Genomic DNA, 111,902 nt, shown 5'->3' on the forward strand with positions numbered 1-111,902 from the left:
CGACCTGCGGCGCGTGCCGATCGGTCTTCACATCAGCCGCCGTCAGCGACAGGCACGCGGCGGCGGCGGCCGCGCTGACCTCATTGGTCCGCTGCAGCGCCTGCGGCGCGGTCAGCTCGGCCCCGACCACATTGCCGCCGTCGGACAGGATCTCGACCGGCACGAGGCCCGCCTTCTCCTCGAACCTCAAGCGCGCCGGCGCCTTCGCGGCCCGGCTTGCCAGCACGAAGGCGGTGCCGACATTGGGATGGCCGGCGAACGGAATTTCCGAGCGCACCGTGAAGATGCGAACCTGGGCGTCGTTGACCTTGTCCTGCGGCGGCAGCACGAAGGTCGTCTCGGAATAGTTGAACTCGGTCGCGATCGCCTGCATCTCTTCGGTCGAGAGCCCTTCGGCGTCGAGCACCACGCCGAGCGGGTTGCCGCCGAAGGCGCGGTCGGTGAAAACGTCGACGGTGATATAGCGCCGCTGCATCCTGCTTGTCCTCGTGCTCCGGTCATTCCGATGACGTCACCGTACCACGGCCCGAGCGATGCCCTTCAGAGCACTCGGTACAATCGCGGGCAAGTCACATGCAGGCAGCTCGCGCGGCTTGAGGAGCCGTGCGTGATTGCCTCGGATCATGTGAGCGTCGCCGCCTACCCCAACTGCCAGACGTGCACCGGGTGCTCGTAGCCCCGCACCGGGATCTCGCCGCGCGACACCGCGTCCTTGCAGTCATCGCCGAGCGCCTCGCGCACCGCGGAGGAAATTAAAAACTGCGAGCCGAGCTCCTTGTTCAGCGCCTCGAGCCGCGCGGCAAAATTCACGGTGTCGCCGATCACGGTGTACTCCTTGCGCCGGGGCGAGCCGATATTGCCGGCGACGACCTCGCCGATGTGGATGCCGATGCCGATGCGCAGCGGCCAGCTCGTCGCCGCGTTGGTGCGCTCGTTCGCCGCGAGCATTTCACGCGCGGCGGCGACCGCCTGATGCGCGGCGTCGCCGGTCTCGAACGGGGCACCGAACAGCGCGAGAAAGCCGTCGCCCAGAAACTTGTTCACGATGCCGCCATGGCGATCGAGGATATCGACCAGCACGGCAAAGGCGCCATCGAGCCTGTCGACCACCTCCTGCGGCGAGCGGGTGCGCGCACCGGCCGTGAAGCTGCGGAAATCCACGAACATCACCGCAACACGGCGGATGTCGCTGCCGGTGCCGGCACCCTCCGTCATCAGACGTTCGACCACCTGCGGCGAGACGTGCTGGCCAAACAGATTGGTGATGCGATCGCGCGCGGTGGCGGCCGCGATGCTAGCCGCGAACTGCCGGCGCAGCTGCATGCCGACCGCGCCGGCCAACATGCCGCAGATCAGGATGATCGCGCTCCGCGCGGCGTGATAGTAGATGCTGGTCTCGGCCGCGCCGCCGCCCGAGGGATGGAAGAACACCGCCATGTAGAACAGCTCGGCCGCCGCGACGAAGCCGGTGAAGGTCGAGAGCCAGAAGTCGAGCCGCAGCGTCGACAGGATGATGAAGACGAAATAGATCAGCGGCGCCACGAAGCCGAGCGCCTCTTGCGGCCCCATGCTATTCATGTGCAGCGCCAGCACTACGGTCGGCAGCGACGTCTCGACCAGCACGCCGATGTAGCGCCGGACCACCGGCAGGTCGCGCCCCTTGCGCATGTGCCAGCTGATTGCCCCGTGCACCCAGAGCTCGAACAGGATCAGCGGAATGGTGACGTAGAAGACGTAGACGGGGCTGAGGTTGCCGTGCCAGACGCGGCTGACCGCGTCGGGCGCAAAGAAATACACCAGCAGACTGATCGCCGCGAGAGCAGCGGCGGTAGCGATCAGCACCTTGATGCGGAGCAGCTCGGTGGTCATCACCTCGCGCATCAGGGCGTGATGGAAATCGGCGGATACGGTTGTGTCTGCCGCTGCGCTGTTTTTGTCCGAAGATTCCGCCATGCCTCCCACCCCGTCATCCCGGGGCGCGAAGCGAACCCGGAATCTCGAGATTCCGGGTTCGATGCTTCGCATCGCCCCGGAATGACGATCATTGATGGCATCCATCATAGCCTCAATCGAGCGTGCGGCGGAAGCGCGTCACCGCGATCGTCATGGCGAACAGCATCAGGGCGACCAATGCGGCGGTGTCGTATTGCAGGTTGTGCATCGCCGCGCCCTTCAGCATGATGGCCCGCACGATGCGCACGAAATGGGTCAGCGGCAGCCCCTCGCCGATATATTGCGCCCAGACCGGCATGCCCGCGAACGGAAACATGAAGCCGGACAGCAGGATGCTCGGCAGGAAGAACATCATCGAGAGCTGCATCGCCTGCAGCTGGTTCTGGACGATGGTCGAGAAGGTGTAGCCGATCGACAGATTGGTGGTGATGAACAGTGTGGTGAGCAGCGCCAGCAGCGTCAGGCTGCCGAGGACCGGCACACCGAACAGCACAATGCCGATGGCGATGATCAGCGTGGCCTGGATGAAGCCGACCAGCACATAGGGGATGATCTTGCCGAACATCACCTCGACCGGCTTGATCGGCATCGACAGCAGGCTCTCCATGGTGCCGCGCTCGATCTCGCGCGTCACCGAGAGCGCGGTGAAGATCAGCATGGTCATGGTCAGGATAGTTCCGACCAGACCGGGCACGATATTGAGACGCGAGTCCGCCGCCGGGTTGTAACGGGCGTGGGCGCGGATTTCGAACGGCATGTCCGGGGGATCGCCGACGTGCAGATCATGCGCCAGCGCCGATTGCACCAGCGGCCCGAGTGCGCCGAGCGCCGAGCCCGACGCGACCGGGTCGGTGGCATCGGCGGCGACCAGCAGCGCCGGTCTGTCGCCGCGCCGCACCGCGCGCTCGAAGCCGCGCGGGATTTCGACGCCGAACAGCACCTTGCCGGATTGCAGCAGCTCGTCGAATTCCTCGACGGTGTGGACCTCGCGGACAAAATGGAAATAGGCGGTGTTCTCCATCGCCTTCAGGATCGAACGGCCGAGATCGCTGTCTTCCTGGGTCAGCACCGCGGTCGGCAGATTGCGCGGCGTGGTGTTGATGGCGTAGCCGAACAACGTCAGCTGCATGACCGGCAGCATGATGATCATGGCGAAAGAGACGCGGTCGCGGCGAAGCTGGATGAACTCCTTGACCAGCATCGCGTAGCTGCGCCGCCAGAAGCCGAATGCCGGCTCCCTCGCCTCGCTGTTCTGGATCGTTTCCGTTGCGCTCATCGCAATTATCCCTGGAAATTATCCTTGAAAGTTATCCTTGGAAATTATCCTTGGAGCGCCCCATCAAATCGATGAAGACGTCTTCGAGCGACGGCTCGCTGGCCTGCCAATGCCACTTCGAATTGTCCCGATAGGGCGCGATCGCGGCCTCGAGCACCGCCTTGTCGCGGCCGGAGACGTGCAGGCTGGTGCCGAACGGCGCCACCATGTCGACGCCGGGCTTGTCCGTGAGCTCGGCCATCAGGCCGTTGAAATCCTCGCCCGTCACCGTCCAGGTCGACAGCGCGGACGCCGCGATCACCTCGTCCACCGTGCCATGGGCCAAGAGATGACCGTAGGCGATGTAGGCGATCTCGTGACAGCGCTCGGCCTCGTCCATGTAATGGGTCGAGACCAGCACGGTGAGGCCTTCGGCGGCGAGCGCGTGGATCTCGTTCCAGAAATCGCGCCGCGCCTTGGGATCGACGCCGGCGGTCGGCTCGTCGAGCAGCAGCAATTGCGGATTGGGCAGCGTGCAGGCGCCGAGCGCGAGCCGCTGCTTCCAGCCGCCGGAAAGGTTGGCGGCGAGCTGCTCCTCGCGGCCCTTCAGCCCGATCCGCGCGATCATGTCGGCCGCGGCGCCGCGCGCGTCCGGCATGCCATAGAGCCGCGCCACGAATTCGAGATTCTCGCGCACCGACAGATCCTGGTAGAGGCTGAAGCGCTGCGTCATGTAGCCGACCTTGCGCTTGATCTTGTCGGCATCGCGCCGGATGTCGTAGCCGAGGCAGGTGCCCTCGCCGCTGTCGGGCGTCAGCAGGCCGCACAGGATGCGGATGGTCGTGGTCTTGCCGCTGCCGTTGGGACCGAGGAAGCCGTAGATCGAGCCGCGCTTGACCTGCATCGACAGGTCATGGACGACCTCGCGTCCGCTAAACGACTTGGTCAGGCCCTTCACATCGATCGCGATGGAGGGTGCGTTGGACCGCGCGCTGGTGGAGCCGCCGTTCATCTGCGCTCCGCCACCGGCGTCTTGGGATTGAGGTAGATGCTGATCGGCTGACCGACGCGCAGCACATCGGGCCGGCTCGGCCGCGCCTGGATCAGATAGACCAGCTTGTTGCGCTCATCGAGGCTGTAGATGACCGGCGGCGTGTACTCCGCCGTGGTGGCGATGAAGTAGATCTTTGCCGTGAGGTCGGCGGCGCAATTATCGCAGGTCACCCTCACCTCGTCGCCGAGCGCAAGCTTCGGCAGCTCGGCCTCCGGCACGAAGAAGCGCAGCTTCATGTTGCCGGGCGGCATGATCGACAGCACCGGGCGCTGCGCCTGCACCATCTCGCCCTCGCGGAAATAGATCTGCTGGATCGAGCCCGCGATCGGCGCAAAGCCCTTGCGACGGTCGAGCCGGGTCTGCGAGGTGTTGACCCGCGCCTCCGCGACGCGCAGCGCCGAGACCGCGGAATCCAGATTGGCCTGGGTGCCGGCGCCGGTGCCGCGCAGCGAGGCCGCGCGGTCATAGCTCTGCCGCGCATTGGCGAGGGTCGCATTGTTCTGGTTGAGATCGGCGCGCTGCAAATCGTCGTCGACCGAATAGAGCAGATCGCCGGGCTTGACCTCGTCGCCTTCGCGCACATTGAGCTTGATGACGCGGCCGGATTCATCGGGGCTGACGAAGATCATGTCGGCCTCGACCCAGCCCTGGAAGCCGGGATCACGCTTCTCCTGGCAACCGGCCAGCGCCGCCGCCAGCACGACTGCGGTCACGAGCTTCATCATGCGCGAGCCGGTCATGGCTTGCTCCGTTCGCCGAAGATCAGATCGAGATGAACCTTGAACATCGCGAGGGCATCGAGCGGCGCGTGCCGGGCAAACAGGCCCTGCCAGATCACCGCGACGATCGCGGGCGCCACGACGAGTTGCGGAAACTGCGCGAGTTGGCGCTGCCTGATCTCGCCGCGCGTGATCGCAAGCTGGATCAGCGCCTGCATCGCGGCCATCCCCTTCGACACTACCTCGCGGAAATAGAAGTCGGCGATCGTCGGGAAGCGCGGCCCTTCGGAGACGATCAGGCGGACGATGTCGCCGCGCCGGGTCGACACGATCTCGCGGATGAAGGTCTCGGCAAACCTCTCCACCGCATCGCGCACCGGGCCGGTGATGGTGGGCGGCGCGGCCATGCGATTGACCAAGGGCACGACTGCGGTGCGGATCAACTCCTCGAACATCGACTCCTTGTCCTTGAAGTACAGATAGAGCGTGCCCTTGGCGACGCCCGCCCGCCTGGCGACATCGTCGAGCCGCGTCGCGGCGAAGCCGCGCGCAATGAACTCGTCCATCGCCGCCTCGACGATCGCAGCGCGCCGCTCCGCCGATTTCTCGGCGCGGTTCGCAGCAGGCTTGGCCTCGGGCTGCTTTGCCGAGGCCACCTTCGGGATCCTCGCCGCGGCAGCCCGGATCGCGGTGGTCCGGCGCTTGGCGGGCCGGGAGCGGGTCGTCTTTTCGATGCGCTTTGTCATGGTCATAATATGACTGACCAGTCAGTCATTGTCAACATGTTCAGAGAAAACGCCTGCCGGCCGGAAGCGTTCCTGTCGGCCTTCCCGGCTCTCAGGGGGCGCATAGGTTCGCGATCTCGCGGTGCAAATGCCCGAATTTGCTGCTTATTTCCGCCCTATGGGGAACAGTGGGCGCTGGGAAAGCCTGGTGCCGATCGCACCCGCGGGCCCTGTGCAACAAAAAGGCACAGGGGTGGCACCACAGGTGTAACCGGAGCAATCCGGCTTTGCCTGCGCGATGCGCTACGGCTCACTTCGTGCTCTCCCCGGCGAGATTGGGGGGAATTTGATACAAGCGGTCCGCTGGGGGAAACACCAATGAGCGATTGGCTACACAACCTTTCTGTGCCGTGGATGGCCTTCATTGTCTTCGGCTTCACCTATCTTGTTGCCGTTCTCATTTTCGCAGGCGTTGCGATCCTGTCGACCAAGGAGCGCGCACCGTCTTTCAAATCGATCTCGCCCGGCATGTTGCCGGTGCTCGGCATTCTTTTCGGCCTGTTTGTCGCGTTCACCGCAGCACAGGTCTGGAGTGACAGTGATCGCGCCACCGCGGCGGTGAGCCGCGAAGCCAGTTCGCTGCGCGCCGTCACCCTGCTCGCCAGCGGCCTGCCGCCGGAGCAGGAGACGCGCCTGCGCGGCCTCGTTCGCGACTACGTCGAGGAAACGGTCGCCGTGGAATGGCCGATGATGGCGCGCCAGGCTGCATCGCTCAAGGCAGCGCCTCCCGCACTGACCGCGGCGTTGCGCCTTGTCGTATCAACGCCCGCGCAAAACCCGGGCCAGCAGACGACGCAGCACGAGATCATCACCAATCTGAATTCGGCACTCGATGCGCGACGACAACGGATCATCGTCAGTCAGACCGAAGTCGACTCGATCAAATGGTGGTGCCTCTACCTTCAGGCCATCTGCGAGCTATTGGTCATTGCCCTTGTTCACTGCGACAACCGGTTGGGATCCGCCATCGCGATGGGACTGTTCGCGACCGGCGTGGCCACATCGGTTCTGCTGATTGCCGCGCATGATCGACCATTCACCGGCCAGATATCGATCGCGCCGACGCCGTTGCTGCAGATCATGCCGGACAAGGAGGCGAGCCGATAAGCGCCGGACCGCGCACGCGCGCTGTCCGCTAGGTGTGAAACTTCAGCCCATCGAGGATCTTGTCGACCACCTTGCGCTCGGCGCGAATGGCGAGGCCGACCAGGTTGAGCTCGCTGCGCACGACCGCCTTCACCACCTCGCGGTTGGCGGCGTCATGCGTCGTCTTGAACATGTCCTCGGTGTAGAGCGCCGGCTGCACGTTGCGCGCCAGCGCGCGCTCCAGCGCCCGCGACAGCGCAGGCCCGTCGGCGCCGTAGATCAGGATCGGCTGGCCGATCAAAGAGAGATATCTGGTCCCCGAGCCGTCCTCGTAATTCTCGCCGATGCATTCGGGAAAGGAAGCCGCGATGCCGCCGGCAAGAAACGACGCCACGTTGAGCTTCTGCCAGACTTCCAGGTCGGTGCGGATCACGACCGCGATCTTGGTGTCGAACTGCATGGCGATAAATCTATCCGCAGGTTGACGACAAACGCCAGTTCTGACCGCGCATCCCTCATCTGCCCGCCAGGCGCTGACGTTAGTTTCTTGAGCAACCCACGGGCGGACCCTGCCCGCCTGAAGGGCGACGTCGCGGCTGGCGAAGCTGATATCGCTGCGGCGAAGAAGCTCAACCCACACGTCGACCGCTAGCCGTGCGACGTCGCAAAGGCCAGATCCGCGCCGGGACGGAAAGCGATAGTCAGCTCCTGCGCCGCGTAGTAGGCTTCGGGCGTTCGATGACCATCAGCATATTTCAGGGCATTGCATCATGATCAGCAAGGCCGATGTTGTTGTTATTGGTTCGGGCGGATTGGGCGCGGCCACAGCCTATTACCTGAGCAAGCGTGGAGGTCTCAGCGTCGCCCTTGTCGACAAGCATGAGATCGGATCGCAAACTTCCCCCCGCGCTGCAGGCATGGTGAGTTGCGCGCGCAAGAGCGACTTGATGATTGGCCTCATCAAGGACGCATGCCGCAAGATCGAGGCGTTCACGGAAGAAACCGGCCAGCCGCTCGACTGGGTGCATTCGGGCAGCCTCAAGGTTGCGCGCCGGCCGCAGGACGCCGAAGTGATCGAGGACGACTTCGAGCGCGGACGCAGCACCGGCCTCGACGTCGAGCTGATCTCTCCGGAACAGGCGAGCGCTCTCAATCCGTTCTTGCAGCCGACGGGCGTCGTTGCGGCGATGCGGATCGGCGACGACCGGTATTTCGACCCGGCGCAGGTTGCCGTCGGTTTCGCCACAGCCGCCGCGGCCAACGGTGCAACCTTGCTGCCGAAGACTGACGTGCGCGCCGTCAACATCGTCGGCGGCACCGTGATCGGCTTGACCACCGCGAACGGCGTCATTGAAAGTCCGGTTGTCGTCGATGCCGCCGGCGCGTGGACGCGGCAGGTCGCGGAGGCGAGCGGGATCCGCGTGCCGCTGGTGCCGACCCGGCAGCAGTTGATCGTCACCGAGCCTTTGGATGGCGTCCGTGCCGACCTGCCGATGATCCGCATCATGGATGCTGCGGTGTATGCCCGCCCGTGTCAGGGCGGCTTCCTGTGGGGTGTCTACGAGGAAACGCCGCGCTTCTTCGATATGCAGTCGCTTGGGGCCGGCTTCGACGTCAAGGACATGCCGCTCGACATCGGTGTGCTTCATGCCGCCGCCGATGAGGTCAAGGACCAGCTCCCGTTCCTGCAAACCGCCAAGGTGCGGGAGTTTCGCGGCGGCATTCCGACCATGACCGCCGACGGCCATCATATTCTCGGCCCGGCCGCCGGCGTGACCGGCTTCTATTTTGCGAGCGGGTGCAACGTCGCCGGCCTGTCGATCTCGCCGACCGTCGGCGAGGCGCTTGCGGCCTGGATCGTGGACGGCAAGCCGCCCATCGATCTATCGCCGATGTCGGTCATGCGGTTCAAAGACCAATCGTGGTCCGAAGACCAATTGGAGCGCGACGCCGCCTGGCAATACCGACACTTCTATGGCGCCGTCTGAGCGCGGCAGCGCGCTTTGCCCACCAGGCGGATTGCGGCGACTGCCCTACCCCTTGGCGTCGCAGGCCCAGGCGCGGATCACGCATTCCTTGCCGCCATAGTCGTAGCACTTCTTGGTCGCGGCATTGAGCGAGCTCGAGATCTTCGGCGCCACGGCATAGCCATGGGCGCCGCAGGGATTCTTCATGTCGATCGAGAGCGCGGCGCAGGCCCGCTTCATGGTCACGGTGGTGCAATCGCCCTTGCACTGCTTCAGCGCGGCGGCGCGCGCCGCGCCTTCCGCCGGATAGTCGTAGGCCTGGCCATAGGCCCCGCACTTGCCGACCGCGAACGCGCCGGCCGCGCGGGCCTTGGGCACGAAGGTTTCCACGGAGAAACGCGTGGCGCCGAGCAGCAATGTCAGGACGAGAATCGTCAACGCGCGACGCTGCGCGACGGCGGTCGAAATGATCAAGCGGAAATCCCCCAAAGCCCGGCGCGGACTGTACGCAGGGGTCGTTTCCAGATGGTGAATGACGGGTTGAGAGCGAATTCTATCCACTCGTCGTCCCGGCGAAGGCCGGGACCCATAGCCACCGATGGTGATGATTGCGCGAGGCTCTGGCCGCTATCCCACCAACAACAACGATTGGTGGTAATGGGTCCCCTGCTTTCGCCGGGACGACGCGGATGGAGCTAGCCGCCCCGCGCGGCTTCCAGCGCCTGCGGGGTGTCGATGTCGAGGAAGGCGCTGTCGCCTTCGACCGGGACCTCGGCGACCACCTCGGCATGCTTGGTGATCAAGTGACGGGCGCCGATGTCGCCGTCGAGCGTCATCAGCTCCTTGAAAAAGCGCCGCGACCACAGCACCGGATTGCCGCGGCGGCCCTCACTGACCGGGACCGCGATCAGATGGCCGCGGTCCGGCGCGAAGGTCTCGATCAGGCGATCGATCAGCTTCGCATCGATCAGCGGCATGTCGCCGAGGCAGACGATCGCGCCGTCGGCGCTGTCGGACACCGCCGCAATGCCCGCCTTCACCGAGCTGGCGAGGCCGCCGGCGAAATCCGGGTTGCGGACGAACTTGACCTTGAGGCCATCGAGCGCCTGCTCGACCAGCTCGGCCTGATGCCCGGTGACGACGATGACCTCGGAGGCCTTCGACGCCAGGGCCTGCTCGGCGACGATGCGCGCGAGCTTCTTGCCGTCGAGCTCGGCGAGCAGCTTGTTCGGGCCGCCCATCCGGGTCGAGCGGCCGGCGGCAAGCACGATCGCGGCGACGTTGCGGTTGCCTTCGGTGTCCGGCACCGTGCGCGGCTGCGGCCGCGTCACGATCTCCATCAACAGGCCGCCGACGCCCATGCCGGTGAGATCCGATCGCGTCACCTTGATGCCGGCGAGCAGCCGCATCAGCACCCAGTCGAAGCCGTTCTCGACCGGCGAGCGCGCGCAGCCTGGCGCGCCCAGGACCGGCACGCCGCCGGCGCTGCCGATCAGCAGCAGATTGCCCGGATCGACCGGCATGCCGAAATGCTCGACCGCCCCGCCGATCTCGGTGATTGCAGCAGGAATGACATCACGACGGTCGGCGATCGCGGACGCGCCGAACACGATGACGAGCTCGGCCCCTAAGCCGAGCAATTCCTTGATCGAGGCGGCGAGCACCGTCTCGTCATGCGGCACGCGGCGCTCGGCGATGATGGTGGCGCCGGCCGGCGCGAGCCGCTCGGCGGTGACGCGCAGCGTCTTGTCGATCACCTTCGGCGCAAGACCCGGCAGCAGCGTCGAGACCACGCCGACCTTCCGGATCACATAGGGCGCGATCCGCAGCGTATCCTTGCCGGCGACCGTGACGGCGGCATCGCGTAAGCGCCCCTCGACGCCGAACGGGATCAGCTTGACGGTCGCGATCATCTCGCCTTCGACCACCGGCTTGAACGCGGCGAGCGTTGCGAAGGTGATGGCCTCGTCGACGTCGTTGATACGGTCGACCGCGGCGCGATCGATCACCAGCACACCGGGACGGGCCGCGAACAGATTGGCGCGGCCGGTGAAGGCGCGCTCGACATTGACGCCGTCGCCGGCCACCGCCTGCGCGATGCTGGCGGCCGCGGCATCCTCGGAGACGTCGCCCTCGTCGAGCCGCACCACGACGATCTCGTCGACGCCGGCCTTGGTCAGCGCCTCGACCTCGGCGGGGCCGATCGTGGTGCCCTTCTTGAGCACCAGCGCGCCCTGGCGGAGGGTATGCACGGTGACGCCGCCAATCGCGTCGGCTGGACTGGCGGGACCGAATTTCATGCCGCTTCTTCTTTTTCTTTGGGGGGCAAGCGCAGCTGCGCGGTGATCTCGGCCATGATCGCGACCGCGATCTCCGACGGCGACACCGCGCCGATATCGAGGCCGATCGGCGCGTGGATGCGCGCGATGTCGCTGTCCCTGGCGCCCTGCGCGCGCAGCCGCTCGGCGCGCTTGGCGTGGGTCTTTCGCGATCCGAGCGCGCCGATATAGAAGCAGTCGCGGTCGAAGGCGTGCAGCAGCGCCGGATCGTCGATCTTCGGATCGTGCGTCACCGCGACGAAGGCGGTGTAGTGATCGACATTGAGCGGTGGCAGCGCGACGTCGGGCCATTCGGCGACCAGCGGCACGTCGGGGAAGCGCTCCGGGCTCGCAAACGCGGTGCGCGGATCGACCACCGTGACGTCATAGTCGAGCGAGCGCGCCAGCGGCGCCAGCGCCTGGCTGATATGGACCGCGCCGATGATCACGAGCTTTGCGGTCGGCGCGTAGACGTTGAGGAACAGCTTCTTGGTCCCGACCTCGACATTGCCGCTCTTGCCCATCCGCAGTTGCTTTGAGAGCTCGGCGCGCAGCGGATCGGCGGCGATGTCCGCGGCCTTGACTAGACGCTGATCGCCATTGGCGGTGTCGGTGACGATGATGACCGGGCGGCGCGCGGCGCGCTCGGCGTTCAACGCTTTGAGGATCTCGAGTTTCACGGCTAACCAACCTTCTCGACGAAGACGCGGATGGTGCCGCCGCAGGACAGGCCGACATTCCAGGCGGTCTCGTCGGCAACGCCGAATTCGAGCATTTTTGGCTGGCCGCTCGCGATGACGTCGAGCGCTTCCGTCACGACGGCGCCCTCGACGCAGCCGCCGGAGACCGAGCCGAGGAAGGTGCCGTCGTCATTGATGACCAGGCTCGAGCCGGCCGGGCGCGGCGCCGAGCCCCAAGTCTCGACCACGGTGGCAAGCGCCACGCCATGACCCTCTTTCTGCCAGGTCTCGGCGGCCTGCAGGATGTCTTCGTCGCGGTTCAGCATGGTGGCCTCCTGCTATCGGGTCAGGCTTCTTAGGCTACAGAGCGGATCAGGCTGCGGTGGTGCGCCGGCGGGGGGGATGACAGCGCCCCGATCAAGCCCTTGATGGACGTCAAGTTATGCACCGGGCGAAATTCGTCAACGTGGGGCAACATCATTTTGATGCCCTGCGCCTTGGCCTCGAAGCCGGAGTAGCGCAGCAGCGGATTGAGCCAGATCAGGCGGCGGCAGGAACGGTGCAATCGGTCCATCTCGAAGGCCAGTTTGGCATCAGCCTCCCGTTCTAGTCCATCGGATATAAGGAGGACGATGGCGCCCTGCCCGAGCACCCGGCGGGCCCAGAGCTGGTTGAAGCTGTGCAGCGAGGTCGCGATCCGCGTCCCGCCGGCCCAGTCCTCGACCGAGGACGAGCAGCTCGCCAGCGCCTCGTCGGGGTCACGGGCCCGTAACGCCCGCGTCACATTGGTCAGGCGGGTGCCGAACAGGAATACCGAGACCCGCTTGCGGGCGTCGGTGATGGCGTGCAGGAAGTGCAGGAACAGGCGGGTGTACTCGCTCATCGAGCCGGAGATATCGAGCAGCGCCACGATCGGCGCCGGCTTCTCGATCCGGCCGAGCTTTCGGATGTCGATGATCTCGCCGCCGGTGCGCAGCGAGTTGCGCACGGTGCGGCGCATGTCGAGCCGCAGGCCCCGCGCGTCCGGCTGGTAGCGGCGGGTCACGAGCTCGGCCTGCGGCAGCCGCATCTTGGCGATCTCGCGCGTCACCTCGGCGATCTCCGCCGCGGTCATCTGCGCAAAATCCTTCTTCTGCAGGATCTCCTTGTCGGAGACCGAGAGCTTCAGTTCCTGCTCCTGGGCCTGCGGCCGCTCCTCGCTCCGCGCCGGCTGCGCCATCGCCTCCTGGACGCGGCGCGAGGCCGGCGGCGGCTTCTTCCTGGCGTGGTCCGGCAGCGGCACCGAATCCAGCATGCTCTTCCACTCCTCGGCGGCGCGGAAGAACAGCATAAAGGCCTGGCGGAAGATCAGCGCGTGCTCGTGGCGCTTGACGAAGATCGCTTCCAGCGTGGCGTAGAAATCGGAGCGATGGCCGACCTCGATCAGCTGCAGCGCGTCGAGCGCATCGATCACCGAGCCCGGCCCGACGGGAAGCCCGGCCGCCCGCAGCGCGCGGGCAAAGCCGATCACGTTGTCGGCCATGTGGCCGGTCGGAGGCGCGAGGTGGTTGATCGCCATTGTTGTTTGGCCTCGTCATTCCGGACCGCACGAAGTGCGGATCCGGAATCTGGAGATTGCGGCGCGAGATTCCGGGTTCACGCTTCGCGTGCCCCGGAATGACGGCTAGTCGCTCGTCGCTTCCTTCAATGTCTTCTGCAACGCATCGCCCTGCATGCGCGCGATGTCGTCCTGATACTTCAAGAGCGCGCCCAGCGTGTCGCCGACGACCTGCGGGGTCAGAGAGCGGGCGTCGAGCTCGGACAGCGCGGTGGCCCAGTCGATGGTCTCGGCGACGCCCGGCGACTTGTAGAAATCCTGGTTGCGCAGCGCCTGCACGAAGCGGACGACCTGCTGCGACAGCTTTGCGGAGATGTTCGGCACCCGCGACTTGACGATCGCGAGCTCGCGCTCGGCTGTGGGATAATCCACCCAGTGATAGAGACAGCGCCGCTTCAGCGCGTCGTGGATTTCGCGGGTGCGGTTCGAGGTGATGATCACGATCGGCGGCGCCGGCGCCTTCACGGTGCCGAGCTCGGGGATCGTGACCTGGAAGTCGCTGAGGATTTCCAGCAGATACGCCTCGAACGCCTCGTCGGCGCGGTCGAGCTCGTCGATCAGCAGCACCGGAGCACCCGCGACATCGGGCTCGAGCGCCTGCAGCAGCGGCCGCTTGATCAGGAATCGCTCGGCGAAGATGTCGCTGGCGAGCTGGTCGCGATCGGTATCGCCGGAAGCCTCCGCAAGGCGGATCGCGATCATCTGCGCCGCACTGCTCCACTCATAGACCGCGGAGGCGACGTCGAGGCCTTCATAGCATTGCAGGCGGATCAGCTTGCGCCCGAGCGCCGCCGACAGCACCTTTGCGATCTCGGTCTTGCCGACACCGGCTTCGCCTTCGAGGAACAGCGGCCGGCCCATGCGCAGCGCGAGATAGGTCACGGTCGCGAGCGACCGCTCGGCGAGATAGCCGCGCGAGGTCAGGAGATCCTCGAGCGCATCGACGGAAGTGGGTAACGCCGATGCACTCATGGAACAGCCAGTCTTCGAACAGAGGTCAGCAAAGTCACGCCTTGGTACTTAGTCCTTGGCGTTCGCGGCTTCCACCGCCCGGCGCGTCAAAACGCCGATCAAATGCGCGCGGTATTCCGCACTGCCGTGCAGGTCGCTGTTCAGCCCGTCGGCCGAAACCGCGATGCCGTCGAGCACCTTGTGCGAGAAGCGCTTCTTCAGCGCGTCCTCGAACGCAGTGACGCGGAAGACGCCGTCGGAGCCCGCACCGGTGACCGCGACGCGCACGTCGGACGGACGCTTGGCCACGAACACCCCGACCAACGCATAACGCGAGGCCTGGTTGCGGAACTTGACGTAGGCCGCCTTCTTCGGCACCGGGAACATCACCTTGGTGATGATCTCGTCGGCCTCCAGCGCGGTCGAGAACAGGCCCTGGAAATACTCCTCGGCCTTGAGGCGGCGCTTGTTGGTGACGATGGTCGCGCCCAGCGCCAGCACCGCGGCCGGATAGTCGGCGGTCGGGTCGTTGTTGGCGAGCGAGCCGCCGATGGTGCCGCGGTGGCGCACGGCGGGATCGCCGATCAGGCCGGCAAGCTCGGCCAGCGCCGGGATCGCCTCGCCCACGACCGCGGAGTTCGCGACTTCGGCGTGCTTGGCGGTGGCGCCGATGACCAGCGAGCGGCCCTTCATCTCGATCGTGTCGAGACCTTCGATGTGGGAGAGATCGACCAGATGCGGCGGGCTGGCGAGCCGCTGCTTCATGACCGGCACCAGCGTGTGGCCGCCGGCGATCAGCTTGGCGTCCTCGTTCTTCACCAGCAGGTTGGCGGCCTGCCGCACGGTGCCGGGACGGTGATATTTGAATTCGTACATTGGAATGTCCTGATCGCGCTCGCGATGAATTGCTGACTAGGCGAGGTCCGACTTCGCCATCGCCTTGGCACCGGCGGCGATCGAAGCAACGATGTTCTGGTAGCCGGTGCAGCGGCACAGATTGCCTTCCAGCTCCTCGCGGATCACCTCGTCGGAGAGCTCGTGGCCCTTGCGATGGACCAGGTCGACCGCGGTCATGATCATGCCCGGCGTGCAGAAGCCGCACTGCAGGCCGTGATGCTCGCGGAAGGCCTCCTGCATTGGATGCAGCGGCGCACCGTCGGCTGCAAGCCCCTCGATGGTCTTGACCTCGTGACCGTCGGCCATCACCGCAAGCGTCGTGCAGGACTTCACCGCCCTGCCGTCCAGATGCACGACGCAGGCGCCGCACTGCGAGGTGTCGCAGCCGACATGGGTGCCTGTCAGCCGCAGGTTTTCGCGCAGAAACTGGACCAGAAGGGTACGGGGGTCGACGTTCGCGTTCACGGGGTTGCCGTTCACGATCATTGAAATCTTGGCCATCAGCACTCTCTTATCTGCGCCACCGCATATCGGCGAAGCAGGCGGTTTTAAATCATTCCAGACGGCATAATATGGGCGCGCCCCGCGATGGGCAACCTTTCGAGCCACCCCTCCAGGACATGGCCGGACCTGAATAATCCAGCCGAAAGGCGGGGCTAACCCTGCACCGCCTTGGCGAAATTTGCAAAGAATTCATCGGCCAGCTTCTTGGCGGCGCCGTTGATCAGGCGCTGGCCGAGCTGGGCGAGCTTGCCGCCGATCTGCGCCTCCACATTGTAGCTCAGAAGCGTACCGCCATCCTTGTCTGCAAGGCCCACGGTGGCGCCGCCCTTGGCAAAGCCGGCGACCCCGCCCTCGCCTTCGCCTGAGATCTTGTAGCCGTTCGGCGGGTCGAGATCGCTCAAGGTGACCTTGCCCTTGAAGCGGGCGGAGACCGGGCCGACCTTCATCTTGGCGGTGGCGCGGAAGCCGCCCTCGTCGGTCTTCTCCAGCTCTTCGCAGCCGGGAATGCAGGCCTTCAACACTTCGGGATCGTTGAGCTTGTCCCACACAGCCTGGCGCGGCGCTGCAAGCTGGACTTCGCCGGTCATTGTCATGGCCATGGGGGATCTCCTCGATCGCTAGAACCTTTTCCCCCAAGTAAAGCAGCCGGGGCGCAAAGGAAAGGGCACCTTCGGAGGATGAGCGATGCATATTCGCAACCGCAGCAAGCCAAGCCGATCGTTCACGAAATCGCGCAATCCCCGGTGTTGAAAATGCAGGCAGCTCCGGGGCATTGGCAGCGACGCGCGACAGTGGTTAGGTCGCCGGCCATGAGCACAGCCCTCTCTCCCCTGCTTGCGCCGATGTTGTCGAGCGCCGCGATGCGCGCGGTGTGCAACGACGCCGCTACGCTGCAGAACATGCTGGATTTCGAGGCCGCGCTGGCCCGCGCCGAGGTGGCCTGCGGGGTGATTCCCGCAGCTGGCGCAGGACCAATCGGCGCCGCCTGCAAGGCCGAATCATTCGACCTGGCCGCGCTGGCCGACGCCGCGACGCGGTCCGGCAATCTGGCGATCCCGCTGGTGAAGGCCCTGACCGCCAATGTCGCCAAGGCGGACGCCGAGGCGGCGCGCTACGTGCATTGGGGTGCGACCAGCCAGGACGTCATCGACACCGCGACCATGCTGTCGTTGCGTGCGGGGATCGACGCGCTGCTGGCCGACCTCGACCGCGCCGTCGCCGGCTTCGCCGGGCTTGCCCGCGCCCATCGCAACACCGCCGTGGTGGCGCGGACCTGGCTGCAGCATGCGCTGCCGATGCCGTTCGGGCTGAAACTCGCCGAATATGCCGCGGCGCTGCATCGCTCCCGCAAGCGCTTGCTGCGCCTGCGCCGCGAGACGCTGGCGCTGCAATTCGGCGGCGCCGCCGGGACGCTCGCCGCGCTCGGCGATAACGGGCCGGCGGTCGCCGCCGCCCTTGCGCGAGAGCTCGATCTGCCGCTGCCGGATGCGCCCTGGCATACCCATCGCGACCGCATCGCCGAGGCCGCGTCGGTGTTCGCCATCCTCGCCGGCAGCTGCGGCAAGATCGCGCGCGACGTGTCGCTGATGATGCAGACCGATGTCGGCGAGGCCTTCGAGCCGGCCGGCGCCGGCCGCGGCGGCTCCTCCACCATGCCGCACAAGCGCAATCCGGTCGCCGCCGCGAGCACGCTGGGGGCTGCGACCATGGCGCCGAATCTCGCCGCGACGATCTTCGCCGCGCAGGTGCAGGATCATGAGCGCAGCGCCGGTCCGTGGCATGCGGAATGGCCGACCTTGCCGGGCCTGATGCTGGTAACCTCGGGCGCGCTTGCTGCCATCGTCGATCTCGCCGAAGGGCTCGAGGTCGATGCGGCGCGGATGCGCGTCAATCTCGATGCGACTCAAGGGTTGATCATGGCGGAAGCCGTCACCTTTGCGCTCGCCGACAAGATCGGAAAGAGCGACGCCCATCATCTGATCGAGGCCGCCAGCAAGCGCGCGGTCGCGGAGAAGAAGCACCTGCGCGAGGTGCTGTCGGCGGACGCCAAGGTCACCGCGCATCTCGACGCGAAACGAATCGCGGAGCTGTTCGAGCCGATGGCCTATCAGGGCGCCTCGCAAGCGCTGATCGACCGCCTGCTGGCTTCACTGGATGAAAAATAGCGACGATGTCATTGCCGGGCAACAGCGCGAAGCGCATGTTCGCGCAGATGACCCGGCAAGCGCATGACGAGAGGGACAAGACGATGCCGATGATCAACGCCGACGGGTGCCTGCTCAACGTCCAGGTGGACGGCCGCGACGGCGGGCCGACCTTGATGCTGTCGAACTCGCTCGGCTGCACCTTGCAGATGTGGGAGCCGCAGATGCGGGCACTAACGCAGCTGTTCCGCGTCATCCGCTACGACCGCCGCGGTCACGGCAAATCCGGCGTGCCGGCGGGCCCCTACTCCATGGAGCGCTTCGGCCGCGACGTGCTGGCGATCCTCGACGACCTCAACATCGAGAAGGTGCACTGGTGCGGCCTGTCGATGGGCGGCATGGTCGGACAGTGGCTGGGAGCGAATGCCCCGGAAAGATTCGGCAAGATCATCCTCGCCAACACCGCCTGCTACTATCCCGATCCGACCAACTGGCTGAACCGCATCAAGGCGGTGAAGGAAGGCGGCATCGCCGCCGTCGCCGACGCCGTGATCGCCGGCTGGCTGACCGCCGATTTCCGCGAGCGCGAGCCGGAAACCGCGGCGCGCATGAAGGCGATGCTGATTGCCTCGCCGGTCGAAGGCTATCTCGCCTGCTGCGAGGCGCTATCGACACTCGACCAACGCGCCCTGCTGCCGAAGATCAAGAGCCCGACCCTGGTGATCGCGGGAAAGCAGGACATGGCAACGCCGGTGTCGGCAGGCGAAATGATCCGCAGCGGCATTCCCGGCGCCAGCATGACGCTGCTCGATGCCGCGCACATTTCCAACGTCGAGCAGTCGCACGCCTTCACCGAGGCCGTGGTCGGCTTCCTGACGCAACGGTAACGGTCATCGTCATTCCGGGGCGATGCGAAGCATCGAACCCGGAATCTCGATCCGCATCCATAACTTCGAGATTCCGGGTTCGGTCCTGCGGACCGCCCCGGAATGACGTAACCGGGAAAGATGCTCTATGGGCGACAATCAGCACGTAGCCCGGATGCAGCGAAGCGAAATCCGGGACAAGTCTTTCGGCCAACGCTGAAGCCCCGGATTGCGCTGCGCTCCATCCGGGCTACGATTTCATGAGGAGACATCCATGGACGACAATCAGCGCCGCGACGACGGCATGACGCAGCGCCGCAAGGTGCTCGGCAATGAATGGGTCGACAAGTCGATCAAGAACCGCAACGCGTTCAACACCGACTTCCAGGACCTGATCACGCGCTATGCGTGGGGCGACATCTGGACCCGGCCGCATTTCGATCACCGCACCCGGCGTGTGCTTGTGATCGGCACCATGGTCGCGCTCGGCCAGTGGGACGAATTCCGCCTGCATGTGCGCGCCGCGCTCGCCGAGGGCGGCTTCACGCCCGAGGACATCAAGGAGATCCTGCTGCAGCAGGCGATCTATTGCGGCGTGCCAGCGGCCAACCACGCCGTCAAGGAAGCCGGCGCGATCATTGCCGAGCTAGGGCTGCTGAAGGGATAGCTCGCTCGCAGGCGCGCCCGCCTCGGCGACGGGCGGCTCGACGGCCCGTTTCGGCGCAGTCTCGAACAACATCACGATCGCGGTCCCGAGCAGCATCAGGAGCTCGGCCGCATGCATGCGCAACGCTTCGACCTCGCCGACCTTGGAGGCCATCATCATGCTGGCGAAGCTCAGCACGCTGCCGAGGCAGAGCGCCACCGCCAGCGCCTCGTCGGCGCCGCTGCTGCTCTTGCGCAGCGGTGAGAAGGCGGCCATCGCGAGGAAGACTGCGAAGAACGCCACCACGGTGATCCGCGCCAGCGCGAGCAGCCATGCGAGGCGCACCGTCGCCATCTTGCCGAGGTGCAGATAGTCGCTGGCATAGAACGCGATCGACACGCTCGGCCGCTCATAGAGGCCGTGGATCGGCGACACCATGATGCTGAAGGCGATGATGGTCCAGACCGGAATGAAATAGGCCGCAAGCAGCGCGCCGTTGAAGGAGCTGATCCGCCAGTTGTTCGACATTGCCGCTTCCCGTGCATCCCGCGCCTTTCAGACCGGCGACGGTTCAGCTTGCGAGCTAACGCCGATCAATTGCCGGCAGCAATTTAAACCCTTTGTTAAGGTTAAGCGCGATGCCATGGTTCCGGATCGATGCGATCGGGGCCGGCCGGGATCTGCGCAAGATCGGCATCGGCCGGGGATAAAGGGGGTAAAATGACCGAAAGAACACGCGTTTTCGTCGCAACGCCCTGCTTCGGCGGCGATCTGAAGATGGCCTATGTGTTGTCCTCCCTGAAGCTTCAGGCTGCGGCCACTGCCCGAGGCATCGACATCCAGTTCCATCTGATCGGAAACGAATCGCTGATCGTGCGCGCCCGGAACGAACTGGCTCACCAATTCCTTGCATCCGGCCATCTCCTGTTTATCGATGCCGATATCGGGTTCGAACCCGAGTCCGTCTTCCGGCTGCTGGATTGCGGTGCCGACGTTTCCGCCGCGGCCTATCCGCTCAAGCACATCGATTGGGCAAAGGTGCAGCGGGCTGCGGACGCCAAGCGCAAGAACCTCGCGTCATCCTCGCTGGACTATGTCGTCACATGGGAGGGCGACCAGATCACATCTCGCGGCGACGGCTTCGCCAAGGTCCGATATGCCGGAACCGGCTTTCTCATGATGAAGCGATCCGCCCTCGTCAGGCTGTGCGACGCCCATCCCGAACTCAAATATCGGGCGAACCACAAGAGCAACGACTTGGACACCGGCGACCTGGTTCGCGCCGACCTCGACCGCGTCTCGCTGTTCGAATGCATGATCGACAAGACAACCGGCGAGTATCTGTCCGAAGATTACGCGTTCTGCCGGCGCTGGATCGATCTCGGCGGCGAAATCTGGCTCGACCTTCGAAGCGAGCTCACGCATTTCGGTTCGTACGCCTTCCGCGGCCGCTTCGCCGACCAGTTGGCCTGAACAAGACAGCCCAAGCGAAAAGGGTCCAGCCTGAACAAGGGAGGCCTCGCCTTTCGGCGAGGCCTCCCTGCTAGTTCGGCTCAATTGTCCGAATTAGCGCTCCGGATTGGGCTTCTGGCCCTGCCGGCCCTGATCCTGCTGTTGCTGGCCGGGCTTCTGGCCGCCGCCCTGCTGCTGCTGGCCGGGCTTCTGATTGGGGTTCTGGTTCGGCTGTCCCGGATTCTGATTTGGGTTGCTCATTCAGCTACTCCCTTTGCTTTCATCAAGCTGGGGACAACGCGCGCGTCGGAAGCGCGGTTGCTCGGGGAACACGGGTTCCGGCGTGATCATTGCAAGGCAAGGCCATGTCGGCCCTGTGACATCGGAACCGCATCCGCCAAACTAGTTATGTACAAGCCCTTTCTGCTGCTGCCACGCTGTTGCCGCGGCCGGGGTTCCACTGTTAGAAAACGACACGACGCGACGGATCAGGCTGCCGGGGCCCTCGCCGCGTCACCCTCGACGTAGCGTTTTCGAGCGAAGTGGGAACCGGTTCGCGTGAAGAAAGCGCGTCCAGATCAACACGAGAGCCTGGTCGGTTCTCAACCGAACAGGCTCTGACGGCAGCGTATGGATTATTTCGCCCAGCAACTGATCAACGGCCTCGTGCTCGGTTCGATCTACGGCCTGATCGCCATCGGCTACACGATGGTCTACGGCATCGTCGGCATGATCAACTTCGCCCATGGCGACATCTTCATGATCGGCGGTTTCACCGCGCTGATCTCGTTCCTGGTGCTGGTGTCGCTCGGCCTCACCGCGATCCCCCTGATCCTCCTGATTGTGCTGCTGGTCTCGATGGCGATCACGGCGCTCTACGGCTGGACCATCGAGCGCATCGCCTACCGGCCGCTGCGGCATTCATTCCGCCTGGCGCCGATGCTCTCGGCGATCGGCATGTCATTCGTGCTGACCAATTTCTCACAGGTGTCGCAGGGCGCGCGGGTGAAGCCGGTGCCGCCGATCATCACCGGCGGCTACACGCTGCATGAAGGCTCGTCGGGCTTCGCCGTGCAGCTCTCCAACATCCAAATCATGGTCGTGCTCGCCACCATCGTCGTGCTGGCGCTGTTCACCTGGCTGGTCTCGCGCACCCGGCTCGGACGCGACATGCGCGCCTGCGAGCAGGACCAGACCATGGCCGCGCTGCTCGGCGTCGACGTCGACCGCACCATCTCGATGACCTTCGTGATTGGCGCCGCGCTCGCCGCCGTCGCAGGCATGATGTATCTCCTGTATTACGGCCTGGTCGATTTCTTCATGGGCTTCGTCGCCGGCATCAAGGCGTTCACCGCCGCCGTGCTCGGCGGCATCGGCTCGCTGCCGGGCGCGATGCTCGGCGGGCTCGCAATCGGCCTGATCGAGACGTTCTGGTCGGCCTATTTCTCGGTTGAGTACAAGGACGTCGCCGCGTTCTCGATCCTGATCGTGGTGCTGATCTTCATGCCGACCGGCCTGCTCGGCCGTCCCGAAGTCGAAAAAGTCTGACAGGCACTTCGTGAGCGCGACCTCAGCCCGCCCCTCGCACGCCGCGCAGCCCTCGGGCAGCGCCTTCATTCTCAAGAAGGCCCTGATCAGCGCCCTTGTCGCGCTGGTGCTGTTCTCGCTGATGATCGGCATTCGCACCGAGGCCGGGCCGCAGGGCGGCTTGATCTACTGGACGCGGTTCGGCGACCTCGCAGCCCTTGTCGCTACCGCGTTCGGCGGCAGCATCGTCGTCGAGTTGCTGCGGCAATGGTGGGGACCGGTCGACAAGGACCGCATCGTGCCGAAGCCGGTGCAATCGGCGATGTCGTTCGCCGGCCGCTGGCTGGCGCCGGCGCTCCTGGTGTTCACCTTCCTCGTGCCTGTCATCTTCTACAACCAGCGCTACATTCTCGACCTGTCGATCCTGGTCCTGACCTATGTGATGCTGGGATGGGGATTGAACGTCGTGGTCGGCCTCGCCGGCCTGCTCGACCTCGGCTATGTCGCGTTTTACGCGGTCGGCGCCTATTCTTATGCGTTGCTTGCGACCAATTTCGGATTGTCGTTCTGGGTCTGCCTGCCGCTTGCCGGCATCCTGGCGGCGTTCTGGGGCGTGCTGCTCGGCTTCCCGGTGCTGCGGCTGCGCGGCGACTATCTTGCGATCGTGACGCTCGCCTTCGGCGAGATCATCCGCCTCGTCATCATCAACTGGCAGAGCCTGACCGGCGGCCCCAACGGCGTCTCGGGAATTCCCCGCCCGACCATGTTCGGCATTCCGCTGACGGCGGGTGACGACGGGCTCGCCGCCAAGCTCGGCATCGAATTCTCGCCGACCCACCGCCTCGTCTTCCTGTTCTATCTGATCCTGGCGATGGCGCTGATCACCAACTGGGTGACGATCCGGCTACGGCGGCTGCCGATCGGCCGCGCCTGGGAAGCGTTGCGCGAGGACGAGGTCGCCTGCCGCGCGCTCGGCATCAACACCACGACCACCAAGCTGACGGCGTTCGCGACCGGCGCGATGTTCGGCGGCCTCGCCGGCGCGTTCTTCGCCACCCGGCAGGGCTTCATCAGCCCGGAATCCTTCACCTTCCAGGAATCGGCGCTGGTGCTGGCGATTGTGGTGCTCGGCGGCATGGGCTCGCAGCTTGGCGTGGCGCTCGCCGCGCTGACCATGATCGGCGGCTTCGAGCTGTTCCGCGGCCTCGATCAATACCGCATGCTGGTGTTCGGCATGGCGATGGTGCTGCTGATGATCTGGCGGCCGCGCGGGCTGATCGGCCATCGCGCGCCGACCGTGTTCCTGGAACGCAACCAGGCGATCTCGTCCGACCTCGTCAAGGAGGGCCACGGATGAGCGGCGACCCCATCCTCACCGTCGACCGCCTGATGATGCGCTTCGGCGGCATCGTCGCGGTCAACGAGCTGTCCTTTGCGGCCGAGCGGCGCAAGATCACCGCGCTGATCGGGCCGAACGGCGCCGGCAAGACCACCGTGTTCAACTGCATCACCGGGTTCTACCGGCCGAGCGGGGGCGTGATCCGCCTCGCCCATGACGACGGCCGCACCATCCAGCTCGAGCGGCTGAACGATTTCCGCATCTCCAAGCAGGCCAAGGTGGCGCGCACCTTCCAGAACATCCGGCTGTTTCCCGGCATGACGGCGCTGGAAAATCTGATGGTCGCCCAGCACAACGCGCTGATGCGCGCCTCGGGCCTGACCCTGCTCGGGCTGCTCGGCCTGCCGTCCTGGCGCGAGGCCGAGCAGCGCGCCATCGATCTGGCGCGGACCTGGCTCGCGCGCGTCGGCCTGCTCGACCGCGCCGACGATGCCGCGGGCAACCTGCCCTATGGCGACCAGCGCAGGCTCGAGATCGCGCGCGCGATGTGCACTGAACCGGTGCTGCTCTGTCTCGACGAGCCGGCGGCCGGTCTGAACGCGCGCGAGAGCGGCGGGCTCAACGAGCTGCTGCTGTCGATCCGCAACGAACAGGGCACCTCGATCCTCCTGATCGAGCACGACATGTCGGTCGTGATGGAGATCTCCGATCACGTCGTGGTCATGGATTACGGCGTCAAGATCGCCGAAGGCACGCCGCAGACAGTGCGCGACGACCCCAAGGTGATCGCCGCCTATCTCGGCGCCGACGAGGAAGAGGCGATCGCCGTGATGGAGAGCGGCACGTGACGAGCGCAGCCAGCAAGCCCCCCACCTCCCCCTGCAAGGGGGAGGTCGACCGCGAAGCGGGCGGGTGGGGGTCACGCTTTTCCCGCACGAAAGATATGACGGCACGGGCGCGATCTCTCCGCGCAAACATGACCGATGCGGAAGCCTGCCTCTGGCGTGCGTTGCGTCGCGATCAACTCAACGGCTTCTCTTTCCGCAAGCAGCACCCGATCGGCCCGTACACCGTCGACTTCTACTGCTCGCGCCTTGGTCTGGCTGTTGAGGTGGACGGTGGGCAGCATGCCGAGCAGCGGAAGCAGGCCGACGATCGCCGAACCGCATGGCTCGCGGAAAAAGGCGTCACCGTGGTTCGCTACTGGAACAACGACGTGCTGTCGAATTTGGACGGCGTGCTGAGCGACTTGGTCACGCACATGGAGAGATTGGCGCAAGCGGCGACAACCCCCACCCCAACCCTCCCCCTTTCAGGGGGAGGGAGAACCGACACCGCCATGTCGGCCAAGAAGGGGAACGAGTCATGACCCAGCCCCTGCTCGCGGTGCGCGGCGTGCGCGCGGCGTATGGCAAGATCGAGGCGCTGAAGGGCGTCGATATCGAGATCAATCGCGGGGAGATCGTCGCCCTGATCGGCGCCAACGGCGCCGGCAAGTCGACGCTGATGATGACGATTTTCGGCAGGCCGCGCGCTCGCGCCGGCGCCATCGAGTTCGACGGCCGTGACATCACCGGCGTGCCGACCCACGAGATCGCGCGGCTGCGCATCGCACAATCGCCGGAGGGCCGGCGGATCTTTCCGCGCATGAGCGTCGCGGAAAACCTGCAGATGGGCGCCGATGCCACCGAATGCAGCGAGGCCGAACGTGCAGCCGGGCTGGAGCGGGTGTTCGCGCTGTTCCCGCGCCTGAAGGAACGCGTCGCACAACGCGGCGGCACGCTGTCGGGCGGCGAGCAGCAGATGCTGGCGATCGGCCGCGCCCTAATGAGCCGGCCGCGGCTGTTGATGCTGGACGAGCCCTCGCTCGGGCTCGCGCCGCTGATCGCGCGGCAGATCTTCGACGCCATCCGCACGCTGAACCGGCAGGACGGCCTCACCGTGCTGATCGTGGAGCAGAACGCCAACCATGCGCTGAAGCTCGCCCATCGCGGCTATGTCATGGTCAACGGGCTGATCACGCTGGCCGGAACCGGCGCCGAATTGCTGCAGCGCCCGGAAATCCGCGCCGCCTATCTGGAAGGCGGCCGCCGCGGCTAGCTTGACGTTCCGTGCCGCCCCCGCAAGCAAGATGCGGCGGATGCAGCGTCGATTTGCCTGAAAATTGCCGGTGACTTCGCCGCGAAATCAGCTGAGAATGCCCGCGGTTTTGGGGCCCGGCGTGCCGGGCCCTTCCGCAAGAGGCAACGACCACGAGGGACGTCTCATGAAATCACTGAAGCTGATCGGCCTGGCACTTGGCGCTTCGTTCGCATTATCGGCGAGCGCGTTCGCGCAAGACATCACCATCGCCGTCGCGGGCCCGATGACGGGCTCCGAATCCGCTTTCGGCCGGCAGATGAAGAACGGCGCCGAGCAAGCGGTCGCCGACATCAACGCCGCCGGCGGCGTGCTCGGCAAGAAGCTCGCGCTGGAAGCTGACGACGATGCCTGCGATCCGAAGCAGGCGCGCTCGATCGCGGAAAAGATCGGCTCTTCGAAGATCCCGTTCGTGGCCGGCCATTTCTGCTCGTCGTCCTCGATCCCGGCCTCCGAGGCCTATGCCGACGCCAACGTGCTGCAGATCACCCCGGCCTCGACCAACCCGCTGTTCACCGAGCGCAAGCTCTGGAACGTGGCGCGCGTCTGCGGCCGTGACGACCAGCAGGGCCTGGTCGCCGCCGACTACATCATGAAGAACTACAAGGGCAAGAACGTCGCGATCCTGAACGACAAGACCACCTACGGCAAAGGCCTCGCCGACGAGACCAAGAAGGCGCTGAACAAGGCCGGCTTCCAGGAGAAGATGTTCGAGTCCTACAACAAGGGCGACAAGGACTTCAACTCGATCGTCTCGCGCCTGAAGCGCGACAACATCGATCTGGTCTATGTCGGCGGCTACCATCAGGAAGCCGGCCTGATCCTGCGCCAGATGCGCGACCAGGGCCTGCAGACCGTGCTGATGGCCGGCGATGCCATGAACGACAAGGAATTCGCCTCGATCACCGGCCCCGCCGCCGAAGGCACGCTGTTCACCTTCGGCCCCGACCCGCGCAACAAGCCGACCGCGAAGGCGATCGTCGAGAAGTTCAAGGCCAAGAACATCGACCCCGAGGGCTACACGCTCTACACCTACGCCGCGATGCAGGTCTGGACGCAGGCCGTCGCCAAGGCCGGTTCGACCGACGCCAAGAAGGTGATGGACACCATCAAGGCCGGCGAGTGGGACACCGTGCTCGGCAAGATGGCCTTCGACGCCAAGGGCGACATCAAGGCGATCGATTACGTCGTCTACAAGTGGGACGCCAAGGGCAACTACACCGAGATCAATCCGAAGGGCTCCTGAGCCTCTCTCGCGTCTGATCCAATCAGAGATACGAGAACGCCCCGATCCGCCGGGGCGTTTTTCTGTTTGCCGGATGCCTGCAAGTCTTACCGCACGTCTCCGCCCGCCCGTGCCCGACGGTTGATGCATCCGTCGCGGCTGCTATACCGGATCGATCGGACAGCAGGCGGATGGACCCATCGTGAAAAACCTTCTCACCGATATTGCCGGCGTTGCCGTCGGCCATGCCGACGATCCCACAGTCGCCTCCGGCGTCACCGCCATCCTGTTCGAGCGGCCGGCGGTCGCCTCGATCGATGTCCGCGGCGGGGGTCCGGGCACCCGCGAGGAAGCGCTGCTTTCGCCGCACAACGTCGTCGAGGCAATCGACGCCATCGCGCTGTCCGGCGGCTCGGCGCACGGGCTCGACGCCGCCGGCGGCGTGCAGGCCTGGCTCGCCGAGCGCGGCCGCGGCTTCCGCATCCGCGACGCGGTGATCCCGATCGTGCCGGGCGCGATCTGCTTCGACCTGCTCAACGGCGGCAACAAGGCGTGGGGACGCTTTCCGCCCTATCGCGACCTCGGCTACGCGGCGGCCAATGCCGCCTCCGATGACTTCGAGCTCGGCAGCGTCGGCGCCGGCATGGGCGCGACCACGGCCAACCTGAAGGGCGGCCTCGGCTCGGCGTCCGACATGACCGACGACGGCGTGACGGTCGCGGCGCTCGCGGTGGTCAACGCGGTCGGCAGCGTCACGGTCGGCAGCGGCCCCTGGTTCTGGGCGGCGCCGTTCGAGGTCGGCGGCGAATTCGGCGGGCGCGGCCTGCCGCCCTCGTTCACGCCGGACATGCTGAAGGCGCGGCTGAAGGGCGGCGCCGACGCGCGCGCCGTCGAGAACACCACCCTCGTCGTCGTGGTGACCGATGCGCAGTTGACGAAGCCGCAGGCGCGGCGGCTTGCGATGATCGCGCAGACCGGCATGGCGCGCGCGATCTATCCGGTGCACGCCCCGCTCGACGGCGACGTGGTGTTTGCCGCCGCGACCGGCGCCAGGCCGATCGATCCGCTGTTCGGCCTCACCAGGCTCGGTGCGCTCGCCGCCAACACCGTGGCGCGCGCCATCGCCCGCGGCGTCCATTCAGCGACCGCGCTGCCATTCGCCGGCGCGCTACCGAGCTGGCGGGACAGATTCGGTTAGATCATCGCGCTTCTGGCTCTGCCGTCATTGCGAGCGAAGCGAAGCAATCCATCTGTCCGCACATGTGGACAGATGGATTGCTTCGTCGCTCCAGCGCAAAATTGCTTTGCAATTTTGTCGCCGAGCTCCTCGCAATGACGGAAATTACCAGTCTCGTCTTAAGCGCTGACCGAAATCGCAGCGAAGTCCTGCGCCGAGATCGCCTTCGCCTGGCGCTGGATCAGCTGCTCGACGATATTGTAGGACGAAGCCGCGTTGAGGGTCGCGGAGGATGTGGCCGGCGTCGTCATAGCCACCTTCGAGCCGTCGGCATAGGTCGTCGTCGTGGTGGTCGAGCCGTCACTGTTGGTCACCGACGTCGAGGTCGCGCCGTCCAGCGCCTGCATCAAGGGATCGGAGCTCGATCCGCCTGCGCCGGAGCCATCGGTCGAGCCGCTGGCCATGTGATGGCGATGATGGCCGCCGCCCTTGTGGCCCTGCAAGGCCTGGGACATCTCGTCGAGGCTGACGTTACCGTCGCCATTGCTGTCGAGCTTGGAGAACACGTCGTCGGCCTGCGCCGTGTTGGTGCCGCCGGCGCCGAGCGCGTTCTCGAATTCCGACTGGGTGATCTTGCCGTTGCCGTCGGCATCGATCTGCGAGAACAGGTCCTTGAGCGCATCCGAGCGGCTGGCCGCCGTCGGGCTGTTTGAAACCGCGGTCTGGGACTGGCTTTGCGCGGAAATCAGCGCGCCCATCGTCAGCGGCGAAATCTGCGGAGAGACGCTGCCCGAGCCGGTGCCGGTGCTGCTCCCGGTCGACGTCGATGTACCGGTCGAAGGGGCGAACAGGCCGGTGGTCTTAGCCCCCTGACTGGAGCTGCCGGTCTGGGTCGTCGACTTCGACGACATCAGCGAGCTCAAAAGGTCAATGGCCGACGACGCAGCGCCAAGGGCGAACAGCATGGCAATACTCCAACAGGGCCGCGCCTGGCGGCTCAAACGCTGGTCAGTGGCTGAGCAAAGGGCGTGCCATGGCAAAAACCCAGTAAAACCAGGCGTTCCCGCATCGAAGCGGGTTCCGCGCACCCGGCAAGAGCTGCCGCCGGCGGAAGAATTTTCCGGTCGCAGAGCTCCGTCCGCTCGCATTGCCCGCCACGCGTCCGCATGTTAGGCGGACTCACCCGTCGCCCCCTGAAGTGTTCCGGAACAGCTGACATGACTCAGTCATTCACCCCGCGTCCCCTCGTTATCGCTCCGTCGATCCTGGCGTCGGATTTCTCAAAGCTCGGCGAGGAGGTCCGCGCCGTCGACCAGGCCGGCGCCGACTGGATCCATCTCGACGTGATGGACGGACACTTTGTGCCGAACATTTCCTATGGCCCCGACGTCATCAAGGCGATGCGGCCGCACACCAAAAAGATCTTCGACGCCCATCTGATGATCTCGCCCTGCGATCCCTACCTGGAGGCGTTCGCCAAGGCGGGCTGCGACCATATCACGGTGCATGCCGAGGCCGGCCCGCATTTGCACCGCTCGCTGCAGGCGATCCGCGCGCTCGGCAAGAAGGCCGGCGTCTCGCTCAATCCGGCAACGCCGGCGAGCGCGATCGAATATGTGCTCGACCTGATCGACCTCGTGCTGGTCATGTCAGTCAATCCCGGCTTCGGCGGCCAGGCCTTCATCCGCTCGGCGATCGGCAAGATCAGCGATGTCAGGGCGATGGTCGCGGGCCGCCCGATCGACATCGAGGTCGACGGCGGCGTTGCACCCGACGTCGCGGGCCAGCTCGCGGCCGCCGGCGCCAACGCCTTTGTCGCGGGATCCGCCGTGTTCAAGGGCGGCACGGTCGAGGCTTACAAGACCAACATCGCCGCGATCCGCCATGCGGCGGCCGAGGCACGCGGCGAGGCGATCTGACGATCCGGGGAAACTAGAACACTGCGGGCGGCGTGGCCGCGGCATTCGCCGCTTGCTCCGCCGCCTCATCGCCCTCGCCGTCGTCCGCTTGCGACGCCAGCCGCGACGGCCGCACCACGGTCACCGTGCACGGCGCTTCCCCCGCGACCCTGGCGGACACGCTGCCGAGCAACGCGCGCCGCTGCGAGTTCTGCCGCGCGCCGATGATGATGTGGTCGACCAGGTTGACTGCGGCGAATTCCAGGATCGCGGCGGCGGGATCGATCGCCTCCAGCACATGCACGGTCAGCCGCCTCTCCTCGAGCCCGAACGGCCGCGCCCAGTGCTGCAGCGCCACCAGGCGGTCGACATGCTTGTTCTGGCCCTGCTCGTCATGGGTGCGGTCGATCGCCAGGCGATTGAGCTTCAGCACATTGACGCAGGCGAGCCGCGCCGACGGCGAGGTCGACAGCACCCGCTCGGCGGTGACGCGGATGGTGTCGTTCAGTGCCTCGGCACCCTCGCCGATATCGAGCGCGACGGCCACGATCGGGCTCGAGGCGAGCTGGGCTGCGACATCGGACTTCGGCCGCGGCGGCACCGCGCCGAGATTGAAGCGGCGGCGCCAGACCGTGGTGAGCGGGTCGCGGCTCAGCCGCTGCGCCCGCGCGGTCAGCTTCACCTGATCGGGATGGCCGAGATCGAAGGCAAGCTGCGCCGCGGTCGGATAGCGCGCGGCGGGGTCGATCTCCAGGCAGCGCAGCACGATTTCCTGCAGCCAAGGCGGATAGTCGGGCTTCAGCTCGCGCGGCGGATAGGGATCGCGCCACAGCCGCCGGCGCATGCCGCGCAGGCTTTCGGTCTCGCCGAACGGGCGCACGCCGGTGGTGAAGAAATAGAGCAGCACGCCGAGCGAAAACAGATCGCTGCGCGGATCGTCGCGGACGCCGAGCAAGCGCTCCGGCGCCATGTAGGGCGCGGTGCCGTAAGGCAGGCGAAACTCCTCCTGCAACAGGTCGGGCAGATGCCGGTGATGCGAGAGGCCGAAATCGATCAGCACCGCCTCGCCGCGCTCGCGGAACATGATGCTGCTCGGCTTGATGTCGTGATGGATGACGTTCTGCCGGTGCAGACTGGCGAGCGCGGTGGCGACCTTGCCGCCGATCACCCTCACCTCCTCATACGGCATCGGCAGCTCGCCGAGCCGCTTGTAGAGCGTCTGACCGGGGATGCGCTCCATCACCACATAGGCCTGGCGTTCGAAGTCGCCGGTGCCGAAACAGGCCGGCACGTGCGGCCCCGACAGCCGCGGCAGGATCATCTGCTCCATCTCGAAGCTGACGATCGCGGCCGGATCCTCGCCCTCCGAGGTGAGCGGCACCTTCATCAGCAGCGGCACGGTGATGCCGGGATGGGTGACGCTCCACAACGTCGCCATGCCGCCGCGGTGCACGCGTTCGCCGATGGTGAAGCCATCGATCTCGGCGCCCGCCTGCATCGCCAGCGCCGCCATCGGCGTCACCGGCCCAGCGGCAGGCGGTCGGCGAGCCAATGCGGCAGGCCGTTCGCCTTGATCCGCGCCGCCGCGGTTGCGACGTCGTAGGGCACGCGATGAAAGGTGATCTCGCGGCTTATGGTATCGAACATCGCAAACGACGCCGCGGGATCGCCGTCGCGCGGCTGGCCGACCGAGCCGAGCACCGCAAGCCAGCGCCGCCCCGGCAGCAACTGAACGGCGATGCCCGAAGTCGGAACGAAGCTCGTCATCTTGGCGGTCGAGGACATCGAATAGAGGCCGGGACGATGGATGTGGCCGCAGAACGTGATCTGCAGCTCGGTGGCCATCATGCTGCGCGCGGCGTCGGCGGTGTCGCGCACGTAGCGCCATTTCGTGGGCTCCGAAGCTTCGGAGTGCACGTAGAGCCGATTGTCCTCCTCCCGCGACATCGGAAGCTCGGCAAGGAACGCCTTCTGCTCGCCGCTGAGCCGGCCGCGGGTCCAGTCGATCGCGGCCTGCGCCTCGGCATTCATGCTGTCGCTCGGTACGCCGATCGCATTGTCATGATTGCCGCGCACCGCGACCGCGCCCTTGGCGACGAGGTCCATCACCGTATCGACGGCCCATTCGGGATCGGCACCGTAGCCGACGATATCGCCGAGGCAGATCAGCCGCTCGGCGCCGCGCGCATGCGCAGCGTCGAGGCAGGCGGCGAAGCCCTGCCGGTTGGCGTGAATATCGGCGAACAGTGCAAGCCGCATCGTGATCCGCGTTGCTGATCCCTATCCGATATCAAGCACACGCGGCCCCGGGCTCGCAATCGGGCCAAAGGCATCAGGTGGTCAGGGGATGTCGGCAGAAAGCTCAGCTAGGGCTTGCAGACCCGCAGGCCCTTCAGCAGCAGGGCCAGCAGCGCATCGATCCGCCCCGGGCATTCCGGCTTGGCCCATTCCTCCGCATGCGCCGGGTGATGGTAGCGGACGGTGGCGTCGAACACGGCACGCGCGGTCGCCTTCACATTGTCGATCTCGAACACGCCCTGCGCGACACCGTCGGAGAGGATTTTCGCGATCAGATCGACCTGCTTGTCCTTGTAGGCTTCCACCACCTCGCGCGCGTCCTGCGCCAGCGCCAGGTAGGTCGCGAACATCTCGGGGTCGTCGCAGACCTTCTTCTGCTTGATCGTGAAGGCGGTGCGCAGCCATTGCTCCAGCCGCTCCGGCGCCGGGCCTTCGCCGGCTGCGATCTTGCACAGCGGCTCGTTGGCGCGGTCGAGCCAGCGCTTGGCGACGGCATCGCGCAGCGAGGCTTTGCTGGGGAAGTGACGGTAGACGCTGCCGTGGCTGACATCCAGCGCACGGGCAACGTCGACAACGGTGGCCTTGGTCAACCCGAAGCGCCTCAAGACATCCTCAGTTGCCTCAAGGATCCGCTCGGGTGTCAAAACCACCGCCTCGTTCATGCGTTTACCGTCTGGTTATCGCCGTCCTGCCCGCGGGTGAACTTGGCGGCCTGGGCGGCCAAGTGGCGGGCGACGCGAAGATTGAGCCACTGTTGAATCTGGGCGGTCAATTGAAAGATTTCTATGGTCATGGAGGTAGTCCTTCGAGGTAGTCAAATTAAGTCCGGCTCCCCGGCCAAACGCCGGAACAGCCACTGGGCGCCCTCCTCCCTTGGGCTGTTCAGTATATACACCATCCCGCTGACAGATTTCAATATCTGTCAGACAATATTTTGTGAAATGACAGCCGGGTCCGCGGGAAAGGCCCACCCCTGGCTTACGGGCGCTACAACGTTCCGTGAGTAGCCGGGGCGATCTGCCAATCCGCGCCTATGTCTCGCTCGGGGCTACCCGGGAGAGACTTGCATGGACCGGCCAATGACCTTGAAGGAGATCGCCAAGATCACCGCGGGCGCGGTGGTCTCGCTCGTCATTGTCGGGTGGCTGATGGTGCTTGCGATCGCATTCCTGACGGTGCTGTGAGCCCGCCTCGCCGCGCCGGCCCCTCACCGCACATTGCTGCCGGAATCGAAAGGGGCCGCTTCACGCAGCGGCCCCTTTGCCGGGAAAATCGCTTCGGGATGAAATCTAGCCCCGGTTAGCCCCAAGACTACACACTTCAGGGAATTGAGGAATTCCGGATGATTACTGTCCGTTCCGCTGACTGATTATTGCCGATCCCTATTTTTGTGCCACCTTCTGGGTAGGCATCCTGCTATTGCTGCTCGTCCTTGGGCGGCATCCGGGGCGGCGGCAATGGCGTGAACACCGACCCTTGCGCGCCGGCCGGCGGGGCCACGAACGTCCCCGTCGTGGAATCGCCGCCTGTCGTCTCCACGATCGTCTTCGGCGTGATGTACTCCCTGACGAAGTCCATGATGGTGCCGTCGCCACCGCCGAAATCCGCCGCCCGCCCGCCCTGCGGATGCCCGGCCTTGATCTCGTTCTCGGCGGTGTGGGTCTGCTCCGCCAACGCCTCGCTATAAGGAATGCGGAAAGCGCGCGGGATCGCGCTCGGCCGGTTGTCCTCGTCAAGCTCCTCGACCCAGAGATAGATCGAGCCCGGGTCGCCCTCGAGCGAATGCGGCTCCACGATTCGCGTCGACAGCAGCTTGAAATTCGCCGGCAATTTTTCCGCGGACGCCCAGCCGAGCAGACCGCGCATGCCGCCGAAGCTGACGAAATAGAACGCGCTGGTCACGACGATGACGACAGCCTTCAGCGACCAGTGCAGCCGCGCATAGACCAGCACGATCAAGAGCAGCGCACCAACCACCGCGTATGCGACCGCAAGCGTGAGGATCACCGACTGCAGACTAATCACGGCGGAGCACCCTGACGCCGGTTTTCGGATCCATGTCGGCGCCGTTGCGCCAGCTGCTGCGGAAGGTCTCGAGCAGCGATTTCGGCCGCCGGTCCACGTTGATCACCTTGCCCTCGGCGTCGAGACGAAACCTGACCGCGGTCTTCTCGTCGCCGGTGTGATCGACGGTCAGCTTGTCGTCGAAGATCACCTGCGCCGTCGGATTGAGCTTCTGCACCTTCACATTGGCCTGCACCGGCTCGCCGGTCGTGGCCTGGAAATGCGAGACGTTGACGGTGTATTCGCCGGCGACGATGCCGCGCAGCGTGACGATCTCCTCGCGGATCGGAGAGGCGATCTTCTTGCCGTTGACGATGATGAAGTCGTTGGCGCCGCCGCGGTCGTCGCGATCGAGCGTCAGGAATCCGGCCTCGCGATGCCGGTACCAGGCGATGTTGCCGGCCGGATCCTGCACGAACAGGTCGAGATCGTCAGGATGGTTGTCCGGCCAGTCCATCGTGATGATGAACTCCGCCTTGGATTCGATCTTGCCTTCCTTGGAATCCGGCGACACCGCAAGCAGCGCCAGGAAGAACAGGAAAGCGATGACCTGCAGCGCCTTGAACAGCATCACGCCGAGCGGATCGAACGGCTCCTCGCGCGGATAGAGCCCGAACTCATCCATCATGACGGCGTACCGAGGCGACGTTCCAGGGCCGGCGTGACGTGCGTCTCGGTCAGCACGACGGCGTCGGAAAACACCCGCTGGGTCGCGGAATCGAGCATGTAATACTGGATCCGGACCAGGATCGATCCGATCAGCCCGGCCAGCGTCGTGTACATCGCGACCGCCATGCCGTCGCTCATCAGGCCCATCGACGATTTCATCGCGACCTTGTCGGCGGCATCCAGCGAAGCGATCGGCGCCAGCATGATGATGAAGCCGATGATGGTGCCGAGCAGGCCGAGTTTCATCAGCGTGTCGGAGACGAAGGCGCCGAAGCCGTTGGACCCGCGCAGCCGGTCCGCCAGCGTCCGCAGCAGCAGGGTCTGGTCGATGCGGCCCTTGGCCTGCGCCTCGGCCTTCTGCACCAGGCTCTTGATGTGATCGGTGACCAGGCCGCCGGGCAGACCGCGCGCATCAGCGGCAAGCACCTTCGCGCCGTCGGGCGCGGCGAGGATGGTGCGGCAGGAGCGCGCCACCTCGCCTTCCCGTGCGATCGCCCGCGTCCGCCAGAAGCAATGGATGCAGGTGACGATATAGAGGACGGCGATGACGCTCGAAATGTAGGTGCGGTCGGAACTAATCATGAGGCGGATCAACCCGTAGCGCCACAGCAGGAATGCGGCGAACACCGAAAGGCCGGTGAAGATCATCCAGAGCAGCAGGGCGCTGCGCTCCGCCGCGTCCGTGCCGGCCGATGCGGCCGCGACGTCGACCTTGGCATCCATGCTGCGTGAGCTCCCTGTGTTCCGTGAGGCTCCGCGCGGACCTCACCTTCCGTTAGAGCAGAGCCGGCCTGCGCCGTCCAAAGACATCTGCCCAGATTCCGTCGGGCAAATTTCCCGACCTGCATAGCTTCGCATGCTTGCGATTGGCGGGGAACAGCGGTGCTGTTAGCATCGCATCTCTCGTTTGAGCATGACCAGCCGCTGCTTTCCGTTCCGGATCATGCTCTGGCCGTGGAGTGATCGCATGCGCCTCGTGCTTCAACTGGTCGCCCGCCTGCTGGTGATCGTCGCGCTATGCCTCGGCGCAGCCACCGTCTGGGCCACGATCGACGCCTATCGCAGTGTCGATCGCGCCACGCAGGCATCCGCCGAGCGGGTTTCGCAATCGCTCGAGGCGCTGTACTGGCGCGAATTGCTGCTGCGCAGCAACCGGATGCGCGAGCAATTGCTGCCGGCACCGGACTGGCGCACCATCGAAACCATGGGCCTGATCGCGCCGGGGATCTGCGTGCAGTTCGAACCGGCCGGCGCCTTCGAGAAGCCGCTCTGTGGCCAGAGCAAGGGAATCGGCAAGGCGCCGCCGCGCTGGTTCGCGGCCACCGTGCAGATGGTGCTCGGCGATCACGCCACCGTGGAGCGGCCGATCAGCGCCCGCGCCGCGACCGCGGGAACCGTCCGCGCCATCGCCGATCCGGACGCCGCGATCGCGCTCGCCTGGCAGCACATTCTCGACAACATCCATGTCGCGCTGTTGATGGCGCTCGCCATCGCGCTGCTCGCTTCGCTTGCGATCGCGCACACGCTGGCGCCCGCCCACTCGATCGTGTCGGCGCTGCGGCGCATGGCCGACGGCGAGTACCGTACGCCGCTGCCGCGCGTCCGCTCGATGGAGCTCGCGATGATCGGGCGCGCCGTCAGCGATCTCGGCGACCGCCTCGCGCTTGCCGAGGAGGAACGCAAGGTGCTGACCAGGCGGCTGCTCGAAATCCGCAACGACGAACGCCGCACGCTGGCGCGCGAGCTGCACGATGAGTTCGGCCAGAATCTCACCGCGATCCTCGCCTTCGCCAACACGATCGAGGCAAGCGCCGGAGACAAGTACGCCGCCGGCACCGAAATTGCGCAGGATGCACGGATGATCTCGCAAGCGACGCGCCGCATCATGGCGTGCCTGCGCGATACACTGAACCGGCTGCGCCATCCGCCGGCCGAAGAGCTCGGGCTGGAGGCAAGCCTGGTCGATCTCGTCGACAGCTGGCGGTCGCGCACGGCGCAGCCGATGATCCAGCTCGATCTGCAGGGCGACCTTGCCGACATCAGCGGCACGGTCGCCGCCACCGCCTATCGCGTCGCGCAGGAATGCCTGACCAATGCGCTGCGCCACAGCTCGGCGCGCGAGATCGTGCTGCGGATCGAACGGCGCACTGGAGCCGAGAATGCGCTGCTGGTGCGCGTCGAGGACGATGGCGGCGGCGATGCGACCAAGGTGGCGCAGTCGGCCGGCTTCGGCCTCACCGGGGTCAGCGAGCGCGTCACCGCCCTCGGCGGCTCGTTGTCGATCGCGCGCGCCAGCCGCGGCCTGTCGGTCGCCGCCACGATCCCGCTCGCCGCCTGAGATGACAACCGTGACGACGACAACGGCGAAGATTCGGGGCATCTCGATCCTGCTGGTGGACGATCATCCGGTCGTCCGCCAGGGCTACCGGCGCGTGCTTGAGCATCAGGACGATTTCCGCGTGGTGGCCGAAGCCGACAACGCCGCCAATGCCTATCGCGCGTTCAAGTCGCACCAGCCCGATGTGGTGGTGATGGATATTTCGATGCCGGGTGCCAGCGGGCTGGAGGCGATCCGCAACATCCGCGCGCGCGACCCTGACGCGCGCATCCTCGTCTTCAGCATGCACAGCGAGGCGGCCCAGGTGAAAGCGGCATTCGGCGCCGGCGCCAGTGGCTTCGTCACCAAGGGCAGCGAACCGGCCGAGCTGATCGCGGCGATCCGCTCGGTGGCGCGCGGCGAGCATGCGATGAGCGACGACGTCGCCCGCGTGCTGGCGATGGAAAGCCTGGTGCCGACCCGATCGGCGCTCGACCAGCTCGGCGAGCGCGAGATCGAAATCCTCCGGCAGCTGGCCGCCGGCAGCACCAAGGAGCAGATCGCCGCCAACCTCAACCTCAGCACCAAGACCGTGCAGAACTATCACTACCTCATCAAGGCCAAGACCGGCATGCGGACCGACGCCCAGCTGGTCCGCCTCGCCGTCGAATGCGGGCTGGCGAATTTGTAGCCCGTTCCCGTAGCCCGGGTGAGCGCAGCGACACCCGGGGCTGGTTGTGCATATCCCCGGATATCGCTTGCGCTCATCCGGGATACTGACGCCATTCCCGCGTGACAAGTCGGCGGGTTACGCTACGCTGACCCGCCCACCAAAGCTCACAAGAACGGACGCTCCCCATGCCCATCGTCAATCGCGTTGCCGCCCTCTCGGATGAAATGGCCGCTTGGCGCCATGACTTCCATGAGAATCCCGAACTGCTCTACGAAGTCCATCGCACCGCCGGCATCGTCGCCGACAGGCTGCGCGAGTTCGGCTGCGACGAGGTGGTGACGGGGATCGGGCGCACCGGCGTGGTCGGCGTGATCCGCGGCCGCAAGTCCACTTCGGGAAAGACCATCGGCCTGCGCGCCGACATGGACGCGCTGCCGATCGCGGAGGCCTCGGGCGTCGCCTACGCCTCGAAGATTCCCGGCAAGATGCACGCCTGCGGCCATGACGGCCACACCGCAATGCTGCTCGGCGCCGCCAAATATCTCACCGAGACGCGCAATTTCGACGGCACCGCGGTCGTGATCTTCCAGCCCGCCGAGGAAGGCGGCGCCGGCGGCAAGGCGATGGTCGACGACGGGCTGATGACCCGGTGGGGCATCCAGGAGGTCTACGGCCTGCACAACATGCCCGGCCTGCCCGAGGGTTACTTCGCGACGACGCCGGGCCCGATGCTGGCCTCGTCAGACACGTTGAAGATCGTGGTCCACGGCAAGGGCGGCCACGCCGGCGCTGCCCCGCACGAGGCGGTCGACAGCGTGCTGATCGGCGCCCAGATCATCAATGCGTTGCAGTCGATCGTATCGCGCAATGTCGACCCGCTGAAATCGGCGGTCATCTCGATCACCATGTTCGAGGCCGGCACCGCGTTCAACGTGATCCCGGAGACCGTGACGCTGGGCGGCACCGTGCGCACGCTCGATCCCGGTGTGCGCGACCTGGTCGAGCGCCGGATCGGCGAGGTCGCCTCCAGCATCGCCAAGGCCTATGGCGGCTCGGCCGAGACGGATTATGGACGCATGTATCCGGTGACGTTGAACCACGCGCGCGAGGCCGGCGTCGCCGCCGAGGTCGCCCGCGATGTGGTCGGCGCCGACCGCGTCAACGACAATCTGGTGCCGGTGATGGGCGCCGAGGATTTCGCCTTCATGCTGGAAGCGCGACCCGGCGCGTTCGTCTTCCTCGGCATGGGCGACGGTCCGATGTGCCACCACCCCGCCTACAAGTTCAACGACAACATCCTCGGCCACGGCGCCTCCTACTGGGTGCGACTGGTCGAGAAGCAGATGCCGGCGGGCTAGCGCCGCTCGTGCAGCCACGGCCCGGTCGCCCGCTTCGCGACCGGGCCGCCAGCTTTCACAAGCGCGGCTGCTGTTGCGTGGTGCAGTGGATGCCGCCGCCACCGGCGGCGATGCCATCGATGTTGAGCTGGATGATTTCCCGGTCCGGGTACAATTCGCGCAGCTTGTCGCGCGCGTTGCGGTCCGCCGCCGGGTCACCGAATTCCGGCGCGATCACGGCACCGTTGCAGACATAGAAATTGATGTAGCCGGCGGCGAAGTCCTTGCTGCTGTGCTTCGGACGCACCGTCGACGGGCCCTGCAACACCACGACATCCAGGCGCCGGCCCTTCGCATCAATAGCGCCGCGCAACAAATCGAGGTGTCGTTTGGTCACCGCATGATCGAACGACGACGGGTCCGGTTCTAGGCCGGCTACGACAACGCCGGGACAGGCAAATCGCGCGTAGAAGTCGGTATGTCCGTCGGTGATGTCCTTGCCGGCGATGCCGGGCAGCCAGATGATCTTGTCCAGTCCGAGCAGGCGAGACAATTCGTCTTCGCATTTCGCCTTGGGGACGTCGGGATTGCGATTTGGGTTGAGGACGCAGCTCTCGGTGATGATGGCCGTCCCCTCGCCGTCGACCTCGATCCCGCCGCCTTCCAGCACCAGATCGGCCTTCAAGAAGATTGCCTGCGCGGCTCCGGCCAGATGCTCTGCCACCTTGGCATCGCGTGCATATAGATGCTGCTTGCGTGCATACGGTTGCGGCTTGTTGCCCCAGCCGTTGAAATTGAACCCGACGGCGCCGAGCTGCCCGGCCGGATTGGTCACGAAGACCGGTCCGGTATCGCGCAGCCACACATCATCGAGCGGTTGAACGACGAGGCTGACCGAGGGACCGCACAGCCGCGCGGCGATGTCGTAGTCCTCCTCGCGCACGAGCATCTTCACCGGCTCATAGACCGCGATTGTCTTGGCAACGCTGGCGAGATTATTTCTGATGACGGGAAGCAGCTTCGTGCCCCAGAGCTCCACGTCGGCGCCAAAGGCCATCCAGGTGGCGGCATGCGGGGCGCCCTCGTCCGGCATGCGCCAGTTCGTTTGATGTCGTGCAGAATCGTTCATGAGCATTCGAACCGCGATGGCCGCCCCCGTTCGTCACAGGGTAGCGCAGGTGTCCCCGCGCGGGCGACCATTTTTGGAACGCACAGAGCCGGCCGCCCCCGCCTAGCGGGCGGGGTCGACCTCGCTTGTCCCCACCATCCGCGCGGCGACACGGTCGCGCTTGACGAAGTGGTGGAAGGCGACCGCGGCGAGGTGCAGCACGATCAGCGCCAGCAAGACATAGGCGAAGAAGATGTGGCGATCCTCAAAGGCATCCGCCGCCGCCTTGTCGGGCGAGGTGATCTGGGGAACGCGAAACAGGCCGAAGAAGCTCGAATAATCCTGGGCGCGGGCGCCGGAATGCGCCCACCCCAGCATCGCAACCAGGATGGTGACGGCGTAGAGCGCGCCGTGGCTGACCCGGGCGGCGATCCGCTGCCAGGAGGGCATCTCGGCCGGCAGCGCCGGCGTCGGGTTGACGCCGCGCCAGAGCAGCCGCAGCACGGTGAGCAGCAGCACCAGGTAGCCGATATCGGCGTGGATCGAGCGGTAGAAGAACTTGTCCGCCCGCGCCGGGACGTGGTTCATCCACCAGCCATAGGCCAGCATGCCAATGATGGCGACGCCGAGCACCCAGTGGAACGCGCGGGCGAGCGAGCCCCAGCTCGCGGCGGTATTGCGGATCATGTCGCGTGGCCCCCTTGCGGCCGCATTTTTGGATTTCACACGTCGCAGCAATAGTTTGCCGTGATACTTGCAGCTATCGGTCAAGGCCATGTGAAATTCCCGGCTTTACCGCCTTTTGTCGGCCGTAGCGGCCGGATAGCCAAAAACAACTGAATGGTAACCCTGCTTCGGATAGAGTTTTCGCGTGTCCACTCCCCCGACCATCCTTGTGTTCGATTCCGGCCTCGGCGGCCTCACCGTGCTCCGCGAGATCGTCCGCGCCCGGCCCGACGCGCATTACGTCTATGTCGCCGACGACGCCTTCTTCCCCTATGGCCATCACGGCGAGGACGAGATCATCGCCCGCGTGGTGCCGCTGGTCGGCGAGCTGATCGCGGCCCACGCGCCCGACCTCGTCGTGATCGCCTGCAATACGGCATCCACCCTGGTCATGTCGCATCTGCGCGACGCCTATCCTTTGCCCTTCGTCGGCACCGTGCCGGCGATCAAGCCGGCCTGCGCCTCGTCGAAAACGAAGCGCGTGTCGGTGCTCGGCACAAGGGGCACCGTGAAGCGCGAATATACCCGCAAGCTGATCTCGGACTTTGCGCAGGGCTGCGAGGTGACGCTGGTCGGCTCCGGCGAGCTCGCCTCGCTGGCGGAGGCCGCCCTCAGCGGCGCGAGCGTGCGCGACGGGGATATCGCGGCCGAGCTCGCGCCCTGCTTCGTCGGCGATGGCGCCCACGACCCCGCCCGCACCGACACCGTCGTGCTCGCCTGCACGCATTATCCGCTGCTGCTGGAACGCCTCAGGAGGCTCGCGCCCTGGCCGGTCGACTGGATCGATCCAGCACCGGCGATCGCACGCCGCGTCGCCGACCTGCTCGGCCCGGCAGGCCACGAGAGCGACCAGGCCGGCGCCGAGATGATCTTCACCTCGAAGCGGCCGCACGCGCTGACGGAAGCCTTGACGCCATTCTTCGGCGGCCGCGTCCCGGCCTGATCCTTTTCGCCGTCACAACGCGCTGCTAGCCTCTGCTCTCCTTCAAGGGAGGACCAAATTTGACCGCAGCCCCGCTGACACCGCTCAATCGCCTGCGCGAGGCGTGGCGCGACAAGCGCCCGACCTTCGGCGCGATCGCGACCATTCCGAGCATCCAGACCGTGCAGATCATGGCGCAGTCGTTGGACTGGATCATCGTCGATCTCGAGCACGGCCCGATCGATCTCGGCACCGCCCATGCGATGATCGTGGCGACCTCGGGCACGCCCTGCGTGCCAATGGTGCGGATCGCCGCCAACGAGCCGCATCTCGCCAAGGCACCGATGGACATCGGCGCGCTCGGCATCAATTTTCCGATGATCTGCAACGCAAGCGATGCGGTGAAGGCGGTGCGCAGCGTGCGCTATCCGCCGCAAGGCGACCGGCTCTGGGGACCGTTCCATGCGCCGTTCCGCTGGGGCGTCTCGATGAACGACTATATGGCGACCGCTGACGACGACATGATCTGCATGATCACGATCGAGCACGTCGATGCCGTCAACCGCATCGACGAGATCATGGCGACACCGGGCATCGACCTCGCAGTGATTGGCCCCGGCGATCTCGCCACCTCGATCAACAAGCGCGGTCTGCCCGACGATCCTGAAGTGGTCGCGCTGATGCAGCGCGCCGAGCAAGGCATCATGAAGAGCGGCGTGCCGATCGGCGGCGTCGCGCGCACCGCCGAACAGGCCAATGCGATGATCGACCGCGGCTACCTCGCGCTCGCACTCGGCTTCGACTGGTCGCTGTTCCAGCGCGGTATTGCGGCTGCGTTCGCGGGGATCAAGCGGTAGGCGTCAAACGCGGCCGCGCGGCGCTCCGCTTGTTCACAGCCGCCGGCGAGCAGGTTCCAGTCACGTCGTGAAGGAACCGCGGGCGCAACTTCCGGCATCGCGCCTGCGACGGCGCGAACGATGCGTGTCGCCGAGACAGCTCGTTCGCCTGAGTAGCTCATGAATAAGCGGCGCAAACCCGCGCTGTTGGATGAACGGACTAATCCCAACGTCGCAAGTGCACATCACATATCGCCCGCTTTCCGCCGCGATTCCGCGCTGCTAGAGTTTTGCGGGTTGGGAGGAAAATCCATGTTCAGGAAATTACTGCTTGGTCTCACCGTGATTGCCCTTGCCGGTGCCGGCGCTGCCTTTGCGCAGCAGAGCGGCATCAAGCGGACGCCGCTGCAGAAGGTCGATTTTCCGCCGGGCTACAACACGGTCACCGCGATCGCCGAGGTTCCGGCCGGGGGTGCGTCCGGGCGTCACACCCATCCCGGCGCTGAAACCGGCTATGTGCTCGAAGGCGAGCTCGAGCTTCTGATCGACGGCAAACCGCCGCTGAAGCTGAAGGCGGGCGATTCCTACCAGATCCCGGAAGGCGCGGTGCACGACGCCAAGACGTCCGGCGACAAGCCGCTCAAGGTGCTCGGCGTCTATGTGGTCAAGGCCGGCGAGCCGTTGGCAAAACCCGCGCCGTGAGCAGAACCCCTTGGTCTCCGACCAGTTGGTTCATCTAAGCTTCAGGTGCGGCGAGCAACCATTTGAGCTCGCCGGGCCTTTGATTTTTTGCCTGTTTGCTAAGGAACTGAACCGAACGGATGCGCGGTAAATTTCGTCAGATTTCATTGCCGCGCCGTCTGGTCGCCGATCTGATGCATGCATCGACCGGCGTGCCGCTGGTCTCCCTGAAGCGCACCCTGAACGTCCGTGCAATCGTCGAGGCCGTGCACGTGCGGCGCAGGCACCGGGCTGGGCCGCCATCTTCGTCAAGGCATTCGCGCTGGTCGCCAGGACCGAGCCAACCTTGCGCACGCTGCACGTCAAATGGCCGTGGCCTTGCCTCTACGAGCTGCCGCGCAGCGTCGGCATGGTGGCGATTGCGCGCGTTGAGAAGGGCGAGGACTGTGTGCTGTTCGAGCGCGTCTGTGCCGCCGACGAGATGCCGCTCGCCGAGGTCGACGCGCGGATCCGCCGCGCCAAGACCGCGCCGCTGCACGAAATCCCCTCGTTCCGCAAAATGCTCTGCGTGACCCGCCTGCCGCTTCCGCTGCGCCGCCTGGCGTGGGCGATCAGGATGAATTTTGGCGGCAGCGCGCCAATTTCTACGGCAGCTTTGGCGTGACCTCGGTCGCGGCCTATGGCCCCGGCGAATTGCACGCGCTGAGCCCCGGGCCATTCCTGTTGAGCTATGGCGTGATCAGGCCGGACCACACCGTCGACGTGGTGCTGCGCTGGGACCATCTGGTCCGCGACGCCGCCCTGATCGCGCAGACCTTGATCCGCCTCGAGCAGGTGCTGGGCGGCGAAATCGCCGCCGAACTGGGCGCGGGCCGGCCGCAAGCCGATGCCCGGCTGGTCCGGGCGGCCGGAAGCCGCCTCTAACGGACGAAATTGGCCAATTTTGACGCCGATTCGGCCCAAAATGCCCTGCGTTTTGTTTGACAGAACCGGACTTTCTCCTTAAGACCACCTTGCTCGCGGGCCGGTTTCGGCCCGCGATGCGTTTCGCGACCCGTGGTCCTCCCCGAGCTTTCGAGGCGGACCTGTCGGTACAGGCCTTTTGGCCGGTACACAGGAGGGCGCGTCTCCTCAAACCCTAGACTGACAAAACGCCGGGCGCTGGGTGCGACGGCTGTACAAAGAGGACGCGATGACAAAGCGCAGTGAGGCGAAGTACAAGATCGATCGCCGCATGGGCCAGAATATCTGGGGCCGCCCGAAGAGCCCCGTGAACCGCCGCGAATACGGCCCCGGCCAGCACGGCCAGCGCCGCAAGGGCAAGCTCTCCGACTTCGGCGTGCAGCTGCGCGCCAAGCAGAAGCTCAAGGGCTACTACGCCAACATTTCCGAGCGCCAGTTCCACGGCATCTATGTCGAAGCCAGCCGCCTGAAGGGCGACACCGGCGAGAACCTGATCGGCCTCCTGGAGCGCCGTCTCGACACCGTGGTCTACCGCGCCAAGTTCGTCTCCACGATGTTCGCCGCGCGCCAGTTCATCAACCACGGCCACATCAAGGTGAACGGCCGCAAGGTCAACATCGGCAGCTACAAGCTGAAGGTCGGCGACCTCATCGAGGTCAAGGACTCCTCCAAGCAGCTGACGCCGGTGCTGGAAGCGGCCCAGCTCCCTGAGCGTGACGTGCCCGACTTCATCGAGGTCGATCACTCCAAGATGACCGCGACGTTCGCGCGCACCCCCGGCCTCTCGGACGTGCCATTCCCGGTGCAGATGGAGCCGCATCTGATCGTCGAATTCTATTCGCGCTGATCACTGCAGCATTGCGATATCCGAAAGGCCCCGGTTTTGCCGGGGCCTTTTTGTTTGCCCACAAGACGACTATGATATTCGGGACTTGGCAGATGACTGCCCGTTGAGGTTTCTTGCCGATGACCCGGTTACTGGAACAGGCCTTCGAGACAGTTTCAAACTTGCCTGACACAGAGCAGGACGAGCTCGCGCGCATCATGCTGCAGCTTGCCGGCGTCGACCAACCACCGCTTCAGCTCGCGCCGGAAGAAGACGCCGATCTGGCTGAAGCCGACTCCGAGATTGCACGCGGCGAGCTGGCAACGGCCGAGGAAGTCCGTGCGATGTGGGCAAAGCACGGGCTGTGAGCGTCCGTTACACGCGACGCGCTCTTGTTCAGATTGATCAGGCACTCTCCTATATCGAGACACGATCGCCCCAGGGGGGCGGTCGACGTGCGGGACCGCATCTTGGCACTTGTCACGCTGCTGCAAGAGCAGCCGCGCGCAGGGCGCCCGACAAGCCGCTCAGGCGTCCGCCGGCTTTCGGCGACACCTTATCCCTACCTGATCGACTATCGCGTGACGCCCACCGAGATCATAATTATGCGGTTTCGTCACGCTGCCCGGAGGCCTATACGCTAGCGGCGATTCCGCACGCCAGCGGAGCGATGAGGAAAGCCCATGCACTACACCCCTGCCCGGCCCGATCCCAAGGCCCCGCCCGTCCGCATCAACCTTCTGTCCGATACGCAGACCAGGCCGACGCCGGCGATGCGCGAGGCGATGGCGAAGGCGGAGGTCGGCGACGAGCAGGTCGGCGACGATCCGACCACCAATGAGCTCTGCGCCCGCGTCGCCGATCTGCTCGGCAAGGAGGCTGCCGTCTTCATGCCGTCGGGCACCATGTGCAACGTTGCGGCGACGCTGGCCTATTGCCGCCCCGGCGACGAGATTTTGGCGCATGCGACCGCGCATATCATTGCGCGCGAGGGCGGCGCCCATGCCGCGCTCGGCGGTTTCCAGATCACGCAGCTGCCGGGCGATGACGGCCAGTTCACGCCTGAGACCTTCCAGGCCGCGCTGCATCCGCGCACCCGCTACCAGCCGCCGCAGGTGCTCGTCAGCGTCGAGCAGACCGCCAATATCGGTGGCGGCACGATCTGGAAGAAGGCGGCGCTCGACGAGGTCGTGCGTACCGCCAAGGCCCACGGCCTTGTCACCCACATGGACGGCGCGCGGCTGCTCAATGCGACAGTGGCGTCCGGCATCACGCCGCGCGACATGACGGCGGGCTGGGATTCCGCCTGGATCGATTTCTCCAAGGGCCTCGGCGCGCCGATCGGCGGCGTGATCGCCGGCACCCGCGCCTTCATCGACGATGTCTGGCGCTGGAAGCAGCGGCTCGGCGGCTCGATGCGGCAGTCCGGCGTCTGCGCCGCCGCCTGCATCCATGCGCTCGATCACCATGTCGACCGCCTCGCCGACGACCATGCCAATGCGCGGGCGCTGGCGCGCGGCCTGTCGCAGATCAACGGCATCGCGGTGCAGGCGCCGGAGACCAACCTCGTCTTCTTCAAGCCCGACGGCGCCGGCGTCTCAGGCGACAAGATGGTCGCCGAGCTGCGCAAGCGCGGCGTGACCCTGGCGATGATGGACGGCCGGATCAGGGCCTGCACGCATCTCGATGTCACCGCGGCGATGATCGAGGAAGCGGTCGGACACGTCAGGGACATCGTGCGCGCGGCGTAACTCCCGTAGCCCAGATTGCGCTTCGCTTCATCCGGGCTTCGAAGCTGAATTCTACCGCCCCATCGCCTGGTAGATCAGCGTCTTCAGCTCCTGCTGGATCCGGCCGCGCTGCGACGGCGTCTGCACCATGAAGATCCCGAACAGGTCGTCCGCGGGATCGATGAAGAAGAAGGTGCCGCCGACGCCGTCCCAGCGATACTCGCCCAGCGGCCAGTCTGTGTTCGCCGGCACCGAGGTGCGGACCGCGAAGCCGAGGCCGAAGCCGGAATTCGGACCAGGATAGTAGTTCTGGTCGCGCACGACGCCGGTCTCCGGACCGATATGGTCCCTCGCCATCAGCGCGATGGTCTCCGGCTTCAGATAGCGCCTGCCCTCATAGCTGCCGCCGTTCAGCAGCATCTGCGAGAAGCGCGCATAGTCGCCGATGGTGCCGACCATGCCGCCGCCGCCGGATTCCCATCGCAGCCGCTTGCGCGGATTGCGGACGTCGGCGACCGGACTGATGGTGCGATCCTTCGGCATCGGCTCGGCGATCAGCGGCCATTTCGCCCGGTCGGCGACGTAGAACGCGGTCTCGTTCATCCCGAGCGGGCCGAGCAGCCGCTCCTGCTCGACCTGAAACAGCGACTTCCCTGTGATCACCTCGATGATGCGGCCGAGCACGTCGGTGGAATGGCCGTAGTCCCATTGCGTGCCGGGTTGTTCGGCGAGCGGCAGCGCCGTGAGCCGCGCGACGAATTCGGCATTGTCGGGATCGTTGTTGAACAGGCCGGCATCGGCGTAGGTCTTGTTCACGATACCACCGCCGTAATAGCCGTAAGGCAGGCCGGCGGTGTGGCGCATCAGGTCTTCGATGGTGATGGGGCGCCTCAGCGGCTCCAGCGTCATCGCCATCTTGCCCTCATCGCCGCGCTTTTCCACCCCGACCTTCATGTCGGCAAAGGACGGGATATATTTCGACACCGGATCGCCGAGGGCGAGCTTGCCTTCCTCGACCAGCATCATCGCGATGACCGTGGTGATCGGCTTCGACATCGAATAGAGGCGGAAGATGGTATCCGCGCTCATCGAGAGCTCGGTGGCGACGTCGCGAACCCCGAACTTCTCGTAGTAGACCGGCTTGCCATGCTGCTGCAGCAGCAGGATCGCGCCCGGGATCTTTCCGGTCGCGACCTCGTTCCTGACATAGTCGGAGACCCTGGCGAGGCCCTCCGCCGAGAAGCTGTGCGCGGCCGGCCCCGCGGAGCCGGCCTTCGCAATCGTTGCGACCAACGCGAACGCTAGTGCCGCGACGAACGCGCGGCCCCCACGCATGCAAGCGCATGAGCCGATCCGCCTGAATCGGATCATGCCGTCATTCCCTTCTTTTCAACGCGCTGCTTCACGCGAACCGGTATCCACTTCGCTCGAAAACGCTCTAGTTTTCCATGGCTTCATAGACGAGCTGCTTCAGCGTCCGCTGGATGCGCTGACGCTCGGTCGGCGTCTGCTCCAGCAGAACGAAGAAGAAGTCCTGCTTGCGGTCGATGACATAATAGCAGCCGCTGGCGCCGTCCCATTTCAGCTCGCCGAGATCGCCGGGCGGTGGTGGCTTCGCAGTGCCGGGATCGGTGCGCACCGCGATCCCAAGCCCGAAGCCGAAGCCGTCGCCGGGGAAGTAAAAAAAGTCGCGCTCGACGCCGGAGCCCGGTCCGACGCGGTCGGTCGTCAGCTCCTTGAACGTCTCGGGCTTCAGGATGGTCTTGCCGTCGAGGGTGCCGCCATTGAGCAGCATCTGCGCGAAGCGCGAATAATCCGCCATGGTCGAGACCATGCCGCCGCTGGCGGACTCCCATTTCTTGACCTTGGTCGGATCGTTGACCCGGCCGACCCGGAAGTCGCTGTCGTTCGGCATCGGCTCGGCCATCAGCTTCTGCTTCTCGGGATCGGTGACGAAGAAGCCGGTGTCCTTCATGCCGAGCGGATCGAGCAGCCTTTCGCGCTCGATCGTCGAGAGCTTCTCGCCGGTGGTCACCTCCATCACGCGCGCCAGAATGTCGGTGGAATGGCCGTATTGCCAGAGCGCGCCGGGCTGGTTGTGCAGCGGCAGCTTGGCGATCCGCTCGGCGAATTCGGCGAGATCAAAATCTCCGCCGTAGATATTGGCTTCCTTGTAGGCCTTGCGGACCAGGCTGTCGCCATAGAAGCCGTAGGTGATACCCGACGTATGCGTCATCAGATCGAGGATCGTGAGCGGCCGCTTTGGCGGCACCAGCTCCAGCGTCTTGGTGCCGTCCTCGGCCTTCTTCTCGACGCCGACCTTCACGTTGGCAAAGGACGGGATGTATTTCGAGACGGGATCGTCGAGCTTGTATTTCCCTTCCTGCAGCAACTGCATCGACACCACGGCGGTGATCGACTTGGACATCGAGGCCAGCCGGAAGATGGTCTTGTCCGTGATCGGCACCTTGCTGACCACATCCTGCACGCCGAAGGCCTCGTGATAGACCGGCTTGCCGCGCTGCTGGATCAAGACGATGGCGCCGGGAATCTTCCCGGTCGCGACCTCGTTCTTAAAGAACTCGCTGATCTTGGCGAGCTTGTCGCGGTTGAAATGCGCACCCGCCGGAATCTCGTAGGTGCCCTCGGTGTGCGGGTACGCCGGCGCCGCCAGCACCATCGCGGCGGCCGCGGCCGCGCACGTCAAACGAAATGAATGCATTTGGATTATCCCTCCCCGGAAATCACGGGGAAGTGTAGCGGCGGTATCATCAGGCACAAGGGCTGCCAAAGGCCCCAAGGACCTTCTGATGAAGCTCGCCGCTTTGGGCAGAAAAGCAGCAAAAGATCACCTGCGCGAGGCCGGGTGCGGCGGCCAGGGCATCGACGACGGCCTTGACCGCGATGTCGGCGGCGCGATCCGGCGGGAAGTGATAGACGCCGGTCGAGATGGCGGGAAATGCGATGGAGCCCAGCTGATTGGCGTGGCACAGCTCGATGCCGCGGCGATAGCAGGATGCGAGCAGCGCATCCTCGTTTTGAATGCCGCCGTGCCAGATCGGGCCGACGGCGTGGATCACGTGCTTGGCCGGGAGCCGATAGCCTTTGGTGATCTTGGCATCGCCGGTCTTGCAGCCGTGCAAGGTGCGGCACTCAGCGAGCAGCTCGGGCCCCGCGGCACGATGGATCGCACCGTCAACGCCGCCACCGCCGAGCAGCGATGAATTGGCCGCGTTGACGATGGCGTCAACGCGCAGGGTCGTGATGTCGGTAACGATGACTTCGAGCCGCGCCTTGCCGATCTGGCGCGCCGTCAAGGTCAGGCAGCCACGTCGACCGGTATGCCCTTGTCGGCAAACAGCTGCTGCAATTCGCCGGCCTGGAACATCTCGCGGATGATGTCGCAACCGCCGACGAACTCGCCCTTCACATAGAGCTGCGGAATCGTCGGCCAGTTCGAATAGACCTTGATGCCGTTGCGCAGCTCGGCGGATTCGAGAACGTTGAGGCCTTTGTAGCCGACGCCGATGTGGTCGAGGATCTGCACGACCTGACCGGAAAACCCGCACTGCGGGAATTGCGGCGTGCCCTTCATGAACAGCACGACGTCGTTCGACTTCACTTCGTTGTCGATGAATTGCTCGATGCTCATTTTCGCTTCCTTCGGGGGCGGCGCTCTCAGGCCTTGACGGGCCGGCCCACCCTTCTAACCCGTGACTGACTATATATGTAGCTCAAACCATTGTGCATCCAAAGCAAAATGGCGGAAATCTGGCATGCACCGGGCGCTGCGGGCGCCCAAAATGGGCCGGGATTATCTGACGGCCCCAATATCATCGCGGGGGGAGGCTTTTTTCCCGTAACGGAGCCCCTATCTAGGACGAACTGTCCGTTGGGAACCAGTTTGCCGAAGCAACGTTCTCTCCATTGAATCGGAGACCCCTGTGACGAAACCAGCCTCTGCCGCGGCCGCCCTTCCCGCCGTCCCCCCGTCACTATCCTCCGAATCCGGCCCGCTCGCCCAGCGCTTGGTGGACGCCTATCGCGCCGTCCGCGACGAGACCGAACGGCGGGCCGCACCGCTGTCGCCCGAAGACCAGCTGATCCAGTCGATGCCGGACGCGAGCCCAGCCAAATGGCACCGCGCCCATACCACCTGGTTCTTCGAGCAGTTCCTGCTCGGCGAGCACGTCAAGGGCTACACGCCATTCCATCCCGACTACGCTTATCTGTTCAATTCTTATTACGTCAGCGCCGGTCCGCGGCACGCCCGCCACCAGCGCGGCCATTTGACCCGCCCGACCGCCGACGAAGTCACCGCCTACCGCCGCCATGTCGATGCCGAGGTGGTGAAATTCTTCCAGACTGCCGGCGCCGACACGCTCGAGGCGCTGGTGCCGCTGGTCGAGGTCGGGCTCAATCACGAGCAGCAGCATCAGGAGCTGATGTACACCGACATCCTGCATGCCTTCGCGCAGAACCCGATCCCGCCGGCCTACGATCCGGCGTGGCGCTTCCCGGCGTCGCAGCACGGGCCTGAGGAATGGGTGACGCTCAACGAAGGCATCCACACCGTCGGCCATGGCGAGGACAGCTTCCATTTCGACAATGAGAAGCCCGCGCATCGCGCCTTGGTCGGCCCGGTCAAGCTCGCGAAGAACCTCGTCACCAATGCCGACTGGCTCGCCTTCATGAAGGACGGCGGCTATTCCACCGCCACGCTGTGGCTGATGGATGGCTTCGGCACCGTGAGCAACGAGGGCTGGCAGGCACCCGGCCATTGGCGCGAGATCGACGGCGAATGGAAGCTCATGACGCTCGGCGGCCTGCAGCCGATCGATCCGTCAGCGCCGGTTTGCCACGTCAGCTATTACGAGGCCGACGCCTTCGCCCGATGGGCCGGCAGGCACCTGCCGACCGAGATGGAATGGGAGGTCGCCGCGCGCGCCGGCCTGCTCAACGACGCCTACGGCATCGTCTGGCAATGGACCCGTAGCTCCTATTCGCCCTATCCGGGCTACCGCGCGATCGAAGGCGCGCTCGGTGAGTACAACGGCAAGTTCATGGTCAACCAGCTCGTGCTGCGCGGCTCGTCGCTGGCGACGCCTTCAGGTCACAGCCGCGTCACCTATCGCAACTTCTTCTATCCACACCATCGCTGGCAATTCACGGGGTTACGCCTCGCAGACTATGCCTGATTGAGTCCTGTCGACATCAATAACGCGTCGGTAAGCGCGTTCGGGAGAGTATCATGAATGTGCATGCCGCCGCTTTGGCCAAAGCGTATCCGTTCGACGAAGCGACATCGGTGTTTGCCGGCGACGTGATTGGCGATCTCGCCCGTCACCCGAAACGGCTGTCGCCGAAATATTTCTACGACGCCACCGGCTCCGAGCTGTTCGAGCAGATCACGGTGCTGCCGGAATATTATCCAACGCGCACCGAGCTTGGCATCCTGCGCGACCGCGGCGACGAGATCGCCGCGATCATCCCTGACGGCGCGGCGCTGGTCGAGTTCGGCGCTGGCGCGACCACCAAGGTGCGCCTGCTGCTCGAGCATTGCGAATTCGCAGCCTATGCGCCGGTCGATATCTCAGGCGATTTCCTGAAAGCCCAGGCCGACGGGCTGCGGAAGGATTTCCCTCGCCTCGGCATCTACCCGGTCGCTGCCGATTTCACCACGCCGTTCACGCTGCCCGAGGCCGTCGCCACGATGCCGAAGGTCGGCTTCTTCCCCGGCTCGACGCTCGGCAATTTCGAGCCGAGCGAGGCCTTGGCCTTCCTGCGCAGCGCGCGAAAAATCCTCGGCCACGGCGCGCAGATGATCATCGGCGTCGACCTCGAGAAGGACGAGCGCGTGCTGTACGACGCCTATAACGACGCAGCCGGTGTCACCGCGCGGTTCAACCTCAATGTGCTGGTTCGCATCAACCGCGAGCTCGGCGGCAATTTCGATCTGTCGGGATTCACGCACCGCTCGATCTACAACCGCGATCGCCATCGCATCGAGATGCACCTGATCAGTCGCAAGGCGCAGACCGTGCGCATCCTCGGCAACACCTTTGCGTTCCGTCCGGGCGAGAGCATCCACACCGAGAACAGCTACAAATACTCGCTCGAGCGCTTCACCGCGCTCGCCCGCAGCGCGGGCTGGACGGTGCGCGAAAGCTGGACCGACGCCAACACGATGTTCTCGGTGCACGCACTGGTCGCGGACTAGCGCCCAAACCAGGACGGGGCAAATCATGGGCAGGCGTCCGCTGCAGATCGCGACGGCGTTGCTCGCCCTGGTCCCGATCCTGACCGGCATCATCACCATGCTGGGCGTCAGCGATCCGCTCTACGCCTCAGCGGGCGTTCCGGCGCTGCCGGTGCTCGACAGCAATCTGCGCTTCTTCGGCGGGGTCTGGCTTGGTCTCGGCCTCGCGCTGCTCTGGCTGGTACCGCGGATCGAAAGCGAGAGCGTGCTGTTTCGGGTGGTCTGGGGCGGCATCTTCCTCGGCGGCATCGGCAGGCTGCTGTCGATGCTGATGGTCGGCTTGCCGCCGCTGCCCTTCGTGGGCTTCACCGCGCTCGAAGTGATCGGCGCACCGCTGTTCGTCTATTGGCAGCACCTGGTAGCAAAGGCCGGCCGCAAGTAACGGCCGCCGCTATTCCTCTTCCCCCGTCGACCGCAGCGAGATCGACTCCCACGCGGCGACCACGATCATGATCGCGGTGGTGACGATCGAGAGCACCAGCGGCGACATCTCGCGGGCGAAATAGGCCGTGATCGCCAGCGCGACGATGCCGACGCCGTGCGACAGCTGGAGGAAGTTGCGGATCACATATTTGAACAGGATGGTTCCGACCAGGAACAGCATGGGCCCGCCGACCGAGCTGACGATCGTGTTCAGATCGGAATGACCGGACGGGTGCTTCAGCACCAGTTCGTCGGCCACCGCGGTGAGGATGATGCCGCCGACGATCGGCATGTGCAGATAGGTATAGGCGATCCGCGCCACGCGCCCGGATTCCTCTGACTTGGAGATCATATCCGAGCCGGCTTCGGCGCCCTTGTGGAAATAGATCCACCACATCGCGATGCTGCCGACCAGCGCCGAGATGAACGCGGTGACATTCTCCGGCGTCCAGGTCAGCTCGGCAAAGGTCGCGCCATCGACCACGATGGCCTCGCCGAGCGCAATGATGATGAAGCCGGCGCAGCGCTCGGCCATGTGGCCGCCCTCGACCGACCACGCCTCGATCGAGGAAAAGCCGAGCCCAGGGGTCCAGAACCGCGCGGCCGGCGCGATATATTCGATGGTCAGCGCCGCAATCCAGAGCCACATCCGCGTCTCGTGCTCGGCGAATCCGCCGAGAATCCACAGCACGGCCGAGCAGGACAGCCAGGTCAGGATGCGGATGGCGTTGTGGCGCACCGCCGTCCGGCGCCGCGGCGTCGCCAGCAGCCAGAACGTGGTGCGGCCGACCTGCATTGCCGCATAGGTCCCGGCAAACCACAGCCCGCGGCCCTCGAAGGCGGTCGGTATGGAGGTCGACAGCAACAGCCCGCCCAGCATCAGCACGAACAGCAGCAGGCGGACCGGCGTCAGCTCGGGATTGAGCCAGTTGGTGACCCAGGTGGTGTAGACCCACACCCACCACACCGCGAGGAACAGCAGCGTGACCTGCACCGCCCCAAGCGGGGTGAAGTGGTGCAGCAGCGTATGCGACAGCTGCGTGACGGCGAAGACGAAGACGAGGTCGAAGAACAGCTCGGCATTGGTGACGCGGCTGTGCTGGTTCGGCACGATGACGCGAAACATCGCACCGCGTGGATTGTCCACCATGCTTGAGGCCCCCGCCCGCAGCTTTGCCGGGCCTAGCCTTCCGGCACGCCGGTCTGCAGGGCCAGCGCGTGCAGCACGCCGCCCATCTGGCCCTTCAGCGACTGGTAGACGATCTGGTGCTGCTGGACGCGGGACTTGCCGCGGAAGGACTCGGAAATAACAGTGGCGGCGTAGTGGTCGCCGTCGCCGGCCAGATCGCGGATCGTCACCTCGGCATCGGGAATCGCTGCCTTGATCATCGATTCGATATCACGGGCGTCCATCGGCATCCCAGTCCATCTCCGTCAGGTCGTTCGAATCAGGGCCAGATCGGCCAGATAAACCTAAGGATAAAACCTAGCCCTTGGGGTCTTCTAGGTCATCCCGGGCACACTATATTCCCATTCCCAGCGATTTAAACCTGCATCAATCGGTCACAAGCCATCACACCGAAATGACCAGAAGAGGCGCAGAATCATGAAGCTCCCCGGCCCCGATCATCCCATTACGATCACGCCCAACGCCAAGCGCGTCCGCGTCATCGCGGACGGCGTCGTGATCGCCGAGACTACCCATGCGCTGACCTTGAAGGAAGCGAGCTATCCGGCCGTGCAATACGTCCCCCGGCAGGACGCCAACATGGAGCTGTTGACCCGCACCGAGCGGACCACGCATTGCCCGTACAAGGGGGACGCGACCTACTTCAGCATCAAGGCCAACGGCAAGACGCTGGACAACGCGATCTGGACCTATGAGGAGCCCTTCCCGGCGATGACCGAGATCGCCGGCCACCTCGCCTTCTATCCGGACAAGGTGAAGATCGAGGAAGTCGCCTAGGGTCGCCTGCCGCAAGCGACGGGCCTCGCCCGGCCTTTGGTCGCGCGCTGACTCAGCCTGCAAAACGGCAATGCCCGGGCGAGGCCCGGGCATGACGTCGGGAGCGCTTGGCCCCGATCCCAGCTATACCCTGAATATCGTGAGCCCGAGGATCAGGAGCACCAGGAAGATCACGACGAACACATAGAACAGAAAGCGCGCGATGTCGGCGGAGGCGGCGGAAATGCCGGTGAAGCCAAGCAAACCCGCGATGATCGATACGACAAGGAAGATCAGCGCCCATTTCAGAATTGTCATTACCCGCTCCTCATAACCGCGCGTGTCCGCCAGGTCGAACGAGAACGCCCGCACCCGACCGCAGTTCCAAAGACGAAACGGCTTCGCCGAGATGACCGACCTCGATACTCCCCCGTCCAGCCGATTGGGCCTTGCTGAATCAGGTTCCCGACTGCAACATCAGGATGCAGACCCGGCTGGTGGCACCATGAAATCGATTGCTCACGCGGCTCCGGCCGTCGACATCCAGGCAGCACCGAAGCTCCACAAGCGCAATGTCGCGCTGGACCGCGCGCGCACCTTCCTGACCTTGGTCGTGCTGCTGCACCACGCGGTGATCCCCTACACCTATTTCGGGCACACCGACCCGACATCGTGGATCGGCTTCGACTGCGTGGTGCTCGCCACCGACAGCTTCTTCATGGCGATGTTCTTTTTCCTGTCGGGGCTGTTCGTCTGGCCGGGGCTCGGCAACAAGCCATGGCTGATCTTCCTGCGCGACCGGCTGCTGCGGCTCGGCCTGCCGTTCGTGATCTGCGCTGTCACGGTCATTCCGATCGCCTATTACGCGATCGCGCTGCGCGCGACGCCGGGGCTGAGCTTCTCCGAATTCTGGTGGAAAACCATGACGGTCGGGCCGTGGCCAAGCGGACCGATCTGGTTCGTCTACGTCCTGATGGCTTTCGACCTCACGGCGAGCCTGCTGTACCGGGTGTCGCCGCGTCTGCTCGATCCGATCAACCGCCTATCGATCAAGGGATTTCAACGTCCCTCGAAGTTCTGGCTGTTCCTCGTCATCGTCAGTGTCGCCGCCTACCTGCCGATGCTGGTCCATTACGGCCAGAACTACTGGTTCGAGTTCGGACCGTTTTCGGTGCAGGCGAGTCGGGTGCTGCTGTACGCGTCCTATTTCTTCATCGGAGCGGGAATCGGGGCGGCGAACCTCGAGGGTGGCGTGCTCAGCGCGCACGGACGGCTGACCGAGCGCCGCTGGTTCTGGACCGGCATCACGCTGATCCCCTACTGTTTGATGTGGGTGATGATCTACATCAAGCGCATGATCATCGGTAACCCCGATCCGCTGCCGGGCTGGTATCTCGGGATCTACGGTACCTTCTATGTGCTGTTCAGCGCCTCGATCCTGTTCGCGATCCTGGCCTACTTCCTGCAATCGAAATCGTCGGGCCCGACGCTGCTCGACCGGATGCAGGGCGACGCCTACGGAATGTTCCTGGTGCACTATCCGATCGTGCTGTGGCTGCAATACTGGCTGTTTGATATGGATCTGCCGGCCTTCGCCAAGGCCGCGATCGCGTTCTTCGCCACTGTGGCGCTGAGCTGGGCGGTCACGGCCGTGTTGCGCAAGATTCCCGGCTCGAGATACGTGCTTTAGTTCGATGAACCCGTAGGATGGGTAGAGCGCAGCGAAACCCATCACTTTCGTGCCGTGCATCGAGATGGTGGGTTTCGCTGCGCTCTACCCACCCTACGCCTACGCAGCGATCTCGCCCCTCGCCGCCACGCTTTCCAGCCGCGGGGCGGCCGCCGCGCGATGATCGCGGGCGATCAGGATGTAGAAGGTCGGCAGCACGAACAGCGTGAACAGCGTGCCGATCAGCATGCCCATCACCACGACGATGCCGATCGCGAAGCGGCTCGCCGCGCCGGCGCCGTCGGCATAGAGCAGCGGGGCGAGGCCCGCAACCATCGCGGCTGTCGTCATCAGCACCGGCCGCATCCGCACCGCGGCCGCCTTCTGGATCGCGGCGACCCGGTCGAGCCCTTCATGGTGCTGGATCTCGTTGGCAAAGCTCACCATCAGGATGCCGTGCTTGGAGATCAGCCCGATCAGGGTGACGAGGCCGATCTGGGTATAGATGTTCAGCGTGGTGAAGCCGAAATACAGCGGCAGCAGCGCACCGCAGACCGCGAGCGGCACCGTGACCATGATCACCAGCGGATCGCGAAAACTCTCGAACTGCGCCGCCAGCACCAGGAAGATCACGATCAGCGCCATGCCGAAGGTCACGATCAGGCGGTTGCCCTCCTGGACATATTGCCGGCTGTCCGACAGCCAGTCGACGGTCATCCCCGGCGACAGTTTCTGCCCCTGCATGAACGACACCGCCTGCCCCATGGTGACGCCGGGCTTCAGCACTGCCGAGATCGTCGCCGCGTTCATCTGATTGAACTGCGGCAGCCGGTTCGGCTCCGGCTTGACGTTGACCTTGATCACCGTCGACAGCGGAAACATCTGCCCCGAGCTCGAACGGACGTTGAAGTTTCCGAGCCCTTCCGGCGTGACCCGGTCGGCCTGGCGCACCTGCGGGATCACCTCGTAGGAGCGTTCAAAGAAATTGAAGCGGTTGACATAATTCTCGCCGACCAGCACCGCGAGCGTGTCGGCGATGGTCTGCATGCTGACGCCGGCCTCGGCCGCCTTGGCGTGATCGATGGTGATCCGCGCGGTCGGGCTGTCGAAGGCAAGATCGCTGTCGACGAAGGCGAACAGCCCGCTCTTCCATGCGGCCCCCTTCAGCGTCTCGACCTCCTGATAGATGGTGGCGAAATCGCCGGCCGAGCGCACCACCATCTGAAACGGCAGGCCGCCGGTCGCCGCCGGCAGCGCCGCCGGCTGGAACGGCGTCACGCTGGCGCCGAGCACGCCGTAGGACATGCCGTAGAGCTGGTTCTGGATGTCGTTGGCCGAGCGCTTGCGCTTGTCCCAATCGGTCAGGGTGATGCCGCCGAAGGCATGGTTCTGCCCGTCGGTACCGTTGATGAACCAGCTCGCATGGTATTCGGGAAACGAGCGAAACAGCTGCTCGATCTGGTCGGAGGAGCGCGTGGTGTAATCGACGCTGGCATATTGCGGCGCGCGGAGCACGGTGAACACATAGCCCTGGTCCTCGGAGGGCGCGAGCTCGCGCTGGCTGCCGAGGAACAGCACCACGATCGCCGCCAGCACGCCGAATGCCACCAGCAGCACCGCTGCGCGCATCTTGAGCGTCGCGGCCAGCAGCCGGCCGTAGCCACGCGACAGCCTTGAGAACTGATGCTCGACGAAACGGGCAAATCGGCCGTGCGAGTTGGCTTCGCCGAGCAGCTGCGCGCTCATCATCGGCGACAAGGTCAGGGCGATGACGCCCGAGACCACCACCGAGCCCGCCAGTGTGAAGGCGAATTCGCGGAACAGGCTGCCGGTCAGGCCGCCCATCAGGCCGATCGGCGCATAGACCGCGGCGAGCGTGATCGTCATCGCGATCACGGGACCGATGATCTCGCGCGCGCCAATCAAGGCGGCGTCGCTGGGGCTCCGCCCTTCCTCGATGTGACGATGGATGTTTTCCACCACCACGATGGCGTCGTCGACCACGAGCCCGATCGCCAGCACCATCGCGAGCAGGGTCAGCAGATTGATCGAAAAGCCGAGCGCCAGCATCATCGCGGCGGTGCCGACCAGCGACAGCGGCACGGTGACCACAGGGATCAGCACCGAACGGAACGAGCCCAGGAACAGCAGGATCACCACCACCACGATCGCGATCGCCTCGGCCAGCGAATGCTGCACCTCCGATATCGAGGCCTTGACGAAGTGCACGATGTTGAAGACGTCGGCGACCTTCAAGCCGGGCGGCGCCACGCGGTTGAGGTCCTCGATCACCTTGGCGGTGGCGGCGACAATCTCCAGTGGGTTGCCGTCGGGGGTCGGCTGCACCGCGATGTAGACGGTGGGCCTGCCGCTGTCGCGTGCGTTGGAATCGTAGTTCTCGCCGCCGATCTCGAGGGTGGCGACGTCGCCGAGCCGCACCAGGCCGCCGCCGCCGGCGCCGGTCTTGATCACCATCTTGCGGAAATCGTCGAGATTGCGCAGATCGGTCGCCGCGGAGATGTTGGTGACGGTCATCTCGCCGCGCAGCCGCCCCGGCGCCGCCTGCACGTTGTTGGACCGCAGCGCGGCGGAGATATCGGCCGCGGTCAGCCCGCGTGCCGCGAGCTTGAACGGATCGATCCACACCCGCATCGCCAGCGACGATCCGCCCGAGGTGTCGGCCGACGCCACGCCGGGCACCGAGGTGAGCAGCGGCTGCGCCACGCGGGTCGCGAAGTCGGTGATCTGCGCCGGCGTCAGCGTGTCGCTGGTGAAGGCGATGTACTGCACCGCCGAGGCGCCGTCGGTGATCTTGGTGATGACAGGGTCGAACACGCCGGTCGGCATCCGGTACTTGACCTGCTGCACCTTGGCGAGCACCTCGGTCATGGCGCGGTCGGCATTGGCGTTGAGCACCAGCTTGGCCTTGATCTGGCTGAGGCCAAGCGTCGAGTTCGAGGTCATGTACTCGATGCCGTTGGCGGTCGCGATCGACTGCGCGATGACGGACGTGACGAAGCCCTGCATCACGTCCTGGGTCGCACCGGGGAACGAGACGTCGACCTGGATCGTCGCGCTCTCCATGTTGGGATATTGCCGCACCGGCAGCGAGACCATCGCTGCGGTGCCGATCAACAGGATCAGCAGGCTGACGACCGTCGCCAGAATCGGCCGGCGGATGAAGATGTCGGTGAAATGCATGATGCTTGCCTTTGGTCGCCTACCGCTCGCGGGTCAGCGCCCCTTCTCCGGCGTCTCCGCCATGGTCGTCTGGACGGCCGCGCCGGGCATGACGCGGAGCTGGCCCGCGGTGACGATGTGATCGCCGGGCGCAAGCCCCAGCTCCACCACGACACGCTCGCCGATCCGTTGCCCGGTCTTGACAGCGACGCCGACCGCCTTGTTGTCGCGCACGACCAGCACGCTCTCGCCGGATGCGCTGGTCTGGATCGCGGTCACCGGCACCACGATGGCGTCCGCCTGCGGCGGCAGCACCACGCTTACCATCACGAAGAGGCCCGGCCGCAGCAGCCGGTCGGGATTAGGAAACAGGGCTTGCACGAGGACATTGCGGGTGTCCTCGGCGACCTGCGGCTCGATGGCGTTGATCTTGGCCTCGAACACCCGATCGGGGAAAGCATCGGTACGGATCGTCACCGCGCCTCCCACCTTCAGATTTGACAGGCGCTGCTGCGGAACGGTGAAATTGGCATAGAGTTGGTCGAGCGCGGTCAGCGTCGCGAGCGCATCGCCGGCATTGACGTATTGGCCGAGATTGACCTTGCGCAGACCGATCTGGCCCGCGAACGGCGCGCGGATCGTCATCTGCGCGATCTGGGCATCGAGCTGGTCGAGCGAGGCGTCGGCCTGCTTCAGATCTTCCTGCCGCTGCTGCAGCGTCTCCTGGGTCACGAAGCCGGACGGCGCGAGGCCCTGCGAGCGCTTCTCCTGCAATTGCGCGAAGCGTCCCTTGGAGACCGCAACCGCACGCGCGGCGCGCAGCGGCGCGTCATAGAGCTGCACCAGCGGCGCGCCCTCGGCGACATCGATGCCGGCATCGAAATTGATCGCGGTGACGCGGCCGGCAACCTCCGGCGCCAGAATCACCTGACGCACCGCCTGCAGCGAGCCGATCGCCTCGATCGACCGCGGCAGGGTTTCGGTCCGCACCACCATCGCCGCGACCGGCGTCGGCGGGGCTTCGGCGGTGGACTTGGCCGAGGCGCTGGATCCGCCTGCGCGCCAGGCAAACAAGCCGGCCGCGGCACAGGCGAGCAACAGAACGGTGATGCCGAACGGCCTGGCACGAAGCCCGAGCCAGCGGCGCGACGAAAATGATGCGGACGGCATATTGCTTCCAAGAACGAACCCCGGCGTGTCGGCCGGAAGCTTGCCCCTGCAAGCCCGCAACTGATATAGAACCTCAAGTATGGTTGAGGTCAAGGCTGGCAGCTTGCAGGACTTCTAATCCAGGATTTGCAATGACGCTTGCGCAGGAGCTTTCAGTCGGCGAAGTGGCGCGGCGCAGCGGACTTGCCGTCTCCACCCTTCACTTCTACGAGAGCAAGGGACTGATCGCGAGCCGGCGCACCGGCGGCAACCAGCGGCGCTACATGCGCGGGGTGCTGCGGCGAATCGCGGTGATCAGGATCGCGCAGCGCGCCGGGATCCCGCTGGAGGAGATCAGGCAGACCTTCGCCGCGATACCGCTCGATCGCGCGCCGACCGTGCGCGAATGGGAGCGCGCGATGCGGGCCTGGACCGAGACGCTGGAGCAGCGCATCAACGATCTCACCGACCTCCGCGACAAGCTGTTCAACTGCATCGGTTGCGGCTGCCTGTCGGTGACCGATTGCCCGCTGCGCAACTGCGACGACAAGCTCGGCGCCCAAGGGCCGGGCCCGCGCATCCTGATCACCGCGGCCGAACGCCGGGCGCGGCGCAAGCGGCGGGGCTAACGGCATTTTCGCGGCCGACAAGTTGCGCACAACCTGCCTTTGGTCACATCCCGCCAGGTGATTCTCAGGTATGCTGGCCGGACTGCTTGACCCTAGGGAGTCCTGAGATGAACGACCCTCAAGTTGGATGGATCGCCGCCATCATCGTCGGCGGACTGGCGGGCTGGCTCGCCGAGATGTTCATGAAATCCGGAACCGGCATCTTCATGAATATCATCCTCGGCATTGTCGGCGCCGCGCTGGCGAACTGGCTGTTGGGTCTGCTCGGCGTATCGCTCGGCGGAGGCTGGCTCAGCTATCTCGTCGCCGGCTTCATCGGCGCCTGCATCATCATCTTTGCCTGGCGCGCGGTCCGCGGCGCGACATAAGGCATGATCCGAAGGGATCACGTTCGGAATAGAAATGGCGCGATGAAGGGTTCATCGCGCCATTGAGATCTTTGCTATGCGCCGCAGCGCCCGATTCGCTCGAATCAGGCGGCAGCGCCGTGCATGTAGTTCGGCAGCCAGTGCTCGAAGGCGCGCGACAGGCTTTCGACCGCAACCGGCGACTCCCCGGCCACCGCAATCGCGTCGCCGCCGGTGGTGCCGATGCGCGCGCAGGGCACGCCGGCGCCCTTCATCTTGGCCAGCACGAGGCCTGCGTCGGCGGCCGGCACGGTGACGATGTAGCGGGCCTGATCCTCGCCGTACCAATAGGCGTGCGGCACGATCGAGGACGGCGCGGCCAGGAGTTGCGCGCCGATGCCGCTTGCGATCGCCATTTCGGCGAGCGCGATCAAAAGACCGCCGTCGGAGACGTCGTGCACCGCGGTCGCGGTGCCGGCGTGGATCATGCCGCGCACCACGTCGCCATTGCGCTTCTCGGCAGCGAGATCGACCGGCGGCGGAGCGCCCTCCTCGCGGCCGCAGACGTCGCGCAGATAGACCGACTGGCCGAGCCAGCCCTGCGTGTCGCCAACCAGGAGGATCGCCTCGCCGGCCGCCTTGAACGCCAGGGTCGCGGACTTCGTGAAATCGTCGAGCAGGCCGACGCCGCCGATCGAGGGCGTCGGCAGGATGCCGCGACCGTTGGTCTCGTTGTAGAGCGAGACGTTGCCGGACACGACCGGGAAATCCAGCGTGCGGCAGGCCTCCGAAATGCCCTTCAGGCAGCCGACGAACTGGCCCATGATCTCGGGGCGCTCGGGATTGCCGAAGTTGAGATTGTCGGTGATCGCGAGCGGCCGGCCGCCGACCGCGGTGATGTTGCGCCAGGCTTCCGCGACCGCCTGCTTGCCGCCCTCGAACGGATCGGCCTCGCAATAGCGCGGCGTGACGTCGACGGTGAGCGCAAGGCCCTTCGGTCCGTCCTCGACGCGAACCACCGCGGCATCGCCGCCGGGGCGCTGCATCGTATTGCCGAGGATGACGTGGTCGTACTGCTCCCACACCCAGCGCTTCGAGCACAATTCGGGCGTGCCGATCAGCTTTTCCAGCGCATCCGCGATGCCGAGCGGCGGCTTGACGTCCTGCCCGCGGATCACCGGCAGCGCATTCGAGGCGACGTGCGGACGGTCGTAGACCGGCGCCTCGTCACCGAGCTCCTTGATCGGCAGATCGGCCATCACGTCGCCAGCATGCTTAACGACGAAGCGCTTGGTCGGCGTGGTGTAGCCGACGATTGCGAAATCGAGCCCCCATTTGCGGAAGATCGCCTCGGCCTCTTTCTCCTTCTCGGGCTTGAGCACCATGAGCATGCGCTCCTGGCTCTCCGAGAGCATCATCTCGTAGGCGCTCATGCCGGTCTCGCGGGTCGGCACCGCGCTGAGGTCGAGCTCGACGCCGAGATCGCCCTTGGCGCCCATCTCGACCGCCGAGCAGGTCAGGCCCGCCGCGCCCATGTCCTGGATCGCGATCACGCAACCCTTTTCCATGATCTCGAGGCAGGCTTCCAGCAAGAGCTTCTCGGCGAAGGGATCGCCGACCTGCACGGTCGGGCGCTTCTCCTCGGAGGCGTCGTCGAATTCGGCCGAGGCCATCGAGGCGCCGTGGATGCCGTCGCGGCCGGTCTTGGAGCCGAGATAGACGATCGGCATGTTCACGCCGGAGGCCGCCGCGTAGAAGATCTTGTCGGCGTCGGCGAGGCCGACCGCCATGGCGTTGACCAGGATGTTGCCGTCATAGCGGGTGTGGAAACGCACCTGGCCGCCGACCGTCGGCACGCCGAAGGAATTGCCGTAGCCGCCGACGCCCGCGACCACGCCGGACACCAGATGCCGGGTCTTAGGGTGCTCGGGCGCACCGAAGCTCAGCGCGTTCAGGCAGGCGATCGGGCGCGCGCCCATGGTGAAGACGTCGCGCAGGATGCCGCCGACGCCGGTGGTCGCGCCCTGGTAGGGCTCGATGTAGCTCGGGTGGTTGTGGCTCTCCATCTTGAAGACCACGGCCTGCCCGTCCCCGATGTCGATCACGCCGGCATTCTCGCCGGGGCCTTGGATCACCCAGGGGGCCTTGGTCGGCAGCCCGCGCAGATGGATGCGCGACGACTTGTACGAGCAGTGCTCGTTCCACATCGCCGAGAAGATGCCGAGCTCGGTGAAGGTCGGAACCCGCCCGATCAGCTTCAGGATCCGCTCGTACTCGTCTGGCTTCAGCCCGTGGGCGGCGACGAGTTCGGGGGTGATTTGGGGCTCGTTCTTGGCGTCGTTCTTGGGCGCGTTCATGGGACCCTTAATAGGTAGATAGAACGGGGGCGAAAAGGCCTTTTAGGGCCCATTTCCGGCCTGTCCAGAGCTTTGCGGCAGCTGGCCGCGGCCCGGGATTTGGTCCCGGGATTTGCACAATGGGGATGGATCGGATTTAAGGACCCGAACCCGATAATTGAAGGCCATATTTCGTGAACGAGCTCGCCAAAACCGCATTCAACCGCCGCCCCGACCTGCACGTCGAAACCGAGGGCGAATTCGCCGGCTGGCGAACCTGGACCCGGGACAATTTCGAGACCCATACCGGCCCGTTCTACCACCGCATGGACGAGAACGGCCGCATCACCTGCGCGTTCCGGGTCGGCAAGAAGCACCTCAACGGCTCCGGCAACGTCCACGGCGGCTGCTTCATGACCTTCGCGGATTACTGCCTGTTCGCGCTCGCCGGCTCGGTGCTGCAGGGCCCCGGCGTCACGGTGTCGTTCGCGTCGGAATTCCTCGACGCCGCCCGCGAGGGCGACCTGATCGAGTGCACCGGCGAGGTCACCCGCGCCGGCATGTCGCTGATCTTCGTGCGGGGCATGCTGACATCGGCGGAGCGGCCGCTGTTCACCTTCTCCGGCACCATCAAGCGGGTGAAGCGCAGGGCGCCGGCGCAGGCAACGGCGTAAAGCGTGTGACGTCTGTGGACGCTCGCCGTCATCCAGCCGTTACATCGGCACGGATTGAATCGACAGCACAGCTCTAGCGCGTTGTGTTCACGCGCGTTCTTCGCGTGAGGCAATACGAACTGCAGTTGTGACGCATCGACGCACTGTCGTTGCGTCGTCGCGCGCGCGTCACATGCGCGTCAGGCAAGCCCCCGAAGATTGCTGAACGGTTTCCGTTTGTGCGTTCGCGCAGCGAAATTGGGGCATTCTCATGAAATTGAAGACGTTCGTTTCCGTTACGACGGCGATGTCGCTTGTCGCATCGCTGGTGTGGACTGCAACTCCGGCGCGCGCCAGTCAAGACGGCGATAATGGTGATCGCGGCGTTGGCGATGCTCGCGGTCACGATCAGGATCAAGACCAGGATCATGACGGCGGTCATCACGGCCGCAAGCCGCGCGTGGTGATGATCTCGCTTGACGGTGCCAAGCCCGATTTCATCCAGAAATTCATCGAGGAAGGCGTACTGCCGCGCGACGGCGGCCTCGCCCGGCTCAGCCGACGCGGCGCGGTGGCGTTGCAGAACGTGACGGCGTCACCGTCGCTCACCGCGGTGTCTCATATTGCCATCGCGACCGGTTCGACGGCGGTCCACAACGACATCCCCTCGAACACGTTCGAGCCGATCGTCGGGCCGATCTCCGGCAGCATCAGCGGCTTTGCGGCGCCGATCGGCGGCTACAGCGAGAATCCGCTCGGGCCGTCGCCGCACCCGACCGCGGTGCCGTTGTGGGTGCAGCTGCGCCAGCAGGGCAAGAAGGTTGTCACGGCGACCTGGCCCGGCGGCGACGGCGCCGACATCTCCATCAACAAGACCGTGGTGCAGCCGGCCCAGCCGACCCGCATCACCGACTTCACGGTCCCGTTCGGCGCGTTCGGCGGCATCGGGGCCCAGGGTTTCTCGCTGTCGCGAGGCGACTTCACCGCCGACCCGAGCATCGTGACGGCGCTGCAGGCTGCCGGCCATTTCTCGTTCAGCCCGGTGCTGGTGACCTCGGCACCGATCGAGACGTTCTCCTACTCGGCCGCGGCAACCGCGACCTGCACCAATGCCTCGACGCTCGACGTCAAATATTCGATCCGCGTCGCCGCAATCCACACCACCAACGATCGGAAGGTGAACTACGACACGCTGGTGTTCTTCGATGCCAACCGCGGCATCACCGCAGGACCGTTCCACGCGCCGTCGACCGGACCGGCCTATGTCAAGTTCGGCGGCGAGAACGCACCGTTCTTCTTTGAAGGCAGCGGGGCGAAGGTTGGTGCCGCGTACTTCGTCTCTGCGCTGTCTCCCGATCTCGCGGTGGTGCGCTTCGCCCGCTACGGCGCCAATTACATCCCGCGCAATACGCCTGTGCTCGCCGACGTCGACGACATCAACAACAACATCGGGTTCTGGCGTCCGCAGGCCGACTTCCGCATTCCGGAGCGCCTGAGCCCCGGCTTCACCAGCTTCTCCGACGTCGAGATCGAGACGATGTTCGAGGACATGGTGAAGACCTTCGTGCGCTACCAGGCCAATATCGGCGAGCGCGCGATCAAGACCCATCCGGACGCCGACCTCGTCATGGTCTATATCGAGCAGCCCGACGGCTCCGAGCACCAGTTCCTGCTGACCGATCCCCGCCAGGGCACCAACCCGACCGATCCGAATTCGATCGGCGCCAACCAGGATGCTGCCAAGGTCAAGCGCTACGCGTCCTACATCCGTTTCGCCTACCAGACGGCCGACAAGGCGGTGAAGCAGATCGCCGATGCGGCGGGCCGCGACAGCAACGTGATCGTGGTGTCGGACCACGGCTTCGCGCCGTTCCACACCTCGGTCAATCTCACCAACATCCTGCGCAACGCCGGGATCGACACCAGCAAGGTCGGGATCCGCACCTCCGGCCCCGCCGCCGACATCTACATCAACCTGCAGAACCGCGAGCTCGGCGGCACCGTTGATCTGGCGACCTACCGCACCCTGGTGGCGCAGATCACTGACGCGGTGAAGAACGCGGTCGACCCCAATGCCCGCTTCAACTACTCACTCAAGGACCAACGCATCTTCACCGTCGTCGAGACCCGGCCGCTGCAATGCGACGCCGGAACCGGACAATGCATCAGCAAGACCATCGGCCAGGACTATGGCGACGTGTTCGCGCTGATGGCGCCCGGCTACAATTTCGACGGCATCCAGAACCCCGGCGTCGCGCGCCAGGGCGACGCGCCGTTCAACGCGGCAACCACCATGCTGTCGATGCCGAACTTCTATGGCGCCCACGGTCACGACCCCGAGCTTCCGGTGATGAGCGCGACGTTCATCGCCGCCGGGCCGCAGATCCGCAAGGACACCGTGGTGCGGCACATGCGCAATATCGACGTGGCGCCGACCATCATGCGAATCCTCGGCTCGGCACCGCAGCAGGTCGACGGCGAGGTGCTGGGCCAGGTCCTGCGCTAGAGCACGGTCCGGCATTTCAGGCAAAGCTCACGCGATGGACGCCGGAGCGGCGTCCATCGCTGATTCGTTCTCGCCAATCCTGCGCCACTGGCGTTCACCGAGCCGAAGTGTCAAACTCAAATTTATTCGCCGTTATTTGAAATGACGCCGTGGTGAACCCCTGCCACCCTCCCGGCGCACCAGGCCCGAACCAGGGGCGACATGTTCACCCGGCTGCACCAGCAGTGACAACCAATTGGGATCAAGTCATGAGCGCCGCAACACCGGAACATATTATGCAGATTGGTCTGGGCTTTTGGGCGTCCAAAACGCTCTTGAGCGCCGTCGAACTGGGCGTGTTCAGTACGTTGGCCGATGGCCCCGCCGACCTGCCGACGCTGCAAAGGACGCTTGCGTTGCATCAGCGATCGGCCCGCGACTTCCTCGATTCGCTGGTGGCGCTCAGATTGCTTGAGCGCGAGAACGGCATCTACAGCAACACCCCGGACACGGACCTGTATCTCGATCGCGCCAAGCCATCCTACATCGGAGGCATTCTGGAGATGGCGAATGCCCGGCTCTATGGCTTTTGGGGATCGCTCACGGAGGCCCTGCGCAGCGGCGAATTGCAGAACGAGGGCAAGGGCGGAGGAGAAGACTTATTTGCGGCATTGTATGCCGATCCGGATCGGTTGCGGGGATTTCTGACCGCGATGAGCGCAATAAGCGCGGGTGCGGCGCATGCTATTGCCGGCAAGTTCCCTTGGAGCGAGTACAAGACTTTCATGGATCTCGGTTCGGCTCAGGGCATGGTGCCTGCCACGCTCGCACACGACCATCCGCACCTCACCGGCATCGGCTTCGACCTTCCCGCGGTCAAGCCGGTGTTCGAGGAATTTATCGCTCAGCGCGGGCTGAAGGATCGGGTGCGGTTTCGGGGAGGAAACTTCTTCGAGGACCCGCTGCCGGAGGTTGACGTCATCATCATGGGTCACATCCTTCATGATTGGGACCTTGCCAAGAAACGGGCGCTTCTCGGCAAGGCATTCGATGCGCTTCCGAAAGGTGGCGCAATCATTGTTTATGACGCCATCATCGATGACGATCGCCGCGAAAACGCTTTCGGGCTTCTGATGAGCTTGAATATGCTGATCGAAACCGCCGGTGGGTTTGACTACACAGGCGAAGACTGTCAGGCTTGGATGCGCGACGTCGGATTTTCCCGAACGCGGGTCGAACCGCTCGTTGGCCCGGATTCGATGGTGATCGGATTTAAGTAGCGTATCCGCGTGGTCTACCGATCAGTCCGCTTTCCGCCGCTGCCGACGCCGTAAGCGCCTCGAAATTGTGTTGCCAATACTGCTCGATCTGTTCGACCAGCGTGGCCGGCAGAGGAACGTAGTTGAGCAATTGAGCCTGCGGCTTGCCGCTATGCAACGACCAGCGCAGGAAGTTGATCGCGGTTGCCGACCCGTCGGGTGATTTCGGCTGCTTGTGCATCAGGACGAAGGTCGTGGCCGTGATCGGGTATGCGTCCTCGCCGGGAGCGTTGGTGAGGACCTTGTAAAAATCCTGCGTCGTCGTCCAGTCCGCACTCGACGCCGCAGCCTGGAACGATGCGGCGTCGGGGGTGACGAAATTGCCGGCACTGTTCTGCACCAGACCGAAGGAAATCCGGTCAAGCCGTTGCAGCGCGTAGGCATATTCGAGATAGCCGATCGCCCCGGGAATCAAACTGACGAGCGAGGCGACGCCATCATTACCCTTGCCGCCGAGCCCTACCGGCCACTCGACCGACGAGCCCTCTCCGACGCTTGCCTTCCACTGCGCACTGACCTTCGCAAGATAGTTCGACCAATTGAACGTCGTCCCCGACCCATCGAGGCGATGCACGACGGTGATCGCCGTGCGCGGCAGCTTCAGATCGGGATTGACCGCCTGGATGGCCGGATCGTTCCACGATTTGACCTTGCCGAGATAGATGTCGGCGAGCAGCTGTCCGGTGAACTGGATCTGGCCGGGCTTGACGCCCGCGATGTTGACCACCGGCACGACGCCTCCGATCACGATCGGGAATTGCACCATGCCGAGCCTGTCCAGCTCTTTCGGATCGAGCGGCATATCGCTCGTCCCGAAATCGACGGCGGCCTTCTTGATCAGGCCGACGCCGATGCTCGAGCCCACCGATTGATAGCTGACCGTGTTGCCGGTCTTGGCCTTGTAGGCATCGATCCATTTCGCCACCACAGGCGACACGAAGGTTGAGCCCGCGCCCTTGGTCTCCGCAGCGAAGCATTGCGTTGCGACGACGCGCAGTGAAAATGATCGGTAATCTGAAATGCTTCGTCATGGTGCTGAGGCTAGCAGGACGAGCCAGACGCCCGTGTGGGCCAAGTCACAAAACGGTAGTATACGCCGGAGGCGTCGGGACGCCTCCAGCCTCAGTCCCTCAGACGCGCCCGCACCAATTCCTCCAAGCGGGATATCGGCGTAAATTCAATACCCTAGCCTTGCATCGCGCCGCCGCGCTAGATTGCTGCTTCGCGCGCCAATGCGCGAAGGGAGCCAAATCAAGGTGCCGAAGAGCACAGCGAAAACGGGCGGCGTGACGGCTCCCGAGAAAGTGCCCACCTCGTCCACGTCAGCGCCGGGCGCGCGCGGCTGGCGCGACTATGCGCTGCTGCTGGCGCTGGCCTGCTGCTGGAGCTCCACCTATCCATTGACCAAGATCGGGCTCGGCTCGATCCCGCCGGTCACCTTCATTTCCGCGCGCTCGCTGGTGGCCGCCGCCTTCCTGCTCATCGTGCTGCGCATCCGCGGCATCCGCATCCCGACCGACCTCAAGGCCTGGAAGCTGTTCGCCTTCCAGCAGACCATCAACTCCACGATCCCGTTTTTGGTGATCACCTGGGCGCAGCTTTACGTGCCGGCATCCAACACCGTGGTGCTGGCCTCGACGACGCCGATCTTCGCCTTCCTCATCACCTGGGCGATCACGCGACACGAGCCGGCCTCGCTGCTCAAGCTGGTCGGCGCGATCCTCGGCCTCGCCGGCACGGTCGCGATCATCGGCCTCGACGCACTCTCAGGCTTCGGCAAGGAGATCTTCGCCGAGATCGCGATCCTGCTCGCCACCGTCTCGTTCGCCTGCGCCACGATCTTCGGGCTTCGGCTGTCGGACTATGATCCGATGGTCGTGGCGGCCGGCTCGCTGTTGTTCGGCGGCACCGTGCTGCTGCCGGTCGCCCTGATCGTCGACCATCCCTGGACCCTGCACCCGACGCCGCAGGCGCTGGTCGCCACCGTCGTGATGGGCATCTTCTCCAGCGCGTTCGGCCTGATGCTGTTCTACATGTGCCTGACGCGGCTCGGCACGCTGACGACGAATGCGCAAGGTTATCTTCGCATTCCGATCGGCGTCGCGCTGTCGGTGATCCTGCTCGGGGAATCCGTGCCGTCGAATCTCGCGCTCGGCCTCGTGCTGGTCATGGCCGGCGTCGCCGCGATGACGGTGCCGGGCGAAGCAGTCAAACGGTGGCTGCGCAGGCTTTAGCTGCTGCTCATCGAATCTGACAGACCCGCTATTTGCGGTCGCCTATCTCGCTTCACAGCGCGCTTTGCGCTCCTCTTCGGCGCGCTTCGCACGCTCCGATCTCGCCTGCTTTTCCTCCGCCGAAAGCACCTCCTCGATGACCTTCGTCTCTTGTGCGGGTCCATCGTAGGCATCATCGAATCCGGCGAGCGGCACGGTCAGGCTGATCGGCGAATTGGCCTTATCGAAGGCTTCCAGAGTGAGCGCATGCGCTTGCTTGAGCTGATCGACCATTTCCGGTCCGGCGTCGTAGTCAGCCGTGCAACCGTAGGCAAAGCAGCCCGCGTAGGGCCGCTCAATCGCTTGTTCCTGATCGATAATGATCCGAACACCACGTTCGACTATCACCCGGGTCGGCAAGAAAACGCGCAACGTCTTCCTGGAATCTCCGGTGCGCGCGATCAGCGCGGCTGCCACGACTGCCCCGCAGTCTATGTTCTCTATCTTCGATCGCCCCTCTCGCCCGACAATGCAGGTGTCGGCTATGCAGAACTTCGTCCAGGGGGGATAAGTCAACGTAGCCTGTTCGCCGGCTACTGGGCCGGCAACCAGCCAAGCAAGCGCCATGCCGGCGCAGCAACGCAAGATCACACGGCGCATGGCCGCTTTCCCCGATCAGACCTGAACTCAGGCTCGTCGCGGACTGTGTCCGCATCAGGGCGTTGCACGCCGCAGAAATGCTACTTCTTGTCGTCCTTCGCAACGTCGCGGGTCACGAGTTGCTGCAGCACCTCGGCGCGCGAGTTCATTGGCGTCGGGTACGACCGTCGACAGGTCGACGAACCGCTTCTTCACCGCTTCGCTCGCACTCGGGCGCAGCCATGCGGGCGACGATGCTGGACCCCGGCTTATTGCACGCTGACCAGCGTGAGGTCGACGAACCACGATTGGGGCGACACAAAACCCTTCACCTTCGGACTCATCGCGCGAGGGTTCAGATCGTGGACAATATAGAGCCAGGGCGGATCGTCGACGAGGCGCTCATGCGCCTTGCGGTAAGCCGCCGAGATCACTTTCGGATCGGTCGCTTCCGAAATCGTCTTGAGTGCGGCTTCGAACTCGTCGTCCTTCCATTGCTCGAAATTGAAACCGTTCGGTGAAAAATTGGCGGCCAGGAAATAGCGCGCCATCACGCCGGCGTCCGACGAAGGCGAGCTGATATTGAGCGCCATGGCGCCGCGCAAAGTTGAGCTGTCGGGCGTGGCCCGGGCCGCCGTCAGGAGCACCTGCCACTCGATGACGTCGAATTCCACATCGACCCCGCAGGCTTCCTTCAGGTTCTGCTGCAGGAATTCGTTCATCGGCAGGGGCAGCATCTGCCCCGAGCCTGAATTCGAGATCAGCACCTTGAACGCCAATGGCTTCGCCGACGTGTAACCCGCCTCGGCAAGCAGCGCCTTGCCCTTGGTCGGATCGAACTTGTAGTGATTGACCGGCGCGCCGAAATCGGGATCGCTGGCCTTGAGCCAGCCGACCGACGGCTCTGCGGTCCCGTTGAGCAGGGACACCAGCCCGTCCCGATCGATGCAGTAGTTCAGGGCCTGGCGAACCCTGACGTCCTTGAACGGGCTGTTGGCGGCGCCGATGTTGTAGAACCACGGCCAGACATGCGGATAGGAGCCGGTGGTAATGGTGAAGCCGGCGGATTTCAGCGAGTCGACGCCATCGGCCGGCGGCACTTCGATCCAGTCGACCTGGCCGGCACGCAAGGCGGCCAGCCGCGAATTGGCCTCGGGGATCGGCAGCAACACGACATTGTCGACCTTCGCTGTCTTGCTCGTGTCCCAATACTTGTCCCAACGCGCCAGATCTGCCTCTTGCCGCGGCACAATCCTGGTGATGCGGAACGGCCCGGTGCCGGCAGCCGGCAACGTCGCGACCTTGGCCCAGTCGCGGCCGGCCTTTTCGAATGAGGCGGGCGAGGTGAACAGAAGATAGACCGCCATATAGGGAAAATAGGATGCCGGCTTCGTCGTCGAGATCGCCACCGTTGCGTCATCGATCTTCCGGTAACTGCCCATCACCGGGACCCGCGCCCGCGACATCGCCGAACTCGGCGGCTCAAATTGCGGGCTCTCGCTGTTGAAGTAGCGATCGAGATTCCAGATCACGGCATCGGCATTGAAATCGGTACCATCGTGGAATTTGACGCCCTGGCGCAGATGGAAAATCCAGGTCTTGTTGTCGACGGGGTCCTGTTCCCATTTCTCCGCGAGTCCGGGACGCAAAGTCGCCAAGCGGTCGGTTCCGCTCAGATTCCACAGCACCAAACCTTCAAAGATCGGATAACCGAGAAAGCGCATGCCTTCGAAGCCGTTATTCGGCAGCCCGGTGGCCGTCGGGATATCGGACGCCGTCATGGCGATGCGCAACGTGGTCTCGGCCATCGCCCAATGCGACCACAGCAGCGCGCATAGGAACGCAATCGTGCAGTGAGCCTTGCGAATGAGCATGATGCGCTCCCGTCCTGATCGATCGGGAGATCACCAGCAAATTTCAGGCCAGTCTGGAGAGCGGCTGACGCAAGGCTCGCCGCCTCGGCGACCGCGTCGAGGGCAGAGCCAACGCAGCGACGATGACCCTCTACTTCTTATCGTCCGCCAGCAGCGTGCGGTATTTCGCGACGTCGCGGGTCACGAGCTGCTGCAGCGCCTCGGGCGCGAGCTCATTGGCGTCGGGGGCGACGGTCGACAGGTCGGCGAAGCGCTTCTTCACCGCCTCGCTCGCAACCGCGGTGCGCGCGGCGGCGTTGAGCTTGGCGATGATCTCGGGCGGTGTGCCCTTCGGCGCGAACAGGCCGTTCCAGCCCTGCGCCTCGAACTCGGGCAGTCCGGCCTCGGCCGAGGTCGGCAGTTCCGGCAACGACGCAAGCCGTACCGTCGAGCCGACGACGACCGCTTTCACCAGCTTGTCGTCGACCGCCTGCGACACCGAGGCCGCGGCATCGCAGACGCCGTCGATCTGACTGCCGATCGCGTCCGTCAGCGCAAGCGCCGCGCCGCGATAGCCGACCAGCTGCACGTCGATGCCGGCGGCATGAACAAAACTCTTGCAGATCAGGTAATTCGAGGAGCCCACGCCGGCATGGCCGAGATTGACCTTGCCCGGATTGTTCCTGGCGTAGTCGATGAATTCCTTGAGGTCCTTGGCCGGAAAATCCTTGCGCAGCGCGACGATGCCGAAGGTCTTGGCGACCACGGCGATCGGCGCGAAGGAGTCAGGCGTAAACGGCAGCTTCGGATAGATCGTGTAGGTCGCGGCGTTGGTGCCGGCATTGCCGATCGCGATGGTGTAGCCGTCCGGCTCGGCGCGCGCGGCGCGGGCGAGCGCGGTCGAGCCGCCGGCGCCGCCGACATTCTCGATGATGATGCTCTGGCCGAGCGCCGTGCCCATCTGGTCGGCGACCGCGCGGGCGATGACGTCGGAGGTGCCGCCGGCCGTGAACGGCACGATCATCGTGATCGGACGCTTCGGGAAGTCCTGGGCGTAGGCCGACGTCGCAAGCAGAAGCGCCGCAGCCGCGGCAACGCACCACCGCCGCAGCATTTTATTCTGACGCGTTTTCTTCACGCGAACCGGTCCCCACTTCGCTCGAAAACGCTATGGTGATTACGCCGCCTTTTCGAACTGCTGGACCAGGCCTGCGAACAGGCCGCGGCCGTCGGTGCAGCCCATGATCTCTTCGACGTGGTTTTCCGGATGCGGCATCATGCCGAGCACGTTGCCGCGCTCATTGACGATGCCGGCGATCGAATGCGCGGCGCCGTTCAGATTGGAGGCCTCGTCGACCACGCCCTCCGGCGAGCAGTAGCGGTACAGCACCCGCCCGTCGCCTTCGAGCCGCTTCAGCGTCTCTTCGTCCGCCTCGTAATTGCCTTCGCCGTGAGCCACCGGCACGCGGATCACCTGGCCGGCATTGTAGCCGCGGGTGAAGGGCGTGTCGGAACGCTCGACGCGCATATGCACGTCGCGGCAGATGAACTTCAGCCCGGCATTGCGCATCAGCACGCCCGGTAGCAGCCCCGACTCGCAGAGGATCTGGAAGCCGTTGCAGACGCCGAGCACGAGCCCGCCCTTGGCGGCGAAGTCGCGCACCGCGTCCATCACCGGCGCGCGCGCCGCGATCGCGCCGCAGCGCAGGTAATCGCCATAGGAGAAGCCGCCGGGCACCACCACGAGGTCCGTGCCTTTGGGCAGCGCGGTCTCGGCGTGCCAGACCATCGCGGTCTCATTGCCGGATGCGAGCTTGAGCGCGCGCGCCATGTCGCGCTCGCGGTTGATGCCGGGGAAGACGAGGACGGCTGATTTCATGGAGTTGGTACTTCGTTCAATTCGAGACGTGTCTCTATGCGGTCAAGACGCCCTTCGTGGCGAACCAGCGTCGCGTGAATACCGGAAATCTCCTGGAACACGCCGGTAATTTCCTGGCGGATACCATTCTGAGACGTTCGCGATGCCTGCATTTCCTGCTTCAACTCATCGATCTTGCCGTCGACCTGAGCCAAACGCGCCTGGACCGATTTCATCACTTCGAACATCAGCTCCATCGTCACGTCGGCCATTTGCTCGCCCCTTACGCCTTCAGTTCGATGGCATAATTCTCGATCACGGTATTCGCCAACAACTTGTCGGCGGCGGCCTTCAGCGCCGCTTCCGCCTTGGCCTTGTCGGTCGCGGCGAGCTCGATGTCGAACACCTTGCCCTGGCGAACGCTGGCGACGCCGTCGACGCCGAGCGATTTCAGCGCACCCTCGATCGCCTTGCCCTGCGGATCGAGGATGCCCGACTTCAATGTCACAGTCACACGTGCCTTCACGGTCGTCCCTTCAGCTTAGCTCTTCACCAGCACCGGGCCGCTACCGGCCGGCCGCTCGTTTTCAATCAGAATGCCGAGCCGCTTGGCGACCTCGGTGTAGGCCTCGAGCAGGCCACCCAGATCCCTGCGGAAACGGTCCTTGTCGAGCTTCTCGTTCGACTTGATGTCCCACAGCCGGCAGGAGTCCGGCGAGATCTCGTCGGCGACGATGATCCGCATCATCTCGTTCTCGAACAGCCGTCCGCACTCCATCTTGAAGTCGACGAGGCGGATACCGATGCCGAGGAAGAGGCCGGTCAGGAAGTCGTTGACGCGGATGGCCAGCGCCATGATGTCGTCGATCTCCTGCGGCGTCGCCCAGCCGAAGGCGGTGATGTGCTCTTCCGACACCATGGGGTCGTTGAGCTGGTCGTTCTTGTAATAGAACTCGATGATCGAGCGCGGCAGCTGGGTGCCCTCCTCGATCCCGAGCCGCTGCGACAGCGAGCCGGCGGCGACGTTCCGCACCACCACCTCGAGCGGCACGATCTCGACCTCGCGAATCAGCTGCTCGCGCATGTTGAGGCGGCGGATGAAGTGGGTCGGCACCCCGATGTCGTTGAGGTGCTGAAACAGGTACTCCGAAATCCGGTTGTTGAGGACGCCCTTGCCCTCGATCACCTGGTGTTTCTTGGCGTTGAACGCGGTCGCGTCGTCCTTGAAGTGCTGGATCAGGGTTCCCGGCTCGGGGCCTTCGTAAAGCACCTTGGCCTTGCCTTCATAAATACGGCGTCGACGGCTCATTGGGATGTACCGTGTTTTGTTGAAATCCATGGATTTGGGTGCTCCGGATGACTTGGGGTTACGACCCACGACGGAGCTGCCGCGGAGGCCTGGAACCTGGGCAATCCAACTGGAAACAGAACAAGAACCATGCCTGTTGGCAACCTATCCGATTGGCCCATCCAGCACAATCGATAGTGCCCCCTTGAGGGCACTTATACCGCCCTATCATAAAGGGCCGATTCCGCCAGTTTTGCCTGCGGCTTAACGGCTCGTTGTCTTGCCGATTCCTCCCACCTATCTAGGCAGGCATCGGGGTTGCCGCAACGCGCGGCGGCCCTCATTCAGCAAGGGAATTGGAACTTCAGCCATGAGCGAATTCAACAAGCGCGAGGAAGGTTTCGAGAAGAAGTTCGCCCTCGACGAGGAGCAGAAGTTCAAGGCTGAAGCCCGCCGGAACAAGCTGCTCGGCCTGTGGGCGGCCGAGAAGCTCGGCATCACGGGCGATGCCGCCAGCGCCTATGCCAAGGAAGTGGTCGCCGCCGACTTCGAGGAAGCCGGCGACAATGACGTGCTGCACAAGGTTCTGAAGGACCTCACGGCCAAGGGGCAACCCGCCACCGAGCGCGATATCCGCGCCAAGATGGACGAGCTGCTGGCGATGGCCGCGGCGCAGGTCAAGGCGGGAAGCTGAGTTCCCCGGACATCCTACCAAGTCGACCTTTACGCGCGCCGGACACCGTTCCGGCGCGACGTGTTTGTGCCCCTCGTCTTGGTGAAGTCGGCACGGAGGATGTCGAGCAGACGGCGTGAGGCGGCGCTGAGGAAGCCGCCGTGCCGTGTCACGGCGACGACCTCGTGGCTTGCGGCGAGATCGCCGACGCGGATCGTCGCGATCCTCGAGCTACCCAATTCCTCCGCCGCATTGCTTTGTGACAGCAGCGCGATCCCGAGCCCGGCCTCGACCAGGCGCTTCTGCGCCGTCAGGCTGTCGACCGGCGTCCAGGCGACCTCGCCGAGCCCGTGCGTCAGGAACAGGGCGAAGACGTGCGAGGCGGTGATTTCGCGGCGTCCCGGCACCTCCGGGAAGGCGATCCAGCGCTCATCCCTGAGATCGGCAAGCTTGCCGACCCGGCGTCCCGCCAGCGGATGGTCCGGCGCGCAGACCACCCCGAGCGGCTCGGCAAACAGCACCTCGCAATCGAGGTCGCGCGAGCGGTCGCGGTCGTAACGCAACCCGATCGTCGCCTCGCCGCGCCGGATCAGGTCGCTGACCTCGGCGCTGGTCGCGGTGCGCAGCGTCAGCGCAACGTCCGGGTGCCGGCGGGCAAAGCGCTTCAATACGTTCGAGAGCCGCTCGCCGGCGAGGGTACCGGTCACCGCCAGCGCCACCGGGCCGGAATTGCCGCGCAGCAGCGCGCGCACCGCGTTCTCGGCATCCTGCGCCGCCGCCACCGCCCGTTCGGCATAGGGCACCATCACCCGCCCGGCATCGCTCAGCCGCGTCTTGCCCGCGATCCGCTCGAACAGGGGCACCCCGAGCTCCTGCTCGAGCAGCCCTATGCGCCGCGAAATCGCCGGCTGCGAGCGGTGCAGCGCCTTGGCGGCATGCGAGATCCCGCCGCGCCGATGCACCACCAGGAACGTGTTGAGCGCGTCGCTGTCCATCGCCCTCCCCATGCAAAAAGCTGATGATATCGAGAGAAATACAAATTTGTCTGATGGGCGATACCGCCCTATCGCTGCTTTCAGTCGCTTTTGACAACAGCAGGAGTTCACATGCGCACCCAGGCGGACAAGGCAGCACGGTTTCGCGAGCTGCATCAGCGGCCCGGCACCTTCATCATTCCAAATCCGTGGGACGCCGGAACGGCGAAGCTGCTCGCATCCATGGGCTTCGAGGCGCTCGCAACCACCAGCCTCGGGCTCGCCAATACGCTCGGCCGTTCGACGGTCAGCCTCGATGAGATCATCGAGAATTGCCGGGTGATCGCCGAGGCCACCGACCTGCCCGTCAATGCCGATCTGGAAAAATGCGGCGCCGACATGCCGAAGCTCGCGGCCGAGGCGATCCGCTTCGCCGCCGAGGCCGGCGCGGTCGGCGGCTCGATCGAGGACTCGACCGGCGACCCGCAGCGCCCGATCTATGACTTCTCGCTGGCGGTCGAGCGGGTCCAGGCCGCGGTCGAGGCCGCACGGGCGCTGCCGTTCCCGTTCACGCTGACGGCGCGGGCGGAAAACTTCCTGCACGGCCGCAAGGACCTCGACGACACCATCAAGCGGCTACAGGCGTTCGAGGCCGCCGGCGCCGACGTGCTGTATTCGCCGGGCCTCTACGATCTCGCCACCATCAAGACCGTGGTGTCATCGATCAACAAGCCGTTCAACCTCGTGATGGGCTTTGCCGATCCGACCCTGACCGTCGAGCAACTCGCCGCCGCCGGCGTCAAGCGCATCAGCGTCGGCGGCGCGATGCAGCGCCACGCGCTGGCTGCGTTCCTGCGCTGTGCCCGCGAGATGAAGGACAACGGCGCATTCGGCTTCGTCCGCGACATGGCGCCGGTGAAGGAGGTCCGCGCGGCATTCGCCGCAGCGAAAGGCGAATAGGGCGCAGCGAATAGCTAATCGGAAAGCATCCATTCGCTATTCGCGCTTCTCTCATCTCCTCGAAATCCGTCTTCCGACAAGTCGCCACTCACGTCGCGGCGTGCCTTGAGCGGCCGCGATTCTCAGTCTGCGCACGACATATATGGTCTCCTCCTCCAGGGTGAGTGAACAGCTTCACACAACCATCGGTGAATCGGACGTAGAACACGACGGGCGCAGGCGTACGATCAGTTCATTCCAATCGATCCTGCGCACATCGATCCAATCTACACCGATGATCAGAGGCGGCGTCTCGTCGCCGTGGGGGATTTCCAAAATGAAGAGCTGGTTGTTTTCCCTGCACAAGGGCGTTGGAAACAGTCCGCAATTTTTTACGAACGTCTTCAACGGCGAGGCCTGGAGCGGCGATGTCCCGATGCCGGGGAACACCTGGATCAGCAACACGCCGGCAGCCGTCGTCTTCAACACCAACCTGTATGTGTTCTATCCGATCAACCAGTCCCTCTATTACAGGGTCTATGACGGCGAGCTGTGGACGGCGGCAGCCCAGGTGCCCAACATGGCCGGCGTCGGCGGCGGCGTGGCGGCCGCCGTGTATGACGGCCTGATCTATCTGCTGTACTCGAATCCCGGCCAGTCCGACCTGATGTACAAGACCTACGACGGCACCAGCTTCGGACCCGAGATCAACACATCCGGAACCAACCATCTCATCTCCGTCGCCTACCAGAACGTCGACACCCCGGCCGCGGTCGTGCGCGGCGACACGCTCTACGTGTTCGGCCGCGGGCCCGGCTATAGCGAACCCGGCAACATGAACCGCTTCTGGTACGCGACCTTCGACCGCAGCACCTGGCGAAGCAATCCGGTTGCCGGCACGGAACGGTCCGGGCGCAGCTTCCTACAAGGACTGGATCTACCTGTTCTTCAACGACCCCACGGGTCTCTTCTTCTTCAAGCGGTTCGACGGCATTGGCAGCTGGGGAGCCGACCGCCAGGTCCCCGACACGCCGGGCAATTTCGGCAATGCCGCGCCGGTCGTGTTCAACGACACATTGTACGTCCCGCACCAGGGGCCTAACGGCCAGTTCCTGTACAAGACGACCGACGGCGAGGACAACTGGACCAGCGACACGGCCGTGCCGAACACGGCCGGCCTGAGCTGCGGACCCGCCGCAGTGACCTTCTCGCTCTGACGCGGGGCGAAGCATGCCTGCGCCGCCCCGGATTGCCCGAGGCGGCGCCTTCCTGAATCTGGTATGCTGGCGCCAGCACCGCAAGCCCGGCCGAGCGTTACCAGACCTGACGATTCATCGCAGGTCGCGGCTTGCAGCCAGTCTCAGGCAATGCCAAGAGAGCGGGATGTCCCAAGATCACATTTCCAACGTCCTCGCCGAACGTTACGCCTCGCCCGCCATGCGCGCCATCTGGAGTGGCGAAGGCAAGGTCCGCCTCGAACGCGACTACTGGATCGCCGTGCTGAAGGCCCAGCGCGATCTCGGCATCGCGGTGCCGGATGGCGTGATCGAAAGCTACGAGCGCGTCAAGGACCAGATCAACCTGGCCTCCATCATGAAGCGGGAGCGCGTCACCCGCCACGACGTCAAGGCGCGCATCGAGGAGTTCTGCGAGCTCGCTGGTCACGAGCACCTGCACAAGGGCATGACCAGCCGCGACCTCACCGAGAACGTCGAGCAATTGCAGGTCTACCGCGCGCTGCAGCTCATCGAGACCAAGAGCATCGCCGCACTCATCCGCTTTGCCACGCGCGCGAAGCAATTGCGCGACATCCCGTTCACCGCGCGCACCCATAACGTGGCCGCGCAGGTCACGACGCTCGGCAAGCGCATCGCCATGTCCGGCGAGGAGATGCTGCTGGCGCATCAGAGCCTGGTCAATGTGCTACAGACCTATCCCGCCCGCGGCCTGAAGGGCGCGGTCGGCACCCGTCTCGATCAGATCACCCTGTTCAACGGAGATGCCGGCAAGGCGCGCGCGCTCGAGCAGCGCGTCCTCGTTCACCTCGGCCTGCCGAAGGCCCTCGATGCCGTCGGCCAGGTCTATCCGCGCAGCCTCGACTTCCGTGCGGTCAGCGTGCTCACCGAGCTCGCCAGCGGGCCCGGCAATTTCGCCAAGACCATCCGCCTGATGGCAGGCCACGAACTCGCCAGCGAAGGTTTTGCCAAGGGCCAGGTCGGCTCCTCCGCGATGCCGCACAAGATGAACAGCCGCTCCTGCGAGCGCATCAACGGCCTGCATGTGATCCTGAAGGGCTATCTCGCGATGGCCGCAGGCCTTGCCGGCGATCAGTGGAACGAAGGCGACGTCTCCTGCTCGGTCGTCCGCCGCGTCATGCTGCCCGATGCCTTCCTCGCCATGGATGGCCTGCTCGAAACTTTGCTCACGGTGCTTGACCAGATGGAGGTGTTCGAAGCCGTCGTCGAGACCGAGCTCAACCGTTATCTGCCTTTCCTGCTGACCACCACGGTGATGATGGAAGCGGTCAAGAAGGGTGCGGGCCGTGAAGGCGCCCACGAGGCGATCAAGGAGCATGCCGTCGCGGCCATCGGCGACCTGCGCACCGGCAAGATCGTGCAGAACGATCTGCTGCAGCGCCTCGCCGCCGACAAGCGTCTTGGCTTGAGCGCAGCCGAACTGCAGCACGTGCTCGACCAGGGTCGCGCCAACTCCGGCGACGCCGGCGCCCAGGTCGATTTCTTCGCCGAGCAGGTCGAGGCTTTGGCCAAGGCCAAGCCTGAGGCGGCTCGCTACAACCCGGGCACGATCCTGTAGCGATTGGTGAGGTGCGAGTAGCGAATGGGCAGGAATCCATTCGCTACTCGCCATTCGCCCCCTCGCCTTACTCTTCCTTGAAGCCGTATTCAGGCACGTTGCCGCTGGCGCCGTAATATTTGTACGGCAGGAACTTGCCGCTCATGGTGATCTTGACGCGGTCGCCCTTCGGATTGGCGACGCGCTCCAGCGCCATGTCGAAGTCGATCGCCGACATGATGCCGTCGCCGAATTCTTCTTCGATCAGCGCCTTCCAGGCTGGGCCGTTGACCATCACCATCTCGTAGAAGCGGTAGATCAGCGGATCGGTCGGCGGCATCGGCGTGCCGGTGCCGCGCGTCGGCACCTCGTTGAGCATCGCGATCTCGGCCTTCGACAGCCCGAACAATTCGCCGGCATTCGCCGCCTGCGGCTTTGTCAATTTCATCTGGCCGAGGATCGCGCCCGTGATCAGCACATCGGAATAGCCGCCGATCTTCTCGCAGATGTATTTCCAGCTCCAGCCCTTCTCGCGCTTGATGTCGAGCAGCTTCTCGGTGAGGTCTTCGCGTTTCATCAGGTTTCCTCCTTGGGCTTCAGCGCGCAGCGCTCTGCGCGGGATTGAGTTCGATGGCGCGTGGCGGCGAGACGATCACGGGCTCGCCGACGCCGGGCCGCACCGTCGGCACGTGGCGCGGATCGTGACCGGTCACCTCGGCGGCAAAGCTCTTGCTGCGGCTGACCAGGAAATCGACGATATGGTTGCGCAGCGCATAGTAATAGGGATGGCGGTGCAGATCGATACGGCCGCGCTCCTTCGGCAGCGGGTTCTCGACGATCTCGGCCAGCACGGCGCCGGGACCGTTGGTCATCAGGAATATCCTGTCGGCGAGGAAGATCGCCTCATCGACATCATGGGTGATCATGAAGGTGGTCTGCCCGGTCTCCAGGCAGATCCGCCGCACCTCGTCCTGCAGCGTGCCGCGGGTCAACGCATCCAGCGCCGAGAACGGCTCGTCCATCAGCATGATCTTCGGGGTGATCGACAGCGCCCGCGCGATGCCGACGCGCTGTTTCATGCCGCCGGAGAGCTCGGACGGATGCTTGTGCTCGGAGCCGGTGAGCCCGACGAGATCGATGAACTTCTGCGCATGCGCCTTCACCCGCGCACGGTCCCATTTGCGCCATTTCGAGCTGACAGCATAGGCGACATTGCCCGACACGGTGCGCCACGGCAGCAGCGCATGGCTTTGGAAGATCACAGCGCGGTCGAGGCTGGTGCCCTCGATCCCCTGCCCGTCGACGATCACCGTGCCCTCGCTCGGCTCGTCGAGGCCGGCGAGGATGTTCAGCACCGTGGTCTTGCCGCAGCCGGAATGGCCGATCACGCAGCCGAACTCGCCGCGCGCCATCGACAGCCAGAAATTCTCGAACACCGTGGTGACGCCGCCGCCGGCGCCGGGATAGCGCCGCGCAATGCCCTCGATCGAAATGAACTTGTCGGTCATCCGCGGTAGCTCCACGAATGGACTGCGCTCCCTCGCCCCGCTCTTCGCCGGGAGAGGGTTGGGAGGGGCTTCCTCCGCGAGCACGGCGGCAGATAGACTCGCGGAAACTCCCCCTCACCCGATCGCTTCGCAATCGACCTCTCCCCGCAGGCGGGGCGAGGTGAAGGGGCTGCAATGCGGCTGTCGGTCATCGCTACTCCGGAAACGTCACCATGCGCGTGAACCGCGCCAGCACCTGGTCGAGCAGCATGCCGACGAGGCCGATCAAGAGGATTGCGATGATCACATTGGTGATCGACAGGTTATTCCACTCGTTCCAGACGAAATAGCCGATGCCGGTACCGCCGACGAGCATCTCGGCGGCGACGATCACGAGCCAGGCGATCCCGATCGAGATCCGCATGCCCGTCAGGATCGTCGGCGCCGCCGCCGGCAGGATCACGGTGAAGGCGCGCCTGATGGTGCCGACCTCGAGCGTGCGCGCGACGTTGATCCACTCCTTGCGCACACCCGCGACCCCAAACGCGGTGTTGAGCAGCATCGGCCACACCGAGCAGATGAAAATGACAAAGATCGCCGAGATCGAGGAATCCTTGATCGTGTAGAGCGCGAGCGGCATCCAGGCCAGCGGCGAGATCGGCTTCAGCACCTGGATGAACGGATCAAGCGCCCTGCTGATCAGCGGCGACATGCCGATCATGAAGCCGAGCGGGATCGCGACGACGACCGCGATCGAATAGCCGAGCCCGACGCGCCCGATCGAATAGGCGAGCTGGATGCCGAGCCCCTTGTCGTTCGGGCCATTGTCGTAGAACGGCCGCTTCAGATGCTCCCACAGCTTGGCGCCGACATCGAGCGGTCCGGGCATCGCCGACTTGCCCTGCGTCGCGGTCAGCCCCATCAGCCTGGCGTATTCGGGGCTCATGGCCGCCGTCGTGCCGCTGCTGCGGGTGGCGAGGTGCCAGGCGCCGAGGAAGGCGGCAAGCAGCGCGATCGAGACGATGGCGGCGCGAAGGCGAAGGGAGAAGGTCACGCGCACTCCCTCCCCGCGTCGTCCCTGCGAAAGCAGGGACCCATAACCACCGGCCCCAATTGTTGCGCTGAGTGTCTCCCCGCGCGCCTAACCGAGAGAGCACGGCGTATGGGTCCCTGCTTTCGCAGGGACGACACCGTGGAGAAAGCCTCGCCCGTCACGACGATTTCCTGATCTTGAAGCTCGCGAGATAATCGTCGGGCTTGGCCGGATCGAAGCTCTTGCCCATCACCGAGAACGACTTGTACGAGGTGGCGGGTGGCGCGAGGCCCATCTCGGCCATCACCTTCTTGGTATCGGTGGCGAGATAGACCTGCTCGGCGACCGCCTTGTAGTCGACGTCGCCCTTGATCTGGCCCCAGCGCTTCATCTGCGTCAGCATCCACACCGCAAAGGACTGCCAGGGGAACGGATCGAAATCGACGCGCTTCGGATCGGTCTTCACGCCACCGAGCCCGTCGGCATAGGTGCCGGTCAGCACCTGCTCCAGCACCGTCACCGGCGCGTTGATGTAGTTGGCCGGCGCAATCGCTTCCGCGATCTGCTTGCGGTTCTCGGCCTTCGCCGCGTAGCCGGTGGCATCCACGATCGCGCGGGTCAGCGCCGCGAAGGAATTCGGCGCTGTCGTGATGAACTCGCGGCTGGCGGCAAAGCTGCAGCAGGGATGGCCGTCCCAGATCTCCTTGGAGAGGATGTGCAGGAAGCCGACCCCGTCATAGATCGCGCGCTGGCAGATATTGTCGGGCGCGAGGAAACCGTCGATGTTGTCGGCGCGCAGATTGGCGACCATCTCCGGCGGCGGCACCGAGCGAAGCTGCACGTCGGTATCCGGGTCGAGCCCGTGCTCGGCGAGGTAATAGCGCAGCAGATAATTGTGCATGGAGTAGTCGAACGGAATGGCGAACTTCATGCCCTTCCAGTCCTTCGGATCGCGCCTGTCCTTGTGCTTCATGGCCAGCGTGATGCCCTGCCCGTTGATGTTCTCGATCGCAGGGACCGTGAACGGGATGGCGTTGGCGCCAAGGCCGAGCGAGATCGCGATCGGCATCGGCGCCAGCATGTGGGCGGCGTCGTATTCCTTGTTGATGGTCTTGTCGCGAATGACCGCCCAGCCGGCGGTCTTCACCACCTCGACGTTGAGGCCCTGCTTGGCATAGAAGCCGAGCGGCGCCGCCATGATGATCGGGGTCGCGCAGGTGATCGGGATGAAGCCGACCTTGAGGTCCTTCTTCTCCGGCGGTCCGGCGTCGGCGAACGCCTCTGTCGCCGTCTTCAGCGGGAAGAACTGTGACAGCGCGGCGAGCGCCGTCGCGGCGCCCACCGATTTCAGGAAAGCGCGGCGCGCGACATTCTGCGGAAACACCGCCCGCATCACCGCCGACGCGACGATGCCTTCGTAACGCTTCTGTTCGCTGAGATCGGCGACCGGCTCGCAGCGCAGCGTGCGCGCGGCCTGCTCATGCTCGGCGGCTGAGCGATGCCAGCCGCAGGCGCAACCCGATCGCGTGCGCACGCGGTCGGTATCGAAGGGATCATCTGACGTCGGCATGCTGCGCCCCATTGTCGCACCGAAACGCGGAGAACTCCGCGATCCGGTTCATTGATCGGCGTCCGGCCGCGTTTTGCGCCGCCGGACACCAACAAACATGCAGGTTCTATGCCGCCTTGCCGGTGACGACGGCCGCGGTCGGCAAGCCCTCATCGATCGGCAGCGACGGGTCGCGCGACCACTCGTTCCAGGAGCCGAAGTACATCCGCACGTCCTTCACGCCGGCGTTCTTCAGCGCCAGGAAGGTGTTCGAGGCGCGCGCGCCCTTGAAGCAGTAGAGATAGACCGGCGTGGTCTGCGAGATGCCGACGGTGGCGCATTCCGCCAGGATCTCGTCCTTCGACTTGAAGCGCGGGCCCTCGGCGGTCGGCTTCATCATGCGGTACCATTCCAGCCACACCGCGCCGGGAATGCGGCCCTTGCGCGGGCAGAAATCCTTGCCATAGGGCGAGGAGCTTTCGCCGATCCACTCGTCGACGTCGCGCACGTCGAGGATCGCAACGCCGGGCTTGCCGACCGCCGCCAGCATCGCCTTGGCGTCGATCATGATATCGCCGGCCTCCGGTACGATCGCAAAGGCGGCCTTCGCCGGCACCGCAACGTCGGTGGTCACCGCCAGGTCGGCCGCTTTCCAGGCATCGAAGCCGCCATGCAGCACCTTGATCCTGGGATAGCCCAGCATCGTCAGCAGGTAGTAGCCGCGGCAGGACTGACCGAAGCCGGAATTCATCGACTGCTCGTAGATCACCGCGGTCTCCTTGCCGGAGAGACCGGCGGCGCCGAACGCGTCGGCGAATTTTGTCTTGAGCTCGTGGATACCCTCCGGCGTCGAAGTCGCGAGGAAGGTGAAGATGTCATGCACATTGACGGCACCGGGCAAATGGCCGGCCGCATAGGCATCCGGATTTCGCGTGTCGATGATGACACACGGGTCTTTCTTGACGAGCTCGGCAAGTTCGCCGGCGGTGATCAGAACGTCCGTCATGGCAGCCTCTCCTGTCTGTGGTTGCAGTTGTGGTGGTCCCGAACTTGTTTGAGCATGATCTCCGCGCAAACGCGTTCCGCGTTTGTCGCGAGGGAAAGCCGGTTTCCACTTTTCCGGATCATGCTTCAGCCGTCCGCCAGCATCTTGCGCAGCTGCTTGGTTGCGGGCGTGACGATGGCGACGAAATAGGCCTCGCGCAGCCGGCGCTGGGCGCGGTGGCTCATCAGGTAGCCGCGCGCGCCGCAATGGAGCATCGCGGCATGCGCGAACGCGACGCTGGCATCGCCGATCCGCAGTCGCAGTGCGACGACGCGGCGCCAGTAGCTGTCATCGGCATTGTAGGGGTCGCTTGCCAGCGCCATCGCCTCCTTCTCGAACTCGGCATGGAGCTCGCGGAATTGCAGCGGCTGTTGCGGCAGATAGCGGTTGACGTGTCCGAGCGGCGCATGGACCTCGTCCATGATGTTGATGCAATCCTTCATCAGCCCAAGGCCCATGCCGGCCTGCAACAGGATGAAGCCGGCGCGGATTTTCTTGACGAACGGCGCAGCCGGCTCGGCCAGGATCAGTTCGTCCGGCACGAACACGTCGCGAAACTGGACGCCATAGGTGCCGGTGCCGTCCATCGCCAGGAACGGCTTGCAGGGCGTCAGCGTGATCGCGGGATCGGAGCAGTCGGCGAGGAACATCACGGTGCTGCCCAGCTCGCCGCTTGCGATGCCGCCCGGCTCGCCCTTGGTGCCCTCGTCCTCGCGCTCGAAGATCGTGCCGAAGTAATGGCCGGGCCCGAGGTTCGACACCCAGGGCAGCGCACCGCGGACGATGTAGCCGCCATCGACCTTGCGGCCCTTCAGCTTCAGCCGCTCGATGCCGAAGAAGCTCTTCATCGGGTTGGAGAGCCCGGTGCCGCCGAGCGCGCGCCCGCGGGCAAAGCAGTCACCGAAGCGCGCGGCGAGCTTCATGTTGGTGGAATTGGCGACGTACCAGACCAGCGTGTTCTGGCACCACGCCATGAAGGCGGTGGCGCCGCAGACCTCGCCGAGCGCGGCCATCGACTGGATGGCCCAGCGCAGGTCGGCAGGCCCCTCCTGCGGCACATGGCTGCTCCAGGCGCCGACCTTGCCGAGCCGGCGCAGGAATTCGCCGGGATAGACCGAGCCGGCATCGACCGCGGCTGCGATCGGCGCCAGCTCCTGACGGGCAAGGCGGGCAACCTCGTCCGCAATGGTCGGTGCGGGATCTTGAGCTGCGACCCGCGACAAAGCCAGTGAACCCATGGATGATCTCCGCACCTTGAATTGCCGGTCGGGCGTTTACGCGCTGACCTCGAGATTGACGGGACGGGTGAAGGTGTTGGCGACCGGCGACCACTTCTTCACATGCGCCACCAGCGCGTCGATCTCGGCCTGCGAGACCCCCTCGCACTCCATGTCGACCTTGACGCGGACGTCGGTGAAGCCGACCGGCTTCTCGCTGACGTCGCCGGTGCCCCACACCGCGGTGATGTTGAGATCGCCCTCGAGCTCGAGCTCGAGCTTGTTGACGATCCAGCCGCGATGCACGGCGTTGGCGTGCAGGCCGACAGCGAGGCAGGAGCCAAGCGCGGCGAGCGAGGCCTCGGAGGGATTGGGCGCGGTGTCGTCGCCGAGCAGGCCCGGCGGCTCGTCGACGATGTAGGGCGCGAGGTTGCGGATGTAGTTGGCGTGGCGGAACTTGCCCTCGGCCACCGTCTTGCACTTCAAGGTCTTGATCACCTTCGGGTTGGCCTTGCCGTTGGCAATCAGCTGCTCGAGCCCGCCTCTGTCGATCGGCGCGAGGCAGCCGGTCAGTGCGGTTTTCTGGGCGACAGCGGTCATCAGTTTTCTCCCTGGGAGCGATGGAATTGGTCAGGATACCGAACGGTCTGTTTCCTGCACGAAGCGTGCCAGTCCTGCCCCAAAACAAAAGCCGAAATCCCGCAGGCGCTTAAGCGGGGCTGCCTGCGGATTGATCAGGGCGCGGCTGCTCAAACGCGGTGCATCTGCGGCGCCGCCGCGATTATTTTGAGCGCAGGACGGCGCACATGCCCGCCCCCGTGAAGATGCGGCTTGATGATTTCGGCGCGCTCCGATTTACTGCCGCGCATGGCCAAATCGCTTGCGAAGAAAAAATCTGCCGCGGCGTTCACCGCCGGCGACGATGAATCGGCGCGCGGGCGCCTGCTGAACGCCGCAACCCATCTGTTCTGCAAGAACGGCATCAACGCCACCGGCATCGATGCGATCATCGACGAGGCCGGAACCGCGAAGACGACGCTCTACAAGCTGTTCGGCTCGAAGACCAACCTCGTGCATGCGGTGCTGGAGAGCGAAGGCCGCCAGTGGCGCGAATGGTTCATCGGCGCGATCGAGGCCGGCGGCGGCGATCCGCAGACCAAGCTGTCGCGGATCTTCCCTGCCCTGAAGACCTGGTTCGCCGAGGAGCGCTTCTATGGCTGCCCCTTCATCAACGCGGTCGCCGAGCACGACAAGGACGCCAAGCAGTTCCGCAACATCGCGCTGAAGCACAAGAAGGTGGTGCTGGCGCATATCGAGAAGCTCGCCGGCGAGATGGGCGCGGCCGAGCCGGCCGTGCTTGCGCACCAGCTCGCGCTCTTGATCGACGGCGCCATCGTCGCCGCCATGGTGTCGTGCGATCCGGCTGTCGCCGACACCGCGGGCCTTGCCGCCAGCAATCTGTTCGCGCCGGCCAAGGCGAAGAAGCCGAAGCGCGCCGGCGGCGCGGCCGAACAACAGCTCCTCGCCGTGTAACGCAACGGCCGCCGCAATCCGCAGCAGTTCTGCCCTTTTCACATGTGATTGTCTGCCGACGCGGCGTCCGCGCTGTTTCAGCGCGTCCGCCACCCTGGCAAGGCCGGCATTGGCGCAGACTTCATCCTTCTCGCCGCCGGCCGAACCGATCGTCGCGACCTCCGGCGTCGGTATTTCTGCGGCGCGATCGCCCGCCGGGTTTACCTGCCGTCAATCACGCCGCGCGATCGGCGCCGGCCTTAAACGCCTGTTAGGTCCGGCCGGGTCAGTTGCGCGGTGAAAGTACGAGGCAAGAACAATGCAGTCCGAAAAAGGACGATACAGCCAGCCGCGCTGGGGCGTGATGCGCTGGCTCGCCGACGCCGGACCAGGCGTACCTGAGGACATCCGCGCGGCGCTGATCGGGGATCTCTACGGCTCGCTGCCGGTGTTTGCGGCTGGCGCGGTCAATACGGTCGCAGTCGCAGCCGTGATTGCGATCCGCGAGCCGACCGCGCTGTTCATCACCTGGGTCGTCCTCGAACTCGTCATCTGCCTCTCGCGCCTCGCCGTGCTCGTGGTTGCGCATCGCGCCGCGCGCGAGCAGCGGCCGACCCCGACCGATCTGCATCTCTTGCTTGCAGTCGCCTGGAGCGCCAGCGTCGGCTTCGGCATCCTGATCAGCCTCGCAAGCGGCGATTGGGTGGTTGCGCTGCTGGCTTCGCTATCGGCGGCAGCGATGGTCGGCGGCATCTGCTTCCGCAATTTCAGCGCCCCGCGCCTTGCCGGCACCATGATCCTGCTCAGCCTCGGCCCGATTGTTCCGGGCGCGGCCCTTGCCGGCGAGCCGCTGCTCTTCATCGTCGTCATGCAGGTGCCGCTGTATCTCACGGCGATGACGGTGGCGGCCTTCCGTCTCGACAAGATGCTGATCGCCACCATGCGCGCCGAGCGCGAGAACGGCCATCTTGCCCATCACGACACCCTGACCGGCCTGCGCAATCGCGCCGGCTTCGTCGCGGCGCTGAACACGAAGCTGGCGGCTCCCGCCGGGAATGGCAGGCCCTTTGCGCTGCTGTTCTTCGACCTCGACAATTTCAAGCCGGTCAACGACACCTATGGCCACGCCGCCGGCGACCAGGTGCTGATGCTGACCGCGGAGCGGCTGCGGCGCGCGCTGCCCGAAACCGCGGTAATCGCACGGCTCGGCGGCGACGAGTTCGTGGTGCTGGTCAGCGGCGTCACGGCGGAACAGGCGCTCACGGCCGGCCAGCGCATCATCCAGACCGTCACGATGCCCTATCAGCTCGCGGGCGGCATCTCGGCCGAGGTCGGCGTCAGCGTCGGCATCGCGGTGTCGCCTGAGCACGGCACCGAGGCCGAACAGCTGCTGGCGTCCGCCGACGCCGCGCTGTACGAGGCGAAATCCGAAGGCAAGGCGCGGTGCCGGATGGCTTCCGTCGCGACCAATGTCGCCGCACTGCGCCGCCTCACGCAGCACAGCCCGGCGCCCGCCACCGATCGCAGCGCCGCCTGAGGCGCGGCGCTCGCCGTTACAGGTCGAAATTCGTCGGCAGCATCACGACGTCGCGGATGGTCATGCCGCGCGGCCGGGTCAGCATGAACATCACGACCTCGGCGACTTCGCTGGCCTCCAGCAGGCTTCCGGCCGCCTTGGCCTCCGCAAGCTTCTCGGGCGGCCAGTCCGCCAGCAGCGCGCTGATCACGGGCCCGGGCGAGATCGAGCCGACGCGGATGCCGTGCTTGAACACCTGGCGCCGCACCGTCTGCACGAAGCAGTTGACCGCCCATTTCGACGACGCATAGACCGGCTCCCACGGCGTCGGGAAATGCGCGGCGAGCGAGCTTGTGACGATGATGTCGCCGGTCCCGCGCGCGATCATGTGCGGCAGCACGTCGTGCACGTTCTTCATCACGACGTTGACGTTCAGGTTCAGCATCCGGTCGATCGCCGCGGTGTCGGCATCGACGAGGTCGCCGCCGACATAGATGCCGGCATTGGCGTGCAGGATGTCGAGCCGGCCGGTCTTCTCGAGCACCTTGGGCAGCAAGCTCGCACACTCCCCGGGATCGAGCAGGTCGATCACCAGCGGGACCACCGCATCGCCGTGGTTGCGGGCGAGCGCTTGCAGCGCGACGGCATCGCGGTCGACCATCACCACGCGCGCCCCCGCGGCCAGCATCGCCGCGCTGCTCGCCAGTCCAATCCCCGACGCCGCCCCGGTCACGGCCGCCACCTTGCCTTCCAACACTTTCGCCATCGGTCCACCCTGCTGAGATCACCAAGACATCCGCCGCAGTATAGCAATCCGGCGCGGCATGTCGGTAACCGAGGATGGGGAACGCGGCCTCCGCGGCTGACATCGCGCGAAAATTTCAGATGGTAGCGACTGCACACAAGTCCCAAAGCACCGCTGTGGAATGCTGCGCGCCGACATGCCCGTCAGAGGCTGCCAAACGGCCAATAATGCCAAAACGGCCAACAAGAAGAAGCGGAGGACTGCAATGACAAGGAACCGTTCGCCCCGGCTATCGCGCCGTCATCTCATCAAGGGCGCCGCGGCCACGTCAGCCGCGCTGCTGCTCGGCAGGCCCGCGATCGCCAGAGGCGAGACGGAGGGCAAGACCGAGATCGTCATCGGCAACATCGACGCCTATTCGGGACCGGCCGCGGTCTATTCGTCGATCGGCCGCACCCCCGGCGGCTATTTCAAGATGATCAACGAGCAAGGCGGCATCAATGGCCGCATGATCAAGTATATCACCTATGACGATGCCTACAGCCCGGCCAAGACTGTCGAGCAGGCGCGCAAGCTGGTCGAAGGCGACGAGATCGACGTGCTGTTTGCGCCGCTCGGCGCGCCGACCAACGCGGCGATCATGAAGTACATGAACCAGAAGAAGGTCCCGCACCTCTTCATTGCCTCGGGCGCGACCAAGTTCGGCGACTACAAGAATTTCCCCTACACCATGGGTTTCCAGCCCTGCTACCAGATCGAGGGCCGCACCTTCGCGCAGCATGTGCTGTCGACACAGAACGATCCCAAAATCGGCATCGTCTACCAGAACGACGATTTCGGCCGCGACGTGCTGAAGGGCTTCAAGGACGGACTTGGCGCCAGGACGTCCGCAATCGTGGCGGAGCTGTCCTATGAGACCGCCGACCCGACCATCGACAGCCAGGTGGTCCGCTGCAAATCCGCCGGCGCCAACGTGTTCATGAGCATGACCACACCAAAATTCGCCGCCCAAGGCATCAAGAAGATCGCCGAGCTCGGCTGGCAGCCGGCGCACTACATCGGCAACAACGCCTCCTCCGCCGGCTCGACGCTGAAGGCCGCGGGCTTCGACGTCTCTAAGGGAATCATTTCGAGCGCCTACCTGAAGGATCCCGTCGACGCCGCCTGGGACAGCGATCCCGCCATCCAGAAATGGCGCGCGTTCCTCGACAAATATGATCCGGCCGCCGCCAAGAACGACATCTACGCGGTCACCGGCTATCTCACCAGCCAGATCCTGGTCCAGGTGCTCAAGCAGTGCGGCGACGACGTCTCGTCCGAAAGCATCATCAAGCAGGCGGCCAACCTGAAGGATTTCGAATCCGACATGCTGCTGCCCGGCATCCGGATCAACACCTCGCCATCAGACTATTATCCGCTCGAGCAGCTGCAACTGGTGCGTTTCAGCGGCGAGCGCTACGAGCCGATGGGACCGGTGATCGACGGCGGGATCTCGAAGGCGTGATCGTCCCGGGCGTGCACCGCTGGCGCGAACTGCGCCGGTAGACTTCATCGAAGGCGCGCGCCGAAGCGCGCGGCGGTATCGTCCGTCCGGATGCCCCTGCTACTTCGGCGGCGGCTTGGGCATCGCCGACAGCAAGCGAATTTTGAGCTTGCCTCCCTCGGTCACGTAAGTTGCTGTCCAGATGCCCCCTGTCTCGATAGGCGCCCCGCTTTGGTTCTTGCCCGAGAGACGATACCCGCCGATGGCGAGCGCCATGTCCGAGCCCAATGGCCATGCCTGGTCCACCGTTATTTCCTCATGGTCGAACCCGGCCTTGAAGGCGCCTTGATAAAACTCCGCAATGTCGGAGCGCGGCCCCGCGGGATTGACGTGGATGCCACCGGCCGCGAACAGCGCGGCAATTCCCGCACCATCCTGCTTGTTGAAACTCGCCGCATATTCGGAAGCAATCGCTTCGGCCTTCTGCTTTGGATCACCGTCGGCGGCCATTGCAGACAGCGAAAAGGCAGTCACGAACAGGCATGAGAAGTACGTCCGCAGCATCGCAATTCCTCCCTGAAAAATGTCCGTAAAAATCGCCCGACCCGGGACGAGGACGACAATAAGACATCAACTACGGATTGTAGGCAATCGTTTCAGGCGTTGCGGCGCAACAGGCGGGCCTGCCTGCCCGACGTATCCAGCCGACGGATTCTGAGGTAGCGTGTAGCGACCTCGAACGTGGCGAGCCATCATGCTCACGCTCTATTCCTATCCGCCGTTGTTCGGCGTTGCCGACAACAATGGCTATGGTCTGAAGGTATTCGCTTTTCTGAAGCTCGCCGGCGTACCGTTCCGGCACGAACATATTTTCGATGCATCGAAGGCACCGCGCAAGCAATTGCCCTATGTCGTCGACGGCGACGACACTGTCGGCGACAGCGAGACCATCCTCGCCTATGTCACCGGAAAATATGACGTGACGCTGGATACCGCGCTGACGCCGGCGCAGCGCACGACCAACCTCCTCGTCACGCGGACGCTCGACGATCTCTACTGGGTGATGTCCTATTCGCGCTGGCAGGACGCGCGCAATTGGCCCCAATTCCGCGACGCGCTCAAGCGCGAGCATCCAGCCCTCACCGACGACGGCTTGATGAAGGCCAAGGAGTTCAACGCGCAGCGCTATTATTACCAGGGCATCGGCCGCTTCGAGCCCGACGCCGCGATGGCCCGCGGGCTCGCCGATCTCGCTGCACTGGCGAGCCTGATCCCGAGCCGTGGCTATGTGCATGGCGACAAACCGACGACCGTCGATGCCGGCATCTATGGCTTCGTGGCCAACATCTACTTCTACGACATCGAGACGCCGTTGAAGCAATTCGTGGTCTCGCACGATGCCCTGGTACAACATTGCCGCGCCATCCACGCGGCAGTGAGCAAGTGAGCCCGGGCCAACTCAACCTCTAACTCGCAATAGTGACGTTCGCGGCCGTGAGCGAACAGGCCGTCGCTCAGTCCCCCCAGGTGGAAATATCTGCGCTGGCGTGTCGCAGTTGGCCTCTCACAAATGGATCGATTTCAGGGATAGTATCCCGTCACTGCGCTAACTGCGGAGCCGGTCATGGCTTCAAAACTGTCTTCGGGCATTATCGCGTTAGTCCTCGTTGGAGCAGCAGTGCTTTTGGTTGCAGGTCCGCCACCTGCATGGGGCCTGCTGTTGCTCGGCGCCTTCGCACTGGCGGCGCTCTATATTTTTGCGAGAATGAGGTCGCGCTACGATCCGCTCGATTCACGCTTCGGTAGCTGCATCCCTCCGATTTCCAAGCCGAGGGGCGGCGGCAATGAATCCACCACCTGAGCGCCGTCCAGCATCGATCGGATGCGGATCGCGCGAAGACGTCCTGATGGCCTAGAACCGAGATGCAAAGCACGTCGGCTGCAATTCGCTAATGCCCGGTACGGAGATTTCAGCTTCGCGTTCGATCCGGAATTTTGTGCAGTTTGTTTCAGACGACACTCCATTTTCAGCACCAGGAGATTGATCAAATGCAGACGCCCACGCCAAACCCCCGAGGAGCAGAGTTCTGGAACAGCACCATGGGGCACTCATGGGTTTCGCAGCAAGCCGTGATCAGCGAAGTCTTCACGTCGGTCACCAACGTCAGCCTGGGTGCCGCGGCGGCAAAGCCGGGTGAGCGTGTCATCGATATCGGATGCGGCACCGGTGACACAGTGTTGGCGTTCGCCAAGGCTGTTGGTCCGTCGGGTGCTGTGCTGGGTGTCGATATCTCGGTCCCGATGCTGGATCTGGCCAAGCATCGTGTCGCCGAGGCGGGATTTGGCAACGTGACCTGTGCGCTGGCCGACGCAACGATCTACGGCTTCGAACCGCGCTGGGCGGATCTGGTGTATTCGCGTTTTGGCCTGATGTTCTTCGATGACCCGGTCAGGGCCTTCACCAACATCCGTAGCGGCATGAAAGCGGGCGGGCGGCTGGTGTTCGTCTGTTTTCGCACCATGCCGGAGTCGCCGTGGTTTCGCGTACCCATCGAGGCGGCCCGACCGCACGTGCCGCCACAGCCGCCGCTCGATCCATTGGCGCCCGGGATGTTTTCGTTCGCGCGCGAGGATCGCGTTCGCGGCATCCTGACCGAGGCCGGGTTTCACGAGATTGCGCTCAAGGCCACCGACGTGCCGATCCATGGCGGCGACATCACGCAAAGCATGGCCTTCATCACGCAGGCCGGCCCGCTGCCTGCGCTGCTCGAGAATGCCACGGACGATCAACGTCATCGCGCCATGGAAGCGGTACGCAACGCGCTCGCCGCAAGCCTCGGAGCGGATGGGCGCGACCTGCATGTGGGTCTGTGGCTCGTGTCGGCACGAGCCTAGCGAGATGCTGCCTTCGGGATTGTGACGGCAGAAATCGTGCCATCTGCGGCGCACCAACACGGTGTCGTCCTGGCGAAAGCCAGGCGAAAGCCAGGACCCATTACCCCAAATCTCAATTGTTGCGCGACGCTGCGGCCTCGATCCCTTTCACAATCCAATGCGGTGGTTATGGGTCTTGGCTTTCGCCAGGACGACGTGTGGAAAGAGACGCTTACTCGAATCCCGATCTTGCTCCGCGGACAGAGCAATTGCGTAAGCTACCGCTCCTGCCGCAGCCCCGCCTCCAGCCGGGCGAGCTCGGCGTCGAGGTCGCGCTCGACATCGGCCACCCGCATGTCGACCACCCGATAGTCGCGCGCTTCGAGCCAGGCTCTGCGCTTGGCGCGGTCGGCCCCGATGGCCTCGCTCTCGTTCGGGTTGACCAGCTCGATCGCAAGCCGGTGCACGAAGGAGACAAAGTCGGGGATGTGGCGGCCGACCGGGGTCTGGCGCTTGAACTGGCCGGCGAAGCGGCGGTCCCGCGTCAGCGCCTGCCACAGGATCCGTTCGGCGTCGGTCGGGTTGCGGCGAAGCAGCCGGGCGAGGCCGCGCACCGTGCTGCTACTGTCAGCGGTCGCGCCGCCCTGCCCCTGCTCGGCGAGCAGCGCCCGCAAGCGCGTCGCCTGGGCGCCGTCGAGCACCCCGCCCTTGGCCGGGCCCTTGCGGCCCTCGGCGATCGCCATCACCACGCCGTGCAGCGTGTGCATGTCCTGCTTGGTCGGATCCATCCGGGTGAAGATGTTGCGCAGGTTCACCAGCATGGTGTCGCGCTTCTCCGCCGGCCGCAGGAACTCGACCTTATCGAGCTCGGCGACGAGGTTGTCGAAGAACGCCTGCATCTGGTGCTGGGAGGCCGGCTCGGACCGCTCGGGCATCGCGAACGGCAGCGCACCCGCGGTCGAGAGCTTGAACCACTCGTAGCCCATCAACAGCACCGCCTGCGCCAGATTGAGCGAGGCGAAGCCCGGATTGACCGGGAAGGTGATGATGCGGTTGGCGAGCGCGACCTCCTCATTGGTCAGGCCGGCGCGCTCGCGCCCGAACAGGATGCCGGCGCCGCCGCCGGATGCGACATGACCGACGATCTCACCCGCCGCGCCCTCCGGCCCGACCACCGGCTTGGCCTGGTCGTGGGCCCGGGCGGTGGTCGCAAACACCAGCGTGAGATCGGCGATCGCCTGCTCGACGGTGTCGAACAGCTCGACGGAACCGATGATGTGGTCGGCGCCTGCGGCCGCGCGCTGGGCGGCAATGTTCGGCCAGCCGTCGCGCGGGTTGACGATGCGCATCCTCGACAGCGCGAAGTTGCCCATCGCGCGCGCGGCCATGCCGATGTTCTCGCCAAGCTGCGGCTCGACCAGGATGACGACGGGACCGGCAAGGTCGTGCCCTGCCTTGGTCTTGTCGGTGCCGGACATCTCACTTCACTTTCTGATTCAACATCTGAAGATTTTGAATCAGCTTCCGAAGCGGCTGATTCAAAGTCTCATACTGGTCCCCGCAACCAGCTTTGCACCGGTTTTGTGCGGGACCAATTTCTCCAAGCAGATAACAGGGTTAGCGGCGATTGCGAATCCTGAATCGGAATCCCGATCGCACAGAACGAGGCCCGCCGCTTGTGCGCGCTTGGCCTTCGGATAGGCTATCAACCACAACCAAAGCGAAGCTGTAAAGGCACGCTTGAGACGCCGGTTGAACGGCGAGGCACTTTGGACCGAAGCACTTTAGGTCGAAGCACTTGGGTCAAAGCACATTGGGGGGACGACGATGCGGGGCAGATGGACGCTGGCGATTGTGGGCCTGATCTTGATCGTGGCGGGGGGCCTGCTCGCCCACCTCACGCAGACCGCAGGCGGCATCCGGATCGAGGATGTCAGGTTCAAGGGCGCCAAGGGCAACACCATGAGTGCCCTGCTCTATGTCCCGCCGAACGCGACCGCGCAGATTCCGGCGCCCGGCATCCTCGCCGTTCACGGCTACATCAATTCTCGCGAGACCCAGGACGGCTTCGCCATCGAGTTCGCCCGCCGTGGCTATGTCGTGCTGGCGCTCGACCAGACCGGCCATGGCTACAGCGACCCGCCCTCCTTCGCCAACGGTTTTGGCGGACCTGACGGCCTTGCCTATCTCCGCAGCCTCCAATTCGTCGACAAGGAGAATATCGGGCTCGAGGGCCATTCGATGGGCGGCTGGACCGTGCTGGCGGCCGCCGCAGCTCAGCCCAACGACTACAAGTCGATGGTGCTGGAGGGCTCGTCCACCGGCAAGCCGTTCGCGGCCGAGGGCACCACGTCGTGGCCGCGCAACACCGCGCTGGTGTTCGCCCAGTATGAGGAATTCCCCGACCTGATGTGGGGCGTCCAGCTGGCCCGCGACGTCACCACGAGCCCAAAGCTCTGGGCGCTGTTCGGCACCCAAGGCGCGGTCGAGCCGGGCAAGGTCTATGGCGATCCAGCCAACGGCACCGCGCGGGCGCTGTACACCCCGGCGATGACCCATCCGGCGGAGCACATCTCGCATGAAACGATCGGCTACAGCCTGGACTGGTTCGCCAAGACGTTGAAGGGCGGCACCCCGCGCCCGGTCGACGATCAGATCTGGTTCCGCAAGGAGATCGGCACGCTCATCGCCCTCATCGGTTTCATTGCCCTTGTCATCGGGACGTTCGACGGGCTGCTGGAAGCCAAGACGTTCTCCCGCCTCCGGCTGCCGGCGGTTGCCGACGGCACCATGCCGCCGCATGAGGCTGCCAAGGGCCGGCGCTGGACCACGGCGTTCATCCTGTCCGCCTTCATCCCGGCGCTGACCTATTATCCGGCCTTCGCGCTGGGCGGCACCTTCGTGGCCCCCAGCGCATTCCTGCCGCAGGGCATCACCAACCAGATCCTGGTCTGGGCCATTATCAACGGCCTGATCACGCTGGCGCTGATGCCCTTCGCCCCAAGGCGCACCACCCGGGCCGGCCTCGTCGGTCAATCCATCGTGATCGCGCTGGCTTCGGTCGCGGTCGGCTACGCCGCGCTGTGGCTTGCCGACCTCGCCTTCAAGATCGACTTCCGCTTCTGGATCGTCGCACTCAAGTTGATGAGCGCGAAGCAATTCCTCATCTTCCTGATCTATCTGATTCCGTTCACGGCGTTTTTCGTCGTGGCGCTGCACGTGCTGCACCGGAATTTCTCGACCATGGATGCGCCGCGCGGGGCGCTGTACCTGACCAACATCCTGGTGCTGACGTTCGGTTTCATCGTGTTGCTGGTGCTGCAATACGGCACGCTGTGGCTGACGGGGAAGCTGTTCAACCCGGTCCCGGACCCCGGTTTCGTGCCGCTCTCGACCATCGTCGCGATCCAGTTCGTGCCCCTGCTCGCGATCGTCGCCGTGATCGCGACCTTCACCTGGCGGCGGACCGGATCGAGCCTGCCGGGGGCCCTGATCGCGGGCCTGTTCGTGACCTGGTACATCGTGGCCGGGACCGCGACGCAGGCGGCGTTTTAGAGGGTTTTCAAGCGAAGCGGGCACCGGTTCGCGTGAAGAAAACCCGTCAAGAACAAGGGCCGAGAGGCGCTATTCTGGTCCGTCCAGAGTGGCGGTTCTCGGTGAAAAGATGGGCTGAAAGTGCATAACCCCTCCGCTTCCGCCCGCCCCCGGGCGGTGCTATAGCGCAGGCGTATTTTCCACCCCCGCCGTCAAAAGCGCGCCGTTCCCAAGAGGGCCTCCCCGTCATGGCAAAAATCAAGGTATCCAACCCCGTCGTCGAACTCGATGGCGACGAGATGACCCGGATCATCTGGCAGTACATCAAGGACAAGCTGATCAACCCGTTCCTGGATGTCGAACTGCTCTATTTCGATCTGGGCATGGAATACCGCGATGAGACCAACGACCAGGTGACCATCGACGCCGCCGAAGCCATCAAGAAGGTCGGCGTCGGCGTCAAATGCGCCACCATCACCCCCGACGAGGCCCGGGTGAAGGAGTTCGGCCTGAAGCAGATGTGGAAGTCGCCGAACGGCACCATCCGCAACATCCTCGGCGGCTGCATCTTCCGCGAGCCGATCATCTGCAAGAACGTGCCGCGCCTGGTTCCCGGCTGGACCAAGCCGATCATCATCGGCCGCCATGCCTATGGCGACCAGTACCGCGCCACCGACATCAAGTTCCCCGGCAAGGGCACGCTGTCGCTGAAGTTCGTCGGCGAGGACGGCACCGTGATCGAGAAGGAAGTGTTCAAGGCGCCCGGCGCCGGCGTCGCGATGGAGATGTACAATCTCGACGACTCCATCACCGATTTCGCCCGCGCCTCGTTCAATTACGGCCTGATGCGCAACTACCCGGTCTATCTGTCGACCAAGAACACGATTCTGAAGGTCTATGACGGCCGCTTCAAGGACATCTTCCAGGACGTCTTCGACCGCGAGTTCAAGAAGGAATTCGACGCCAAGGGCCTGACCTACGAGCACCGCCTGATCGACGACATGGTGGCCTCGGCGCTAAAATGGTCCGGCGGCTATGTCTGGGCCTGCAAGAACTATGACGGCGACGTGCAGTCCGACACCGTGGCCCAGGGCTACGGCTCGCTCGGCCTGATGACCTCGGTGCTGCTCACCCCGGACGGCAAGACCGTGGAAGCCGAGGCCGCGCACGGTACCGTGACCCGCCACTACCGCGAGCACCAGAAGGGCAAGGAGACCTCGACCAACTCGATCGCGTCGATCTTCGCCTGGACCCGTGGCCTCGCCCATCGCGCCAAGCTCGACAACAACGAGGCGCTGGCAAAGTTCGCCACCACCCTGGAGAAGGTCTGCGTCGCGACCGTCGAAGAGGGCTACATGACCAAGGACCTCGCGCTCCTGGTCGGCGCCGACCAGCGCTGGCTCTCGACCACCGGATTCCTCGACAAGGTATCCGACAACCTCGTGAAGGCGATCGCGGCCTGAGGCCGTCATCCTGGGAAGACAGGTGCGAGCATGACCGTGGCCCTTGTCAGAGCCGTCGTGCTCGCATCGTTCTCGCTCACCACGTCGGCGGCATTCGCTGCCGATCCCCTGCCCGACGCCGTCGCGGCGCCTGGCGAGTCCAAGATCCTCACCGTCCATGCCGAGGGCGTGCAGGTCTATGAGTGCAAGCCGGTCACCGACGGCAAGCTCGCCTGGTCGTTCCGCGAACCGATCGCCACCCTGATCGCCGACGGCCGCACGGTCGGCCGGCATTATGCGGGTCCGAACTGGGAGCATGTCGACGGCAGCGTCGTGACCGCCCGCACCGCCGGCAGCACACCCGGCGCCACCGCCGCCGATATTCCCTGGCTGAAGCTCGAGGTGATCGCCCATCGCGGCAACGGCCTCTTCTCCGGCGTCGCAACCGTGCAGCGGATCAACACCTCGGGCGGCGAGCTCAGCGGCGCTTGCGACAAATCAGGCGCGCTGAAGGGAGCGGCCTACTCGGCGGATTACGTGTTCCTGCGACGGGACTAAGCGTTTTCGAGCGAAGTGGATACCGGTTCGCGTGCAGAAAACGCGCCAAACGAAGAATCGAGGCCTCGTTCCGATTCAATCGGAATGAGGTTCTAGTCGCGGATGCCGCCGTCGATTTCGCGCGGCGCCTGGGCGATCTCTGCGGCGGCAAGGTCGCCGCCGGCCGCGATCGGGTCGGCAAGCCGCGCCTCGGCGGTCTCCCGGACATGCGCGGCGAGCGCCGGCATGCGCTCGATCAGGGCATGGAAGTCCTGCGCATCGAGCACCAGGAGCTTGGTCTTGCGCGCCGCCGTCACCGTGCCGGAGCGGCTGGTCCGCCGCAGCAGCGCGATCTCGCCGAAGAACGCGCCGTCGGAAAGCCGCACAAGCTGGCTCGGCAGGTCGATCTCGACCTCGCCCGCGGTGATGAAATACATCGATGACGCCGCATCGCCGCGCCGCACCAAGACCTCGCCGGCCTCGATGGTCTGCGACCGCAGCAAGCGCATGATGTCGGAAATATCGGCAGCGCCAAGATGTGAGAACAGCGGCACCCGCGCCAGCATGCCCCAGGTCACGACGAAGTCGCGGCGCCGGACCTCGTCGGCGAACGCGGTCGAGATGATCGCGACCGGCAGCGCGATCATCGCGAAGCCGACCACGATCGCGACCACCGTGACGGTCCGGCCGAGCGGCGTAATCGGGACGACGTCGCCGTAACCGACGGTGCCGAGCGTCACGATCGCCCACCACATCGCCTGCGGCATGGTGCCGAACTTGTCCGGCTGCACCCTGTGCTCGATGGCATAGAGCAGCGAGGCAAACAGCAGCACGGCGCCGGTCAGGATCACCACGCAGCCGAACAGCGTGCGCCGCTCGGCATGTAGCGCCGCCAGCAGCGAGCGCATCGCGGTCGAATAGCGCACCAGCTTGAGGAACGGCAGCATGCCGAACAGCACCAGCGCGGTCTTGTCGCCGGTCGCAAGCGCGACGGCCGACGGCAGGAAGGCCAGCAGGTCGATCACGCCGAGCGCCGAGAAGGCGTATTCCAGCCGCGCCCGCGCCGGCGTCATGTCGCGCAGCGAGTGGCCGACCACGCTCCAGAGCCGCGCGGCATATTCCAGCGCGAAGGCGATGACCGCCGCGATCTCGATGGTCGTCAGCAGCCAGCCGAACTGCGCGTCGATCTCGGGCACGGAGGCCAGGATCGCCGCCAGCACATCGACGGCGATGATGGCGACGATGACCCGGGCAAAGCGCAAGCCGCCCGAATGCGGCAGATCATCGCGTTCGAGCAGCTCGTAGAGACGGTCGCGCAGCCCGGGATCGCCGATCGTGGGCTTAAGCGGAGCCGTCGCCACGATCAGCCTCTCCGTCAGGCGCCAGCCGATGCCTGTTGGGTCATGGCCTGTTCGATCGCCGACAGCGCGGCGTCGGCCTTGGCGCCGTCGGGCCCGCCGGCCTGCGCCATGTCGGGCCGGCCGCCGCCGCCCTTGCCGCCGAGCACCTCGGAGCCCTTGCGCACGAGCTCGACCGCGTTGAACCGCGCGGTCAGATCGGCGGTGACGCCGACCACGATGCCGGCCTTGCCGTCCTCGGTGACGCCAACGATCGCGACCACGCCCGAGCCGATCTGCTTCTTGCCGTCGTCGACGAGACTCTTGAGATCCTTGGTCTCGACGCCCTCGACCGCGCGCGCCAGCAGCTTGACATTGCCGACCTCGCGAACGGCTGAGGCGGCGCCGTTCGACGCACCGCCGCCGCCCATCGCGAGCTTCTTGCGGGCGTCGGACAAATCGCGCTCGAGCTTCTTGCGCTCTTCCATCAGAGCTGTGATGCGCGCCGGCACGTCGTCGATCGTGGTGCGCAGCTCCAGCGCCGCGGTCTTGGCCAGCGCGATGGTGTCGTTGGCGTGCTTGCGCGCATGATGCCCGGTCAGCGCCTCGATACGGCGCACGCCGGACGCGACCGCGCCCTCGCTGGTCACGGAAATCATGCCGATGTCACCGGTGCGGCGGACATGGGTGCCGCCGCAGAGCTCGACCGACCAGCCAAGCGCGTTCTGGCCGTGATCGCGGGCGCCCTTGCCCATCGACACGACGCGAACCTCGTCGCCGTATTTCTCGCCGAACAGCGCGCGGGCGCCGGCCTCGCGGGCATCGTCGACGCCCATGACCCGGGTCGTGACCTCGTCATTCTCCAGCACGACATCGTTGGCGATGTCCTCGATCCGGGCGAGCTCTTCCGGCGTGATCTGCTTCGGATGCACGAAGTCGAAGCGCAGCCGGTCCGGCGTCACCAGCGAGCCGCGCTGCGCGATGTGATCGCCGAGCACCTGGCGGAGCGCCTCGTGCAACAGATGCGTCGCCGAATGGTTGGCGCGGATCGACGAGCGCCTGGTGTGGTCGACCTCGAGCTGTAATGCGGTGCCGACACCGAGCGTGCCCTGCTCCACCGTGCCGAGATGCACAAAGAGATCGCCGGCCTTCTTCTGCGTGTCGGTGACGCGGAACTTAACGCCCTCCCCGGTCAGCACGCCGGTGTCGCCGACCTGGCCGCCGGACTCGCCGTAGAACGGCGTCTGGTTCAAGACGATCGCGCCGCTCTCGCCGGCCTTGAGGCTCGCGACTTCGGCGCCGTCCTTGATCAGCGCCGTCACCGCGCCTTCCGCGCTCTCGGTCTCGTAGCCCAGAAACTCGGTCGCGCCGAGCTTCTCGCGCAGCGGGAACCAGATCGCTTCGCTCGCCGCCTCGCCGGAGCCCGCCCAAGACGCACGCGCCTTGATGCGCTGGCGCTCCATCGCGTCGGTGAACGCCGCCTGGTCGACGCTGATACCGCGCGACTTCAACGCGTCCTGGGTCAGGTCCAGCGGGAAACCAAAGGTGTCGTACAGGGTGAAGGCGGTGTCGCCGTCGAACATGTCGCCCTTCTTGAGGCCGGCGCTCTTCTCGTCGAGCAGCGACAATCCGCGCACCAGGGTCTTGCGGAACCGCGTCTCTTCCAGCCGCAGCGTCTCCTCGATCAGCTTCTCAGCGCGCACTAAGTCCGGATAAGCCTGGCCCATCTCGCGGACCAGCGCCCAGACCAGCCGATGCATCAGCGGCTCGCTCGCGCCGAGCAGCTGCGCATGGCGCATCGCGCGGCGCATGATCCGGCGCAGCACATAGCCGCGGCCCTCGTTCGACGGCAGCACGCCATCGGCGATCAGGAAAGCCGACGAACGCAGATGGTCCGCGATCACCCGGTACGACGCCACGTTCCGCGCGTTCGGCCCATGGCCGAGCGCCGACGATGCCGCATCGATCAGGTTGCGGAACAGGTCGCTCTCGAACACGCTTTCGACGCCCTGCAAGATCGACGCCATGCGCTCCAGGCCCATGCCGGTATCGATCGAGGGACGCGGCAGCGCCACGCGCTCCTCCTTCGTCACCTGCTCGTACTGCATGAACACCAGGTTCCAGAACTCCAGGAAGCGGTCGCCGTCCTCCTCAGGCGTGCCCGGCGGACCGCCCCAGATGTGCTCGCCGCGATCGATGAAGATTTCGGAGCACGGCCCGCACGGGCCGGTATCGCCCATCGCCCAGAAATTGTCCGAGGTCGCGATCCGTATGATGCGGTCATCCGAGAAGCCGGCGATCTTCTTCCAGTGGCCCGCCGCCTCGTCGTCGTCGTGGTAGACGGTGACGAGCAGCTTGTCCTTCTTCAGCCCGAACTCCTTCGTGATCAGGTTCCAGGCCAGCTCGATCGCGCGCTCCTTGAAGTAATCGCCGAACGAGAAGTTGCCGAGCATCTCGAAGAAGGTGAGATGGCGCGCGGTGTAGCCGACATTGTCGAGGTCGTTGTGCTTGCCGCCGGCGCGCACGCATTTCTGCGCCGTGGTGGCACGCTGATAGGGACGCTTCTCGATCCCGGTGAAGACGTTCTTGAACTGCACCATGCCGGCATTGTTGAACATCAAGGTCGGGTCGTTGCGCGGCACCAGCGGCGACGAGGCCACGATCTCGTGCCCGTTCGCCTTGAAGTAGTTCAGAAATGTCGACCTGATGTCGTTGACGCTGCTCATGTTCATCCAATCGGAAAAAGTGGCCGGCCAGCCGCAAAAAGGCGTCATTTTCCGGCCGAACGCTTTTAGACATTGCCAGCTGCGGTGTCCAGAAACTGTGCAGGCGGATCATGGGCTTGCCGCGGCAGCACAAAGCCCATTGGATAGTTGCTGCAGCTGCGTTGACAGTCTTGGTGGCGCCGTGTTTTCTACCTACCTATACCTAGTCACGTCGGGAGAGACCGGCCTTACCGCCGGCGCCGAAGGAGCAACCGCCCCGGAAACTCTCAGGCAAAAGGACCGCGTGACGTCTGACATCTGGAAAGAGACGCTGGGGTTCGCCCCGATGCGTCCGCCGACGGGATAATACTCTCAGGCACAGCGACAGATGGGGCTTTCTGCAGGTTTCTCAAGGGGAAATAGGTCCCCGGCGGGAACCGCGAGGCCCTGTGATGCTTGCGCGCGAAACCTCCCCGCTGAAACAGACCCCGCTGCACGCGCTGCACCTTGCGCGAGGCGCCAAGATGGTGCCGTTCGCCGGCTATGACATGCCGGTGCAATACGCGGCTGGCGTGCTGAAGGAGCACCTGCACACCCGCAAGGAAGCCGGCCTGTTCGATGTGTCGCACATGGGCCAGCTCGTGCTGAAGGCCAAATCCGGCAAGGTCGCGGATGCCGCGCTCGCACTGGAAAAACTGGTGCCGCAGGACATCGTCGGCATCGCGCCGGGACGGCAGCGCTACGCGCAATTCACCAACAATGACGGTGGCCTGCTCGACGACCTGATGGTGGCGAATTTCGGCGATCACCTGTTCCTGGTGGTCAACGCCGCTTGCAAGGCCGAGGACGAGGCGCATCTGCGCGCGAATCTCTCCGACGCCTGCGAGATCATCTCGCTGGCCGACCGCGCGCTGATCGCGCTGCAGGGCCCTAAAGCCGAATCGGCGCTGGCGAAACTTTGTGCAGATGTCGGTTCGATGAAATTCATGGATGCCGGTCCGCGCCGCGTCGGCGACGTCGACTGCTTCGTCTCGCGCTCCGGCTATACCGGCGAGGACGGCTTTGAGATTTCCGTGCCCGCGGACAAGGTGGAAGCCCTGGTCACCGCGCTGCTCGACAATCCCGACGTGTTGCCGATCGGGCTCGGCGCGCGCGACAGCCTGCGGCTCGAAGCCGGGCTGTGCCTCTATGGCCATGACATCGACACCACGACGACACCGGTCGAAGGCGCGCTGGAATGGTCGGTGCAGAAGGTTCGCCGCAGCGGCGGCGCCCGCGCCGGCGGCTTCCCCGGCGCCGACAAAATTCTCGCGCAATTCGCAGATGGCGCTGCGCGCCGACGGGTCGGCCTGAAGCCTGACGGCCGCGCACCGGTGCGCGAAGGCGCCGCGCTGTTCGCCGATGCCGGCTCGACCGAGCAGATCGGCAAGGTGACCTCGGGCGGCTTCGGCCCGAGCCTCAATGCGCCGGTTGCGATGGGCTACCTGCCCACGGCCCTTTCCGCCGTCGGCACCACCGTTTTCGCCGAAGTGCGCGGCCAGCGGCTGCCGCTGAAAGTCGCCGCTACGCCCTTCGTCCCCAATACCTACAAACGCTGAACGCCAAAGGATCGACCCCATGACGACGCTGTACACGTCCGACCACGAATGGCTCCGCATCGAGGGCGACGTCGCCACGATCGGGATCACCGACTATGCGCAGTCGCAGCTCGGCGACGTCGTGTTCGTCGAACTGCCCAAGGTCGGCCGCAGCCTGAAGAAGGCCGAGGCCGCCGCTGTCGTCGAATCCGTCAAGGCCGCCTCCGACGTTTACGCGCCGATCTCCGGCGAGGTGGTCGAGGTCAACGACGCGCTCGCCGCCGAGCCCGCGCTGGTCAATTCCGACGCCGGCGGCAAGGCCTGGTTCTTCAAGCTGAAGATTGCCGACAAGGGCGAGCTCGGCGGCCTGATGGACGAGGCCGCCTACGCCGCGCACACCGCCTAAAGGATCACTCCGAGGATCACGTCATGAACGCGCCCTTCAAGCCGATCAACGAAGCCGCCACCGATTTCGTCCGCCGCCACATCGGACCGTCGCCGCGCGACGTCAACGCGATGCTGGAGACGGTCGGCGCCGCGAGCCTGCAGGCGCTGATGAACGAGACGCTGCCGGCGTCGATCCGGCAGAAGGCGCCGCTCGATCTCGGCCGGGCGCTGAGCGAGACCGAGGCGCTCGCGCATATGAGCGAGCTCGCCGCGCAGAACCAGGTGTTCACCTCGCTGATCGGCCAGGGCTATTCGGGCACCATCCTGCCCGCGGTGATCCAGCGCAACATTCTGGAGAACCCGGCCTGGTACACCGCCTATACGCCGTACCAGCCGGAGATCAGCCAGGGCCGGCTCGAGGCCCTGTTCAATTTCCAGACCATGATCTGCGATCTCACCGGGCTCGACGTCGCCAACGCCTCGCTGCTCGACGAGGCGACCGCCGCGGCGGAAGCGATGGCGCTCGCCGAGCGCCACTCGCAGGTCAAGGCAAAGGTGTTCTTCGTCGACAAGGAGGTGCATCCGCAGACGCTGGCGGTGATGCGCACGCGCGCCGCGCCGCTGGGCTGGGCGCTGGTGGTCGGCGATCCCCTGACCGAGCTCGACAACGCCGATGTGCTCGGCGCGCTGCTGCAATATCCGGGAACGTCGGGCGCAGTACGCGACCTCAAGCCTGCCATCGCGTCGCTGCGCGCCAAGGGCGCGCTTGCGATCGTCGCGGCGGACCTGCTGTCGCTGACGCTGCTCGCCTCGCCCGGCGAGCTCGGCGCCGACATCGCGATCGGTTCGGCGCAGCGGTTCGGCGTGCCGATGGGGTATGGCGGACCACACGCCGCCTATATGGCGGTGCGCGACACGCTGAAGCGCTCGCTGCCCGGCCGCATCGTCGGCCTCTCGGTGGATTCGCGTGGCCAGCCCGCCTATCGCCTCGCGCTGCAGACCCGCGAGCAGCATATCCGCCGCGAGAAGGCGACCTCGAACATCTGCACCGCGCAGGTGCTGCTCGCCGTGATCGCCTCGATGTATGCGGTCTATCACGGTCCCGAGGGCCTGACCCATATCGCACGCAGCGTGCATCGTCGCGCCACCGTGCTTGCGGCCGGCCTGCGCAAGCTCGGCTTTGCGCCGACCAGCGAAGCGTTCTTCGATACCGTGACCGTCGAGGCAGGTAGCAAGCAGATCGAGCTCGTCACCCGCGCGCAGGCGGAACAGATCAACCTTCGCGTCGGCGCGACCACGCTCGGCATCGCGCTCGACGAGACCTCGACGCCGGAGACGGTCGAGGCGGTGTGGCGCGTGTTCGGCGGCAAGCTCAGCTATGCCGAGATCGAGGCCGGCGCGCACGAGGCGCTGCCGAAGGAGCTGCGGCGCACCAGCGCCTTCCTCAGCCATCCGGTGTTCAATACGCATCGTTCCGAGACCGAGCTGCTGCGCTACATGCGCAAGCTCAGCGATCGTGACCTCGCGCTCGACCGCGCGATGATCCCGCTCGGCTCCTGCACGATGAAGCTCAACGCCACCACCGAAATGATCCCGCTGACCTGGCCGGCGTTCGGCAATCTGCATCCGTTCGCGCCGGCGGATCAGGCCAAGGGCTATCACGCGCTGTTCAAGCGGCTGGAGCAATGGCTGTGCGACATCACCGGCTATGACGCAGTCTCGCTGCAGCCGAATTCCGGCGCGCAGGGCGAATATGCCGGGCTGCTGGCGATCCGCGGCTATCACCTCGCGCGCGGCGAGCCGCACCGCAAGGTGTGCCTGATCCCCTCCTCCGCGCACGGCACCAATCCGGCCTCGGCTGCGATGGTCGGCATGGAGGTCGTGGTCGTCGCGTGCGATGCGCGCGGCGACGTCGACGTCAATGATCTTCGCGCCAAGGCGGAGAAGCACTCCGCCAACCTTGCCGCGGTCATGATCACCTATCCGTCGACCCACGGCGTGTTCGAGGAGCATATCCGCGAGATCTGCGACATCGTGCATGCCCATGGCGGCCAGGTCTATCTCGACGGCGCCAACATGAACGCGCAGGTCGGACTGTCGCGGCCCGGCGATTACGGCGCCGATGTCAGCCATCTCAACCTGCACAAGACCTTCTGCATTCCGCATGGCGGCGGCGGCCCCGGCATGGGCCCGATCGGCGTGAAGGCGCATCTTGCGCCCTATCTGCCGGGCCATCCCGCAACCGACGGGGCAACTGCGCACGCCATCGGCCCGGTGTCGGCCGCGCCGTTTGGCTCGGCGTCGATCCTGACCATCTCCTACATCTACATCCTGATGATGGGCGGCGAAGGTCTGACGCGCGCCACCGAGATCGCGATCCTCAATGCCAACTACATCGCCGCACGGCTGCAGCCACACTTCCCGGTGCTGTACCGCAACGAGCGCGGCCGCGTTGCGCATGAGTGCATCATCGATCCGCGGCCGCTGAAGACGACCAGCGGCGTCACCGTCGACGACATCGCGAAACGCCTGATCGACTACGGCTTCCACGCGCCGACCATGAGCTTCCCGGTGGCGGGCACGCTGATGATCGAACCGACGGAATCGGAATCGAAGTTCGAGATCGACCGGTTCTGCGACGCCATGATCGCGATCCGGGGCGAGATCGCGGAGATCGAGAAGGGCCGCTGGGAGGTCGAGGCCTCGCCGCTGCGCCACGCGCCGCACACCGTGCACGACATCGCCGACGATGCCTGGAACCGGGCCTACACCCGCGCCGAAGGCTGCTTCCCGGACGGCGTGTCGCGGTCCGACAAATACTGGAGCCCGGTCGGCCGCGTCGACAACGTCTACGGCGACCGCAACCTGGTGTGCTCGTGCCCGCCGGTCGAGGATTACGCGCAGGCGGCTGAGTAAAGCGCACCATTGTTGCAGCTACGTCGTGCTGCGTCTCTGACGCGTGATTCACT

Annotated in this window: 110 protein-coding genes, 1 pseudogene and 1 riboswitch (1 of these 112 cut by a window edge); of the genes and pseudogenes, 52 read left to right on the forward strand and 59 right to left on the reverse strand. The window is 65.1% G+C overall.

Annotated features, from left to right (window positions below; translation table 11 throughout):
* The 6 genes from ACVMDN_RS21855 to ACVMDN_RS21880 form a co-directional block, all read right to left on the reverse strand.
* Positions 1-475 carry the 5' portion of a PhzF family phenazine biosynthesis protein gene (locus ACVMDN_RS21855; protein ID WP_456835000.1) on the reverse strand. Its footprint begins 443 nt before the window's first position, so the window shows 475 of its 918 coding nt (coding positions 1-475); it begins with the start codon at positions 473-475; the stop codon falls past the left edge of the window.
* Positions 476-639: 164 nt separating this feature from the next.
* Positions 640-1,953: an adenylate/guanylate cyclase domain-containing protein gene (locus ACVMDN_RS21860; protein ID WP_456834999.1), complete on the reverse strand. Its 1,314-nt coding sequence runs from the start codon at positions 1,951-1,953 to the stop codon at positions 640-642.
* A 112-nt stretch (positions 1,954-2,065) separates the two neighbouring features.
* Positions 2,066-3,229, reverse strand: coding sequence for an ABC transporter permease (locus ACVMDN_RS21865; RefSeq protein WP_456834998.1), 1,164 nt, complete (start codon positions 3,227-3,229; stop codon positions 2,066-2,068).
* 31 nt (positions 3,230-3,260) lie between these two features.
* Complete coding sequence (locus ACVMDN_RS21870) at positions 3,261-4,220, reverse strand: ABC transporter ATP-binding protein (protein ID WP_456834997.1); 960 nt, start codon at positions 4,218-4,220, stop codon at positions 3,261-3,263.
* A complete protein-coding gene (locus tag ACVMDN_RS21875; RefSeq protein ID WP_038388292.1) occupies positions 4,217-5,002 on the reverse strand; it encodes an HlyD family secretion protein in 786 nt (261 codons plus the stop codon). Before ACVMDN_RS21875 ends, ACVMDN_RS21870 begins: the two co-directional genes overlap by 4 nt.
* Positions 4,999-5,733 carry a TetR/AcrR family transcriptional regulator gene (locus ACVMDN_RS21880; protein WP_456834996.1) on the reverse strand — a complete coding sequence of 245 codons (735 nt, stop codon included), beginning with the start codon at positions 5,731-5,733 and terminating at the stop codon, positions 4,999-5,001. Before ACVMDN_RS21880 ends, ACVMDN_RS21875 begins: the two co-directional genes overlap by 4 nt.
* 3 nt (positions 5,734-5,736) lie before the next feature.
* On the opposite strand from ACVMDN_RS21880, the gene ACVMDN_RS21885 reads away from it, so the two are divergent.
* Entirely contained in the window at positions 5,737-6,873 is a 1,137-nt protein-coding gene (locus tag ACVMDN_RS21885) for a bestrophin-like domain (protein ID WP_456834995.1), read from the forward strand.
* Between the two features lie 28 nt (positions 6,874-6,901).
* Here the strand turns inward: ACVMDN_RS21885 and ACVMDN_RS21890 are convergent, their stop codons facing one another.
* On the reverse strand, positions 6,902-7,312 hold the full coding sequence (locus tag ACVMDN_RS21890) for a DUF2000 family protein (protein WP_057018434.1): 411 nt from the start codon (positions 7,310-7,312) through the stop codon (positions 6,902-6,904).
* A 310-nt stretch (positions 7,313-7,622) separates the two neighbouring features.
* Here ACVMDN_RS21890 and ACVMDN_RS21895 point away from each other — a divergent pair, with 310 nt between their 5' ends.
* On the forward strand, positions 7,623-8,840 hold the full coding sequence (locus ACVMDN_RS21895) for an NAD(P)/FAD-dependent oxidoreductase (protein WP_057018433.1): 1,218 nt from the start codon (positions 7,623-7,625) through the stop codon (positions 8,838-8,840).
* Positions 8,841-8,885: 45 nt separating this feature from the next.
* Here ACVMDN_RS21895 and ACVMDN_RS21900 read toward each other — a convergent pair whose 3' ends face one another.
* The 9 genes from ACVMDN_RS21900 to ACVMDN_RS21940 all read right to left on the reverse strand — a co-directional run bounded on the left by ACVMDN_RS21900 (position 8,886) and on the right by ACVMDN_RS21940 (position 16,365).
* A complete protein-coding gene (locus ACVMDN_RS21900; RefSeq protein ID WP_420888210.1) occupies positions 8,886-9,236 on the reverse strand; it encodes a DUF4189 domain-containing protein in 351 nt (116 codons plus the stop codon).
* A 278-nt stretch (positions 9,237-9,514) separates the two neighbouring features.
* Positions 9,515-11,119, reverse strand: coding sequence for an NTP transferase domain-containing protein (locus ACVMDN_RS21905; RefSeq protein WP_456834994.1), 1,605 nt, complete (start codon positions 11,117-11,119; stop codon positions 9,515-9,517).
* On the reverse strand, positions 11,116-11,817 hold the full coding sequence (locus ACVMDN_RS21910; RefSeq protein ID WP_456834993.1) for an XdhC family protein: 702 nt from the start codon (positions 11,815-11,817) through the stop codon (positions 11,116-11,118). The genes ACVMDN_RS21905 and ACVMDN_RS21910 overlap by 4 nt, the downstream gene beginning before the upstream one ends.
* Positions 11,818-11,819: 2 nt before the next feature.
* On the reverse strand, positions 11,820-12,143 hold the full coding sequence (locus ACVMDN_RS21915; protein ID WP_018272401.1) for an XdhC family protein: 324 nt from the start codon (positions 12,141-12,143) through the stop codon (positions 11,820-11,822).
* Positions 12,144-12,172: 29 nt separating this feature from the next.
* On the reverse strand, positions 12,173-13,375 hold the full coding sequence (locus ACVMDN_RS21920) for a vWA domain-containing protein (RefSeq protein WP_310881182.1): 1,203 nt from the start codon (positions 13,373-13,375) through the stop codon (positions 12,173-12,175).
* Positions 13,376-13,480: 105 nt separating this feature from the next.
* Positions 13,481-14,386 carry an AAA family ATPase gene (locus tag ACVMDN_RS21925; protein ID WP_057018429.1) on the reverse strand — a complete coding sequence of 302 codons (906 nt, stop codon included), beginning with the start codon at positions 14,384-14,386 and terminating at the stop codon, positions 13,481-13,483.
* A 48-nt stretch (positions 14,387-14,434) separates the two neighbouring features.
* Positions 14,435-15,241 carry an FAD binding domain-containing protein gene (locus tag ACVMDN_RS21930; protein ID WP_050383296.1) on the reverse strand — a complete coding sequence of 269 codons (807 nt, stop codon included), beginning with the start codon at positions 15,239-15,241 and terminating at the stop codon, positions 14,435-14,437.
* A gap of 36 nt (positions 15,242-15,277) precedes the next feature.
* Positions 15,278-15,763: a (2Fe-2S)-binding protein gene (locus ACVMDN_RS21935; protein WP_028336799.1), complete on the reverse strand. Its 486-nt coding sequence runs from the start codon at positions 15,761-15,763 to the stop codon at positions 15,278-15,280.
* A gap of 155 nt (positions 15,764-15,918) precedes the next feature.
* On the reverse strand, positions 15,919-16,365 hold the full coding sequence (locus ACVMDN_RS21940) for an SRPBCC family protein (RefSeq protein WP_016840413.1): 447 nt from the start codon (positions 16,363-16,365) through the stop codon (positions 15,919-15,921).
* Between the two features lie 210 nt (positions 16,366-16,575).
* Between ACVMDN_RS21940 and ACVMDN_RS21945 the strand changes: the two genes are divergently transcribed.
* From ACVMDN_RS21945 to ACVMDN_RS21955, 3 genes are all read left to right on the forward strand, one after another.
* Entirely contained in the window at positions 16,576-17,931 is a 1,356-nt protein-coding gene (locus ACVMDN_RS21945) for a 3-carboxy-cis,cis-muconate cycloisomerase (RefSeq protein ID WP_456834992.1), read from the forward strand.
* Positions 17,932-18,014: 83 nt separating this feature from the next.
* Positions 18,015-18,797: a 3-oxoadipate enol-lactonase gene (gene pcaD / locus ACVMDN_RS21950; RefSeq protein WP_092090128.1), complete on the forward strand. Its 783-nt coding sequence runs from the start codon at positions 18,015-18,017 to the stop codon at positions 18,795-18,797.
* Between the two features lie 253 nt (positions 18,798-19,050).
* Positions 19,051-19,443, forward strand: a complete 393-nt coding sequence (locus tag ACVMDN_RS21955; RefSeq protein ID WP_028339924.1) for a carboxymuconolactone decarboxylase family protein — start codon at positions 19,051-19,053, stop codon at positions 19,441-19,443.
* Here the strand turns inward: ACVMDN_RS21955 and ACVMDN_RS21960 are convergent.
* Positions 19,423-19,950 carry a hypothetical protein gene (locus tag ACVMDN_RS21960; RefSeq protein ID WP_076828512.1) on the reverse strand — a complete coding sequence of 176 codons (528 nt, stop codon included), beginning with the start codon at positions 19,948-19,950 and terminating at the stop codon, positions 19,423-19,425. The genes ACVMDN_RS21955 and ACVMDN_RS21960 overlap by 21 nt on opposite strands.
* 192 nt (positions 19,951-20,142) lie before the next feature.
* Here ACVMDN_RS21960 and ACVMDN_RS21965 point away from each other — a divergent pair, with 192 nt between their 5' ends.
* Entirely contained in the window at positions 20,143-20,895 is a 753-nt protein-coding gene (locus ACVMDN_RS21965) for a hypothetical protein (RefSeq protein ID WP_456834991.1), read from the forward strand.
* Between the two features lie 93 nt (positions 20,896-20,988).
* Here the strand turns inward: ACVMDN_RS21965 and ACVMDN_RS21970 are convergent, their stop codons facing one another.
* Complete coding sequence (locus ACVMDN_RS21970) at positions 20,989-21,135, reverse strand: hypothetical protein (protein WP_168858023.1); 147 nt, start codon at positions 21,133-21,135, stop codon at positions 20,989-20,991.
* A 369-nt stretch (positions 21,136-21,504) separates the two neighbouring features.
* Between ACVMDN_RS21970 and ACVMDN_RS21975 the strand changes: the two genes are divergently transcribed.
* The 7 genes from ACVMDN_RS21975 (at position 21,505) to ACVMDN_RS22005 (ending at position 28,302) form a co-directional block, all read left to right on the forward strand.
* The gene (locus tag ACVMDN_RS21975; protein WP_057018423.1) at positions 21,505-22,422 is read left to right on the forward strand and encodes an ABC transporter permease subunit; all 918 of its coding nucleotides are present in this window, start codon (positions 21,505-21,507) and stop codon (positions 22,420-22,422) included.
* A 10-nt stretch (positions 22,423-22,432) separates the two neighbouring features.
* The gene (gene livM / locus ACVMDN_RS21980) at positions 22,433-23,758 is read left to right on the forward strand and encodes a high-affinity branched-chain amino acid ABC transporter permease LivM (RefSeq protein ID WP_456834990.1); all 1,326 of its coding nucleotides are present in this window, start codon (positions 22,433-22,435) and stop codon (positions 23,756-23,758) included.
* Positions 23,755-24,588, forward strand: a complete 834-nt coding sequence (locus ACVMDN_RS21985) for an ABC transporter ATP-binding protein (RefSeq protein WP_141339995.1) — start codon at positions 23,755-23,757, stop codon at positions 24,586-24,588. Before livM ends, ACVMDN_RS21985 begins: the two co-directional genes overlap by 4 nt.
* Positions 24,589-24,716: 128 nt before the next feature.
* Positions 24,717-25,109, forward strand: a complete 393-nt coding sequence (locus tag ACVMDN_RS21990) for an endonuclease domain-containing protein (protein ID WP_229190542.1) — start codon at positions 24,717-24,719, stop codon at positions 25,107-25,109.
* A complete protein-coding gene (locus tag ACVMDN_RS21995) occupies positions 25,106-25,840 on the forward strand; it encodes an ABC transporter ATP-binding protein (RefSeq protein WP_028336790.1) in 735 nt (244 codons plus the stop codon). The genes ACVMDN_RS21990 and ACVMDN_RS21995 overlap by 4 nt, the downstream gene beginning before the upstream one ends.
* A gap of 166 nt (positions 25,841-26,006) precedes the next feature.
* Positions 26,007-27,125, forward strand: coding sequence for a branched-chain amino acid ABC transporter substrate-binding protein (locus ACVMDN_RS22000; protein WP_028339917.1), 1,119 nt, complete (start codon positions 26,007-26,009; stop codon positions 27,123-27,125).
* Positions 27,126-27,306: 181 nt separating this feature from the next.
* Positions 27,307-28,302: a P1 family peptidase gene (locus ACVMDN_RS22005; RefSeq protein WP_057018420.1), complete on the forward strand. Its 996-nt coding sequence runs from the start codon at positions 27,307-27,309 to the stop codon at positions 28,300-28,302.
* A gap of 158 nt (positions 28,303-28,460) precedes the next feature.
* Here the strand turns inward: ACVMDN_RS22005 and ACVMDN_RS22010 are convergent, their stop codons facing one another.
* Positions 28,461-29,246, reverse strand: coding sequence for an EF-hand domain-containing protein (locus ACVMDN_RS22010; protein WP_456785310.1), 786 nt, complete (start codon positions 29,244-29,246; stop codon positions 28,461-28,463).
* A 252-nt stretch (positions 29,247-29,498) separates the two neighbouring features.
* On the opposite strand from ACVMDN_RS22010, the gene rpe reads away from it, so the two are divergent.
* Positions 29,499-30,200, forward strand: a complete 702-nt coding sequence (gene rpe / locus ACVMDN_RS22015) for a ribulose-phosphate 3-epimerase (RefSeq protein WP_028339914.1) — start codon at positions 29,499-29,501, stop codon at positions 30,198-30,200.
* Between the two features lie 13 nt (positions 30,201-30,213).
* On the opposite strand, the gene ACVMDN_RS22020 is transcribed toward rpe, so the two are convergent.
* From ACVMDN_RS22020 to ACVMDN_RS22050, 7 genes are all read right to left on the reverse strand, one after another.
* Complete coding sequence (locus tag ACVMDN_RS22020; protein ID WP_456834989.1) at positions 30,214-31,692, reverse strand: serine/threonine protein kinase; 1,479 nt, start codon at positions 31,690-31,692, stop codon at positions 30,214-30,216.
* A 5-nt stretch (positions 31,693-31,697) separates the two neighbouring features.
* Positions 31,698-32,438: a metallophosphoesterase family protein gene (locus tag ACVMDN_RS22025; protein ID WP_057018418.1), complete on the reverse strand. Its 741-nt coding sequence runs from the start codon at positions 32,436-32,438 to the stop codon at positions 31,698-31,700.
* 107 nt (positions 32,439-32,545) lie between these two features.
* Positions 32,546-33,139 (reverse strand): TetR family transcriptional regulator, encoded by a 594-nt coding sequence (locus ACVMDN_RS22030; RefSeq protein WP_076828498.1) that lies wholly within the window; start codon positions 33,137-33,139, stop codon positions 32,546-32,548.
* Complete coding sequence (locus ACVMDN_RS22035) at positions 33,136-33,270, reverse strand: hypothetical protein (RefSeq protein ID WP_279705295.1); 135 nt, start codon at positions 33,268-33,270, stop codon at positions 33,136-33,138. The genes ACVMDN_RS22030 and ACVMDN_RS22035 overlap by 4 nt, the downstream gene beginning before the upstream one ends.
* A gap of 623 nt (positions 33,271-33,893) precedes the next feature.
* Positions 33,894-34,502 carry a hypothetical protein gene (locus ACVMDN_RS22040; RefSeq protein WP_016843143.1) on the reverse strand — a complete coding sequence of 203 codons (609 nt, stop codon included), beginning with the start codon at positions 34,500-34,502 and terminating at the stop codon, positions 33,894-33,896.
* Positions 34,495-35,169 (reverse strand): hypothetical protein, encoded by a 675-nt coding sequence (locus ACVMDN_RS22045; protein WP_026192978.1) that lies wholly within the window; start codon positions 35,167-35,169, stop codon positions 34,495-34,497. The genes ACVMDN_RS22040 and ACVMDN_RS22045 overlap by 8 nt, the downstream gene beginning before the upstream one ends.
* On the reverse strand, positions 35,166-35,933 hold the full coding sequence (locus ACVMDN_RS22050; protein WP_456834988.1) for a MotA/TolQ/ExbB proton channel family protein: 768 nt from the start codon (positions 35,931-35,933) through the stop codon (positions 35,166-35,168). Before ACVMDN_RS22050 ends, ACVMDN_RS22045 begins: the two co-directional genes overlap by 4 nt.
* 244 nt (positions 35,934-36,177) lie before the next feature.
* On the opposite strand from ACVMDN_RS22050, the gene ACVMDN_RS22055 reads away from it, so the two are divergent.
* The 3 genes from ACVMDN_RS22055 to ACVMDN_RS22065 all read left to right on the forward strand — a co-directional run bounded on the left by ACVMDN_RS22055 (position 36,178) and on the right by ACVMDN_RS22065 (position 39,558).
* The gene (locus ACVMDN_RS22055; protein WP_141339999.1) at positions 36,178-37,548 is read left to right on the forward strand and encodes a histidine kinase; all 1,371 of its coding nucleotides are present in this window, start codon (positions 36,178-36,180) and stop codon (positions 37,546-37,548) included.
* 1 nt (position 37,549) lies between these two features.
* A complete protein-coding gene (locus tag ACVMDN_RS22060; protein WP_456834987.1) occupies positions 37,550-38,218 on the forward strand; it encodes a response regulator in 669 nt (222 codons plus the stop codon).
* A 167-nt stretch (positions 38,219-38,385) separates the two neighbouring features.
* Entirely contained in the window at positions 38,386-39,558 is a 1,173-nt protein-coding gene (locus ACVMDN_RS22065) for a M20 aminoacylase family protein (RefSeq protein ID WP_076828489.1), read from the forward strand.
* Between the two features lie 55 nt (positions 39,559-39,613).
* On the opposite strand, the gene ACVMDN_RS22070 is transcribed toward ACVMDN_RS22065, so the two are convergent.
* Together ACVMDN_RS22070 and ACVMDN_RS22075 are read right to left on the reverse strand one after the other, a co-directional pair.
* Positions 39,614-40,630, reverse strand: coding sequence for an agmatine deiminase family protein (locus ACVMDN_RS22070; RefSeq protein WP_456834986.1), 1,017 nt, complete (start codon positions 40,628-40,630; stop codon positions 39,614-39,616).
* Positions 40,631-40,768: 138 nt separating this feature from the next.
* Complete coding sequence (locus tag ACVMDN_RS22075; RefSeq protein WP_456834985.1) at positions 40,769-41,332, reverse strand: cytochrome b; 564 nt, start codon at positions 41,330-41,332, stop codon at positions 40,769-40,771.
* 184 nt (positions 41,333-41,516) lie between these two features.
* On the opposite strand from ACVMDN_RS22075, the gene murI reads away from it, so the two are divergent.
* From murI to ACVMDN_RS22115, 8 genes and pseudogenes are all read left to right on the forward strand, one after another.
* On the forward strand, positions 41,517-42,314 hold the full coding sequence (murI, locus tag ACVMDN_RS22080; protein ID WP_141340000.1) for a glutamate racemase: 798 nt from the start codon (positions 41,517-41,519) through the stop codon (positions 42,312-42,314).
* Positions 42,315-42,373: 59 nt separating this feature from the next.
* Entirely contained in the window at positions 42,374-43,150 is a 777-nt protein-coding gene (locus ACVMDN_RS22085; RefSeq protein ID WP_057018410.1) for an HpcH/HpaI aldolase family protein, read from the forward strand.
* Positions 43,151-43,441: 291 nt separating this feature from the next.
* Positions 43,442-43,831: a cupin domain-containing protein gene (locus ACVMDN_RS22090; protein WP_028339901.1), complete on the forward strand. Its 390-nt coding sequence runs from the start codon at positions 43,442-43,444 to the stop codon at positions 43,829-43,831.
* Positions 43,832-43,950: 119 nt separating this feature from the next.
* Positions 43,951-44,734, forward strand: a pseudogene (locus ACVMDN_RS22095) (acyltransferase).
* A 268-nt stretch (positions 44,735-45,002) separates the two neighbouring features.
* Complete coding sequence (rpsD, locus tag ACVMDN_RS22100) at positions 45,003-45,620, forward strand: 30S ribosomal protein S4 (protein WP_076828559.1); 618 nt, start codon at positions 45,003-45,005, stop codon at positions 45,618-45,620.
* A gap of 119 nt (positions 45,621-45,739) precedes the next feature.
* The gene (locus tag ACVMDN_RS22105; protein ID WP_076828477.1) at positions 45,740-45,967 is read left to right on the forward strand and encodes a hypothetical protein; all 228 of its coding nucleotides are present in this window, start codon (positions 45,740-45,742) and stop codon (positions 45,965-45,967) included.
* 87 nt (positions 45,968-46,054) lie between these two features.
* Complete coding sequence (locus tag ACVMDN_RS22110; RefSeq protein WP_456834984.1) at positions 46,055-46,243, forward strand: type II toxin-antitoxin system RelE/ParE family toxin; 189 nt, start codon at positions 46,055-46,057, stop codon at positions 46,241-46,243.
* A 39-nt stretch (positions 46,244-46,282) separates the two neighbouring features.
* Positions 46,283-47,350: a threonine aldolase family protein gene (locus ACVMDN_RS22115; protein ID WP_076828474.1), complete on the forward strand. Its 1,068-nt coding sequence runs from the start codon at positions 46,283-46,285 to the stop codon at positions 47,348-47,350.
* A 51-nt stretch (positions 47,351-47,401) separates the two neighbouring features.
* On the opposite strand, the gene ACVMDN_RS22120 is transcribed toward ACVMDN_RS22115, so the two are convergent.
* The 4 genes from ACVMDN_RS22120 to grxD form a co-directional block, all read right to left on the reverse strand.
* Entirely contained in the window at positions 47,402-48,664 is a 1,263-nt protein-coding gene (locus ACVMDN_RS22120; protein WP_253641022.1) for a serine hydrolase domain-containing protein, read from the reverse strand.
* Positions 48,665-48,767: 103 nt separating this feature from the next.
* On the reverse strand, positions 48,768-50,009 hold the full coding sequence (locus ACVMDN_RS22125; RefSeq protein WP_456835864.1) for a serine hydrolase domain-containing protein: 1,242 nt from the start codon (positions 50,007-50,009) through the stop codon (positions 48,768-48,770).
* 91 nt (positions 50,010-50,100) lie between these two features.
* Positions 50,101-50,652 carry an O-acetyl-ADP-ribose deacetylase gene (locus tag ACVMDN_RS22130; RefSeq protein ID WP_057018462.1) on the reverse strand — a complete coding sequence of 184 codons (552 nt, stop codon included), beginning with the start codon at positions 50,650-50,652 and terminating at the stop codon, positions 50,101-50,103.
* The gene (gene grxD / locus ACVMDN_RS22135) at positions 50,649-50,981 is read right to left on the reverse strand and encodes a Grx4 family monothiol glutaredoxin (RefSeq protein ID WP_016843475.1); all 333 of its coding nucleotides are present in this window, start codon (positions 50,979-50,981) and stop codon (positions 50,649-50,651) included. The genes ACVMDN_RS22130 and grxD overlap by 4 nt, the downstream gene beginning before the upstream one ends.
* 292 nt (positions 50,982-51,273) lie before the next feature.
* On the opposite strand from grxD, the gene egtB reads away from it, so the two are divergent.
* Genes egtB through ACVMDN_RS22150 form a run of 3 tightly spaced genes read left to right on the forward strand, consistent with a single transcriptional unit; the run spans position 51,274 to position 53,970 of the window.
* Positions 51,274-52,527 carry an ergothioneine biosynthesis protein EgtB gene (egtB, locus tag ACVMDN_RS22140; RefSeq protein WP_253639478.1) on the forward strand — a complete coding sequence of 418 codons (1,254 nt, stop codon included), beginning with the start codon at positions 51,274-51,276 and terminating at the stop codon, positions 52,525-52,527.
* Positions 52,528-52,580: 53 nt separating this feature from the next.
* Positions 52,581-53,549 (forward strand): L-histidine N(alpha)-methyltransferase, encoded by a 969-nt coding sequence (gene egtD, locus ACVMDN_RS22145; protein WP_456814594.1) that lies wholly within the window; start codon positions 52,581-52,583, stop codon positions 53,547-53,549.
* A 25-nt stretch (positions 53,550-53,574) separates the two neighbouring features.
* Positions 53,575-53,970, forward strand: a complete 396-nt coding sequence (locus ACVMDN_RS22150) for a DUF4345 domain-containing protein (RefSeq protein ID WP_076828465.1) — start codon at positions 53,575-53,577, stop codon at positions 53,968-53,970.
* Between the two features lie 9 nt (positions 53,971-53,979).
* On the opposite strand, the gene ACVMDN_RS22155 is transcribed toward ACVMDN_RS22150, so the two are convergent.
* Complete coding sequence (locus ACVMDN_RS22155) at positions 53,980-55,161, reverse strand: low temperature requirement protein A (RefSeq protein WP_076828463.1); 1,182 nt, start codon at positions 55,159-55,161, stop codon at positions 53,980-53,982.
* 32 nt (positions 55,162-55,193) lie between these two features.
* Positions 55,194-55,430: a BolA family protein gene (locus ACVMDN_RS22160; RefSeq protein WP_016843470.1), complete on the reverse strand. Its 237-nt coding sequence runs from the start codon at positions 55,428-55,430 to the stop codon at positions 55,194-55,196.
* Positions 55,431-55,617: 187 nt separating this feature from the next.
* On the opposite strand from ACVMDN_RS22160, the gene ACVMDN_RS22165 reads away from it, so the two are divergent.
* Positions 55,618-55,977: a DUF427 domain-containing protein gene (locus ACVMDN_RS22165; protein WP_456834983.1), complete on the forward strand. Its 360-nt coding sequence runs from the start codon at positions 55,618-55,620 to the stop codon at positions 55,975-55,977.
* A 123-nt stretch (positions 55,978-56,100) separates the two neighbouring features.
* Here the strand turns inward: ACVMDN_RS22165 and ACVMDN_RS22170 are convergent, their stop codons facing one another.
* Positions 56,101-56,274 carry a DUF1328 domain-containing protein gene (locus ACVMDN_RS22170; protein ID WP_024582607.1) on the reverse strand — a complete coding sequence of 58 codons (174 nt, stop codon included), beginning with the start codon at positions 56,272-56,274 and terminating at the stop codon, positions 56,101-56,103.
* Positions 56,275-56,461: 187 nt separating this feature from the next.
* Here ACVMDN_RS22170 and ACVMDN_RS22175 point away from each other — a divergent pair, with 187 nt between their 5' ends.
* On the forward strand, positions 56,462-57,646 hold the full coding sequence (locus tag ACVMDN_RS22175; protein WP_057018399.1) for an acyltransferase family protein: 1,185 nt from the start codon (positions 56,462-56,464) through the stop codon (positions 57,644-57,646).
* Between the two features lie 99 nt (positions 57,647-57,745).
* Here the strand turns inward: ACVMDN_RS22175 and ACVMDN_RS22180 are convergent, their stop codons facing one another.
* Together ACVMDN_RS22180 and ACVMDN_RS22185 are read right to left on the reverse strand one after the other, a co-directional pair.
* Complete coding sequence (locus ACVMDN_RS22180; RefSeq protein ID WP_456834982.1) at positions 57,746-60,826, reverse strand: efflux RND transporter permease subunit; 3,081 nt, start codon at positions 60,824-60,826, stop codon at positions 57,746-57,748.
* A gap of 33 nt (positions 60,827-60,859) precedes the next feature.
* The gene (locus ACVMDN_RS22185; protein ID WP_456834981.1) at positions 60,860-61,975 is read right to left on the reverse strand and encodes an efflux RND transporter periplasmic adaptor subunit; all 1,116 of its coding nucleotides are present in this window, start codon (positions 61,973-61,975) and stop codon (positions 60,860-60,862) included.
* Positions 61,976-62,106: 131 nt separating this feature from the next.
* Between ACVMDN_RS22185 and soxR the strand changes: the two genes are divergently transcribed.
* Together soxR and ACVMDN_RS22195 are read left to right on the forward strand one after the other, a co-directional pair.
* A complete protein-coding gene (gene soxR / locus ACVMDN_RS22190) occupies positions 62,107-62,583 on the forward strand; it encodes a redox-sensitive transcriptional activator SoxR (protein ID WP_057018397.1) in 477 nt (158 codons plus the stop codon).
* A gap of 107 nt (positions 62,584-62,690) precedes the next feature.
* Positions 62,691-62,951, forward strand: coding sequence for a GlsB/YeaQ/YmgE family stress response membrane protein (locus ACVMDN_RS22195; RefSeq protein WP_016843463.1), 261 nt, complete (start codon positions 62,691-62,693; stop codon positions 62,949-62,951).
* A 104-nt stretch (positions 62,952-63,055) separates the two neighbouring features.
* On the opposite strand, the gene purL is transcribed toward ACVMDN_RS22195, so the two are convergent.
* Positions 63,056-65,287 carry a phosphoribosylformylglycinamidine synthase subunit PurL gene (gene purL / locus ACVMDN_RS22200; RefSeq protein WP_456827733.1) on the reverse strand — a complete coding sequence of 744 codons (2,232 nt, stop codon included), beginning with the start codon at positions 65,285-65,287 and terminating at the stop codon, positions 63,056-63,058.
* A 173-nt stretch (positions 65,288-65,460) separates the two neighbouring features.
* Here purL and ACVMDN_RS22205 point away from each other — a divergent pair, with 173 nt between their 5' ends.
* From ACVMDN_RS22205 to ACVMDN_RS22215, 3 genes are all read left to right on the forward strand, one after another.
* The gene (locus ACVMDN_RS22205; RefSeq protein ID WP_057018395.1) at positions 65,461-65,940 is read left to right on the forward strand and encodes a PaaI family thioesterase; all 480 of its coding nucleotides are present in this window, start codon (positions 65,461-65,463) and stop codon (positions 65,938-65,940) included.
* Between the two features lie 250 nt (positions 65,941-66,190).
* The gene (locus ACVMDN_RS22210) at positions 66,191-68,425 is read left to right on the forward strand and encodes an alkaline phosphatase family protein (protein WP_456834980.1); all 2,235 of its coding nucleotides are present in this window, start codon (positions 66,191-66,193) and stop codon (positions 68,423-68,425) included.
* A gap of 248 nt (positions 68,426-68,673) precedes the next feature.
* The gene (locus tag ACVMDN_RS22215) at positions 68,674-69,684 is read left to right on the forward strand and encodes a methyltransferase (RefSeq protein WP_456834979.1); all 1,011 of its coding nucleotides are present in this window, start codon (positions 68,674-68,676) and stop codon (positions 69,682-69,684) included.
* Here ACVMDN_RS22215 and pstS read toward each other — a convergent pair.
* Positions 69,677-70,660, reverse strand: coding sequence for a phosphate ABC transporter substrate-binding protein PstS (gene pstS / locus ACVMDN_RS22220; protein WP_456834978.1), 984 nt, complete (start codon positions 70,658-70,660; stop codon positions 69,677-69,679). The genes ACVMDN_RS22215 and pstS overlap by 8 nt on opposite strands.
* Positions 70,661-70,979: 319 nt before the next feature.
* Between pstS and ACVMDN_RS22225 the strand changes: the two genes are divergently transcribed.
* Positions 70,980-71,957 carry a DMT family transporter gene (locus tag ACVMDN_RS22225; RefSeq protein ID WP_076828557.1) on the forward strand — a complete coding sequence of 326 codons (978 nt, stop codon included), beginning with the start codon at positions 70,980-70,982 and terminating at the stop codon, positions 71,955-71,957.
* Positions 71,958-71,999: 42 nt separating this feature from the next.
* Here the strand turns inward: ACVMDN_RS22225 and ACVMDN_RS22230 are convergent, their stop codons facing one another.
* The 7 genes from ACVMDN_RS22230 to purC all read right to left on the reverse strand — a co-directional run bounded on the left by ACVMDN_RS22230 (position 72,000) and on the right by purC (position 77,595).
* Positions 72,000-72,596 (reverse strand): invasion associated locus B family protein, encoded by a 597-nt coding sequence (locus ACVMDN_RS22230; RefSeq protein WP_456834977.1) that lies wholly within the window; start codon positions 72,594-72,596, stop codon positions 72,000-72,002.
* Positions 72,597-72,844: 248 nt separating this feature from the next.
* Positions 72,845-74,449 (reverse strand): ABC transporter substrate-binding protein, encoded by a 1,605-nt coding sequence (locus ACVMDN_RS22235; RefSeq protein WP_076828447.1) that lies wholly within the window; start codon positions 74,447-74,449, stop codon positions 72,845-72,847.
* Between the two features lie 130 nt (positions 74,450-74,579).
* Positions 74,580-75,542, reverse strand: coding sequence for a tripartite tricarboxylate transporter substrate-binding protein (locus tag ACVMDN_RS22240; protein ID WP_253641021.1), 963 nt, complete (start codon positions 75,540-75,542; stop codon positions 74,580-74,582).
* A gap of 63 nt (positions 75,543-75,605) precedes the next feature.
* On the reverse strand, positions 75,606-76,307 hold the full coding sequence (gene purQ / locus ACVMDN_RS22245; protein ID WP_057018388.1) for a phosphoribosylformylglycinamidine synthase subunit PurQ: 702 nt from the start codon (positions 76,305-76,307) through the stop codon (positions 75,606-75,608).
* Positions 76,304-76,558: a hypothetical protein gene (locus ACVMDN_RS22250; protein ID WP_057018387.1), complete on the reverse strand. Its 255-nt coding sequence runs from the start codon at positions 76,556-76,558 to the stop codon at positions 76,304-76,306. Before ACVMDN_RS22250 ends, purQ begins: the two co-directional genes overlap by 4 nt.
* A gap of 11 nt (positions 76,559-76,569) precedes the next feature.
* Positions 76,570-76,812 carry a phosphoribosylformylglycinamidine synthase subunit PurS gene (gene purS, locus ACVMDN_RS22255; RefSeq protein WP_057018386.1) on the reverse strand — a complete coding sequence of 81 codons (243 nt, stop codon included), beginning with the start codon at positions 76,810-76,812 and terminating at the stop codon, positions 76,570-76,572.
* 15 nt (positions 76,813-76,827) lie between these two features.
* Positions 76,828-77,595, reverse strand: a complete 768-nt coding sequence (gene purC / locus ACVMDN_RS22260) for a phosphoribosylaminoimidazolesuccinocarboxamide synthase (protein ID WP_016843454.1) — start codon at positions 77,593-77,595, stop codon at positions 76,828-76,830.
* A gap of 349 nt (positions 77,596-77,944) precedes the next feature.
* Here purC and ACVMDN_RS22265 point away from each other — a divergent pair, with 349 nt between their 5' ends.
* A complete protein-coding gene (locus ACVMDN_RS22265) occupies positions 77,945-78,268 on the forward strand; it encodes a DUF1476 domain-containing protein (protein ID WP_076828443.1) in 324 nt (107 codons plus the stop codon).
* A gap of 29 nt (positions 78,269-78,297) precedes the next feature.
* Here the strand turns inward: ACVMDN_RS22265 and ACVMDN_RS22270 are convergent, their stop codons facing one another.
* Positions 78,298-79,242 (reverse strand): LysR family transcriptional regulator, encoded by a 945-nt coding sequence (locus ACVMDN_RS22270; RefSeq protein WP_076828442.1) that lies wholly within the window; start codon positions 79,240-79,242, stop codon positions 78,298-78,300.
* 111 nt (positions 79,243-79,353) lie between these two features.
* On the opposite strand from ACVMDN_RS22270, the gene ACVMDN_RS22275 reads away from it, so the two are divergent.
* The 3 genes from ACVMDN_RS22275 to purB all read left to right on the forward strand — a co-directional run bounded on the left by ACVMDN_RS22275 (position 79,354) and on the right by purB (position 82,974).
* Positions 79,354-80,181 carry an isocitrate lyase/PEP mutase family protein gene (locus tag ACVMDN_RS22275; RefSeq protein ID WP_076828440.1) on the forward strand — a complete coding sequence of 276 codons (828 nt, stop codon included), beginning with the start codon at positions 79,354-79,356 and terminating at the stop codon, positions 80,179-80,181.
* A gap of 316 nt (positions 80,182-80,497) precedes the next feature.
* The gene (locus ACVMDN_RS22280) at positions 80,498-81,262 is read left to right on the forward strand and encodes a hypothetical protein (protein ID WP_253639470.1); all 765 of its coding nucleotides are present in this window, start codon (positions 80,498-80,500) and stop codon (positions 81,260-81,262) included.
* 281 nt (positions 81,263-81,543) lie between these two features.
* Entirely contained in the window at positions 81,544-82,974 is a 1,431-nt protein-coding gene (purB, locus tag ACVMDN_RS22285; protein WP_076828436.1) for an adenylosuccinate lyase, read from the forward strand.
* A gap of 67 nt (positions 82,975-83,041) precedes the next feature.
* On the opposite strand, the gene cynS is transcribed toward purB, so the two are convergent.
* The 7 genes from cynS to ACVMDN_RS22320 form a co-directional block, all read right to left on the reverse strand.
* Positions 83,042-83,530: a cyanase gene (gene cynS / locus ACVMDN_RS22290; protein ID WP_076828434.1), complete on the reverse strand. Its 489-nt coding sequence runs from the start codon at positions 83,528-83,530 to the stop codon at positions 83,042-83,044.
* A gap of 19 nt (positions 83,531-83,549) precedes the next feature.
* Positions 83,550-84,461, reverse strand: coding sequence for an ABC transporter ATP-binding protein (locus ACVMDN_RS22295; RefSeq protein WP_141340018.1), 912 nt, complete (start codon positions 84,459-84,461; stop codon positions 83,550-83,552).
* Positions 84,462-84,654: 193 nt separating this feature from the next.
* Entirely contained in the window at positions 84,655-85,494 is an 840-nt protein-coding gene (gene ntrB, locus ACVMDN_RS22300) for a nitrate ABC transporter permease (protein ID WP_456834976.1), read from the reverse strand.
* 157 nt (positions 85,495-85,651) lie between these two features.
* Positions 85,652-87,043, reverse strand: coding sequence for a CmpA/NrtA family ABC transporter substrate-binding protein (locus ACVMDN_RS22305; RefSeq protein ID WP_141340020.1), 1,392 nt, complete (start codon positions 87,041-87,043; stop codon positions 85,652-85,654).
* Between the two features lie 106 nt (positions 87,044-87,149).
* Positions 87,150-88,028, reverse strand: coding sequence for a sulfurtransferase (locus ACVMDN_RS22310; RefSeq protein WP_141340021.1), 879 nt, complete (start codon positions 88,026-88,028; stop codon positions 87,150-87,152).
* A gap of 125 nt (positions 88,029-88,153) precedes the next feature.
* Positions 88,154-89,305, reverse strand: coding sequence for an acyl-CoA dehydrogenase family protein (locus tag ACVMDN_RS22315; RefSeq protein ID WP_200844579.1), 1,152 nt, complete (start codon positions 89,303-89,305; stop codon positions 88,154-88,156).
* A 36-nt stretch (positions 89,306-89,341) separates the two neighbouring features.
* On the reverse strand, positions 89,342-89,884 hold the full coding sequence (locus tag ACVMDN_RS22320) for an OsmC family protein (RefSeq protein ID WP_038385944.1): 543 nt from the start codon (positions 89,882-89,884) through the stop codon (positions 89,342-89,344).
* A gap of 267 nt (positions 89,885-90,151) precedes the next feature.
* Here ACVMDN_RS22320 and ACVMDN_RS22325 point away from each other — a divergent pair, with 267 nt between their 5' ends.
* Positions 90,152-90,817 carry a TetR/AcrR family transcriptional regulator gene (locus ACVMDN_RS22325; RefSeq protein WP_141340023.1) on the forward strand — a complete coding sequence of 222 codons (666 nt, stop codon included), beginning with the start codon at positions 90,152-90,154 and terminating at the stop codon, positions 90,815-90,817.
* A gap of 298 nt (positions 90,818-91,115) precedes the next feature.
* Entirely contained in the window at positions 91,116-92,333 is a 1,218-nt protein-coding gene (locus ACVMDN_RS22330; protein WP_253623726.1) for a GGDEF domain-containing protein, read from the forward strand.
* Between the two features lie 16 nt (positions 92,334-92,349).
* On the opposite strand, the gene ACVMDN_RS22335 is transcribed toward ACVMDN_RS22330, so the two are convergent.
* Positions 92,350-93,078, reverse strand: coding sequence for an SDR family oxidoreductase (locus ACVMDN_RS22335; RefSeq protein WP_076828421.1), 729 nt, complete (start codon positions 93,076-93,078; stop codon positions 92,350-92,352).
* A gap of 244 nt (positions 93,079-93,322) precedes the next feature.
* Here ACVMDN_RS22335 and ACVMDN_RS22340 point away from each other — a divergent pair, with 244 nt between their 5' ends.
* Complete coding sequence (locus tag ACVMDN_RS22340; RefSeq protein WP_253623725.1) at positions 93,323-94,561, forward strand: ABC transporter substrate-binding protein; 1,239 nt, start codon at positions 93,323-93,325, stop codon at positions 94,559-94,561.
* Positions 94,562-94,660: 99 nt separating this feature from the next.
* Here the strand turns inward: ACVMDN_RS22340 and ACVMDN_RS22345 are convergent, their stop codons facing one another.
* Entirely contained in the window at positions 94,661-95,104 is a 444-nt protein-coding gene (locus ACVMDN_RS22345) for a YybH family protein (protein ID WP_076828419.1), read from the reverse strand.
* A gap of 190 nt (positions 95,105-95,294) precedes the next feature.
* Between ACVMDN_RS22345 and ACVMDN_RS22350 the strand changes: the two genes are divergently transcribed.
* The 3 genes from ACVMDN_RS22350 (at position 95,295) to ACVMDN_RS22360 (ending at position 97,435) form a co-directional block, all read left to right on the forward strand.
* Entirely contained in the window at positions 95,295-95,987 is a 693-nt protein-coding gene (locus ACVMDN_RS22350; RefSeq protein WP_076828417.1) for a glutathione S-transferase C-terminal domain-containing protein, read from the forward strand.
* A gap of 177 nt (positions 95,988-96,164) precedes the next feature.
* Entirely contained in the window at positions 96,165-96,401 is a 237-nt protein-coding gene (locus ACVMDN_RS22355; protein ID WP_143270934.1) for a hypothetical protein, read from the forward strand.
* Positions 96,402-96,589: 188 nt separating this feature from the next.
* The gene (locus ACVMDN_RS22360; RefSeq protein ID WP_141340027.1) at positions 96,590-97,435 is read left to right on the forward strand and encodes a class I SAM-dependent methyltransferase; all 846 of its coding nucleotides are present in this window, start codon (positions 96,590-96,592) and stop codon (positions 97,433-97,435) included.
* 257 nt (positions 97,436-97,692) lie between these two features.
* Here the strand turns inward: ACVMDN_RS22360 and ACVMDN_RS22365 are convergent, their stop codons facing one another.
* Positions 97,693-98,892 (reverse strand): TrmJ/YjtD family RNA methyltransferase, encoded by a 1,200-nt coding sequence (locus ACVMDN_RS22365; RefSeq protein ID WP_253623724.1) that lies wholly within the window; start codon positions 98,890-98,892, stop codon positions 97,693-97,695.
* 349 nt (positions 98,893-99,241) lie between these two features.
* On the opposite strand from ACVMDN_RS22365, the gene ACVMDN_RS22370 reads away from it, so the two are divergent.
* The 3 genes from ACVMDN_RS22370 to ACVMDN_RS22380 all read left to right on the forward strand — a co-directional run bounded on the left by ACVMDN_RS22370 (position 99,242) and on the right by ACVMDN_RS22380 (position 102,948).
* Positions 99,242-100,969 (forward strand): alpha/beta hydrolase family protein, encoded by a 1,728-nt coding sequence (locus ACVMDN_RS22370; protein ID WP_246786817.1) that lies wholly within the window; start codon positions 99,242-99,244, stop codon positions 100,967-100,969.
* Between the two features lie 227 nt (positions 100,970-101,196).
* On the forward strand, positions 101,197-102,411 hold the full coding sequence (locus ACVMDN_RS22375) for an NADP-dependent isocitrate dehydrogenase (RefSeq protein ID WP_016848511.1): 1,215 nt from the start codon (positions 101,197-101,199) through the stop codon (positions 102,409-102,411).
* 30 nt (positions 102,412-102,441) lie between these two features.
* The gene (locus ACVMDN_RS22380; RefSeq protein ID WP_141340029.1) at positions 102,442-102,948 is read left to right on the forward strand and encodes a DUF3455 domain-containing protein; all 507 of its coding nucleotides are present in this window, start codon (positions 102,442-102,444) and stop codon (positions 102,946-102,948) included.
* 92 nt (positions 102,949-103,040) lie between these two features.
* On the opposite strand, the gene ACVMDN_RS22385 is transcribed toward ACVMDN_RS22380, so the two are convergent.
* Both ACVMDN_RS22385 and alaS read right to left on the reverse strand, forming a co-directional pair.
* Complete coding sequence (locus tag ACVMDN_RS22385; RefSeq protein WP_141340034.1) at positions 103,041-104,291, reverse strand: cyclic nucleotide-gated ion channel; 1,251 nt, start codon at positions 104,289-104,291, stop codon at positions 103,041-103,043.
* A gap of 11 nt (positions 104,292-104,302) precedes the next feature.
* Positions 104,303-106,990: an alanine--tRNA ligase gene (alaS, locus tag ACVMDN_RS22390; protein WP_253623723.1), complete on the reverse strand. Its 2,688-nt coding sequence runs from the start codon at positions 106,988-106,990 to the stop codon at positions 104,303-104,305.
* A 202-nt stretch (positions 106,991-107,192) separates the two neighbouring features.
* A riboswitch (glycine riboswitch) is annotated at positions 107,193-107,281 on the forward strand.
* 140 nt (positions 107,282-107,421) lie between these two features.
* Here alaS and gcvT point away from each other — a divergent pair.
* The 3 genes from gcvT to gcvP are packed head-to-tail and all read left to right on the forward strand — an operon-like array spanning position 107,422 to position 111,849.
* Entirely contained in the window at positions 107,422-108,567 is a 1,146-nt protein-coding gene (gene gcvT / locus ACVMDN_RS22395) for a glycine cleavage system aminomethyltransferase GcvT (protein ID WP_253623722.1), read from the forward strand.
* 19 nt (positions 108,568-108,586) lie between these two features.
* Positions 108,587-108,952, forward strand: coding sequence for a glycine cleavage system protein GcvH (gene gcvH / locus ACVMDN_RS22400; protein ID WP_057018368.1), 366 nt, complete (start codon positions 108,587-108,589; stop codon positions 108,950-108,952).
* Positions 108,953-108,975: 23 nt separating this feature from the next.
* On the forward strand, positions 108,976-111,849 hold the full coding sequence (gene gcvP / locus ACVMDN_RS22405; protein ID WP_253623721.1) for an aminomethyl-transferring glycine dehydrogenase: 2,874 nt from the start codon (positions 108,976-108,978) through the stop codon (positions 111,847-111,849).
* The last annotated feature ends 53 nt before the right edge of the window (positions 111,850-111,902 follow it).

This window comes from Bradyrhizobium sp. USDA 4510, from assembly GCF_054059095.1.

Bases quoted from the DNA above. Each gene is read 5' to 3' on its own strand.
- ACVMDN_RS22250 (WP_057018387.1), bottom strand. From the start codon at position 76,558: ATGGCCGACGTGACGATGGAGCTGATGTTCGAAGTGATGAAATCGGTC.
- ACVMDN_RS22035 (WP_279705295.1), bottom strand. From the start codon at position 33,270: ATGACCATAGAAATCTTTCAATTGACCGCCCAGATTCAACAGTGGCTC.
- ACVMDN_RS22160 (WP_016843470.1), bottom strand. From the start codon at position 55,430: ATGCCGATGGACGCCCGTGATATCGAATCGATGATCAAGGCAGCGATT.
- ACVMDN_RS22070 (WP_456834986.1), bottom strand. From the start codon at position 40,630: ATGCCGGACGAGGGCGCCCCGCATGCCGCCACCTGGATGGCCTTTGGC.
- ACVMDN_RS22025 (WP_057018418.1), bottom strand. From the start codon at position 32,438: ATGCGGCTTGCACTGTTCGCCGATATTCACGCCAACCGGCAGGGCTTC.
- ACVMDN_RS21990 (WP_229190542.1), top strand. From the start codon at position 24,717: ATGACCGATGCGGAAGCCTGCCTCTGGCGTGCGTTGCGTCGCGATCAA.
- ACVMDN_RS21960 (WP_076828512.1), bottom strand. From the start codon at position 19,950: ATGTCGAACAACTGGCGGATCAGCTCCTTCAACGGCGCGCTGCTTGCG.
- ACVMDN_RS22065 (WP_076828489.1), top strand. From the start codon at position 38,386: ATGCCCATCGTCAATCGCGTTGCCGCCCTCTCGGATGAAATGGCCGCT.
- ACVMDN_RS22180 (WP_456834982.1), bottom strand. From the start codon at position 60,826: ATGCATTTCACCGACATCTTCATCCGCCGGCCGATTCTGGCGACGGTC.
- ACVMDN_RS22120 (WP_253641022.1), bottom strand. From the start codon at position 48,664: ATGCGTGGGGGCCGCGCGTTCGTCGCGGCACTAGCGTTCGCGTTGGTC.
- grxD (WP_016843475.1), bottom strand. From the start codon at position 50,981: ATGAGCATCGAGCAATTCATCGACAACGAAGTGAAGTCGAACGACGTC.
- ACVMDN_RS22315 (WP_200844579.1), bottom strand. From the start codon at position 89,305: ATGGGTTCACTGGCTTTGTCGCGGGTCGCAGCTCAAGATCCCGCACCG.
- ACVMDN_RS22270 (WP_076828442.1), bottom strand. From the start codon at position 79,242: ATGGACAGCGACGCGCTCAACACGTTCCTGGTGGTGCATCGGCGCGGC.
- alaS (WP_253623723.1), bottom strand. From the start codon at position 106,990: ATGAGCAGCGTCAACGACATCAGGTCGACATTTCTGAACTACTTCAAG.
- ACVMDN_RS21875 (WP_038388292.1), bottom strand. From the start codon at position 5,002: ATGACCGGCTCGCGCATGATGAAGCTCGTGACCGCAGTCGTGCTGGCG.
- ACVMDN_RS22115 (WP_076828474.1), top strand. From the start codon at position 46,283: ATGCACTACACCCCTGCCCGGCCCGATCCCAAGGCCCCGCCCGTCCGC.
- pcaD (WP_092090128.1), top strand. From the start codon at position 18,015: ATGCCGATGATCAACGCCGACGGGTGCCTGCTCAACGTCCAGGTGGAC.
- ACVMDN_RS22240 (WP_253641021.1), bottom strand. From the start codon at position 75,542: ATGCTGCGGCGGTGGTGCGTTGCCGCGGCTGCGGCGCTTCTGCTTGCG.
- ACVMDN_RS21965 (WP_456834991.1), top strand. From the start codon at position 20,143: ATGACCGAAAGAACACGCGTTTTCGTCGCAACGCCCTGCTTCGGCGGC.
- ACVMDN_RS22345 (WP_076828419.1), bottom strand. From the start codon at position 95,104: ATGCTGCGGACGTACTTCTCATGCCTGTTCGTGACTGCCTTTTCGCTG.
- ACVMDN_RS21940 (WP_016840413.1), bottom strand. From the start codon at position 16,365: ATGGCCATGACAATGACCGGCGAAGTCCAGCTTGCAGCGCCGCGCCAG.
- ACVMDN_RS22305 (WP_141340020.1), bottom strand. From the start codon at position 87,043: ATGCCGACGTCAGATGATCCCTTCGATACCGACCGCGTGCGCACGCGA.
- gcvP (WP_253623721.1), top strand. From the start codon at position 108,976: ATGAACGCGCCCTTCAAGCCGATCAACGAAGCCGCCACCGATTTCGTC.
- purL (WP_456827733.1), bottom strand. From the start codon at position 65,287: ATGAACGCGCCCAAGAACGACGCCAAGAACGAGCCCCAAATCACCCCC.
- purB (WP_076828436.1), top strand. From the start codon at position 81,544: ATGTCCCAAGATCACATTTCCAACGTCCTCGCCGAACGTTACGCCTCG.
- ACVMDN_RS22210 (WP_456834980.1), top strand. From the start codon at position 66,191: ATGAAATTGAAGACGTTCGTTTCCGTTACGACGGCGATGTCGCTTGTC.
- ACVMDN_RS22010 (WP_456785310.1), bottom strand. From the start codon at position 29,246: ATGCTGTTCGCCCTTGGCGCTGCGTCGTCGGCCATTGACCTTTTGAGC.
- ACVMDN_RS22370 (WP_246786817.1), top strand. From the start codon at position 99,242: ATGCGGGGCAGATGGACGCTGGCGATTGTGGGCCTGATCTTGATCGTG.
- ACVMDN_RS22335 (WP_076828421.1), bottom strand. From the start codon at position 93,078: ATGGCGAAAGTGTTGGAAGGCAAGGTGGCGGCCGTGACCGGGGCGGCG.
- ACVMDN_RS22350 (WP_076828417.1), top strand. From the start codon at position 95,295: ATGCTCACGCTCTATTCCTATCCGCCGTTGTTCGGCGTTGCCGACAAC.
- ACVMDN_RS22340 (WP_253623725.1), top strand. From the start codon at position 93,323: ATGACAAGGAACCGTTCGCCCCGGCTATCGCGCCGTCATCTCATCAAG.
- ACVMDN_RS22195 (WP_016843463.1), top strand. From the start codon at position 62,691: ATGAACGACCCTCAAGTTGGATGGATCGCCGCCATCATCGTCGGCGGA.
- ACVMDN_RS22375 (WP_016848511.1), top strand. From the start codon at position 101,197: ATGGCAAAAATCAAGGTATCCAACCCCGTCGTCGAACTCGATGGCGAC.
- gcvH (WP_057018368.1), top strand. From the start codon at position 108,587: ATGACGACGCTGTACACGTCCGACCACGAATGGCTCCGCATCGAGGGC.
- ACVMDN_RS21930 (WP_050383296.1), bottom strand. From the start codon at position 15,241: ATGTACGAATTCAAATATCACCGTCCCGGCACCGTGCGGCAGGCCGCC.
- ACVMDN_RS22150 (WP_076828465.1), top strand. From the start codon at position 53,575: ATGGGCAGGCGTCCGCTGCAGATCGCGACGGCGTTGCTCGCCCTGGTC.
- ACVMDN_RS22020 (WP_456834989.1), bottom strand. From the start codon at position 31,692: ATGGCGGCGCTGGCGATGCAGGCGGGCGCCGAGATCGATGGCTTCACC.
- ACVMDN_RS21920 (WP_310881182.1), bottom strand. From the start codon at position 13,375: ATGGCGATCAACCACCTCGCGCCTCCGACCGGCCACATGGCCGACAAC.
- soxR (WP_057018397.1), top strand. From the start codon at position 62,107: ATGACGCTTGCGCAGGAGCTTTCAGTCGGCGAAGTGGCGCGGCGCAGC.
- ACVMDN_RS21995 (WP_028336790.1), top strand. From the start codon at position 25,106: ATGACCCAGCCCCTGCTCGCGGTGCGCGGCGTGCGCGCGGCGTATGGC.
- ACVMDN_RS22215 (WP_456834979.1), top strand. From the start codon at position 68,674: ATGAGCGCCGCAACACCGGAACATATTATGCAGATTGGTCTGGGCTTT.
- ACVMDN_RS21895 (WP_057018433.1), top strand. From the start codon at position 7,623: ATGATCAGCAAGGCCGATGTTGTTGTTATTGGTTCGGGCGGATTGGGC.
- ACVMDN_RS21925 (WP_057018429.1), bottom strand. From the start codon at position 14,386: ATGAGTGCATCGGCGTTACCCACTTCCGTCGATGCGCTCGAGGATCTC.
- ACVMDN_RS22170 (WP_024582607.1), bottom strand. From the start codon at position 56,274: ATGACAATTCTGAAATGGGCGCTGATCTTCCTTGTCGTATCGATCATC.
- ACVMDN_RS22380 (WP_141340029.1), top strand. From the start codon at position 102,442: ATGACCGTGGCCCTTGTCAGAGCCGTCGTGCTCGCATCGTTCTCGCTC.
- cynS (WP_076828434.1), bottom strand. From the start codon at position 83,530: ATGAAACGCGAAGACCTCACCGAGAAGCTGCTCGACATCAAGCGCGAG.
- rpsD (WP_076828559.1), top strand. From the start codon at position 45,003: ATGACAAAGCGCAGTGAGGCGAAGTACAAGATCGATCGCCGCATGGGC.
- ACVMDN_RS22360 (WP_141340027.1), top strand. From the start codon at position 96,590: ATGCAGACGCCCACGCCAAACCCCCGAGGAGCAGAGTTCTGGAACAGC.
- ACVMDN_RS22060 (WP_456834987.1), top strand. From the start codon at position 37,550: ATGACAACCGTGACGACGACAACGGCGAAGATTCGGGGCATCTCGATC.
- ACVMDN_RS21860 (WP_456834999.1), bottom strand. From the start codon at position 1,953: ATGGCGGAATCTTCGGACAAAAACAGCGCAGCGGCAGACACAACCGTA.
- purQ (WP_057018388.1), bottom strand. From the start codon at position 76,307: ATGAAATCAGCCGTCCTCGTCTTCCCCGGCATCAACCGCGAGCGCGAC.
- ACVMDN_RS22155 (WP_076828463.1), bottom strand. From the start codon at position 55,161: ATGGTGGACAATCCACGCGGTGCGATGTTTCGCGTCATCGTGCCGAAC.
- ACVMDN_RS22310 (WP_141340021.1), bottom strand. From the start codon at position 88,028: ATGACGGACGTTCTGATCACCGCCGGCGAACTTGCCGAGCTCGTCAAG.
- ACVMDN_RS22230 (WP_456834977.1), bottom strand. From the start codon at position 72,596: ATGCGCCGTGTGATCTTGCGTTGCTGCGCCGGCATGGCGCTTGCTTGG.
- ACVMDN_RS22275 (WP_076828440.1), top strand. From the start codon at position 79,354: ATGCGCACCCAGGCGGACAAGGCAGCACGGTTTCGCGAGCTGCATCAG.
- ACVMDN_RS22235 (WP_076828447.1), bottom strand. From the start codon at position 74,449: ATGCTCATTCGCAAGGCTCACTGCACGATTGCGTTCCTATGCGCGCTG.
- ACVMDN_RS22090 (WP_028339901.1), top strand. From the start codon at position 43,442: ATGTTCAGGAAATTACTGCTTGGTCTCACCGTGATTGCCCTTGCCGGT.
- gcvT (WP_253623722.1), top strand. From the start codon at position 107,422: ATGCTTGCGCGCGAAACCTCCCCGCTGAAACAGACCCCGCTGCACGCG.
- ACVMDN_RS21945 (WP_456834992.1), top strand. From the start codon at position 16,576: ATGAGCACAGCCCTCTCTCCCCTGCTTGCGCCGATGTTGTCGAGCGCC.
- ACVMDN_RS22295 (WP_141340018.1), bottom strand. From the start codon at position 84,461: ATGACCGACAAGTTCATTTCGATCGAGGGCATTGCGCGGCGCTATCCC.
- ACVMDN_RS21905 (WP_456834994.1), bottom strand. From the start codon at position 11,119: ATGAAATTCGGTCCCGCCAGTCCAGCCGACGCGATTGGCGGCGTCACC.
- ACVMDN_RS21865 (WP_456834998.1), bottom strand. From the start codon at position 3,229: ATGAGCGCAACGGAAACGATCCAGAACAGCGAGGCGAGGGAGCCGGCA.
- ACVMDN_RS22045 (WP_026192978.1), bottom strand. From the start codon at position 35,169: ATGATGGATGAGTTCGGGCTCTATCCGCGCGAGGAGCCGTTCGATCCG.
- ACVMDN_RS22125 (WP_456835864.1), bottom strand. From the start codon at position 50,009: ATGGTGCTGGCGGCGCCGGCGTACCCGCACACCGAGGGCACCTACGAG.
- ACVMDN_RS21915 (WP_018272401.1), bottom strand. From the start codon at position 12,143: ATGCTGAACCGCGACGAAGACATCCTGCAGGCCGCCGAGACCTGGCAG.
- ACVMDN_RS21880 (WP_456834996.1), bottom strand. From the start codon at position 5,733: ATGACCATGACAAAGCGCATCGAAAAGACGACCCGCTCCCGGCCCGCC.
- ACVMDN_RS22265 (WP_076828443.1), top strand. From the start codon at position 77,945: ATGAGCGAATTCAACAAGCGCGAGGAAGGTTTCGAGAAGAAGTTCGCC.
- ACVMDN_RS22030 (WP_076828498.1), bottom strand. From the start codon at position 33,139: ATGAACGAGGCGGTGGTTTTGACACCCGAGCGGATCCTTGAGGCAACT.
- ACVMDN_RS21885 (WP_456834995.1), top strand. From the start codon at position 5,737: ATGACTGACCAGTCAGTCATTGTCAACATGTTCAGAGAAAACGCCTGC.
- ACVMDN_RS22165 (WP_456834983.1), top strand. From the start codon at position 55,618: ATGAAGCTCCCCGGCCCCGATCATCCCATTACGATCACGCCCAACGCC.
- ACVMDN_RS22075 (WP_456834985.1), bottom strand. From the start codon at position 41,332: ATGATCCGCAATACCGCCGCGAGCTGGGGCTCGCTCGCCCGCGCGTTC.
- ACVMDN_RS22330 (WP_253623726.1), top strand. From the start codon at position 91,116: ATGCAGTCCGAAAAAGGACGATACAGCCAGCCGCGCTGGGGCGTGATG.
- ACVMDN_RS21935 (WP_028336799.1), bottom strand. From the start codon at position 15,763: ATGGCCAAGATTTCAATGATCGTGAACGGCAACCCCGTGAACGCGAAC.
- ACVMDN_RS21970 (WP_168858023.1), bottom strand. From the start codon at position 21,135: ATGAGCAACCCAAATCAGAATCCGGGACAGCCGAACCAGAACCCCAAT.
- ACVMDN_RS21870 (WP_456834997.1), bottom strand. From the start codon at position 4,220: ATGAACGGCGGCTCCACCAGCGCGCGGTCCAACGCACCCTCCATCGCG.
- ACVMDN_RS22050 (WP_456834988.1), bottom strand. From the start codon at position 35,933: ATGGATGCCAAGGTCGACGTCGCGGCCGCATCGGCCGGCACGGACGCG.
- purC (WP_016843454.1), bottom strand. From the start codon at position 77,595: ATGAGCCGTCGACGCCGTATTTATGAAGGCAAGGCCAAGGTGCTTTAC.
- ACVMDN_RS22055 (WP_141339999.1), top strand. From the start codon at position 36,178: ATGCGCCTCGTGCTTCAACTGGTCGCCCGCCTGCTGGTGATCGTCGCG.
- rpe (WP_028339914.1), top strand. From the start codon at position 29,499: ATGACTCAGTCATTCACCCCGCGTCCCCTCGTTATCGCTCCGTCGATC.
- egtD (WP_456814594.1), top strand. From the start codon at position 52,581: ATGAATGTGCATGCCGCCGCTTTGGCCAAAGCGTATCCGTTCGACGAA.
- ACVMDN_RS22175 (WP_057018399.1), top strand. From the start codon at position 56,462: ATGAAATCGATTGCTCACGCGGCTCCGGCCGTCGACATCCAGGCAGCA.
- ACVMDN_RS22280 (WP_253639470.1), top strand. From the start codon at position 80,498: ATGAAGAGCTGGTTGTTTTCCCTGCACAAGGGCGTTGGAAACAGTCCG.
- ACVMDN_RS21985 (WP_141339995.1), top strand. From the start codon at position 23,755: ATGAGCGGCGACCCCATCCTCACCGTCGACCGCCTGATGATGCGCTTC.
- ACVMDN_RS21955 (WP_028339924.1), top strand. From the start codon at position 19,051: ATGGACGACAATCAGCGCCGCGACGACGGCATGACGCAGCGCCGCAAG.
- ACVMDN_RS22325 (WP_141340023.1), top strand. From the start codon at position 90,152: ATGGCCAAATCGCTTGCGAAGAAAAAATCTGCCGCGGCGTTCACCGCC.
- ACVMDN_RS22355 (WP_143270934.1), top strand. From the start codon at position 96,165: ATGGCTTCAAAACTGTCTTCGGGCATTATCGCGTTAGTCCTCGTTGGA.
- ACVMDN_RS22185 (WP_456834981.1), bottom strand. From the start codon at position 61,975: ATGCCGTCCGCATCATTTTCGTCGCGCCGCTGGCTCGGGCTTCGTGCC.
- ACVMDN_RS22105 (WP_076828477.1), top strand. From the start codon at position 45,740: ATGACCCGGTTACTGGAACAGGCCTTCGAGACAGTTTCAAACTTGCCT.
- ACVMDN_RS22365 (WP_253623724.1), bottom strand. From the start codon at position 98,892: ATGTCCGGCACCGACAAGACCAAGGCAGGGCACGACCTTGCCGGTCCC.
- ACVMDN_RS21890 (WP_057018434.1), bottom strand. From the start codon at position 7,312: ATGCAGTTCGACACCAAGATCGCGGTCGTGATCCGCACCGACCTGGAA.
- ACVMDN_RS22000 (WP_028339917.1), top strand. From the start codon at position 26,007: ATGAAATCACTGAAGCTGATCGGCCTGGCACTTGGCGCTTCGTTCGCA.
- ACVMDN_RS21975 (WP_057018423.1), top strand. From the start codon at position 21,505: ATGGATTATTTCGCCCAGCAACTGATCAACGGCCTCGTGCTCGGTTCG.
- ACVMDN_RS22320 (WP_038385944.1), bottom strand. From the start codon at position 89,884: ATGACCGCTGTCGCCCAGAAAACCGCACTGACCGGCTGCCTCGCGCCG.